Source organism: Ottowia beijingensis (assembly GCF_013423955.1).
Classification (GTDB): Bacteria; Pseudomonadota; Gammaproteobacteria; order Burkholderiales; family Burkholderiaceae_C; genus Ottowia; species Ottowia beijingensis.
Genome location: NZ_JACCKX010000001.1, coordinates 2892554 through 3007896 on the forward strand (window position 1 = coordinate 2892554; position 115343 = coordinate 3007896).

Annotated in this window: 69 protein-coding genes, 4 tRNA genes and 27 pseudogenes (2 of these 100 running past the window's edge); 52 read left to right on the plus strand and 48 right to left on the minus strand. The window is 67.4% G+C overall.

Annotated features, from left to right (window positions below; genetic code table 11):
* From folP to H0I39_RS23430, 13 genes and pseudogenes are all read left to right on the plus strand, one after another.
* Positions 1–451, plus strand: a pseudogene (folP, locus tag H0I39_RS14475) (dihydropteroate synthase); it begins 433 nt to the left of the window's first position.
* A 149-nt stretch (positions 452–600) separates the two neighbouring features.
* The gene (locus H0I39_RS14480) at positions 601–3306 is read left to right on the plus strand and encodes a molybdopterin-dependent oxidoreductase (protein WP_257645804.1); all 2706 of its coding nucleotides are present in this window, start codon (positions 601–603) and stop codon (positions 3304–3306) included.
* Positions 3307–3448: 142 nt separating this feature from the next.
* A pseudogene (gene glmM / locus H0I39_RS14485) lies at positions 3449–4806 on the plus strand (phosphoglucosamine mutase).
* A gap of 264 nt (positions 4807–5070) precedes the next feature.
* Positions 5071–5826 carry a class I SAM-dependent methyltransferase gene (locus tag H0I39_RS14490; protein WP_180550974.1) on the plus strand — a complete coding sequence of 252 codons (756 nt, stop codon included), beginning with the start codon at positions 5071–5073 and terminating at the stop codon, positions 5824–5826.
* On the plus strand, positions 5823–7619 hold the full coding sequence (locus tag H0I39_RS14495) for a GspE/PulE family protein (protein WP_180550975.1): 1797 nt from the start codon (positions 5823–5825) through the stop codon (positions 7617–7619). Before H0I39_RS14490 ends, H0I39_RS14495 begins: the two co-directional genes overlap by 4 nt.
* 246 nt (positions 7620–7865) lie before the next feature.
* Positions 7866–8353 (plus strand): annotated as a pseudogene (locus H0I39_RS14500) (tripartite tricarboxylate transporter TctB family protein).
* Between the two features lie 16 nt (positions 8354–8369).
* Entirely contained in the window at positions 8370–9881 is a 1512-nt protein-coding gene (locus H0I39_RS14505; protein ID WP_180550976.1) for a tripartite tricarboxylate transporter permease, read from the plus strand.
* A gap of 125 nt (positions 9882–10006) precedes the next feature.
* A complete protein-coding gene (locus H0I39_RS14510) occupies positions 10007–11320 on the plus strand; it encodes a DUF3422 family protein (RefSeq protein ID WP_180550977.1) in 1314 nt (437 codons plus the stop codon).
* 330 nt (positions 11321–11650) lie between these two features.
* Positions 11651–13263: pseudogene (locus tag H0I39_RS14515) on the plus strand (gamma-glutamyltransferase family protein).
* A gap of 263 nt (positions 13264–13526) precedes the next feature.
* Entirely contained in the window at positions 13527–14411 is an 885-nt protein-coding gene (locus H0I39_RS14520) for a DMT family transporter (protein WP_180550978.1), read from the plus strand.
* A 368-nt stretch (positions 14412–14779) separates the two neighbouring features.
* Positions 14780–15568 (plus strand): annotated as a pseudogene (locus H0I39_RS14525) (SDR family oxidoreductase).
* A 391-nt stretch (positions 15569–15959) separates the two neighbouring features.
* Positions 15960–16553, plus strand: coding sequence for a MaoC/PaaZ C-terminal domain-containing protein (locus H0I39_RS23425; RefSeq protein WP_307776822.1), 594 nt, complete (start codon positions 15960–15962; stop codon positions 16551–16553).
* Complete coding sequence (locus H0I39_RS23430) at positions 16502–17347, plus strand: bifunctional enoyl-CoA hydratase/phosphate acetyltransferase (RefSeq protein WP_308645861.1); 846 nt, start codon at positions 16502–16504, stop codon at positions 17345–17347. The genes H0I39_RS23425 and H0I39_RS23430 overlap by 52 nt, the downstream gene beginning before the upstream one ends.
* 289 nt (positions 17348–17636) lie before the next feature.
* On the opposite strand, the gene H0I39_RS14535 is transcribed toward H0I39_RS23430, so the two are convergent.
* The 3 genes from H0I39_RS14535 to H0I39_RS14545 form a co-directional block, all read right to left on the minus strand.
* On the minus strand, positions 17637–18155 hold the full coding sequence (locus H0I39_RS14535; RefSeq protein ID WP_180550979.1) for a hypothetical protein: 519 nt from the start codon (positions 18153–18155) through the stop codon (positions 17637–17639).
* Between the two features lie 82 nt (positions 18156–18237).
* Complete coding sequence (locus tag H0I39_RS14540; RefSeq protein ID WP_180550980.1) at positions 18238–19995, minus strand: SulP family inorganic anion transporter; 1758 nt, start codon at positions 19993–19995, stop codon at positions 18238–18240.
* A gap of 4 nt (positions 19996–19999) precedes the next feature.
* Positions 20000–20899, minus strand: a complete 900-nt coding sequence (locus H0I39_RS14545; RefSeq protein WP_180550981.1) for a DMT family transporter — start codon at positions 20897–20899, stop codon at positions 20000–20002.
* A gap of 196 nt (positions 20900–21095) precedes the next feature.
* On the opposite strand from H0I39_RS14545, the pseudogene H0I39_RS14550 reads away from it, so the two are divergent.
* A pseudogene (locus H0I39_RS14550) lies at positions 21096–22075 on the plus strand (quinone oxidoreductase family protein).
* A 23-nt stretch (positions 22076–22098) separates the two neighbouring features.
* Here the strand turns inward: H0I39_RS14550 and H0I39_RS14555 are convergent.
* The 3 genes from H0I39_RS14555 to H0I39_RS14565 all read right to left on the minus strand — a co-directional run bounded on the left by H0I39_RS14555 (position 22099) and on the right by H0I39_RS14565 (position 23944).
* Entirely contained in the window at positions 22099–22494 is a 396-nt protein-coding gene (locus H0I39_RS14555; protein ID WP_257645805.1) for a type II toxin-antitoxin system VapC family toxin, read from the minus strand.
* Entirely contained in the window at positions 22494–22730 is a 237-nt protein-coding gene (locus tag H0I39_RS14560) for an AbrB/MazE/SpoVT family DNA-binding domain-containing protein (protein ID WP_180550982.1), read from the minus strand. The genes H0I39_RS14555 and H0I39_RS14560 overlap by 1 nt, the downstream gene beginning before the upstream one ends.
* 203 nt (positions 22731–22933) lie before the next feature.
* Complete coding sequence (locus H0I39_RS14565) at positions 22934–23944, minus strand: IS5 family transposase (protein WP_180550983.1); 1011 nt, start codon at positions 23942–23944, stop codon at positions 22934–22936.
* 212 nt (positions 23945–24156) lie between these two features.
* Here H0I39_RS14565 and H0I39_RS14570 point away from each other — a divergent pair, with 212 nt between their 5' ends.
* Both H0I39_RS14570 and H0I39_RS14575 read left to right on the plus strand, forming a co-directional pair.
* Positions 24157–24471, plus strand: coding sequence for a hypothetical protein (locus H0I39_RS14570; RefSeq protein ID WP_180550984.1), 315 nt, complete (start codon positions 24157–24159; stop codon positions 24469–24471).
* A gap of 6 nt (positions 24472–24477) precedes the next feature.
* Positions 24478–24786: a CcdB family protein gene (locus H0I39_RS14575; RefSeq protein ID WP_180550985.1), complete on the plus strand. Its 309-nt coding sequence runs from the start codon at positions 24478–24480 to the stop codon at positions 24784–24786.
* Between the two features lie 3 nt (positions 24787–24789).
* Here H0I39_RS14575 and lspA read toward each other — a convergent pair whose 3' ends face one another.
* From lspA to H0I39_RS14590, 3 genes and pseudogenes are all read right to left on the minus strand, one after another.
* Positions 24790–25305, minus strand: coding sequence for a signal peptidase II (gene lspA / locus H0I39_RS14580; protein ID WP_180550986.1), 516 nt, complete (start codon positions 25303–25305; stop codon positions 24790–24792).
* A gap of 161 nt (positions 25306–25466) precedes the next feature.
* Positions 25467–28315: pseudogene (gene ileS / locus H0I39_RS14585) on the minus strand (isoleucine--tRNA ligase).
* A gap of 130 nt (positions 28316–28445) precedes the next feature.
* Positions 28446–29466: pseudogene (locus H0I39_RS14590) on the minus strand (bifunctional riboflavin kinase/FAD synthetase).
* A 179-nt stretch (positions 29467–29645) separates the two neighbouring features.
* Between H0I39_RS14590 and H0I39_RS14595 the strand changes: the two are divergent.
* Together H0I39_RS14595 and H0I39_RS14600 are read left to right on the plus strand one after the other, a co-directional pair.
* Positions 29646–30203, plus strand: a complete 558-nt coding sequence (locus H0I39_RS14595) for an HNH endonuclease (protein ID WP_180550987.1) — start codon at positions 29646–29648, stop codon at positions 30201–30203.
* A gap of 31 nt (positions 30204–30234) precedes the next feature.
* Entirely contained in the window at positions 30235–30837 is a 603-nt protein-coding gene (locus H0I39_RS14600) for a P-loop nucleotide/nucleoside kinase family protein (protein WP_180550988.1), read from the plus strand.
* 243 nt (positions 30838–31080) lie between these two features.
* Here the strand turns inward: H0I39_RS14600 and mdtD are convergent, their stop codons facing one another.
* The 4 genes from mdtD to H0I39_RS14615 all read right to left on the minus strand — a co-directional run bounded on the left by mdtD (position 31081) and on the right by H0I39_RS14615 (position 35755).
* Complete coding sequence (gene mdtD / locus H0I39_RS14605) at positions 31081–32508, minus strand: multidrug transporter subunit MdtD (RefSeq protein ID WP_308645862.1); 1428 nt, start codon at positions 32506–32508, stop codon at positions 31081–31083.
* Between the two features lie 77 nt (positions 32509–32585).
* Positions 32586–33701, minus strand: a complete 1116-nt coding sequence (locus H0I39_RS22395; protein ID WP_257645807.1) for an acyl-CoA dehydrogenase family protein — start codon at positions 33699–33701, stop codon at positions 32586–32588.
* 138 nt (positions 33702–33839) lie between these two features.
* Positions 33840–35048, minus strand: coding sequence for an acyl-CoA dehydrogenase family protein (locus tag H0I39_RS14610; protein WP_180550989.1), 1209 nt, complete (start codon positions 35046–35048; stop codon positions 33840–33842).
* Entirely contained in the window at positions 35048–35755 is a 708-nt protein-coding gene (locus H0I39_RS14615; protein ID WP_257646176.1) for a YceH family protein, read from the minus strand. The genes H0I39_RS14610 and H0I39_RS14615 overlap by 1 nt, the downstream gene beginning before the upstream one ends.
* Positions 35756–35796: 41 nt before the next feature.
* Between H0I39_RS14615 and purN the strand changes: the two genes are divergently transcribed.
* The 5 genes from purN to H0I39_RS14640 all read left to right on the plus strand — a co-directional run bounded on the left by purN (position 35797) and on the right by H0I39_RS14640 (position 41821).
* Complete coding sequence (gene purN / locus H0I39_RS14620) at positions 35797–36378, plus strand: phosphoribosylglycinamide formyltransferase (protein ID WP_180550990.1); 582 nt, start codon at positions 35797–35799, stop codon at positions 36376–36378.
* Positions 36379–36454: 76 nt separating this feature from the next.
* Entirely contained in the window at positions 36455–37732 is a 1278-nt protein-coding gene (locus tag H0I39_RS14625) for an RsmB/NOP family class I SAM-dependent RNA methyltransferase (protein WP_180550991.1), read from the plus strand.
* Between the two features lie 205 nt (positions 37733–37937).
* On the plus strand, positions 37938–39143 hold the full coding sequence (locus H0I39_RS14630; RefSeq protein WP_180550992.1) for a DesA family fatty acid desaturase: 1206 nt from the start codon (positions 37938–37940) through the stop codon (positions 39141–39143).
* Between the two features lie 235 nt (positions 39144–39378).
* Positions 39379–40509 (plus strand): NAD(P)/FAD-dependent oxidoreductase, encoded by a 1131-nt coding sequence (locus tag H0I39_RS14635; protein ID WP_180550993.1) that lies wholly within the window; start codon positions 39379–39381, stop codon positions 40507–40509.
* A 13-nt stretch (positions 40510–40522) separates the two neighbouring features.
* Positions 40523–41821 carry an aspartate aminotransferase family protein gene (locus H0I39_RS14640; protein WP_180550994.1) on the plus strand — a complete coding sequence of 433 codons (1299 nt, stop codon included), beginning with the start codon at positions 40523–40525 and terminating at the stop codon, positions 41819–41821.
* Positions 41822–41981: 160 nt separating this feature from the next.
* Here the strand turns inward: H0I39_RS14640 and H0I39_RS14645 are convergent, their stop codons facing one another.
* From H0I39_RS14645 to earP, 5 genes and pseudogenes are all read right to left on the minus strand, one after another.
* Entirely contained in the window at positions 41982–42611 is a 630-nt protein-coding gene (locus H0I39_RS14645; RefSeq protein WP_180550995.1) for a Crp/Fnr family transcriptional regulator, read from the minus strand.
* Positions 42612–42707: 96 nt separating this feature from the next.
* A pseudogene (locus H0I39_RS14650) lies at positions 42708–44022 on the minus strand (glycerate kinase type-2 family protein).
* A 23-nt stretch (positions 44023–44045) separates the two neighbouring features.
* Positions 44046–44918 carry an LOG family protein gene (locus H0I39_RS14655; protein ID WP_180550996.1) on the minus strand — a complete coding sequence of 291 codons (873 nt, stop codon included), beginning with the start codon at positions 44916–44918 and terminating at the stop codon, positions 44046–44048.
* A gap of 105 nt (positions 44919–45023) precedes the next feature.
* Positions 45024–45578: an elongation factor P gene (gene efp / locus H0I39_RS14660; RefSeq protein ID WP_180550997.1), complete on the minus strand. Its 555-nt coding sequence runs from the start codon at positions 45576–45578 to the stop codon at positions 45024–45026.
* A gap of 156 nt (positions 45579–45734) precedes the next feature.
* The gene (earP, locus tag H0I39_RS14665; protein ID WP_308645863.1) at positions 45735–46865 is read right to left on the minus strand and encodes an elongation factor P maturation arginine rhamnosyltransferase EarP; all 1131 of its coding nucleotides are present in this window, start codon (positions 46863–46865) and stop codon (positions 45735–45737) included.
* A gap of 65 nt (positions 46866–46930) precedes the next feature.
* Between earP and uvrC the strand changes: the two are divergent.
* Positions 46931–48918: pseudogene (gene uvrC, locus H0I39_RS14670) on the plus strand (excinuclease ABC subunit UvrC).
* A 92-nt stretch (positions 48919–49010) separates the two neighbouring features.
* Here the strand turns inward: uvrC and H0I39_RS14675 are convergent.
* Genes H0I39_RS14675 through H0I39_RS14685 form a run of 3 tightly spaced genes read right to left on the minus strand, consistent with a single transcriptional unit; the run spans position 49011 to position 53956 of the window.
* Entirely contained in the window at positions 49011–51959 is a 2949-nt protein-coding gene (locus H0I39_RS14675; protein ID WP_180550999.1) for a restriction endonuclease, read from the minus strand.
* Positions 51960–51977: 18 nt separating this feature from the next.
* The gene (locus H0I39_RS14680; RefSeq protein ID WP_308645928.1) at positions 51978–52877 is read right to left on the minus strand and encodes a DNA methyltransferase; all 900 of its coding nucleotides are present in this window, start codon (positions 52875–52877) and stop codon (positions 51978–51980) included.
* Entirely contained in the window at positions 52874–53956 is a 1083-nt protein-coding gene (locus H0I39_RS14685) for a site-specific DNA-methyltransferase (protein ID WP_180551001.1), read from the minus strand. Before H0I39_RS14685 ends, H0I39_RS14680 begins: the two co-directional genes overlap by 4 nt.
* 458 nt (positions 53957–54414) lie before the next feature.
* On the opposite strand from H0I39_RS14685, the gene pgsA reads away from it, so the two are divergent.
* From pgsA to H0I39_RS14715, 6 genes and pseudogenes are all read left to right on the plus strand, one after another.
* A complete protein-coding gene (gene pgsA, locus H0I39_RS14690; protein ID WP_180551002.1) occupies positions 54415–54981 on the plus strand; it encodes a CDP-diacylglycerol--glycerol-3-phosphate 3-phosphatidyltransferase in 567 nt (188 codons plus the stop codon).
* Positions 54982–55158: 177 nt separating this feature from the next.
* Complete coding sequence (locus tag H0I39_RS14695) at positions 55159–56073, plus strand: DMT family transporter (protein ID WP_180551003.1); 915 nt, start codon at positions 55159–55161, stop codon at positions 56071–56073.
* Positions 56074–56368: 295 nt separating this feature from the next.
* A pseudogene (locus tag H0I39_RS14700) lies at positions 56369–56577 on the plus strand (HU family DNA-binding protein); the annotation flags it as partial.
* Positions 56578–56662: 85 nt separating this feature from the next.
* Positions 56663–56738: transfer RNA gene (locus H0I39_RS14705), tRNA-Val, on the plus strand.
* Positions 56739–56817: 79 nt separating this feature from the next.
* A pseudogene (locus tag H0I39_RS14710) lies at positions 56818–58724 on the plus strand (SurA N-terminal domain-containing protein); the annotation flags it as partial.
* A 281-nt stretch (positions 58725–59005) separates the two neighbouring features.
* Positions 59006–60914: pseudogene (locus H0I39_RS14715) on the plus strand (FAD-dependent monooxygenase).
* Between the two features lie 131 nt (positions 60915–61045).
* Here the strand turns inward: H0I39_RS14715 and H0I39_RS14720 are convergent.
* Together H0I39_RS14720 and H0I39_RS14725 are read right to left on the minus strand one after the other, a co-directional pair.
* A tRNA-His gene (locus H0I39_RS14720) sits at positions 61046–61121 on the minus strand.
* Positions 61122–61269: 148 nt separating this feature from the next.
* Positions 61270–61959, minus strand: a complete 690-nt coding sequence (locus tag H0I39_RS14725; protein ID WP_180551004.1) for a Bax inhibitor-1/YccA family protein — start codon at positions 61957–61959, stop codon at positions 61270–61272.
* A gap of 239 nt (positions 61960–62198) precedes the next feature.
* Between H0I39_RS14725 and H0I39_RS14730 the strand changes: the two genes are divergently transcribed.
* Entirely contained in the window at positions 62199–62615 is a 417-nt protein-coding gene (locus tag H0I39_RS14730) for a GlcG/HbpS family heme-binding protein (RefSeq protein ID WP_180551005.1), read from the plus strand.
* Between the two features lie 273 nt (positions 62616–62888).
* Here the strand turns inward: H0I39_RS14730 and ppsR are convergent, their stop codons facing one another.
* Positions 62889–63710, minus strand: a complete 822-nt coding sequence (gene ppsR, locus H0I39_RS14735) for a posphoenolpyruvate synthetase regulatory kinase/phosphorylase PpsR (protein ID WP_180551006.1) — start codon at positions 63708–63710, stop codon at positions 62889–62891.
* Between the two features lie 125 nt (positions 63711–63835).
* On the opposite strand from ppsR, the gene ppsA reads away from it, so the two are divergent.
* Genes ppsA through H0I39_RS14750 form a run of 3 tightly spaced genes read left to right on the plus strand, consistent with a single transcriptional unit; the run spans position 63836 to position 68601 of the window.
* On the plus strand, positions 63836–66226 hold the full coding sequence (gene ppsA / locus H0I39_RS14740) for a phosphoenolpyruvate synthase (protein WP_180551007.1): 2391 nt from the start codon (positions 63836–63838) through the stop codon (positions 66224–66226).
* A gap of 16 nt (positions 66227–66242) precedes the next feature.
* Complete coding sequence (locus H0I39_RS14745; RefSeq protein ID WP_180551008.1) at positions 66243–66509, plus strand: DUF4212 domain-containing protein; 267 nt, start codon at positions 66243–66245, stop codon at positions 66507–66509.
* A gap of 1 nt (position 66510) precedes the next feature.
* Entirely contained in the window at positions 66511–68601 is a 2091-nt protein-coding gene (locus tag H0I39_RS14750) for a VC_2705 family sodium/solute symporter (RefSeq protein WP_257645809.1), read from the plus strand.
* A 1143-nt stretch (positions 68602–69744) separates the two neighbouring features.
* Here H0I39_RS14750 and H0I39_RS14755 read toward each other — a convergent pair.
* The 5 genes and pseudogenes from H0I39_RS14755 to H0I39_RS14770 form a co-directional block, all read right to left on the minus strand.
* Positions 69745–71594: pseudogene (locus H0I39_RS14755) on the minus strand (ABC transporter ATP-binding protein).
* A gap of 63 nt (positions 71595–71657) precedes the next feature.
* The gene (locus H0I39_RS14760) at positions 71658–71939 is read right to left on the minus strand and encodes a hypothetical protein (protein ID WP_257645810.1); all 282 of its coding nucleotides are present in this window, start codon (positions 71937–71939) and stop codon (positions 71658–71660) included.
* 227 nt (positions 71940–72166) lie between these two features.
* On the minus strand, positions 72167–73888 hold the full coding sequence (locus tag H0I39_RS23435) for a DNA methyltransferase (protein WP_307776823.1): 1722 nt from the start codon (positions 73886–73888) through the stop codon (positions 72167–72169).
* 70 nt (positions 73889–73958) lie between these two features.
* Positions 73959–75305: pseudogene (locus tag H0I39_RS14765) on the minus strand (DNA methyltransferase); the annotation flags it as partial.
* 43 nt (positions 75306–75348) lie between these two features.
* Complete coding sequence (locus tag H0I39_RS14770) at positions 75349–75870, minus strand: DNA-3-methyladenine glycosylase (RefSeq protein ID WP_373368307.1); 522 nt, start codon at positions 75868–75870, stop codon at positions 75349–75351.
* 125 nt (positions 75871–75995) lie between these two features.
* Here H0I39_RS14770 and acuI point away from each other — a divergent pair, with 125 nt between their 5' ends.
* From acuI to H0I39_RS14785, 3 genes and pseudogenes are all read left to right on the plus strand, one after another.
* Positions 75996–76982 carry an acrylyl-CoA reductase (NADPH) gene (acuI, locus tag H0I39_RS14775; protein ID WP_180551010.1) on the plus strand — a complete coding sequence of 329 codons (987 nt, stop codon included), beginning with the start codon at positions 75996–75998 and terminating at the stop codon, positions 76980–76982.
* Between the two features lie 748 nt (positions 76983–77730).
* Positions 77731–77928, plus strand: a complete 198-nt coding sequence (locus tag H0I39_RS14780) for a hypothetical protein (RefSeq protein WP_180551011.1) — start codon at positions 77731–77733, stop codon at positions 77926–77928.
* 24 nt (positions 77929–77952) lie between these two features.
* Positions 77953–78141: pseudogene (locus tag H0I39_RS14785) on the plus strand (conjugal transfer protein TraG N-terminal domain-containing protein); the annotation flags it as partial.
* Positions 78142–78157: 16 nt separating this feature from the next.
* Here H0I39_RS14785 and H0I39_RS14790 read toward each other — a convergent pair.
* Positions 78158–78499: a DUF3742 family protein gene (locus tag H0I39_RS14790; RefSeq protein ID WP_444547280.1), complete on the minus strand. Its 342-nt coding sequence runs from the start codon at positions 78497–78499 to the stop codon at positions 78158–78160.
* Between the two features lie 253 nt (positions 78500–78752).
* On the opposite strand from H0I39_RS14790, the pseudogene H0I39_RS14795 reads away from it, so the two are divergent.
* The 3 pseudogenes from H0I39_RS14795 to mobH all read left to right on the plus strand — a co-directional run.
* A pseudogene (locus tag H0I39_RS14795) lies at positions 78753–79510 on the plus strand (type IV toxin-antitoxin system AbiEi family antitoxin domain-containing protein).
* Positions 79503–80421, plus strand: a pseudogene (locus H0I39_RS14800) (nucleotidyl transferase AbiEii/AbiGii toxin family protein). The pseudogenes H0I39_RS14795 and H0I39_RS14800 overlap by 8 nt, the downstream one beginning before the upstream one ends.
* A 203-nt stretch (positions 80422–80624) precedes the next feature.
* A pseudogene (gene mobH / locus H0I39_RS14805) lies at positions 80625–82346 on the plus strand (MobH family relaxase); the annotation flags it as partial.
* Positions 82347–82527: 181 nt separating this feature from the next.
* Here mobH and H0I39_RS14810 read toward each other — a convergent pair.
* The 11 genes and pseudogenes from H0I39_RS14810 to H0I39_RS14860 form a co-directional block, all read right to left on the minus strand.
* Positions 82528–83112 carry a hypothetical protein gene (locus H0I39_RS14810; RefSeq protein ID WP_308645864.1) on the minus strand — a complete coding sequence of 195 codons (585 nt, stop codon included), beginning with the start codon at positions 83110–83112 and terminating at the stop codon, positions 82528–82530.
* Positions 83113–83143: 31 nt separating this feature from the next.
* Positions 83144–83386: a DUF805 domain-containing protein gene (locus H0I39_RS14815; protein WP_257645811.1), complete on the minus strand. Its 243-nt coding sequence runs from the start codon at positions 83384–83386 to the stop codon at positions 83144–83146.
* Between the two features lie 53 nt (positions 83387–83439).
* Positions 83440–85514, minus strand: a pseudogene (locus H0I39_RS14820) (copper-transporting P-type ATPase).
* Positions 85515–85730: 216 nt separating this feature from the next.
* Positions 85731–86093, minus strand: a complete 363-nt coding sequence (locus H0I39_RS14825; protein WP_308645865.1) for a c-type cytochrome — start codon at positions 86091–86093, stop codon at positions 85731–85733.
* Positions 86094–86282: 189 nt separating this feature from the next.
* Positions 86283–86930 (minus strand): methyltransferase family protein, encoded by a 648-nt coding sequence (locus tag H0I39_RS14830; RefSeq protein ID WP_180551013.1) that lies wholly within the window; start codon positions 86928–86930, stop codon positions 86283–86285.
* A gap of 4 nt (positions 86931–86934) precedes the next feature.
* A complete protein-coding gene (locus H0I39_RS14835; protein WP_180551014.1) occupies positions 86935–87210 on the minus strand; it encodes a DUF2933 domain-containing protein in 276 nt (91 codons plus the stop codon).
* 10 nt (positions 87211–87220) lie between these two features.
* Positions 87221–87709 (minus strand): hypothetical protein, encoded by a 489-nt coding sequence (locus tag H0I39_RS14840; RefSeq protein WP_180551015.1) that lies wholly within the window; start codon positions 87707–87709, stop codon positions 87221–87223.
* Positions 87710–87779: 70 nt separating this feature from the next.
* Positions 87780–88121: a copper-binding protein gene (locus tag H0I39_RS14845; RefSeq protein ID WP_180551016.1), complete on the minus strand. Its 342-nt coding sequence runs from the start codon at positions 88119–88121 to the stop codon at positions 87780–87782.
* Positions 88122–88184: 63 nt separating this feature from the next.
* Positions 88185–88673: a cupredoxin domain-containing protein gene (locus H0I39_RS14850; protein ID WP_180551017.1), complete on the minus strand. Its 489-nt coding sequence runs from the start codon at positions 88671–88673 to the stop codon at positions 88185–88187.
* A 33-nt stretch (positions 88674–88706) separates the two neighbouring features.
* Positions 88707–90119 (minus strand): multicopper oxidase family protein, encoded by a 1413-nt coding sequence (locus tag H0I39_RS14855; protein WP_180551018.1) that lies wholly within the window; start codon positions 90117–90119, stop codon positions 88707–88709.
* 16 nt (positions 90120–90135) lie between these two features.
* Complete coding sequence (locus H0I39_RS14860; RefSeq protein WP_180551019.1) at positions 90136–91566, minus strand: TolC family protein; 1431 nt, start codon at positions 91564–91566, stop codon at positions 90136–90138.
* A gap of 485 nt (positions 91567–92051) precedes the next feature.
* Between H0I39_RS14860 and H0I39_RS14865 the strand changes: the two are divergent.
* From H0I39_RS14865 to H0I39_RS14875, 4 genes and pseudogenes are all read left to right on the plus strand, one after another.
* Positions 92052–92734, plus strand: a pseudogene (locus H0I39_RS14865) (heavy metal response regulator transcription factor).
* 81 nt (positions 92735–92815) lie between these two features.
* Positions 92816–92983: pseudogene (locus H0I39_RS24210) on the plus strand (heavy metal sensor histidine kinase); the annotation flags it as partial.
* Positions 92984–93051: 68 nt separating this feature from the next.
* Positions 93052–94134 carry a heavy metal sensor histidine kinase gene (locus tag H0I39_RS14870; protein ID WP_257645812.1) on the plus strand — a complete coding sequence of 361 codons (1083 nt, stop codon included), beginning with the start codon at positions 93052–93054 and terminating at the stop codon, positions 94132–94134.
* A 147-nt stretch (positions 94135–94281) separates the two neighbouring features.
* Positions 94282–94629 (plus strand): DUF4148 domain-containing protein, encoded by a 348-nt coding sequence (locus H0I39_RS14875; RefSeq protein ID WP_180551020.1) that lies wholly within the window; start codon positions 94282–94284, stop codon positions 94627–94629.
* Positions 94630–94697: 68 nt separating this feature from the next.
* On the opposite strand, the gene H0I39_RS22400 is transcribed toward H0I39_RS14875, so the two are convergent.
* The 7 genes and pseudogenes from H0I39_RS22400 to hpnC all read right to left on the minus strand — a co-directional run bounded on the left by H0I39_RS22400 (position 94698) and on the right by hpnC (position 102911).
* On the minus strand, positions 94698–96683 hold the full coding sequence (locus H0I39_RS22400) for a DUF3363 domain-containing protein (RefSeq protein WP_257645813.1): 1986 nt from the start codon (positions 96681–96683) through the stop codon (positions 94698–94700).
* 521 nt (positions 96684–97204) lie between these two features.
* Positions 97205–99129, minus strand: a pseudogene (locus H0I39_RS14890) (tyrosine-type recombinase/integrase).
* 239 nt (positions 99130–99368) lie between these two features.
* Positions 99369–99442, minus strand: a tRNA-Gly gene (locus tag H0I39_RS14895).
* Positions 99443–99462: 20 nt separating this feature from the next.
* On the minus strand, positions 99463–99660 hold the full coding sequence (locus H0I39_RS24215; RefSeq protein WP_180551021.1) for an FAD-dependent oxidoreductase: 198 nt from the start codon (positions 99658–99660) through the stop codon (positions 99463–99465).
* On the minus strand, positions 99657–100802 hold the full coding sequence (locus tag H0I39_RS14905; RefSeq protein WP_180551022.1) for a hydroxysqualene dehydroxylase: 1146 nt from the start codon (positions 100800–100802) through the stop codon (positions 99657–99659). The genes H0I39_RS24215 and H0I39_RS14905 overlap by 4 nt, the downstream gene beginning before the upstream one ends.
* A gap of 289 nt (positions 100803–101091) precedes the next feature.
* Positions 101092–101945: pseudogene (hpnD, locus tag H0I39_RS14910) on the minus strand (presqualene diphosphate synthase HpnD).
* A gap of 37 nt (positions 101946–101982) precedes the next feature.
* Positions 101983–102911, minus strand: a pseudogene (gene hpnC / locus H0I39_RS14915) (squalene synthase HpnC).
* Between hpnC and H0I39_RS14920 the strand changes: the two are divergent.
* From H0I39_RS14920 to lon, 8 genes and pseudogenes are all read left to right on the plus strand, one after another.
* Positions 102865–103917, plus strand: a complete 1053-nt coding sequence (locus tag H0I39_RS14920) for an NADPH:quinone oxidoreductase family protein (RefSeq protein ID WP_257646180.1) — start codon at positions 102865–102867, stop codon at positions 103915–103917. The pseudogene hpnC and the gene H0I39_RS14920 sit on opposite strands and share 47 nt — an antisense overlap.
* Positions 103918–104379: 462 nt before the next feature.
* A complete protein-coding gene (locus H0I39_RS14925; protein ID WP_180551024.1) occupies positions 104380–105549 on the plus strand; it encodes an efflux RND transporter periplasmic adaptor subunit in 1170 nt (389 codons plus the stop codon).
* Between the two features lie 8 nt (positions 105550–105557).
* Positions 105558–108766 (plus strand): annotated as a pseudogene (locus tag H0I39_RS14930) (efflux RND transporter permease subunit); the annotation flags it as partial.
* A 181-nt stretch (positions 108767–108947) separates the two neighbouring features.
* Positions 108948–109032: transfer RNA gene (locus H0I39_RS14935), tRNA-Leu, on the plus strand.
* 26 nt (positions 109033–109058) lie between these two features.
* Positions 109059–110366, plus strand: a complete 1308-nt coding sequence (gene tig / locus H0I39_RS14940) for a trigger factor (RefSeq protein WP_180551025.1) — start codon at positions 109059–109061, stop codon at positions 110364–110366.
* Positions 110367–110689: 323 nt separating this feature from the next.
* Complete coding sequence (gene clpP / locus H0I39_RS14945; protein ID WP_180551026.1) at positions 110690–111301, plus strand: ATP-dependent Clp endopeptidase proteolytic subunit ClpP; 612 nt, start codon at positions 110690–110692, stop codon at positions 111299–111301.
* A 217-nt stretch (positions 111302–111518) separates the two neighbouring features.
* Positions 111519–112787 (plus strand): ATP-dependent Clp protease ATP-binding subunit ClpX, encoded by a 1269-nt coding sequence (gene clpX / locus H0I39_RS14950; RefSeq protein ID WP_180551027.1) that lies wholly within the window; start codon positions 111519–111521, stop codon positions 112785–112787.
* A 178-nt stretch (positions 112788–112965) separates the two neighbouring features.
* A pseudogene (lon, locus tag H0I39_RS14955) lies at positions 112966–115343 on the plus strand (endopeptidase La); it runs 66 nt beyond the window's last position.

Sequence of the window (115343 nt, forward strand, 5' to 3'; positions counted from 1 at the left end):
TGATGCACATGCACCGCGATCCGCAGACCATGCAGGTGGCCCCTATGGATGGCGATGTGGTGCCGCAGGTGCTTCATTTTCTGGAGCAGGCCGGTCAAACCCTGCAAGCGCAGGGGTACAAAAGAATCGCATCGTGCTGGACCCCGGCGTCGGCTTCGGCAAGACCGTGGCGCAGAACTTCGCGCTGCTGGCGCGCCAGGCCGAGCTGCTGCAGGCCGGCTATCCGCTGCTGCTGGGCTGGTCGCGCAAGTCCTCCATCGGTGCGGCGCTGCAGGGCGATGCGGCGGAGCCACCGCCACCCGCTGCCCGCGTGACCGGCAGCGTCGCCGCCGCGCTGATGGCGGTGGAGCGCGGCGCCGCCATCGTGCGCGTGCACGATGTCCGCGAGACGGTGCAGGCGCTGCAGGTGCTGGCCGCCGTGCGCGCCGCCGGCGAGCGCCCCGGCGCCTGACGCGGCCTTCGCGCCGCCGCCGCCCGCGCCCGGCGGCGGCTGGCGCACCACCGTCGGCAGAATCCGACGCCCGGCACGGTTTTGATGAATATCAACCTCGGACGCATTTGATGGTCGCAAAATTCAACCATCAACACGAGGAAGAGACCATGAAATTCACCCGACGTCAATGGATGGGCGCCAGTGCCGCAGGCACGATGGGCGCAGTGGTGGCCGGTGCCGAGCTGTCGCCTCTGGCCAAGGTTTTCGCGGCCGAGCCGGATGCCGCAGCGCAGTTGGCCGCGCTGAAGAGCTTCAGCGGCAAGGTACCCCATGCCACGCACTACGGACCGATGATCGCCACGGTGCAGAAGGGCAGGATCGTCAAGGTCGAGCCGCACGCCACCGACAGGATGCCCACGCCCATCCTCACCGAGGGCGTGCTGGACCGCACCTACGACAAGACCCGCGTGGCCGGCCCCATGGTGCGCAAGGGCTACCTGGACTGGGTGCAGAACGGTTACCAGGGCAGCAGCAAGCCCGAACTGCGCGGCAAGGACGAATGGGTCCAGGTGAGCTGGGACACCGCCCTCGGCCTGACCGCCAAGGCCATCCTCGACACCATCGAGAAGCATGGCAACGAAGGCTGCTTCAGTTCCAGCTACGGTGGCTGGTCGCACGCCGGCATCTTCCGCCCCAATGTGCTGCAAGGCCGCTTCTTCAACCTGCTGGGCGGCTCGTCGATTACCACTGGGGACTACTCGGCCGGCGCCGGCCAGGTGGTGCTGCCAATGGTGATTGGTGACATGGAGGTCTATTCGGCCCAGAGCGCCTGGGAAACCCTGCGCGACAACACCGAACTGGTGGTGTTCGTGGGCTGCGACCCGGACAAGAACAACCGCGTCGAATACACCGTGTGCGACCACGAGATGTACAGCGGCTGGGACGCCATCAAGAAGGCGGGCGTCAAGTTCATCTCCATCAACCCGCAGGTCACCACCACCGACGAGAAGATGGGTTCGGAGTGGGTGAAGATCATCCCCAACACCGACACCGCCCTGTTCCTGGCCATGAGTTACCACCTCATCAGCCAGAAAAAGCACAACCAGGCCTTCATCGACAAGTACACCGTCGGCTTCGACAAGTTCCGCGCCTACCTGGAAGGCAAGGACAAGGACGGCACGCCCGCCAAGACGCCCGAGTGGGCGGCCAGGATCACCGGCATCCCGGCCGCGAAGATCCGCGAGCTGGCCGAGCTGATGGCCTCCAAGCGCACGCAACTGGCGGCTTCGTGGGCCATCCAGCGCGCGCACCATGGCGAGATGCCCTACTGGGCCATCGTCAACTTCTGCTGCGTGCTGGGCAACATCGGTCTGCCGGGGCAGGGCGTCGGCTTCTCGTGGCACTACGGCGGTGGCGGCACCGCGCAGTCGGGCGGCACGGCGCCCACCGGCCTGTCACAGGGCCGCAACCCGGTCAAGAAAATCTGCCCCGCCTCGCGCATCAGCGAGATGCTGCTGAACCCCGGCAAGGAGTTCACCTACAACGGCAGCAAATACACCTACCCCAAGGTCAAGCTGATCTACAACGCCGGCAACAACGCGTTCTCGCACCAGCAGGATCTGAACGAACTGGCGCGCGCCATCCAGGATGTCGACACCATCATCTGCCACGAACCCTGGTGGAACGGCTCGGCCCGCTGGGCCGACATCGTGCTGGCCGCCACCACCACGGTGGAGCGCAACGACATCTCCTCGGCCGGCACCTACAGCATCGACAAGGTGTACGCCATGAAGCAGATCGTGGCGCCCCAGGGCGATGCGCTGGACGACTACGAAATCTTCCGCCGCCTGTCGGCGCTGCTGGGCATCGAATACGCCTTCACCGAAGGCCTGACGCCCATGGACTACGTCAAGGCCGCCTACAACGCCAGCAGCGCGGCCAAGGACACGCCGTTCGAGAAGTTCTGGAAAGAGGGCATGGCCCGCATCCCCGTGCCGCCCGAGGCGCGCAAGTGGGTGCGCCATGGCGACTTCCGCGCCGACCCGGCGCAGAACCCGCTGCACACCACCAGCGGCAAGATCGAGATGTACTCGTCGACCATCGACAAGATGAACATCCCCGACATGCCGCCCATGCCCAAGTGGCTGGAGCCGGGCGAGTGGCTGGGCAACGCGCGCAAGGGCCAGGTGCACGTGGTCAGCCCGCACCCCTACTGGCGCCTGCATTCGCAGATGAACAACTCGGCACGCCTGCGCAAGCGCTACACGGTGCAGACGCGCGAGCCCCTGGTGCTGAGCGAAGAAGACGCCAAGGCCAACGGCATCCAGGATGGCGACCTGGTGGAGCTGTACAACGACCGCGGCGCGGTGGTGGTGGGTGCCCGCGTGTCCAAGCACATCATGCCCGGCGTGGTGAGCCTGCAGGAGGGCGCCTGGCCGCAACTCGACAGCAAGGGGCGCTGCAACAACGGCCTGATCAACTTCCTGACCAGCAGCCGGCGCTCCAGCGGGTTGACGCAGGCGACGACAGCCAACACCTGCATCGCCTCGATCCGCAAGTGCACCGACGCCGATCCGGGTGGCACCAAGGCCTTCGATCCGCCGAAGATCGTCAAGAGCGACGTCAAGTTCGACGAGAAGTTCTACGGCTTCGACCGCGGCGCCGCGCTGCGCGAGAAATCGATGGCCTCGCTCTCGCCGGCCGAGAAGATCTACTACCAGCGCTGCACCGTGTGCCACGGCCCGCGCGATCCGGGCCAGTTCACCGAGAAGCAGTGGCTCGGCATCACGCCCAGCATGTTCCAGCGTGCCGGCCTGGACGATGCGCAGCAGAAGACGGTGCTGGATTTCCTGCTGGCCAACGCCAAGAAGTGAGCGACCACGCGGCGCCTGTGGGGCGCCGCGGCGCTTGCTCTGCCCTGTGGCCCCGCGCACCCGCGCGGGGTTTTTTCATTCGCGCCGATAATCCGGCCTGAACTACCAAAACCATAGCTTCCAGCGCAGGGAGGGCAGGCCCATGAGTCGAAAACTGTTTGGCACCGACGGCATCCGCGGCACCGTGGGGCAGCACCCCATCACGCCCGACCTGGTGCTGCGCCTGGGCCATGCCGTGGGCCGCGTGCTCAAGCGGCACGAGCCGAACCCGCTGGTGCTGATCGGCAAGGACACCCGCATCTCGGGCTACATGCTGGAGAGCGCGCTGGAGTCGGGCCTGAACTCCGCCGGCGCCAGCGTGGTGCTGCTGGGCCCGGTGCCAACCCCGCCGTCGCCTACCTCACGCGGGCGCAGCGCGCCAGCCTGGGCGCGGTCATCAGCGCCAGCCACAACGCCTATCCCGACAACGGCATCAAGTTCTTCAGCGCCCAGGGCACCAAGCTGCCGGACGAATGGGAGCAGCAGGTGGAGGCCGCGCTGGCCGAGCCGCCGCAATGGGCCGACTCGGCCCACCTGGGCCGCGCGCGCCGGCTCGATGACGCGGCCGGCCGCTACATCGAGTTCTGCAAGGGCACCTTCAGCAGCCACCTGCGCCTGCGCGGCATGAAGATCGTGGTGGACGCCGCCCACGGCGCTGCCTACCAGATCGCGCCGCAGGTGTTCCACGAGCTGGGCGCCGAGGTGGTGGCCATCGGTTGCGCGCCCGACGGCCTGAACATCAACGACGGCGTGGGCGCCACCCACCCCGAGGCGCTGGTGCGCGAGGTCATCGCGCGGGGCGCCGACTATGGCATCGCGCTCGATGGAGACGCCGACCGCCTGCAGATGGTGGATGCCAGCGGCCGCCTGTTCAACGGCGACGAACTGCTGTACGTGCTGGCCGCCGACCGGCTGGCGCACCGCCAGGCCAAGGGCAAGCCGCGCGGCACCGAGCTGGGCGGCGTGGTCGGCACGCTGATGACCAACCTGGCGGTGGAACTGGGCATTCAGCGCCTGGGCTACGAGTTCGTGCGCGCCAAGGTGGGCGACCGCTACGTGCTGGAAGAGCTGCACCGGCGCGGCTGGATCCTGGGCGGCGAGGGCTCGGGCCACCTGCTGATGCTGGACCGCCACAGCACGGGCGACGGCCTGGTGTCGGCGCTGCAGGTGCTGCGCGCCTGCGCCGCCAGCGGGCGCACCGTGGCCGAGCAGTTGGCCGGCGTGCAGCTGTTCCCGCAGACGCTCATCAACGTGCGCCTGCAGCCCGGGCAGGACTGGCAGCAGAACGCGCGGCTGCAGGACGAAACCCGCGCCGTCGAGGCTGAACTGGCCGGCACCGGCCGCGTGCTGATCCGCGCCAGCGGCACCGAGCCGCTGGTGCGCGTGATGGTCGAGGCGCAGGACGCCGCCCAGGCGCAGGCGTGCGCCGAGCGGCTGGCGGCGACGATTCTGGAGGGTTGATGGCGACGGCTGCCGGCATGCGCTGGCGTTGGGGGCGCCAAAAACAAGCGATAGCCATTTGGCACCATTTTGAATCTTCAAAATGAGAGCTGCTGGCGCCCGTCATTCGGGCGGTAGACCCGGTTTTCATGGTCAGAAAAATTTGCAAGGTCCCCCCATTTTTCTGCTGTCCGGGCTGGCGCTCGATGGCCGGCGCTGACGCCGCGGCCATCGAGCGCGGCCAAGTCATCAGGGCGCGGACGCACTGGCGATAATCCCCGCACTGTGAAACGCGATTCGCTGGCCTCGTCCGAGGTCAATCTTTCCGAAGCCGACGGCATCCGCTACCTGCACCTGGGCACCGAATGGGTGCAGGGCAGCATGCGCATCAATGCGCCGTTCGACATCGACCTGGAATACGTGCAGCGCATGATGGCCTGGCTGCTGTTCGTGCCGCCTGAAAACGTGGCCGGCCGCCACGCCATGCAGTTGGGCCTGGGCGCGGCGGCGCTCACCAAGTTCTGCTACAAGAAACTGCGCATGACCTGCACCGCGGTCGAGATCAACCCGCGCGTGGCCGACGTGTGCCGCGCCTGGATGCGCCTGCCGCCCGAGGACGAGCGCCTGCGCGTGGTCATTGCCGACGCTGCGCGCGAAATCCGCCAGGCCGAATGGCTGGGCACGGTGGACGCGCTGCAGGTCGACCTGTACGACGCGCAGGCCGCCGCGCCGGTGCTCGACAGCCCCGACTTCTACGCCGACTGCCGCCACCTGCTGACCGACGAGGGCTGCATGACGGTGAACCTGTTCGGCCGCACCGCCAGCTTCGAGCGCAGCCTGGAAAGCATTGCCAGCGCCTTCGGCCCCCGCGCCGTGTGGCAGTTCAAGCCCACGCGCGAGGGCAACACCGTGGTGCTGGCGCAGCGCACGCCCAGCCGCCCCAAGCGCGACGTGCTGCAGCTGCGCGCCGAAGCCATCGAGGCGCGCTGGGATCTGCCGGCCACCAAGTGGCTCAAGGTTTTCAAGGCACTCGAAAAATGAAGCGCTCCACCCGCCCCGCGCCGCTCGCCACGGTCGTTCCCTACGTCGGCCCCGTGCACTGGCGGCACCTGGTCGAATGGCTGCGTGACGATGGCGTGATCACCCCCGCCGAGGCCGAGCGCACCATCGCCCGCTGCTCGCAGGCCGAAAGCGCGCAGCCCGCGCTGGTGCGCCTGGCCGCCGTGGGCGTGGCGCGCGCCAGCGACGGCGCGCCGATGGACGTGGAAGAGCTGACGCAGCACCTGGCGCGCCGCGCCGGGCTGGAGTACCTGCGCATCGACCCGCTGAAGGTGGATGCCGGCAAGGTCTCCGACACCATGAGCGCCAGCTATGCCGAGCGCCACAAGGTGCTGCCGGTGCAGGTCACCGCGGCCGAGGTGGTGGTCGCCACCAGCGAGCCCTTCATCGACGACTGGGTGGCCGAGGTGGAGCGCCAGTCGCGCCGCACGGTGCGCCGCGTGGTGGCCAACCCGGCCGAGATCAAGCGCTACACGGGCGAGTTCTTCGCCCTCGCCAGGTCGGTGCGCGCGGCCATCAAGAGCGGCAGCGGCGCCGGCACCACCAGCTTCGAGCAGCTGGTGGAACTGGGCAAGAGCGGCAAGCAGCTCGACGCCAACGACCAGGGCGTGATCCAGGTGGTCGACTGGCTGTGGCAGTACGCCTTCGACCAGCGCGCCAGCGACATCCACCTGGAGCCGCGGCGCGACCAGGGCGTGATCCGCTTTCGCATCGACGGCGTGCTGCACCCGGTGTACCAGGTGCCGCCGGGCGTGATGAACGCCATCACCGCGCGCGTCAAGCTGCTGGGCCGCATGGACGTGGTGGAAAAACGCCGCCCGCAGGACGGCCGCATCAAGACGCGCAACCCCGGCGGCGACGAGATCGAGATGCGCCTCTCGACGCTGCCCACGGCCTTCGGCGAGAAGCTGGTGATGCGCATCTTCGACCCCGACACGGCGGTGAAGGACCTGGCGGCGCTGGGCTTCTCGCCTCACGACGCGGCGCGCTGGGAGCAGCTGGTGCAGCGCCCGCACGGCATCATCCTGGTCACCGGGCCCACGGGCTCGGGCAAGACGACGACGCTGTATTCCACCCTGCGCCGTGTGGCCACGGAAGAGGTCAACGTCAGCACCATCGAGGACCCGATCGAGCGCATCGACCCGGCGCTGAACCAGACGCAGGTGCAGCCGCAGCTCGAATTCAGCTTTGCCGAGGGCGTGCGCGCGCTGATGCGGCAAGACCCGGACATCATCATGATCGGCGAGATCCGCGACCTGGAAACCGCCGAGATGGCGGTGCAGGCCGCGCTGACCGGTCACCTCGTCTTCAGCACCCTGCACACCAACGACGCGCCCAGCGCGCTGACGCGCCTGATGGAACTGGGCGTGCCGGCCTACCTGCTCAATGCCACCATCCTGGGCGTGCTGGCGCAGCGCCTGGTGCGCACGCTGTGCCCGGCCTGCAAGCAGCCCGACGAGCGCGGCACCACCGAGCTGCTGGCCGAGGCCATCAAGCCCTGGAAGATCAACAGTGGCAACTACCGCCCCTACAAGCCGGTGGGCTGCGTGGATTGCCGCATGACCGGCTTTCGCGGCCGCATGGGCATCTACGAGCTGCTCACGGTGTCGGAGGCGTTCAAGGGCGTCATCCAGCACGACGTGGGGCCGTCGCCGCTGCGCAAGCAGGCCATTGCCGACGGCATGCGGCCGCTGCGCCTGGCCGGCGCCATGCGCGCGGCCGATGGGCTGACCACGCTGGAAGAGGTCATCGCCGCCACGCCGCCGCTGGAATAGCGCGCTGCGATTTCAGGCCGAAGGGCCCGTTGGCGCCGTGGACAGGGCGCCAGCAGCTACTGAAAGCGTAGCTTATCAAGGCCGCTGAGCGCGTGCCGCTAGCCGAAAACCAGGCGCCGCACTGTGCCCGAGGCGACAGCTTTTTCCCGCGGGTAATCCCTGTGCAAAGTAGGTGTAATCCACATGATTCGACCCGTGTCCGGTGGTGACAATGCGCGCTGATTCATCGAACTGAGGAGATGACGCGTGCGCATCAAGAGTCAGAAGGACTTCTTCGCCGGGTTGCTGTACATGGTGATCGGCATCGCATTCGCCTGGGGGCGACGACATACAACATCGGTGACGGCGCCCGCATGGGCCCCGGCTACTTCCCGCTGCTGCTGGGTGTCATCCTGGCCATCATCGGCGGCATCGTGATGGCCCGCGCGCTGGTGGTGGAGACACCCGACGGCGACCCGATCGGCCGCTGGGCCTGGAAGCCGCTGGCCTTCATCATCGCGGCCAACTTCCTGTTCGGCATCCTGCTGGGCGGCTGGCCGCTGCTGGGCATCCCGGCCATGGGGCTGATCATCGCCATCGTCGTGCTGACCTTCGTGGCCGCGCTGGCCGGCGACGAGTTCAAGTTCATCGAGGTGCTGATCCTGGCCATCCTGCTGGCCGTCGGCAGCTGGGCCGCTTTCGTCTGGGGTCTGAACCTGCAATTCCAGGTCTGGCCCAGCTTCATTTCTGGTTGAGTGGGAGACGCACACCATGGAACTGATTGAACATCTCTCACTGGGGTTCGGCGTCGCCTTCACGATGCAGAACCTGATCTACGCCTTCATCGGCTGCCTGCTGGGCACGCTGATCGGCGTGCTGCCCGGCGTGGGCCCGGTGGCCACCATCGCCATGCTGCTGCCGGCCACCTACGCGCTGCCGCCGGTGGCCGCGCTCATCATGCTGGCCGGCATCTACTACGGCGCGCAGTACGGCGGCTCCACCACCGCCATCCTGGTCAACCTGCCGGGTGAATCGTCGTCGGTGGTGACGGTGATCGACGGCTACCAGATGGCGCGCAAGGGCCGCGCCGGCCCGGCGCTGGCATCGGCGGGCATCGGCTCGTTCATCGCCGGCTGCTTCGGCACGCTGGTGCTGGCCGGCTTTGCCGTGCCGCTGACCGAGGTGGCCTTCAAGTTCGGCCCGGCCGAATACTTCTCGCTCATGGTGCTGGGCCTGATCGGCGCCGTGGTGCTGGCCTCGGGCTCGCTGGTCAAGGCCATCGGCATGATCGTGCTCGGCCTGCTGCTGGGCATGGTGGGCACCGACGTCAACTCCGGCGTGGCGCGCTACAGCTTCGACATTCCCGAGCTGACCGACGGCATCGGCTTCATCGTCATCGCCATGGGCGTGTTCGGCTACGGCGAGATCATCGCCAACCTGTCGCACCCGTCCGAAAAGCGCGAAGTCTTCACCGGCAAGGTCGAGCACATCTACCCCAGCAAGGAAGACTGGAAGCTGATGACGCCCGCCATCCTGCGCGGCACCCTGATCGGCTCGGCCCTGGGCATCCTGCCCGGCGGTGGCGCCATGTTGTCGGCCTTCGCCTCGTACACCATCGAGAAGAAGACCAAGCTCAAGCCCGGCGAAGTGCCGTTCGGCAAGGGCAACATCCGCGGCGTGGCGGCGCCCGAATCGGCCAACAACGCCGGCTCGCAGACCTCGTTCATCCCGCTGCTCACGCTGGGCATTCCGCCCAACGCCGTGATGGCGCTGATGGTGGGCGCCATGACCATCCACAACATCCAGCCCGGCCCGCAGGTGATGACCAGCAACCCCGAGCTGTTCTGGGGCCTGATCGCCTCGATGTGGATCGGCAACCTGATGCTGATCATCCTGAACCTGCCGCTGATCGGCCTGTGGATCAAGCTGCTGACGGTGCCCTACCGCTGGCTGTTCCCGGCCATCGTGCTGTTCTGCGCCATCGGGGTGTACTCGACCAACAACAACACCTGGGACGTGTGGATGGTGGGCTGGTTCGGCATCATCGGCTACGTCTTCATCAAGCTGGGCATGGAGCCGGCGCCTCTGCTGCTGGGTTTCATCCTGGGCCCAATGATGGAGGAGAACCTGCGCCGCGCGCTGCTGCTGTCGCGCGGCGACTGGAGCGTGCTGGTCACGCGCCCGCTGTCGGCCACGCTGCTGGCCATGGCGGCGGCGCTGCTGATCATCGTGCTGATGCCGGCGGTCAAGAAGAGCCGCGAAGAGGCCTTCGTCGAGGACTGACGGCCAACGCCGGCCTTTTTCGAGCAAAACGGCGCCTGCGGGCGCCGTTTTGCTGGGCCCGGCGCCAGGGGCGTGGGCCACAATAAGGCGCTTCGCGCGTCCTTTGCAGTTCCTTCTTCCCCAACATGACCGATTCCCACCCCTTGCGCGCTGCCCTGCACGGCGAAGTGCACGCCCGCCCGCCCGAGGCCCTGCACGCGCCGCTGGCCATCGCCCACCACGTGATGTGGGCCGACGCCGCCGCGCGCGCCGCCAGCCGCGCCCACCTGCGCGATCTGCTGGCCGGCGCCGGCGTCGAGGGGCCGCCCGAAGGCGCCAACTACTTCCGCGCCCACCTGCCGGGGTTCGACCTGCGCTGGGAGCTGCACACCGAATTCGTCTCCTGGACCTTCCTGCGCGAGATGCCCGCCGACGAGGTGCTGGCGCTGGGCCAGGGCGAGCCGCAGGCCGCCGACGTGGCCGCGCCACCCGCGTGGCGCCGCGCGCTGCCGGGCCAGTGCCTGACGCAGCTGCAGCTGTGGGCCGTGCCGCGCGATGCCGTCGATGGTGCGGCCACCGTGCGCCGCCTGTTCGATGCCGGCAGCGTGACCGGCTCCACCGTCATCAGCGGCAGCTCCGACCTGCACACCGACATGCAGTTGCAGGCCGACGGCAGCATCCGCATGCTGGTGCTGGTGGGCGACACGGCGCCCGGCCAGGTCTCGCCGCGCCGCCTGGGGCGGCTGGTGCAGCGCCTGCTCGACATCGAGACCTACCGCATGGCCGCCCTGATGGGCCTGCCGGCGGCGCGCGAGACCGGCGCCTGGCTGGCCGATGGTGAGGCCGAACTGGCCGCCCTGGCCGAGCAGGTGCAGGGCGCCGCCAAGGCCGACGAAGCCGCCCTGCTGGACCGCCTGACGCGCCTGGCCGCCGCGCTGGAAAGCCGCTACGCCGCCACGCACACGCGCTTTTCGGCCAGCGCGGCGTACTTCAGCCTGGTCGAACAGCGCCTGGCCGACATTGCCGAGACGCGCATCGAAGGCATGCAGTCGCTGCACGACTTCATGCAGCGCCGCCTGCTGCCGGCCATGCACACCTGCCGCTCGGCCGACCGGCGCCAGGCCGCGCTGTCGCAGCGCATCGAACGCACCAGCAGCCTGCTGCGCACGCGTGTCGAGGTCGAGCAGCAGCAAAGCAACCGCGAACTGCTGGCCGGCATGAACCGGCGGCAGGAGCTGCAGCTCAAGCTGCAATCCACTGTGGAGGGGCTGTCGGTGGCGGCCATCTCGTACTACGTGCTGGGGCTGCTGGGCTACCTGTTCAAGGGCGCGCAGTCGCTGGGCTGGCCTTTCAGCGCCGAGGCCAGCATCGCCGTGGCCGTGCCGCTGGTGGTGGCGCTGGTGTGGTGGTCGCTGCGCCAGCTGCACCACCGCGTGATGGGGCGCGGGCCCGATGCCTGATACCGTTTCGCGTTCCAGACGGCGGCTGTTGATGGACGACGCCATGACTTCGCCGCTGCGCGGCGTGATGACGAAATGACGAAATGACATCAGTGATGCGCGCAGTGCCTCGCCCTTGGCTGGCGTCATGGCGGCGCAGCCGCCGTCATCGAAGCGCAGCGAGGTCATTTCGTCATCGCATCGGGAAAGTATGAATTTGATAGTGCCTTGCGCCCACCCAGCAAGGATTTCAAGAAAAACGTCTTGAAATACAGGTAAATCAAGCGCAGTCAGCTATGTTTTTGTAGAACCCTGGTCCATGCCGCGGTGCGGCCCCAGACGATATTCGCCATGACCTTCAGCTACGACAACCCCTACGCCACCACCCGCCACCCCGTGTTCGCGCGCAACATGGTCGCCACCTCGCACCCGCTGGCGGCGCAGGCGGGGCTGCGCATGCTGCAGCAGGGTGGCAACGCGGTCGATGCCGCCGTGGCCAGCGCCGCCGCCATGACCATCTGCGAGCCCGTCAGCAACGGCCTGGGCAGCGACGCCTTCTGCATCCTGTGGGACGGCCAGCAGCTGCACGGCCTGAACGCCGCCGGCCGCGCGCCCGCCAAGTGGAGCGTGGACTACTTCCGCCGCAAATACGGCGACGATGCCAGCGCGCCGCCCAAGCGCGGCATCGACAGCGTCACCGTGCCCGGCGCCGTGGCGGCCTGGGTGCAGCTCAACAAACGCTTCGGCCGCCTGCCGCTGGCCGACGTGCTGGCGCCGGCCATCGAGATCGCCGAGCGCGGCTACCTGGTGCCCCTGTGGTGTGCCAGAAGTGGGCCGCCGCCGTGCCCGAGTTGCAGTCGCAGCCCGGCTTTGCCGACGCCTTCATGCCCTGGGGCCGCGCGCCGCAGGTGGGCGAGCTGTTCCGCTTTCCGGCGGCGGCGCAGGCGCTGCGGCGCATCGCGGCCTCGCGCGGCGTGGCCTTCTACGGCGGCGAGATCGCGCACGCCATCCAGCGCTTTGCCGCCGCGCAGGGCGGCGTCATCGAGGCCAGCGACTTCGAGCGCTACCAGCCCGAATGGGTCGAGCCGCTCAGCGTCGGCTACCGCGGCTACACCCTGCACGAGATCGGCCCCAGCGGCCAGGGCATTGCCGCGCTGATGGCGCTGGGCATCCTGGGCCACTTCGACCTCGGCGCGCTGGGCGCGCACAGCGTCAGCGCCAAGCACGTGCAGATCGAGGCCATGAAGCTGGCCTTTGCCGACGTGTACCGCCACGTGGCCGAGCCCTCGTGGATGGCGGTGACCCCCGCGCAAATGCTCGACGAGTCGTACCTCAAAAGCCGTGCCAGACTCATCCGCATCAACAAGGCACAGGACTTCGGCCCCGGCCTGCCGCGCCAGGGCGGCACCATCTACCTCACCGCGGCCGACGAGAGCGGCATGATGGTCAGCTTCATCCAGAGCAACTATCTCGGCTTCGGCTCGGGCTGTGTCGAGCCCGGGTTCGGCATCAGCCTGCAGAACCGCGGCCACGGCTTCAGCCTGCAGGGCGACAGCCCCAACGTCGTGGCGCCGGGCAAGCGGCCCTTCCACACCATCATTCCGGCCTTCCTCAGCCAGGATGGCCAGCCGGTGATGAGCTTCGGCGTGATGGGCGCGCACATGCAGCCGCAGGGCCACGTGCAGACGCTGGTGCGCATGCTCGACCACGGCCAGAACCCGCAGGCCGCGTGCGACGCCCCGCGCTGGCGCGCCAACCCGGATGGCACCCTCAACGTCGAGGCCAGCGCCGACCCTGCCGTCGTGCAGGGCCTGAAAGACCGCGGCCACCGCATCGAAGCCCTGGCCGACAGCTACCAGGACTTCGGCGCCGGCCAGTTCATCTGGCGCCTGGGCGATCCGAAGACCGAGGGCTACATCGGCGCCAGCGACAGCCGGCGCGACGGCCTGGTGGCGGGGTTTTGAGGCGTGCACGCATCGTGTGCGGCATGGGTTTCAGGCACGCAGCGCTTGATGGGCCACGCGTTTCAGGCAGCGGCCCACGCGTGCCGTCTTCCCCACACTGTGGGAGCGGGCTTGCCCGCGATGAACGTGATGCCCACCACTGCCGCTGCCATCGCGGGCCAGCCCGCTTCCACAACTTGTGACCTCGGCCACCTCAGCAACCCCGCATCTTGAATTCCAAGCCAAATCAGCCCTCAGCGCCCGCGGACCAAGCGCAAACAGCTATGAATAGCAGAGCGACCGGCCTCCTGTTCGCCGCCCTGGGCGCCATCGCCTTCAGCGGCAAGGCCATCATCGTCAAGTTGGCCTACCGCTACGGCGTGGATGCGGTCACGCTCATCATGTACCGCATGCTGTTCGCGCTGCCGTTCTTCGTCGTCATGGCGTGGCGGGCCGGGCGCGGCAAGCCGCCGCTCGCGCGGCGCGACTGGGCCGGCGTGCTGGGCCTGGGCTTCATCGGCTACTACCTGTCCAGCATGCTCGACTTCGCGGGCCTGCAATACATCACCGCGAGTCTTGAGCGGCTCATCCTGTACCTCGGCCCCACGCTGGTGCTGCTGCTCGGCTGGGCGCTGCGCGGGCGGCGCATCACGCGCGGGCACCTGCTGGCCACGGCTGTCAGCTATGCGGGCGCGCTGCTTGTCTTCGGGCTGGAACTGCGCGTGGCCCCCACCGGCGCCACCGCCTGGGGCGCGCTGCTGGTGTTCATCTCCACCTTCACCTACGCGCTGTACCTGTTCTACAGCGGCGAATTCGTGCAACGCCTCGGCTCGCTGCGTCTGGTGGGCCTGGCCACGGCCTTTGCCTGCGTGTGCTGCATCGCGCAGTTCGTGCTGGTCAAGCCGCTGGCGGCCGCCCAGGTGGCGCCGCAGGTCATCTGGCTGTCCATCCTCAACGCCACGCTGTGCACCGCCGTGCCGGTGCTGCTGGTGATGATGGCCGTGGAGCGCATCGGCCCCACGCTGGCCGCGCAGGTCGGCATGATCGGCCCGCTCTCCACCATCGCCATGGGCATCGTGCTGCTGGGCGAGCCCTTCACCCCCTGGCTGGCCGCCGGCACCGCGCTGGTGGTGGCGGGCATCTTCCTGTTCGGCCGGGCAGGGCGGTGATAAGGGGTTCTGATGAAGTTTGTAACTCACCTGGACTTTGAGTGGCTCTTTTGGGGGTGCTTGCCTGGTGGGGATATATGTTCTACCGGTATTTCAAACACACCGATACGACTCAGCCCGCTGGCAAAAGAATGCGATCACTGATTCGTGGGCGCAGGTACGACTTTGGTAACCCCGACAGTCCTGACTACGACCCAGATTTTTCGGGCGTGCGCTGTTGATCGTGATGCTTGGTTTGGTCGCCATTGGCCTGGCACTGTTACTGAGTTTCTGGCTGGTCTGACTCGGCAGATCAACGGTGCGACCACCAGCGCAGCGCTCTGTGCGGCTCGGATAAATTCAAGGTTTTCAAGCAAGGAGCAAATCTGATGGACTTGGGTATCGCAGGCAAATGGGCGCTGGTCGGCGGCGCCAGCAAGGGCTGGGCCTGGGCTGCGCGCAGGCGCTGGCGCGCGAGGGCGTGAACGTGGTGATGGTGGCGCGTGGCCAGGAGGCGCTGGATGCCGCTGCCGCCGCGCTGCGGGCCGAATTGAATGGCAAGGCCGAGGTGATCCCGGTCGCCGTGGACATCACCACGCCCGAGGGGCGCGCGGCGGTGTTCGCGCAGCGCGCGGATTTCGAAATCGTGGTGACCAACGCGGGCGGCCCGCCGCCGGGCGCGTTCCGCGACTGGGACCGCGACGCGTGGATCAAGGCCATCGACGCCAACATGCTCACCCCCATTGAGCTGATCAAGGCCACCATCGACGGCATGCTGGCGCGCGGCTTCGGGCGCATCGTCAACATCACGTCGAGCGCGGTGAAGGCGCCGATCGACATCCTGGGGCTGTCGAACGGGGCGCGCTCGGGGCTGACGGGCTTCGTGGCCGGGCTGGCGCGCAACCCCGAGATCGCGGCCAAGGGCGTGACGATCAACAACCTGCTGCCGGGCAAGTTCGACACCGACCGGCTGAAGGGCACGATGGCCGGCGCGGCGCAGAAGACGGGCAAGTCGATCGACGACATCCGCGCGGCGCAGCAGGCGCAGATTCCGGCCGGGCGCTTCGGCACGCCGGATGAGTTCGGCGCCATCTGCGCGTTTCTGTGCAGCCAGCAGGCGGGCTACCTGACGGGGCAGAACATCCTGCCGGATGGGGGCGTATCCGGGGACGTATTGAGGGGGAGCCGGTGCCCGCGGCTGGTTGCCGTTGAGGGCATGGGCTTCCTCCCCGCTGGGGAGGACTGGGGTTGGGGCCGGCCGTTCCACCCGCCCGCGCCGCGGCCCTCACCCCAGCCCTCTCCCCAGAGGGGCGAGGGAGTTTTCGCTGGCCGGCCGGCCACGGTCGGGGCATGGGCTCCCTCTCCCGCTCGCGGGAGAGGGCGGGGTGAGGGCCGGCCCCACCAAATCCCCCACATCGGCCCTTTCGCACGCATCGGCGCCCGGCGCGGCAAGGCGTTTCATCACCCTGCCACACGCCTTGGGCATGATAGGGTTATCCATAGGTTTTTCCGACCCCCGGCCGTGCTGCTGATGTCTTCTTCCCCACCGATACCCTGAACGAACCCGACATGATCGAGAACGTCACCCTCGACGAGCTGCAGATCGGCCAGACGGCGCGCCTGGTGCGCACGCTGAGCCAGGACGACATCCGCGCCTTTGCCGCCGTCTCGGGCGACACCAACCCGGCGCACCTGGACCAGGCCTATGCCGACGCCAGCATGTTCCACGGCGTCATTGCCCACGGCATGTGGGGCGGGGCGCTGATCTCGGCCGTGCTGGGCACCACGCTGCCGGGGCCGGGCACCATCTACATGGAGCAGTCGCTGCGCTTTTCGCGCCCGGTGCGGATTGGCGACACGCTCACCGTCACCGTGACCGTGCTGACCAAGGAGCCCGAGAAGAAGCGCGTGGAGCTGGACTGCGTGGTGACCAACCAGCACGGCGACAAGGTGCTGTCGGGCGTGGCCAAGGTGCTGGCGCCCACCGAGAAGGTGCGCCAGCCGCGCATTCATGCGCCGCACATCCAGCTGTTCGACCCCGAGGCGCGCCTGAAGGCGCTGCTGGCGCAGGGCCAGGGTCTGAGCGCGGTGCGCTGCGGCGTGGTGCACCCGTGCCACGCGGGCGCGCTGGAAGGGCGCTGCGCGCCGCGCGCGAGGGCCTGATCGAGCCGGTGCTGATCGGCCCGCCCGAGCGCATCCGCGAAACCGCCGAGCTGGCCGGGCTGGACCTGCAGGGCATCGAGCTGATTGCCGCGCCGCACAGCGCCGCCGCCGCGGCCACGGCCGCCGTGCTGGCGGCCGAGGGCAAGGTGGAGGCGCTGATGGCCGGCAGCCTGCGCAAGGACGAACTGCTGGCCGCCGTGCAGGCCGTGCCCGCGCTGCACACGCGTCGCCGCCTGTCGCACGTGTTCCGCTTCGACGTGCCCACCTACGCCAAGCCGCTGCTGCTGACCGACGCCGTGCTGCACGCCGCGCCCACGTTGGCCGAGAAGGCCGACATCGCGCGCAACGCGATGGATCTGGCGCGCATCATGGGCGTGGAGACGCCGCGCGTGGCCGTGCTGTCGGCGGCCGAGGAGATCGACGCCAGCGTGCCCTCGTCCATCGACGCCGCTTCGCTGTGCAAGATGGCCGAGCGCGGGCAGATTGCCGGCGGGCTGATCGACGGGCCGCTGGCCTTCGACAGCGCCGTGTCGGCGCAGTCGGCGCACGACAAGCACCCGCAGTCGCCCGTGGCCGGCCAGGCCGACGTGCTGCTGGCGCCGGACATGGAAACCGCCTCGATGCTGGGGCGCCAGTTGCAGTACCTGGCGGGCGCCACGGCCTCGGGCCTGATCATGGGCGCGCGCGTGCCGATCACGCTGGTCACGCACCGGCAGGACACGGCCAACGCCTACCTGGCCTCGGCCGTGCTGGCCAAGCGGGTGGCGCACCACTATCGGCTGGTGAAGCCCTGACATGACGCGCCTGGCGGCGCATGACCTTGCTTCGCCTGGATGACGAGATGAGGGCGCCGCCGGTAACCCGCGGGCCGGCGTTGGGTGGCGCGAAATCCGACCGGCCGCGCTGCCGATGCACGGGCGTGGTGGTACGCACGGCATTCGCCCCAACCCATGACCACAAGTTTTCAGGGGAGTATGCTGCTTTCGCGCCCGACTGACGGGCGCTAGCGGCCTGTTATAGGGGAGTATATGAACGCCTGGCGCCGGCGTTCGACCTTGTGCCAGGCAGGCGGCCACGCCCGCGTCAGGCGCGCAGCGCGGTCTTGATCTGCTCGATCAGCGCCTTCTCCGGGTCGCTCAGGCGCGTGCCGCCAAAGCCCAGGAAGCCGCCCTCGGTCGAGGCCATGGCCACCTTCTCGGCCACGCTCAGCGCCCATTCGCGGTATTGAGCGGCCTGCGTGGCGTCGACCTTGCTGTCGAGCAGCTGCGCCGCCTCGCGCGCGTCTTCCAGTGTCTGCGCGGTCAGCTTCTCGGCCGAGGTGATGCCCTTGGCCTTCATGCGGGCCATGGCCCAGTCGCGCGTCTTGCGGGCCTGCTCCAGCTCGGCGCTCTTGTCGGCGGCCTTGGGGTCGGGCACGATGGCCTGGATCAGCTCGTTGCCGGGGTAGTCCTTCACGCCGGCCATCAGCGCCTGGCCGCTGGCGAACATCTCCTTGCCGGTGCCGAACAGGCCGCTGCGCCCGGCAAAGGCCACGGCCGAGCCGATGGATTGCGGCAGCGCGGCCAGCAGTTGCAATTCTTCTTCGCTCAGGTTCACGGGCATGGGGGCTCCTCGAAGGATGGTTGGAGAAAGTGCCAGTGTAGGCCCGTGGTGCGGGGGCGGGCTGTAGGCGCTGGCCGTGAAGTCAGCGCTCGTCCCAGTCCTTCCAGTCCACGGGGTGGCGCCCGCGGTAGACGTTGACGGCGTTGCCCACCGTGGGGTGGAAGTGGTCGGCGTCGAAGCGCGGGCTGAGGCCGTAGCGCATGATCAAATCGCGCACGTGGCCGGGCAGGCCGGCGAACTGCAGCTCGATGCCGCGCGCCTCCAGCTCGTGGTCCAGCTCGGCCAGCATGTCGGCGGCGGTGACGTCGATGTCGTTCACCGGCTCGGCGGCCACGATGACGTGGCGCGTGGGCGTGGGGGCCTGCTCGACGGCGTGCAGCAGCGCCTCGCGAAACAGCTCGGCATTGGCGAAGAACAACTGCTGGTCCCAGCGGAACAGCACCAGGCCGGGCACGAAGCGGCCTTCGGGGTGGCGCGAGAAGTCGTGGTAGCCCTTGCGCCCGGCCACCCGCACCAGCACCGTGTGGTAGGGGTGCCAGGCGTTCCACACCATCACCAGCAGCGACAGGGCGATGGCGCCGGCGATGCCCTGGATGACGCCGAAGAACACCACGCCGAGAAAGCTGCTCACCGCCAGCATGAACTCCACCCGCCGCTGCCGCAGCAGGGCCATCATGCCGGGCCAGTCGGTGAACGAGATGCAGGCGGTGATGACCACCGCGCCCAGCGCGGCCTGCGGCATGTCCTTGAGCAGGCCCGGCGCCAGCACCAGCAGCAGCGCGATCACGCCGGCGCCCACCAGGTTGGCCAGTTGCGTCTGCGCGCCGGCGCTGGCGGCCACCGGCGTGCGCGAGTTGCTGCTGCTGATGGGAAAGCCCTGCATCAGCCCCGCCGCCAGGTTGGCGCTGCCCAGCGCCAGCAGTTCCTGGTCGGGCTGCACGCGGGTGCCGGCGCGCTTGGCCAGCAGGCGCGACAGCACGCTGGAATCGGCAAACACCAGCAGCGCGATGATGGCCGCGCCCGGTGCCAGCACGCGCAGGTCGGACAGCGTGACCAGCGTGAGCGGCCAGGTGGGCACCGGCAGGCCGTGCGGCACCGGGCCGATCACGTCCAGCCCGGCCGTGGCCGACAGATCGAGCAGCGCCGAGAGACCGGTGGCCACCACCACCGCGATCAGCACCGCCGGCCATTGCGGGCGCGCCTGGCGGATGCCCAGAATCAGCCCCAGCGTGCCCATGCCGATGGCCATGGCCACCGGGTTGCCGCGCCCGTCCAGAAAACCCTGCACCATGGCCACCAGCCGCTCCAGCGAGCCGCCCACCGAGGCCGAAAAGCCCATCAGCTTGGGCAACTGGCTGATGATGACCGTGAGCGCGATGGCGTTGAAGAAGCCCAGGCGGATCGGTTTGGAGAACAGATCGGCCATCACCCCCAGCCGCGCGAAGCCGATCAGCAGCAGGAAGGCGCCGGTCATCAGCGCCAGCACACCGGCCAGGGCGATGGCGCGCTCCACGCTGCCGCCGGCCAGCGGCAGGATCAGGCTGGCGATGACGGCGGCCAGGGTCGAATCCGGCCCCAGCACCATGATGCGGCTGGGCCCCAGCAGCGCATACACCAGCAGCGGGATGATGGTGGCGTACAGCCCGTGGATGGCGGGCACGCCCGCCGCCTCGGCATAGCCCATGCCCACCGGCACCAGGATGGCCGACAGCACCAGCCCGGCCACGATGTCGCTGGCCAGCCAGTCGCGCTGGTAGTTGAACAGCACGTGCACGCCCGGCGCCCAGCGCCACCAGCCGGTGGGCGGGGGCAGGGGCCAGGGCGGTGGTGGCGTCTTCATGCCGCTACCGCCTGGCCGACACCACGATGCCCGCCACGATCAGCGCGAACGCCGCCGCGTGGTACAGGCGCGGCGCCTCGCCCAGGAACAGCGCCGACATCACGGCGGCGAACAGCGGCGTGAGGTTGCCGAAGAAGCCCGCCACCGTGGGCCCCGCGCTCTGCACGCCCAGACCCCAGCAGCGGTAGGCCAGCACCGCCGGGCCCACGGCCACGAACAGCAGCGCCGCCGCCAGCGGCCAGCCCCACTGGATGCGCGCGTCGGTCAGCGCCCACTCGCCCGCCGTCATCAGGCCCGACCAGCCGAGGCCGAACACGATCTGTGCCAGAAGGAAAGCCGCCCAGTCGGCGCGGATGGCATCGGGCTCGGCCCGGCGCGCCAGCAGCCACGAATACCAGGCCCAGGCGATGGTGGCCGCCAGCATGTACAGATCGCCCGGCACCAGCTGCAATTGGGCGAGCTGCGCCAGATTGCCGCGCGCCAGCACCACCGCCACGCCCGCCATCGACAGCAGCGCGCCCAGCAGCTGCGGCCGCGTGATGCGCGCATCGAAGAACAGCCGCCCCAGCGCCATCATCCACAGCGGCATGCTGGAGGCGACCAGCGTCACGTTCAGCGCCGTCGAGGTGTGCAGCGCCAGGTACTGCAGCGCGTTGTACAGCCCCACGCCCAGCAGCCCCAGCAGCGCAAAGCGCCGCCAGTGCGCCCACAGCCCGCTGCCCGGGCGCAGCACCCAGGCGGCCAGCGGCAGCAGAATGGCGAAGGCCAGCACCCAGCGCAGAAAGTTCAGCGTGATCGGCGGCACCAGATCGGTCACCAGCCGCCCGACCACGGCGTTGCCGGCCCACAGCAGGGGCGGCAACGTCAGCAGGGCGGCGGTGCGGGGCGTGAGGCGCGCGGACATGAAGGGCGGACTGTAGCGGATCGGCGGCTGGCGCCGCGGGCTGGTTTATAAGCCAAATCGACCTTCAGCGCACGCCCATACTGCGCAAGCAGCTATTGAATACATAGTAACCGATTCCGCTGCGGTCCGGCTTGCGCGGGGCAGTGGCCTTCGTGGCACCATCGTGCCCTGCAACGATTCACCCGAGGAACCCGCCATGCCCCTGACCGTCCAGATTGCCCGCCACGGCGGCGCAGAAGAAATGCAGCTTGTCGACCTGCCCGTAGGCGAACCCGGGCCGGGCCAGATCCGCATCCGCCACCACGCCATCGGCCTGAACTTCATCGACGTCTACCAGCGCAGCGGCCTGTACCAGCTGCCGATGCCGCTGAACCTGGGCATGGAGGGCGCCGGCATCGTCGAGGCGGTGGGCGAGGGCGTGACGCACCTGAAAGCCGGCGACCGCGCCGCCTACGCCAGCAACCCGCCCGGCAGCTACAGCGAGGCGCGCGTGATGCCCGCACTGGCCGTGTGCAAGCTGCCCGACGACATCCCTTTCGAGACCGGCGCCGCCATGATGCTGAAGGGCCTGACGGCGCAATACCTGCTGCGCAAGACGCTGCCGGCGGAAGGCCTGCAGGCGGGCGACCACATCCTGTGGCACGCGGCGGCCGGTGGTGTGGGCCTGATCGCCTGCCAATGGGCCAGGGCCCTGGGCTACCAACTGATCGCCACCGCGGGTTCGGATGAAAAATGCCAGTTGGCGCTCGCCAATGAGCGGCGCACGCTATCAATTACAGAGTGGAAGACTTTGCCGCGCGGGTGAAGGAAATCACTGGCGGCCAGGGCGTCAAGGTGGTCTACGACTCGGTCGGCAAGGACACCTGGGAAAAATCGCTGGAGTGCCTGCGCCCCTTCGGCCTGATGGCCAGCTTCGGCAACGCCAGCGGCCCCGTGCCTCCGTTCGCGCCCGCCGTGCTGGCACCCAAGTGCCTGTACGTCACGCGCGCCACGCTGTTCGTGCACATCGCCACGCGCGAGCGCTGCCAGGCGATGGCCGACGAGTTGTTCGACGTGGTGCGCAGTGGCAAGGTGAAGATCCACATCGACCAGCGCTTCCCTCTGGCGGAGGTGCAGGCGGCGCACCGGGCGCTGGAGGCAAGGCAGACCACGGGCAGCACGATCCTCACGCTCTGATCTCGGCGCGGCCCATGGCAGCGTCAGGGCATGACCAGGTTCACCGTGGGGAAGTAGCTTTGGTATCGGCTGCCGTCGCGCGTCAGGATCGGCCAGCCGGCGACAGCGGCATGAGCACCGATGAAAAAGTCGGCCAGCACATTGCCCTTGGTGCCACCACGGCGCCGGTATTGGGCGAATGCCTTGCCCGCCAGGAACAGCGCGGGACGAGGCATCTCGACCACGGGCAATTGCATCCCAGCCAGCACCTCGTCCAGCGCCTCGACGGTGGAGAAGGTGAGCGACAACTCGGCATAGATCACCGGGTTGATGACCAGCCGGTGCACGCGCGACTGCGTGCGCAACTGCCCGATTGACCAGTCCGCCCACTCCGGATCGTCCTCCAGCACATCGACCAGGACGTTGGTGTCGACCAGCATCAGTCAGCGCGCAGCAGCTTCATCAGGTCCTGCGTGCGCCACTTCACGTCGGCCTTGCCGCGGGCCGCTTCAAAGCGGTCCGTGGGCTTGCCGCGCTGGCGCTGGGCGGCGCGCAGTACCACGTCGCCTTCGTCGTTGAGCGCAAAACCGACCTGCGTGCCCGGCACCAGACCGAGCGCGTCACGGATGTGCTTGGGCACCGTGACCTGGCCCTTGACGGTGATGGTGGTGGTCATTGGCGTTCCTGGGTATTACGTTGAAATTCATGGTAATACTTCGGTCCGCCCTTGGCAAGCCGCTGCGCCCGCGATTTAAGACCATTGCATAACCGCTCGGATTGAGGCGTGATGCTGGTCTACGGCGCCATCTTGGATGTTTTCGAGCGTTTGTTGCCCCGGATTTCTGTGCTTGGGGGCGTTTCAGCGCCCCGTTTCGCCTTTCAGGGCGCACCTGCCCCAGCAAGCTCCATCGCTTTGAGCTTGCGATGGGCCTTCAGCAGATTCATCCCCAATGCCGCCCAGCACATCTGCGCCTGTACCTTCGCTGTGCCGAAGTAGCGCGCCCTGCCCAAGTGGAACCTGCGCTTCATCGTGCCGAAGGCCTGCTCCACCTTGAAGCGGATGGAGCCGATCTGCTTGTTGAATTGCTTGAGTAGCGCATGCACCGGCTTGCCCGCGCTGCCCTTGTGCTGGATCAGATCACCGATGCCACGCTCGGCGAGCCACTGCCGGTTGGCCTTGCTCGCATAACCCTTGTCGGCCAGCACGGCCTCTATCCCAGGCGAGAGTGCCTCGACGATCTCAGGCAACTTGTTGATCTCGGCTTCGTTGGCTGGGTGCACCTGCACATGCCGGGCGTAGCCGTCTTCGCTGTCGACTGCCGTGTGGCCCCGGTAGCCGAAGAAGGCGTGTTTGCCTTTCTTGACCCAGCGCGCTTCACTGTCGGCGCTGTCAACGAGTCTGGCTTGCTCGCCTTCACCTTCGACGTGCTGCCTCGGGCGTGCAGCGCTGGGGATGATGCTGGCATCAATGATGGCCCCGCGCGCGCCTTGCACCTTCAGGCCTCGTTGCTCCAACTGGCTGTTGATGAGCGCCAGCAGCCTCGTGTCGAGTTCGGCCTTGACCAGGCGGTTGCGGAAGCGGCAAATGGTGCTGGCATCGGGCAACTCACCGGCCGAGGGTTCGAAACCAGTGAAGACCATGAAGTCCAGGCGCACGCGCAGGGCCTGCTCCAGTTGGGTATCGGACAGACCGTGCCACTGACCCAGCAGCATGAGCTTGAACATGCCCAGCGGCGAATAGGGCTGGGGACCACCGGCGCCGCTGATCTCGCGCTGGTACAGGCCCGTCAACTGCCCAGCAATGGCGCTCCAGTCAAGCAACTCGTGCAGCTTCATGCTCGGGCTGAACTCGACCAGCGGGCGCGCGCCCATCAGAAAGAAGCTGTCCATCGGTCATCACCTCCTGGGGCGATTGGAGCGCATCGGCCAAGGACGCGCATCAGGAGTGCTACCAGTTATGCAGCGGTCTTGATTTGGACAGAAATAGGGCGCTGCACCCTTTGTCAAGGCAGCTTGGCTGCACTTGGTCGCGCAGGCGGCATGCCTTGACCCGCCCCAGAATCATGCCGCATGATTGCATGGTCAGCATTCTGAGGTGCATCATGTTGAAAGAAGTCGGCGCCAGCGGCCAGATATCGCTGGGCAAGCGCTTTGCCGGTCAGTTGTTCGAGATGGTGGTGCATGCCGACCAACGGGTGGAACTGATTCCCATGAGCGTCGTGGCCGGCAAGCGCGCGTCAGCGCCCGCGCGCTCAAGCGCGGATTGGCGACCACCGGGTGGCTACCTGCAGGCCAACGACTGGGCGCTGGCGAACCGGGAGGCGCTGGAGGCGTATGCCGCCGAGGTGGATGGGCACGGAACTGCCGCCGAGCAGTTACAGCAATACCTGGACGCAGCGGCGCGCGCCGTCGGCTGAGCCGCCATGCCCCGCTTCGACCTCTATCGCAACCCCAACCCGCGCGCCAGTCATGCCCTGTTTCTGGACGTGCAGAGCGATCTGGTCACGACGGCCACGCGCTGGTGCGTTCCGCTGCGGCTTGCCGTGCCCGGCCAGCCAGTGATGCAGCGCGCGCAAAGCAGCGTGACGGTGGGCGGCGACCTCTATGTGCTGGACACTCCGAACGTGTTGGCCGTGCCCACGCGCCTGCTGCGTGCGCCGATACGCCGCTTGAGCGACGGCGAGCAGGCCGTGGCGGAGGCCTGCATCGAGTTCATGTTGCGCGGGTACTGAGCTTTACCGCCCGCGCCGCACCCGCAGGATTTCGTCCAGGATCAGGCCGATGGCTCCGGCCGTGATGGCCGCGTCGGCGATGTTGAAGGCCGGGAAGTGCCCCCGGTAGAACATCGGGCTCAAGAACGACCAGTGGAAGTCGAGGAAATCCACCACGTAGCCGTGCAGCAGCCGGTCGATGACGTTGCCGACGGCGCCGCCGAGGATCATGCTCAAGCTGAAAGCGAACAGCTTCTGCCCCGGGTGCGAACGCAGCAGCCAGACGATGAACAGCGAGGCCGCCACGGCCAGCGCGACGAAGAACCAGCGCTGCCAACCGCCCGCGCCGGCCAGGAACGAGAACGCGGCGCCGGTGTTGTGGGCGCGCACGATGTTGAAGAAGCTCGTCACATACGTGCTGTCCCCGAGCTGGTAATTGCCCAGGATCAGTTGCTTGGTGAACTGATCGAGCACCACCACCAGCGCGGCCAGCGCCAGCCAGAGTGCCAGACCGGGCGCACCGGATTTTCTGCGTGACATGGGGTTTGATCCGTTTCCTTGTTTTCCGTAGGGTGCTCAAGTCACCGTCGTTCCGGCGCAAACCGCAATCCAGTGCTCCTTCAAGCGCGGCGGTTCGTGGACAAGCTGGTGGATTCCGGCTTGCGCCGGAATGACGATGGACTATAAGCGCGAAGCGGCGATCAGGCCGCCGTGCGGGTTTCGCCCGCGCCGTGCAGGTTGCTCACGCAGCGGCCGCAGATCGTCGGGTGCGCGGCGTCGGCGCCCACGTCGTCGCGGTAGTGCCAGCAGCGTTCGCATTTCACGGCTTTCGAGGCCGTAACCGCCGTGGACAGGGCGCTGCCAGCTTTCAGTTCGATAGCAGAGGTGATGAAGACGAACTTCAGGTCATCGCCCAGGCTGGCCAGCAGCGCATGGTCTTCCGGCGGCGCCGTGAGCGTGACATTGGCCTGCAGCGACGAGCCGACTTCGCCCTTCTCGCGCAGCGCCTCGATGTCCTTGTTGACCACCTCGCGGATGTCGCGGATGCGCGCCCACTTGGCCAGCAGCGCGGCGTCGGTTTCGGCGAACTGCGCATACTCCTCCAGGAAGATCGATTCGGAATCACCGAACACCTTCCACGCCTCCTCGGCGGTGAAGCTGAGGAAAGGCGCCATCCAGCGCAGCATGGCGTGCGTCAGCTGCCACAGCGCGGTCTGGGCGCTGCGGCGTGCCAGCGACTTCGGTGCCGTGGTGTACAGGCGGTCCTTCAGTACGTCGAGGTAGAAGCCGCCCAGGTCTTCGGAGCAGAACAGCTGCAGCTTGGCGACCACGGGGTGGAACTCGTACACCTCGTAGTGGGCGATCACGTCCTTCTGGAACTCGGCGGCGCGCGCGAGCATCCAGCGGTCGATCTCCAGCATCTGCTCGGGCGCCACGGCGTCCTTGGCGGGGTCGAAGTCGCTCACGTTGGCCAGCAGAAAGCGCAGCGTGTTGCGGATGCGGCGGTAGCTGTCGACCACGCGGGCCAGGATCTTGTCGTCGATGCTCGGGTCGCCCGAGTAGTCGGTCGAGGCCACCCACAGGCGGATGATCTCGGCGCCCAGCTTGCTGCTGACTTCCTGCGGCACCACGATGTTGCCCAGGCTCTTGCTCATCTTGCGGCCCTGGCCGTCGACCACGAAGCCGTGCGTGAGCAGGCTGCGGTAGGGCGCGCGGCCACGGATGGCGCTGGCCAGCAGCAGCGACGAATGGAACCAGCCGCGGTGCTGGTCGTGGCCTTCGAGGTACATGTCGGCCTCGGGGCCGCTGGCGTGGTGCTCGTCGGGTGCGTGCCGCACAGCACGTGCCAGAAGGTGGAGCCGGAGTCGAACCACACCTCCAGGATGTCGTTGCTCTTGTTGTAGTGCGGCGCGTCGTCGGGGCCGAGGATTTCCTCGGTGGTCACGCGGCTCCAGGCTTCGATGCCACCCTTTTCAACGATGTCGGCGGCCTGGTCGATGATCTCCATGGTCCGCGGGTGCAGCTGGTCCGTCTCCTTGTGCAGGAAGAACGGGATTGGTACGCCCCAGGCGCGCTGGCGGCTGATGACCCAGTCGGGGCGGTTGGCGATCATGTCGCGCAGACGCGCCTTGCCGGCGGGCGGGTAGAAGGCGGTCTGCTCGATGGCGCGCAGGGCGGTGGTGCGCAGCGTCTCGGTGGCCTTGTCCTTGGTGAACACGCCTTCGCCTTCGTCCATGCGCACGAACCATTGCGAGGCGGCGCGGTAGATCACCGGCGACTTGTGGCGCCAGCAGTGCGGGTAGCTGTGGTCCAGCGGGGCGGTGGCCAGCAGGCGGCCGGCGTCGGCCAGCGTCTGGGTGACGACCGGCGCGGCTTTCCAGATGTCCATGCCGCCGAACAGCGGGAAGTCGGCCGCGTAGCTGCCGCCGCCCTGCACGGGGTTGAGGATCTCACTGTGCTTCATCCCGTGCGCGACGCAGGAGTTGAAGTCGTCCACACCGTAGGCAGGCGACGAGTGCACGATACCCGTGCCGTCGCTGTCGGTGGCGTAGTCGGCGAGGTACACCGGCGAGAGGCGGCGGTAGCCGTAGCTGCCGTCGGGGCTGGCCACGTCGTACAGCGGGTGCTTGAAGTTCAGGCCGCCCAGTTGGTCGCCCATCGCGGTGGCGATGACGGTGCCTTCCAGCCCGTAGCGCTTGAGCGCATCCTCCACGCGCGACTTGGCCAGCAGCAGCACGCCGCGCGAAGTGTCGACCAGCGCGTATTCGATGTGCGGGCCCAGGTTGAGCGCCTGGTTGGCCGGAATCGTCCAGGCGGTGGTGGTCCAGATGACGACGAATGCGGGCTTGTCGAAGGCCGGCACGCCGAAGGCGGCGGCCAGCTTCTCGGGCTCGGCGGATTCGAAGGCCACATCCAGCGTGTGGCTGCGCTTGTCCTGGTATTCGATCTCGGCCTCGGCCAGCGCCGAGCCGCAGTCGAAGCACCAGTACACGGGCTTGAGGCCGCGGTAGACGAAGCCCTTTTCGATCAGCCGCTTGAACAGGCGCAGCTCGCCCGCCTCGTTCGGCTTGTTCATGGTCTTGTAGGGGTTGTCCCATTCGCCCAGCACGCCCAGGCGCTTGAAGTCCTTCATCTGCAGGCCGATCTGCTCGGTGGCGAAGGCGCGGCTCTTGGCCTGCATTTCATCGCGGCTCAGGTTGCGGCCGTACAGCTTCTCGATCTGGTTCTCGATCGGCAGGCCGTGGCAGTCCCAGCCGGGCACGTAGCGCGCGTCCAGGCCCTTCAACTGGCGCGCCTTGACGATCATGTCCTTCAGCACCTTGTTGATCGCGTGGCCGATGTGGATCTGGCCGTTGGCGTAGGGCGGGCCGTCGTGCAGGATGAATTTCTCGCGCCCGGCGCGGGCGGCGCGCAGGCGCTTGTACAGGCCGCCCTCGTCCCACTGCTGCACCCAGCCCGGCTCGCGCTGGGGCAGGTTGCCGCGCATGGGGAAGGGCGTGTCGGGCAGGTTGAGCGTCTTGCTGTAGTCGGTCTTGTTCTCGGTGCTCATGGTGTGAAACCGTGCGAAAAATATGAATCAAATCGGCCGTTTGCGCAGGCGTAGCAAGCGCAAGAAGCTATGAAAACAGGAGTGGGGCGCTGGTGCGGACGGGTGAGGGCGAGGGGCGTCCGCCGCCCCTTCAAATTCGCGCCGGGCGGCCGGCCAGCCAGGCACGGGCATCGGCGCAGTCGCGCGCGATGCCTTCGGTCAGCGCCGCCAGGCTGTGATAGCGCAACTCGTCGTGCAGTTTGTGCAGCAGGTCCACGCGGATGATTTTACCGTAGGCCCCTCGGGGCCGAGGTGCGGCGGCCAGTCGAGCACATGCGTTTCCAGCAGCACGCGGCCGCCGTTCACGTCGTTGGGGTCCAGCGATGGGCGCACGCCCAGGTTGGCCACGCCGGCCAGGGGCGCATCACCCAGGCCGTGCACCTCGACCACGAAGATGCCGCTGGCAGCCGGCTTCCAGGCATGGGCGCGGCGCGAAAGCGCAGGTTGAGGGTGCGAAAGCCGTCCGCCTTGCCCGGCGCCGTTTCAGCCAGCGCGCGGCCCAGCTTGCGGCCGTGCACCACGTGGCCGCTGATCGAATACGGCCGGCCCAGCAGCCGTGCCGCGTCTTGCATGCGCCCTTCGTCCAGCGCCGCGCGCACCTCGGTGGACGACACGCGCAGCCCGTGCACCTCGTACGACTGCATGCGCGCCACCTCGAAGCCCTGGGCGATGCCGGCCGCGTCCAGCATGGCGTAGTCGCCCGCGCGCCTGGCGCCAAAGCGGAAGTCGTCGCCCACCAGCACGTAGCGCACGCCCAGGCCCTGCACCAGCACCTCGTCGATGAAGGCCTGCGGCGGCTGGCTGGCCAGGGCGGCGTTGAAGGGCAGCACGATGCACTGGTCGACCCCGCAGGCGGCCAGCTCGCACAGCTTGTCGCGGAAGGTGGAGACGCGCGCCGGCGCCAGGTCGGGCTTGCCGGTGACGGCGGCAAAGTAGTCGCGCGGGTGCGGCTCGAAGGTCATCACGCAGCTGGGCACGCCGCGGTGCGCGGCCTCGTTGTTCAGCAGCGCCAGCATGGCCTGGTGGCCGCGGTGTACGCCGTCGAAATTGCCGATCGTCAACGCGCAGCCGGGCGCGATGCCGGGGTGGCGCAGGCCGCGGAAGATCTTCATGGTCGGGGTGGTATTTTTTGATAGCGTGTTGCGCTTGCCAGTCAAGCGCCCGGACGCAAAAACGTCATGAAAACGGAGTATATTGTCTGGCTGACATGGGCCTGCCCATGCCTAGGGGTGGCCAGCACTGGCGCCGCCGGCCACAGACGATGGTTTCTTCCAGCAAGAGGAGTCGTTTTGTGAAGGTGCTCAAGCTGTCGGCACAAGGGTTGCCGCAATCCTGGATATCGCTGCAGCAGGCGGTGATCCACTACGCCGCCGAGGAGGTGCGCTGGGAGGTGGGCCAGCGCGTGGCCACGTTCCGCGGCGGGCACAACGCCGTGACGGGCGAGCAGTCCATCATCACCGTCAACAGCATCATTGGCACCAAGGGCGTGCCGGGCATCAACCCGTTCGACCTGCGCCCGGGCCTGACCAACGACAAGCTGTTCGCGCGCGACCGCAATGTGTGCGCCTACTGCGGCGGCCACTTTCACGAAACCGAGCTGACGCGCGAGCACATCATTCCCCTGGCGCAGAGGGGCCGCAACGGCTGGATGAACGTGGTCACCGCCTGCCGCGGCTGCAACCACCGCAAGCGCGACCGCACGCCCGAGCAGGCGCGCATGCCGCTGCTGTACGCGCCCTATGTGCCCAGCCTGTGGGAAGACTTCATCCTGCGCAACCGCCGCATCCTGGCGGACCAGATGGAGTTCCTGATGGCGCACCTGCCCAAGAGTTCGCGGCTGCACGGCTGAGCACCGCCGCCAGCGCGGGTATGCTGCGGCCATGCCCCGACTGATCTTCTTCTGCGGCCACGCCGGCACCGGCAAGACCACGCTGGCGCGCCGCACCATCGCCGCGCTGATGGCCGAGGCGCACGTGCAGTGCACCGGCGAATCGTTCTGCCTGCTCGACAAGGACACGCTGTACGGCGACTACAGCTCGGCCGTGATGGGCGTGCTGACGGGCGACCCGAACGACCGCGACAGCCCGCCCTACCTGCAGCACCTGCGCAACCCCGAGTACCACGGCCTGATGAAGACCGCGCGCGAGAACCTGGGCCTGGGCGTCAGCACCATCGTGGTCGGGCCGCTGTCGCGCGAGGTCAAGGCCCACCAGCTGGCCGACCGCGCATGGCTGGGCGTGGCCGACGACGTGCAGGTGCGCATCGTCTGGGTGACGCTGCAGGAGGCCGAGGCGCGCCGCCGCATCGCCGCGCGCGGCAACGCCAACGATGCGTGGAAGCTGGCGCACTGGGACGACTACCGCACGCGCCTGTTCACGCTGGATCCGGCCGAGTACCCTGAACTGCTGATGTTCGACAACACGGCCGCCGGCGCGCCCGAGTTCGATGCGCTGATGCAGGCGCTGGCCAAGGGTTCGGAATGAAATGAGCCGGCGCCCCATGGGGGCGCGAGCAGCTGTGTCTTTGTAGGAGCGGCCGTGGCCGCGATAGGCGCCTCTGCCATCGACGCGCCGCCATCGCGGCCAAGGCCGCTCCCACATCGGAATGGGCTGCATACTCCCCTGCATGCTGGACGCTAGCGCCCGACCTGTAAGCGCTGGAGGTGGATACTCCCTTTATTTTTGCGAGGTGGCTGAGGGCGCTCGCCCGCCGCCCACCGCATGCGCTCAAGCCGGATCCGGCGATTCCGGCGGCACCGGCCGCCTGGGCAGCCCGCGGTCCAGCTGCCAGAAGATGGCGGCCGACAGCATCGTCATCAGCCCGATCACCACGAAGGCGGCGCGGAACGCCGGCAGCGCGCTGAGGCCCGCGCCGGTGTCCAGCCAGTCGGCAAAGGCGTGCAGCAGCGCGGCGGCACAGGTCACGCCCAGGCTCATGCCCAGCATCTGCACCATCGAGAACAGGCTGTTGCCGCTGGCCGCTCGCGCCGGCTCCAGGTCTTTCAGCGTCACCGCGTTCATCGCGGTGAACTGCATCGAGTTGACGCCGCCGAACACCGCCATCTGCAGCACGCGCAGCCACAGCGGCTGCTCGGGCGTCATCAGCGCAAAGGCGGCGATCAGCGCGCCCAGCAGCAGCGTGTTGCCCACCAGCACCGGCCGATAGCCCCAGCGGGTGATGATGCGGGTGACCAGGCGCTTGGTGGCCATGGCGGCCAGCGCCACCGGCAGCATCAGCATGCCGGCCTGCGCCGGCGAGAAGCCCATGGCCAGCTGCATCAGCAGCGGAATCAGGTAGGGCATGGCACCCGAGCCGATGCGCGCGAAAAGGTTGCCCAGCACGCCCACGCGGTAGCTGTGCACACCGAACAGCGCCGGTGTGAACAGCGGCGCCGGGCTGCGCATGGCGTGCAGCCAGTAGGCGGCCAGCGCCGCCAGCCCCGCCACCAGCAGCAGCACCACCAGCGTGCGCGCCCAGCCCAGCCCGCTCATGCCATCCAGCGCCAGCGAGATGGCCACCATGGCCAGCACCAGCAGCGCGTAGCCGCCCAGGTCGAACCGGCCGGGGTCGGCATGGCGCAGGTTGGGCATGAAGCGCAGCGTGGCCAGCGCGCCGACGATGCCGACGGGGATATTGATGAGGAAGATCCAGTGCCACGAGGCCGCCTCCACCAGCCAGCCGCCGAGGGTGGGGCCGATCAGCGGGCCCATCAGGCCGGGGATGGCGACGAAGCTCATGGCAGCGACGAACTGGTCCTTCGGAAACTGCCGCAGCACGGTGAGCCGCCCCACCGGCAGCAACATGGCGCCGCCCACGCCCTGCAGCACGCGCGCCGCCACCAGCGCGTTATAGCTGGGCGCCGCCGCGCAGGCCGCCGAACCGGCGGTGAACAGCACGATGGCCAGCAGGAAGATGTGCCGCGTGCCGAAGCGGTCCGCCAGCCAGCCGGTGGCCGGGATGATGACCGCCATCGTCAGCGCATAGGCCACCACCACGGCCTGCATGCGCAGCGGCGATTCGCCCAGGCTGCGCGCCATGGCGGGCAATGCGGTGTTGACGATGGTCGAATCCAGCGTCTGCATGAAGAAGCCGATGGCCACCAGCCACAGCAGGATGCGTGGGTTGGCGGTGGGCGTGGGGGCGGCGGCGGGCACGGCGCGGGGCAGAAAAAGCGTGGCGCCTTGCGGGGCACCACGCTCGGGATGATAGGCGGCGCCGGTGCGCCGCGCTGTCAGGCAAAGACGCCAGCGGTCTCCGTCATGCGCTCGCTCACCTCGCCCAGGTGGTGCAGCGTGTCGCCGTAGGTCATCTCCATCTGCGTCAGCTTCTTGAAGTAGTGGCTGCCGGCGTACTCGTCCGTCACGCCGATGCCGCCGTGCAGCTGCACCGACTGCTGGCCGACGAAGCGCATCGACTGGCCCAGCTGCACCTTGGCGCGCGACAGCGCCTGGCGGCGCTCGGCCTCGGGCGCGTTCAGCTTCAGCGTGCCGTAGTAGCTCATGCTGCGCGCCAGCTCCAGCTGCATCTTCATGTCGGCCACGCGGTGGCGCAGCGCCTGGAAGGTGGAGATGGTGACGCCGAACTGCTTGCGCTGGTTCATGTATTCGGTTGTCAGCTTCAGCGTCTGCTCCATCGCGCCCACGCCTTCGGCGCACAGGCAGGCGATGCCGATGTCGACCGCGTGCGTCAGCGCCGTCAGGCCGTCGGTGGTGATCAGTGTGGCGGGGGCGTTGTCGAGCTTGACGTCGGCGGCGCGCGCCTCGTCCTGCGTCAGGTAGCCGCGCGTGCTTACGCCGCTGGCCGAGCGTGCGACCAGGAACAGGGACAGCTTGCCGCCCAGCTGCGCGGGCACCACGAAGGCGTCGGCCTGGTCGCCCGCGGGCACGATGTTCTTCAGGCCGGTGACGGTGTAGCCATCGCCGCTCTTGGCTGCAGTGGCCTCGCACACGTCGAGCTTGTAGCGCGCCTTGCGCTCCTGATGCGCCAGCACCACCAGCGCCTCGCCGCTGGCGATCTTGGGCAGCCAGGCGGATTTCACGTCATCACCGCCGTAGGCATGGATCACCGCGCTGGTGATGAAGGCCTGCGTCAGCGGCTCGGTGACGATGCCGCGGCCCAATTCTTCCATCACCACCATGGCCTCCACGGGCCCCATGCCCATGCCGCCGTGGTCTTCGTCCACGTAGATGCCGGTCAGGCCGAGCTCGGCCAGTTCGTTGTAGATGCCGCGGTCGAAGCCGCCGGCCTTGACGGTGGCTTGACGACGCTCGAAGTCGTAGCTTTTCTCGACCCATTTGGCGACGGCGTCGCGCAGGGCCTGCTGGTCGTCTGAGAAATCGAAGTCCATGTTTGTCTTCCTTTGTCTGTCCTGGCTCCCTCGCCCACTTGTGGGAGAGGGCAGGGGCGAGGGTGCGGCGTGTCCTGTCGATGCGCGATCCGCCCTCACCCCAACCCTCTCCCCGAGGGGAGAGGGAGAAATGCATGCTCAGCCGAGAACGGTTTGCGCGACGATGTTGCGCTGCACTTCGTTCGAGCCGCCGTAGATGGTGGTCTTGCGGTAGTTGAAGTAGCTCGGCGCCAGCGTGGCGTTGGCCACGTCGCCGCCCGGAAAGCCCTGCAGCCCGGCAGCCGCGGCTTGGTCGCCCTGCCAGCCGGCTTCCATGGCCTCGAAGATGTAGGGCATGGCGTAGGGGCCGGCGGCCAGCATCATCAGCTCGGTGTAGCGCTGCTGGATCTCGCTGCCCTTGATCTTCAGCAGGCCCGCGATGTCGAGCGCGTTGCGGCCGGACTTCTCGGCAGACAGCACGCGCAGCACCAGCATCTCGAGTGCCACGATGTCGACTTCGAGCAGCGCGATCTGGTCGCGGAAGCGCAGGTCGTCGTACACGCCTTCGGCCTTGGCGATGCGCTTCAAGCGCTCCAGCTCGCGCTTGGCACGGTTCACGTCGGCGATGTTGGTCCGCTCGTGGCTCAGCAGGTGCTTGGCGTAGGTCCAGCCCTTGTTTTCCTCGCCGATCAGGTTCTCGGCCGGCACCTCGACGTTGTCGAAGAACACGTCGTTGACCTCGCACTCGCCGTCCAGCAGCTTGATCGGCCGCACGCTCACGCCGGGCGACTTCATGTCGATCAGCAGGAAGGAGATGCCGGTCTGCGGCTTGCCCTCGTTGCTGGTGCGCACCAGGTTGAACATCCACTCGCCGTGCTGGCCCAGCGTGGTCCAGGTCTTCTGGCCGTTGACGATGTACTTGTCGCCCTGACGCTCGGCCTTGGTGCGCACCGAGGCCAGGTCGGACCCCGAGCCCGGCTCGCTGTAGCCCTGGCTCCACCACACGTCGCCGCTGGCGATGCCGGGCAAGAAGCGCTCCTGCTGCTCCTTGTTGCCGTAGGCCATGATCACCGGCGCCACCATGACGGGGCCGAAGGGCACGATGCGCGGCGCGCCGGCCATGGCCAGTTCTTCCTCGAACAGGTGCTTCTGCACCGCCGTCCAGCCCGGGCCGCCGAACTGCTGGGGCCAGCCGTAGCCGTGCCAGCCTTTCTTGCCCAGGATGCGCGCCCAGCGCTGCATGTCGTCGCGGCTCAGGCGTTGTGCCTTGTGCACTTTCTCCGAGATTTCCTTGGGCAGGGCGCCCTTGACCCACTCGCGGATCTCGTCGCGGAATTTCAGTTCTTCGGGGGTGAATGCCAGATCCATCAGATCGTCTCCTTGTCAGCTGGCTGATTTTTATCACGCTCGTCGCCGTTGTCGCGTCCGCCCGGCGACACGATGCCCAGCTCGGCGCACAGGCGTTGCACCGTGGCGCGCAGCGCGGCCACTTCGGCTTCCAGCGCGGATATGCGGTCATTTTGGCCTGCAGCGCCCGTTGGTAGGGCGCGAGCAGCTATCGAATCGGAAGTGGCTGCGATCTCGACCGGCCCGCACAGCAGCTGCGCCCATCGCGCCTCGCGTTCGCCTGGCGCACGCGGCAGGTGCACCACCAGCGGGCCGCCCTTGTCGTCGGGGCGCTCGGCCAGCTCGTGCAGAAAGCCTTCCACCGACGAGATGTCGGCAAAGCGGTGCCAGCGCTCGGCGTTGATGCGGAGCTCGCCCGCCGTCTGCGGGCCGCGCAGCATCAGCAGGCCCAGCAGTGCGGCGGACTGGTCGGGCACGCCATAGACGCGCTGGAAGTTGTGCTCGTACTTCGCCACCCGGCTGCCGTGCGATTCGACCACCAGGCTGAGCGCCTTCAAATCATCCAGCGCCTCCTGCGCCTGCGCGTCGGTCACGGTCATCACCGGCTCGCGGCTGGTCTTCTGGTTGCAGCCGGTGACGACGAGGTTGAGCGACAGCGGATAGGTGTCGGGCACCGTGCGCGCTTTTTCCATCAGCGTGGCCAGCACGCGGGCTTCTAGCGGGGTCAGGGGCGGATCGGGTTCAAGCGGGCAAGGATAATCCGCGCGCCATGAAGCACATCGTCATCCTCATCTCCGGCACCGGTTCCAACATGGCCGCCATCGTGCGCGCGGCGGAGCGCGAGCGCTGGGGCGTGCGCCTGGGGGCGCGCGTGGCGGCAGTCATCAGCAACCGTCCGGGCGCCAAGGGGCTCGACTTTGCGCGCGAGCAGGGCATTGCCACCGGCGTGGTGGATCACAAGGCTTTCGACAGCCGTGAAACCTTCGACGCCGCGCTGCAGGCCGAGATCGACCGCCACCAGCCCGCGCTGGTGGTGCTGGCGGGCTTCATGCGCATCCTCACGCCGGGGTTCGTGGCCCATTACGCGGGGCGGCTGGTCAACATCCACCCCAGCCTGCTGCCAGCCTTTCCGGGCCTGCACACGCACCAGCGCGCCATCGACGAAGGCTGCAAGCTGGCGGGGGCCACGGTGCACCAGGTGACGGCCGAGCTGGACCATGGCCACATCCTGGCGCAGGCGGCGGTGCCGGTGCTGCCGGGCGACACGGCCGATGCGCTGGCCGCGCGGGTGCTGACGCAGGAGCACATCATCTACCCGCGTGCCGTGGCTGGTTTGCTTCAAACAATGTAGCTGCTGGCGCTTGCTGCACAAGCGCTGAAGCCAGTTTTCATTCGAAACGCACCGCCCAAGGTGCGACAATGCCGCCATGCACCCCAAAGCCCTGCTCGACGCCGCCACCGAACTGGTGCGGCGTGTTCTGTTGCTGGACCACCCGGCCGATACCGTGGTGTCGCGTTTCTTCCGCGAACACCGCGCGCTGGGCCCGCGCGAGCGCGCCACGCTGGCCGAGACGGCCTACGCCGTGCTGCGCCGCAAGCCGCTGTACGAGCACCTGGCGCGCGCAGGCTCGGGGTCGCGCGAGCGGCGGCTGGCCATCCTGGGCTTTCATGCGCCGCGCGACTTTCTCAAGCAGGCGCTGAGCGAGCCCGAGAAAGCCTGGCTCGACGCCTGCGATGCCGTGCCGCCGGCCGAGCTGGCGCCCGAGTACCGCCACAACCTGCCAAGCTGGCTGGTGGCGCCGCTGCGCGCGCAGGTGGGCGACGAGTTCGACACCCTGGCTGCGGCGCTGCTGGAGCCCGCGCCGCTCGACCTGCGTGTCAATACCTTGAAGGAAAAACGTGCCGCAGCGCAGGCAGAGCTTGCGCAGGCAGCTATCAAAGCCATAGAGACGCCGTATTCGCCCTGGGGCCTGCGCATCGACGGCAAGCCGGCGCTGCAGAAGCTCGACGCCTTCACGCGCGGCGCCGTCGAGGTGCAGGACGAAGGCTCGCAACTGCTGGCGCTGCTGCTGGATGCGCGGCGCGGCGAGATGGTGGCCGACTTCTGCGCTGGCGCCGGCGGCAAGACGCTGGCCATTGGCGCCACCATGCGCAACACCGGCCGGCTTTATGCGTTCGACGTGTCGGCGCACCGGCTGGATGCGCTGAAACCCCGGCTGGCGCGCAGCGGGCTGAGCAACGTGCACCCCGTCGCCATCGCGCACGAGCGCGACGAGCGCGTGAAGCGCCTGAAGGGCAAGATGGACCGCGTGCTGGTCGATGCGCCGTGCTCGGGCCTGGGCACGCTGCGCCGCAACCCCGACCTGAAGTGGCGCCAACAGCCGAAGGACGTGGCCGAGTTGCAGGCCAGGCAGCTCGCCATCCTGACCAGTGCGGCGCGCCTGGTGAAGCCCGGTGGCCGGCTGGTGTACGCCACCTGCAGCGTGCTGCCCGACGAGAACGAGGCCATCGCCGCCGCCTTCGGCGCCGAGCACGCGGACTTCGAGCCGCTGAACGTGGCCGAACTGCTGCAGGCGCTGAAGCTGCCCGACGCCGCGGCGCTGTGCACCACCGATGCGGCGCAGCCCGGCCAGTACCTGCGCCTGTGGCCGCACCGGCACGGCACCGACGGCTTCTTTGCCGCCGCGTGGCAGCGCAAGGGCTGAACGCGATCCGGGCAAACCGCACGAAAGCCGGGGTCGATCCCCTTGATCGGGGGCGCAGCGCCCCTTTGCGCGGGGCCATCCCTAGAATCGGATGAGGGTGCCAGGGTTGCGGTGCCCCGGTCGGCGTTATGGGCGCCGCAACCGTTGTATTCCTTGAGCCGCCGGCCTTTGCCGCGCGCTCCATCCGCGAAAGACTCCCCGCTTCATGACGCTGCTTTTCGATTCCCCGGCCCTGAGCGCAGCCGCCGGCTGGCTGGCCCATGGCCTGCTGGGCCTGGCCTGGTGGCAGGTGGTGCTGATCGGCCTGGTACTGACGCACATCACCATCGTCAGCGTCACCCTGTACCTGCACCGCCATTCGGCGCACCGCGCGCTCGATCTGCACCCGGCCGTGCAGCACTTCTTCCGCTTCTGGCTGTGGATGACCACGGGCATGACGACCAAGCAGTGGACTGCCATCCACCGCAAGCACCACGCCAAGTGCGAGCAGGCCGAAGACCCGCACAGCCCGCAGGTGTACGGCCTGCGCAAGGTGCTGTGGCAGGGCGCCGAGCTGTACCGCGCCGAAGCCGCGAACGAGGAAACCCTGCGCCGCTACGGCCACGGCACGCCCGACGACTGGATCGAGCGCAAGCTGTACAGCCGCTGGTCCATGCTCGGCATCAGCCTGATGCTGGTGATCGACCTGCTGCTGTTCGGCGCCCTGGGCGCGGCGCTGTGGGCCCTGCAGATGGCGTGGATTCCGTTCTGGGCCGCGGGCGTGGTCAACGGCGTGGGCCACTTCTGGGGCTACCGCAACTTCGAGGCCCACGACGCCAGCACCAACCTGATCCCCTGGGGCATCGTGATCGGCGGTGAGGAGCTGCACAACAACCACCACACCTATCCCACGTCGGCCAAGTTCTCGGTCAAGCCGTACGAGTTCGACATCGGCTGGGTCTACATCAGCATTCTTGCCAAACTGGGACTGGCCAGCCCCAAGAAGACCCCGCCGCGCCTGGCCTATGGCGCCGTGCGCCCGGTGGCCGACGACCAGACACTGGAGGCGCTGATCGCCCACCGCTACGAGGTCATGGCCAGCTACGCGCGCCAGATGCGTGCCGTGTTCCGCCAGCAGACCGCCAGCGCCGGCCAGCCCACGGGCGCGCTGCGTTCGGCCCGCCGCTGGCTGCACCGCGATGCCGAGAAAGTGCCCGCCGCCGCCGTGCCGCAACTGGCCGAGGCGCGCGCCGCCTACCCGGTGCTCGACCAGATGGTGACCATGCGCGAAGAGCTGCGCCAGCTGTGGCTGAACACCGGCCGCACGCGCGAGCAGCTGGTGGCCGACCTGCAGGCCTGGTGCAGGCGTGCCGAAGACAGCGGCATCGCGGCGCTGCGCGACTTTTCGCTGAAGCTGCGCGCGGCACGGTAACCTCCCTGAGGCGCTGGCGCGCCTTCGCCCCTGAGGGGGACGACGCTGGTGGCCGGGGGACACCGGCCACGGCGTCCGCGCGTGGCCTGCTCCGCGGCCTTTGCGGGCTTGCTGCGCAGCCTGCTGGCGCTTTCTCCCTCTCCCTGCAGGGAGAGGGTTGGGGTGAGGGCGGCGTGCCTTGAATGGCGGGTTCCCCGAGTGTGAGCGGCGTGTCTCCGCGTGAAAGAATGCCCCCATGCAGACCTGTGACGTGCTCATCATCGGCGCCGGCATCGCCGGCGCTTCGCTGGCCTGGCGGCTGTCGCGCGCGGGCCGTTCGGTGCTGCTGCTGGAGCGCGAGGCGCAGCCCGGCACGCACAGCACCGGCCGTTCGGCGGCGATGTTCATGGAGAGCTACGGCCCGCCCGGCGTGCGCGCGCTCACCCGGGCCAGCCGCGCCTTCTACCTGAACCCGCCCGCCGGCTTTGCCGAGCAGCCGCTGCTGCACCCGCGCCACGCGCTGTTCGTGGCCACGCCCGCGCAGCGCAGCGCACTGGCCGCGCTGCGCGACGAGCTGGCCGCCACCGGCACCGCGCTGAAGCTATTGAATGCAGAGCAGCTGGCGCAGGCGGCACCTGCGCTGAAGCCCGATTTGTTTGAACAAGCTATGCTCGACGTGGATGGCTACGACATCGAGGTCGACGCGCTGCTGCAGGGCTTTCTGCGCGGCGCACGGCAGGCCGGCACGCGCGTGCTGACGAGCGCTGTGCCCACGCAGGCCGGGCGCATGGGCGATGCCTGGCGCGTGGCGTTGTCGAGCGGCGAGACGGTGCAGGCGCGCACCGTGGTCAACGCCGCCGGCGCCTGGGCCGACGAGGTGGCGGCGCTGTTCGGCGCCGCGCCGCTGGGCATCGAGCCGCGCCGCCGCAGCGCCTTCACCTTCCGCCCGCCCGAAGGCGTGGACGTGTCCAACTGGCCGATGGTGGCCGATGTCGACGAGACCTGGTACTTCAAGCCCGACGCCGGCCAGCTGCTCGGCTCGCCCGCCAACGCCGACCCGGTGGCGCCGCACGACGTGCAGCCGGAAGAGTTCGACATCGCGCTGGGCATCCACCAGATCCAGGAAGCCACCACGCTGGAAATCCGCCGCCCCACCGCCACCTGGGCCGGCCTGCGCAGCTTCGTGCGCGACGGCGAAATCGTCATCGGCTTCGACGGCGCACTGCCCGGCTTCTTCTGGCTGTGCGCACAGGGCGGCTATGGCATCCAGAGCGCCGCCGGCGCCAGCCTGCTGGCGGCCAGCCTGATCGCCGGCGATGCGCTGCCCGATGAACTCACGCGACATGGCGTCAACCCCGCTGTGGTGTCGCCATCCCGCCTGCGTTGACAGCCATCAAATCATGAGCAATCTCGACCAAGCCCTGGGCCAGGCCATCGACCGCTACCGCCACGCTCGCCCGGCCAGCGAGCGCATCTTCAACGACGCCACGCTGGTGCTGCCCGGCGGCAACACGCGCAGCGTGCTGTTCTTCGCGCCGTTTCCGCCCGCCATGGTGCGCGGCGAAGGCTGCTGGCTGTGGGACGCCGACGGCCACCGCTACCTCGACGCGCTGGGCGAGTTCACCGCGGGGCTGTACGGCCATTCCGAGCCCGCCATCCGCGCCGCCATCGCCGAGGCGCTGGAAGACGGCCTCAGCCTGTCGTCGCACACCGCGCGCGAAGGTGCGCTGGCGCGCGAGGTGCAGCGGCGCTTTCCGGCCATGGAGCTGCTGCGCTTCACCAACTCGGGCACCGAGGCCAACCTGATGGCGCTGGCCTCGGCCTGCGCACACACCGGGCGGCGCAAGGTGCTGGTGTTCAAGGGCGGCTACCACGGCGGCGTGCTGGCCTTTGCCGGCGGCGGCTCGCCGGTCAACGTGCCACACGAGTGGATCGTGGCGCGCTACAACGACCTGGCCGACGTGCTCCAGCGCGTGGCGCCGCACCGGGGCGAGCTGGCCGCCATCCTGGTCGAGCCCATGCTGGGCTCGGGCGGCTGCATCCCCGGCGAAGTCGATTTTCTGCACGGCCTGCGCATGCTGGCCGACGAGTGCGGCGCGCTGCTGGTCTTCGACGAGGTGATGACCTCGCGACTGTCCTTCGGCGGCCGCCAGGCGCTGCTCGGCATCCGGCCCGACATGACCACGCTGGGCAAGTACTTCGGCGGCGGCCTGTCCTTCGGCGCCTTCGGCGGGGGCGCCGACGTGATGCAGCGCTACGACCCGCGCCACAGCGGCGCGCTGCAGCACGCCGGCACCTTCAACAACAACGTGCTCACCATGGCCGCCGGCCTGGCCGGGCTGACGCAGGTGCTGACGGCCGAGGCGCTGGATGCGCTGAACGCCCGCGGCGAGGCGCTGCGCGCGCGGCTCAACGCGCTGCTGGCCGAACGCGGCGTGGCCATGCAGTTCACCGGCCTGGGGTCGCTGATGCAGATGCAGTCGCTGGCCGGCCCGCTGCGCAGCGCCGACGACCTGGCCGCGGGCGACGACCGCGCGCGGGCGCTGGTGTTCTTCGAGCTGCTGGCGCGCGGCGTGTTCATGGCGCGGCGCGGCTTCATGGCGCTGTCGCTGCCGTTCGACGAGGCGGCATGCGACCGCTTTGCGCAGGCGCTGGAGGAAGTCGTCAGCGCGCAGCAGGCGGTGCTGCCAAGGCGGTGAACGATGCGCCGCTGCCGGCTTGATGGTTCATCAATGGTCTAAAAAGGGGGAGTATGTGTCTCCAGCGCCCGTCTGCCGGGCGCTGGCGGCCTGTATGGTGGGGAGTATATGCTGGTGATGCGCGGCATCACCGGTTCGCGCGGCAGCGCGCCGGACCAGCTCAGGCGCCGGCCAGCGCCCGCAGCCCGTTCAGATCCAGCAGGTTCAGCACGCGGCCCGAGCCGCTGATCAGGCTGCGTTCGCGCAGGTGGCGCAGCACGCGCGACAGGGTTTCGGGCGCGATGCCCAGTTGCGCGGCGATCATGCGCTTGCGCTGGCGCAGCATCACGGCCAGCGTGCCCGGCGCGTCCTGAGCCGGCTCGGCGTGGCGCAGCAGCCATTCGGCGCAGCGCGCCTCGGCGTCCTTGGCCAGGCGGCTGACGGCCAGCTCGGTCTGCTGGCGGTGCGCGCGGGCCACGTCGCGCAGCACGCTGCGGGCGGCCTCGGGCAGGGCGCGCACACCGGCTTCGAAGTCGGCCAGCGGCATGCGGCGCAGCTTCACCTCGGAATCGGCGATGGCGTCGACCAGCGGCGCCAGACCCAGCACGGCGCAGGTGGCGTCGAGCCAGCAGGGGCCTTCGATCATGCCCAGCTGGTGCGTCAGCGCGCCGTTCTCGGCAATCCCCAGGGCCACGCGGCCGCGCTCGATGTGGATCACGTGCGCGGCAGGCTCAGCGCGGCGCATCAGCGCGGTGCCGGGCTGCAGGATGCACGGCTCACCCGGCCAGTCGATGGAGGTGGGAGTCAGCATGCGGCCACTTTGCCCGGCGGCCGTGCCCCGGGCATTGACCCATGTCAACCGGCGGGCAATCGGCCCGGCGCGGCTGGTTGGGGCACGTTTCCAGGGTTACAGCACCAGCAGGGCGCGAAAGTCGTTGACGTTGGTGTGCGTCGGCCCGGTGACGACCAGGTCGCCCAGCGCCTGGAAGAAGCCGTAGGCGTCGTGCCGGGCGATGTGTTCGGGCAGGCTGATGCCGGCGGCCTGCGCGCGCGCCAGCGTGTCGGGCGCCACCAGCGCGCCGGCGTTGTCTTCCACGCCGTCGATGCCGTCGGTGTCGGCGGCCAGGCCCCACACGCGCGGCTGCGCCTGCAGCGCGGCGGCCAGGCCCAGGCAGAACTCGCCCGCGCGCCCGCCGCGGCCGGGGCGGCGCCTTCGGGCCGGGGCCCCAGCGTGACGGTGGTTTCGCCGCCGCTCAGGATCACGCAGGGCGGGCTGAAGGCGCCATGCCCCTGCGCCACGGCGCGGGCCAGCGCGCCGTGCATGCCGCCGATGTCGCGCGATTCGCCTTCGATCTCGTCGCTGAGGATGTGCGCCGCCAGACCCATGGCACGCGCTGCTTCGGCTGCCGCCGCCAGCGATTGCCGCGGCGTGGCGATGAGCCGGGTTTCGTGGCGGGCGAACACCGGATCGCCGGGCTTGGGTGTTTCCAGCGCGCCGCGCTCCAGCGCCTGCAGCACGGCGGGCGGCAGGGCGATGCGGTGGCGCCGCGCCACGGCCAGCGCATCGGCGCAGGTGCTCTCGTCGGGCAACGTGGGGCCGCTGGCGATGACGGACAAGTCGTCGCCGGGCACGTCGCTGATGGCCAGCGTGAGCACGCGCGCCGGCCCGCAGGCCGCTGCCAGCCGCCCGCCCTTGATGCGCGACAGGTGCTTGCGCAGCACGTTCATGTCGTGGATGCCGGCGCCGCTGGCCAGCAGTTCGCGGTTGATGCGCTGCTTGTCGGCCAGCGTCAGCCCCTCGGCCGGCAGTGTCAGCAGGGCCGAGCCGCCGCCGGAGATCAGGCACAGCACCAGGTCGTCGGCGGTCAGGCCCTCGGCGAGCGCCAGCAGGCGCGCGGCGGCTTGCGTGCCGGCGGCGTCGGGCACCGGGTGCGCGGCCTCGGCGATCTCGACGCGCTGCGGCACCCCGCCGGGCGCGGCGGCACGTGGCCGTAGCGCGTGATGACCAGTCCGCCCAGCGGCGCATCGGCCGGCCAGGCGGCCTCCAGTGCGTGGGCCATGGCGCCGGCCGCCTTGCCGGCGCCCAGCACCACGGTGCGGCCGCGTGGCGGGGGCGGCAGAAAGCCGGCCAGCACCTGCGCCGGCTGTGCGCGCGCCACGGCGGCCTGGAACAGGTGCAGCAGGAAGTCGCGCGGTTGCGTGGCCGGGTCGGGGGCGAGCATGGGCGGTGCGGATCGGGTGGCGCCTACAGTTTGTAGAACGCGCGGATAACTTCCCAGGCCTCCTCGGGCGTGTCCACCACCTCGTACAGCGCCAGGTCTTCCGGCGCGATGGCGCCTTCTTCCACCAGCATGTCCAGGTTCAGCAGGCGGCTCCAGTAGTCGCGGCCGAACAGCACGATGGGCACGGGGCGCGCCTTGCGCGTCTGCACCAGGGTCAGCACCTCGAACAGCTCGTCCAGCGTGCCGAAGCCGCCGGGGAAGGCCACCAGCGCCCGCGCGCGCATCAGGAAGTGCATCTTGCGCAGCGCGAAGTAGTGGAACTTGAAGGTCAGCTCGGGCGTGACGTAGGGGTTGGCCGACTGCTCGTGCGGCAGGGCGATGTTCAGGCCCACCGAGGGCACGTCGACGTCGGCTGCGCCGCGGTTGGCCGCCTCCATCACGCCGGGGCCGCCGCCGGTGCAGATGAACAGCTTTTCCTCCTGCGGCTGGCGCAGGCTGTAGGTGGCCACGATGCGGGCGAAGTCGCGCGAGGCCTGGTAGTAGCGCGACGTGCGCACGGCGCGCTCGGCCAGCGCCAGGGCCTGGGTGTCGCCGCTGGCCTGGGCGGCGGCCAGTTGCTCCTGCGCGATCTCGGGCGCGACGAAGCGGGCGCCGCCGTACACCACCACGGTGCTGTGCACGCCGGCGGCCGTCAGCGCCAGTTCGGGCTTGAGCAGTTCGAGCTGGAAGCGGATGCCGCGCGTTTCGGGGCGCAGCAGGAACTCGGGGTCGGCAAAGGCCAGGCGGTACGAATCGGGTTGCAGCGGCTCGCCGCGGTCGGCATGCGCCTGCAGTTCGGCCCAGGCATCGGCCAGGGGCGAGCGGGTGGAATCCTTGATGTCTTGGGTGCTGTCCATCATTTGCTATTGTTATTGAAGCTGCTGGCGCAATATACACGCCCGCCCATATGAAAAAGCCCCGAAACGGGGCTTGGGCGTGCGTTGGCGGATGGGCCGCGCGCGTCAGACGCGCTTGCGGTATTCGCCGGTGCGGGTGTCGATCTCGATCTTGTCGCCCTGGCTGACGAACAGCGGCACGGCCACTTCGAAGCCGGTGGCTATTTTTGCCGGCTTCAGCACCTTGCCCGAGGTGTCGCCCTTGACGGCTGGCTCGGTCCAGGTGATCTCGCGCTCGACGGCGGTGGGCAGCTCGACCGAGATGGCCTTGCCGTCGTAGAACACCACCTCCACGGCCATGCCGTCTTCCAGGTAGTTCAGGGCGTCGCCCATGTTCTCGGCCTCGACCTCGTACTGGTTGTACTCGGTGTCCATGAACACGTACATCGGGTCGGCGAAGTAGGAGTAGGTGCACTCCTTGTGGTCCAGGATGACCTGGTCCATCTTGTCGTCGGCCTTGAACACGACCTCGGTGCCCATGTTGCTGAGCAGGGCCTTGAGCTTCATGCGCACGGTGGCGGCGCCGCGGCCGCCGCGGGCGTATTCGGTCTTCAGGACGATCATCGGGTCCTTGCCGTGCATGATGACGTTGCCGGCGCGGATTTCCTGGGCGATTTTCATGGTGGTTCCAGTGTGAGAGGTGAGCGGGTGCCGCTCGTGCACCGGACTGAAGCCGCCGTGTGCGCTGCGGCGTGAGAGCGAAGGTGTCGGCGCGTGTGGCGGGGCTTGCGTGCCCGCTTTTCGCCCGCGCCGGGCGTGTTTCGCGAAGCCTTGATTCTAACCCTTCCGGGCGACGAAGCGGAGCAGTTGGGTGGCCAGGTCGTCCTGTGCCTGCGGCCGCTCGCGCGCGGCCTGCACGCAGGCGCGCCAGGCGGACAGGTCAGGCAAGGGCAGGGCGCCGGGGGTGACGCCGTTCCACACGTGGTGAAACCGGCGCAGCGACGCGGGCGCCTGCAGCCAGTCGAGGAAGGCGTCGAGCTTGGCGTGGTGCGCGTTGTCCTCGGGCTGCGGGTAGATGTGCCAGACAAAGGGCGCGCCGGCCCACAGGGCCCGCACCAGCGAATCCTCGCCGCGTACGAAGTTCACATCGCTCGCCCACAGCAGCTCGTCGTAGGCCGTTTGCGGCAAGTGCGGAAGGTATGAAATTGATAGCTGCTTGCGCTCGTCAATCCAGCGCTGCAGGCCATTTTCATGCTGAATCACCTGCTGCACTGCATCGGTGGCACGGCCTGCGGCGACCAGCAGGCGGGTGGGCTCGTCGCCCTCCGCCCAGGCACGCAGCAACTGGCCCAGCGCGGGCGGTTCGTAGCAGAACAGCGAGACCAGACGCTCGCCGCGCCAGTCGACGCCGTGGGTGCGCAGCCAGTCGGCACGGTTGAATGCGGCCTGCCGCGCGGGCAGATTGGCTTCGCGCAACAGGCCGCCGGTGGCGGGCGTGAAGCCTGGGTAGAAGAACCATTTGGTCCAGCCCGCCGCCGGCCCGTGCAGCACGGGCGAGGGCAGGGTGTGCATGCGCTCCACATAGGATTCGGCGCTCAGGTATTCGAGGTTGATCCACACCGGCGGTTTCCAGCCATTTTGGCCTTCAGCGCCTGTCTGGACTGCGCCGGCAGCTACGAATTCAGGAGGAATCTCGCAACCAAAGGCTTCGACCCACACGTCGGCGCGCGGCAGGTTCAACAGGCCGGGGGCGATGGGCTGCGTCCACGGCAGCACGCGCACGCTGGGCACGGCGCCTTCTGTGGCACCGGGTGCCATCCAGGCCAGGGCGCGGGCGTCGTCCACCCACAGCCGCACCTGTTGCCCGCGCGTCGCCAGCTCGCGCGACAGGCGCCAGCACACGCCGAGGTCACCGTGGTTGTCCACGACCTGGCAGAAGATGTCCCACAGGGGCGGCGAAGCAGGCACGCGGCGATTGTGCCTTTGCATAGGCGAGCCAAGGGCGTGCGGCGCCCCTCCGTACACTCGCACGCATGAGCGAACCCGCACCGCCCACCGGCGATCTGCCTGCCGCCAACACGCCCCCGCGCCACAGCCCCGAGCTGCTGGCGCAGGTGGCCGCGCTGCCTGGCCTGCCGGGCGTGTACCGCTATTACGACGCGGGCGGCAACGTGTTGTACGTGGGCAAGGCGCGGCACCTGAAGAAGCGCGTGTCGAGCTACTTCGCGCGCGACCACGGCGGCACGCGCATCGGCCACATGGTGAGCAAGATCGCGCGGCTGGACACCACGGTGGTGCGCTCCGAGGCCGAGGCGCTGATACTTGAAAACAACCTCATCAAGCAGCTCGGGCCCAAGTACAACATCCTGTTCAGGGACGACAAGAGCTACCCCTACTTGAAGATCACGGGCACCGGCCACGCCCACGATTCGGCCGACGGCGCGCCGCGCCCCGAGGCCTATGCCCGCATGGCCTATTACCGCGGCGCCACCGACAAGCGCCACCGCTACTTCGGCCCCTACCCCGGCGCCTGGGCGGTGAAGGAAACCATCCAGCTGATGCAGAAGGTGTTCCGCCTGCGCACGTGCGAGGACACGGTGTTCGCCAACCGCACGCGGCCCTGCCTGCTGTACCAGATCAAGCGCTGCACGGCACCATGCGTGCGCTACATCAGCCAGGAGGACTACGCTGCCGACGTGGCGCATGCCGAGCAGTTTCTGCGCGGCGAAACACAGGACCTGCTGCACCGGCTGGAGCAGCGCATGATGGCGCACGCTTCAGACTTGGAGTTCGAGCAGGCGGCCGACATCCGCAACCAGATCGCGGCGCTGTCGCGCGTGCTGCACCAGCAGGCGGTGGAGGTGGGGGCGATGCCGATGTCGACATCCTGGCCGTCAAGGTGCAGGGCGGGCGCGCCTGCGTCAACCTGGCCATGGTGCGTGGCGGGCGGCACCTGGGCGATCGGGCCTACTTCCCGTCGCACGTCGAGGACGCGCATGCCATTGCCACCGAGCGCGACGACGACGAACTGCCCACGGTGGAGGCGCAGGTGCTCGACGCCTTCATCGCCCAGCACTACCTGGGCGTACCAGCGCCGGCGCAGCTGATCACCAGCGAGCCGGTGTCGAAGTCGCTGCTGCAGGCGCTGTGCGACAAGGAAGAGTTGAAGATCACCGCCACCCACGCGCCGCGCGGCCAGCGCCGCGTGTGGCTGGAGATGGCGCAGCAGAACGCCGCGCTGCAACTGGCGCGTCTGCTGGCCGAGGAGGGCTCGCAGCAAGCCCGCACCCGCGCGCTGGCCGAGGCACTGGATCTGCCGGTGGAGAACCTCGACGACCTGCGCATCGAATGCTTCGACATCAGCCACACGGCGGGCGAGGCCACGCAGGCCAGCTGCGTCGTCTTTCAGGGCCACCGCATGGTGAGCGGCGAATACCGCCGGTACAAGATCGAGGGCATCACCGGCGGCGACGACTACGCCGCCATGCGCCAGGTGCTGGAGCGCCGCTACGGCAAGATCGCCGAGGCATTGCACGAGCAGGGCGACGCCGAGGCGCTGACGCGCGCCGCGCGCATGCCCGACTTGGTGCTGGTCGACGGCGGCAAGGGCCAGGTGGCGATGGCGCGCGAGGTGTTCGAAAAGCTGGGATTGAACCTGTCGCTGATCGTCGGCGTCGAGAAGGGCGAGGGCCGCAAGGTGGGGCTGGAAGAGCTGGTGTTCGCCGACGGGCGCGAGAAGGTGTACCTGGGCCACGATTCGGCGGCGCTGATGCTGGTGGCGCAGATCCGCGACGAGGCGCACCGCTTTGCCATCACCGGCATGCGCGCGCAGCGCGCCAAGGTGCGCGTGGGCGGCAGCCGCATCGAGGAGATTCCAGGCGTCGGGCCGAAGAAGCGCGCGCGCCTGCTGCAGCGCTTCGGCGGCGTGCGCGGGGTGGAGGCGGCCAGCGTGGACGACCTGATGACGGTGGACGGCATCTCGCGCGCCCTGGCGGAAGAGATTTACCGGGCGCTGCATTGACGCGGTAGCGCCGCTGCCACGGCACACCGGCGCACCGGCGCGCGCGTCAAGCCGTCATGCGCTCTTGTCCGTCATATCCGCCAGCAGCGCGCTCATGGATTCGGCGTTGATCTTGGTCTTGAACGCCACCGGCACGCCCTGCGCCTGTAGCGCGCTGAAAAATGTCGTGCGCTGGCAATCTTCCACTGCTCGCGCTGCGGAATCTCGCCGCGTTGCGCGTAGCCCTTGGTCTCCACCACCAGATACAGCGCCTGCGCCTTGCCGCCCCGATGCAGCACGTAGCCGAAGTCGGGGTTGTATGCGCCCAGCGGGGTTGGAATGTCGATGCGCGGCAGCTTGGCGAACACGGTCACCGCCGGCTGCGCCGATTCGTCCACTGTGTCGCGCTCGATCTGGCTGTCCACCGGCATCAGCGACTCGGCGTAAAGCGAGCGCTCATGCACCGCCGGATTGGCGATGGCGTGCGTCTCCGCCCCGCACAGTGCCAGTGGAATCGTCTTCAGCAGATGACCGCTGTTGTCGGTCAGCGCGGTTTTCACCCGCACCTCGCGCAACTCGTAGCTGATCTTGTTGATCACCAGCTCATGAATGCAGCGCGTGAACAGCTCGCGCAGCGTCACCAGCGCGCGGTTCTCGTTCAGGCGAATCTGCGCGAACTTGTCCGCTGGCATGCGCGCCAGGATCGTGCTCACCGTCTGCACCGACAGTCGCGTGCTGTTGGCCAGCTCGCGGACAAAACCCGCCAGCGTCATGACCGAGTGCGTCAGCACCTGGTAGTCGGCCACTTCGCTGCGCACGCCGTCCAGCCGCTGCACGCCCGCCGTGCGTGTGGTCGAAACGGCCAGCGGCTTTACCTCGAAATGCGCAGCGATGGCGGCCAGCGCGTGCTCGATCAGCTCTGGCGTGTCCACCTCGTAGCGCAGCACCGCATCGCGGTTCAGGCTCTCCCACAGCGCCTTGAAATGCGCGTACTGGTCGGCGCGCGGCGTCAACACGGCCGGCGTGCGGTCTTGCTTGTGCCTCACCTGGCCGCTGCCTTCGTAATACAAGTCCAGGTAGCGCAGCATGGCCTGCGCGCTCTCGGGCGGCAGGTTCGGCACCGTGGCCAGCGCCGCCACGATGCGCTCGCGCTGCGCCTGGTACTGCGCGCGCGGCCACAGCAGCGTGGCCTGGCCGCTGTCGTCGTCCAGCTCGATCAGCCCGATGGCGGCCAGCGCGTCCAGCACTTTGTTGGCCTGGCGCGTGCTGGTGGCCACGCCGTATTCGGCCAGCACCGCGTCGTCGAACACCGCCGACACCCGCCGCACGCTGGCCGCGCTGATCTCGCCCTGGATCGCGCGCACGAAATCGCCTTCGCTGGCCGGCACCACCACCGCCAGGTCGTTGATGGTGTCGAACTGCGGGTCGTCCGCCGGCAGGCGCTGCAACCGCTGGTCCACCGCCAGCCGCAGCCCGCGCCCAATCTGTTGCAGCCGTGTGATGCGCGAATGGCCCGGCGCCAGCTTGCACAGCGTGAACACGTTCGGGTTGTCCCAGCCCTCTTGCAGCGCCCACATGCTGAAGATGAAGCGCAGGTCGGTATCGAACGACAGCAGCCGCTCCTTGTCCTGCAAGATGAGCTTGATCGCCTCCTCCTCGCCCTTTTCGCTGTGCGACCGGGCAAAGTAGCCCCGGTGCACGCGCGCCACATCATGCGCGCTGCGCGCCAGATAGGCGCGGTAGTCGGGCGTCAGATCCTCGCGCGCCAGCATGGCGGCCAGTTGCGCGCTGTAGTGCCGCTCGAACAGCTCGCGCAACACCGGCGCGCGCTGGCCGTCGGGCAGGTACTTGCCCACCGAATCAATGAAGAACAGGCTGATCGCCTTGATGCCGCGTGCGAACAGCATCGCCTCGCGCTCGAAATGGTTGGCAATGGCGCGCGCGATCAACTGTGACTGCACCTCGTCGGCCAGCATGCCGTAACCCACCGGCACCTCCAGCGGCAGCGCCAGCCCATTGGTGAACAGCAGCTCGCCCTTGGTGATCTTCTCCACCACGTGCCCGTCCAGATACGGCAGCCCCGTGCGCTCGCCCAGGTTGTCGCGCGCCTGCAAGGTCACCGTGGCGTTCTGCCCGCCCGCCCGCTGGTAGCGCACCTGCGCCGCGCGCTCCTTGGCCGTGCCGCTCACCTGCGTCAGCGTCAGCGCCTCGGCCATGTCGGCGCCCGTGCCCACCGTGTCCACCGTGATGCCTTTCACCAGCCGCTGGCGAAACGCCTCCAGGCTGTCCAGCGTGTAGATCAGGTTGATGAACTCGTCGCGGCGAAACGTGGCGCCAAAGCGCAGCGTCAGCAGCGGGCGAAAGCGCGTCAGATACTCCTGCGTCTGCTTGCCCTCGAAGCGGTGCGGCTCGTCGATGATCAGCACCGGGCGCATCGCCGCCAGCGCCTCCATGTAGCTCTTGGCATGGCCGAACAGATTGGCCTCCACCCCGCGCCGGTTGATCAGCTTGCTATCGCCTGCGAACGACTGGTAGGTGGCCACCAGCACCGAAATGCCCCGGTTCGGCGCGTGAATGAAACCCGCCACCGCCTTGTCCGAATAATTGGTCACGCGAATGTGCTGATTGCCGTATTCACGCGCGAAAAACGCCGCCGTCGTTTGCAGGCTGCGCAGCGTGCCCTGGCGAATGGCGTTGCTGGGCACCAGCACGATGAACTTGGCCAGACCGTGTTTCTGGTACAGCCGGTGCATCGTCTCGATGAAAGTAAACGTCTTGCCCGTGCCGGTTTCCATCAGCACGTCCAGTTGCAACGCGGGCGTGGGCAGCGCGGGCGTGGCCGTGCTGGCCACCTGCACCGTGCCCGCGTCAATCTGGTTGTCGGCGCGAATGCGCTCGATATTGGCGCGCAGCGTGGCCGCTGCCTCGTGCGGCGCAAACGTGGGGTTGGCGTGTACATCGGCCGGCGCGATAAAGCGCACGTCGGCAAACACCTGCTCCACGCTGTCCACCGCGCGCGCCTGGTAAGCCAGGCGGGTGTATTGAAATTGGGGCTGAATCATCGTGCGCTCCGGTCTGCCTCAGCCGCGCAGGCGCAGCTTGTCCTCGGACAGGTGCAGCACCTCCAGCAGCGTTTTCAGCCCCAGCAGGAAGTTGTCGTCATGCACCCAGGGCGCGTACACGCTCAGCGCGCGAATGGGCGCGCCCGCCGCCTGCGCGTCCTCCACCAGGGCGCGCAGCGCCTCGGTGTCCACCGCCCGCAGAATGAACAGCACGTCGTCCGCGCGCCACGCCGCGCCGTCCAGCAGCGGCGCCAGCCGTGCCGTCAGCGGCAGCCCTTCGGCCAACAGCAGGTTGTAAAGAACTTTGGCCTCCAGCCCTTGTGTGGCGGGCGCAAGCAGCTCCTGAAAGCGCAGCAAATCGGCCTGCGCCGCATCTGCCAGCGGCTGGTGCAGCACCAGCGCGTCGGGGTCATCCACCAGCTCGAACACGCGAAAACCCGTGTCCACGGCGGTCGCGTGGGCGTTGGTGGTATCGGCCTTGATCTTCGCGCCCGCGCGGCGCAGCCGCTCGGCGGTGATCTCGAAAATCGTCGCCTCGGGCTTGCCCAGCGTCTGGGTCACGAAGTGGTGTGCGTCTTTCTGCTTCTTGGCTTCGATGGGCTGCGGAATCTGCACCAGGATGAAGCGGCGCTGGCCGCCGTCCTCGGCATTCAGCCGCATCACCGCCTCGCCGGTGGTGCCGGAGCCGGCGAAGAAGTCGAGGATGAGGTCGTCGTCGCCCGTGCTCGTTTGCGCAAGTGTCTTGATCAGGAAGGGTGACTTCGGGGAGGGGAAGATTTTCGATTTCGTGCCGAATAGCTGGTTCAATTCCCTCTGTCCCTTTTCCGTATAGAACAGCTTGTCTTGCAGAATCGTTTTCAGCATCTTGCTGGAGCCGCTCGCATAACTCTTTCGGAAAATCTTCCAACGACCTTTCACTTCCTTGCCGAGCAACAGGTCGATTTCCTTGGCTGCTTTCGTTCGATCCCAAGTCCAGCACCCTCGAATCCGTCATCCCAGTCAGGGACAACTTCCACATCGCCATTCGTGCGATACAGCGAGACATCACCATCCGGGTTGACGAAAAGCGGGTAGTGCAAATTCCTGCGGTTGTGCTTGCCGAACTCTCGGTGCGTGTTCCGGAGCTCGAGCAACCGGTAGCGTTCGCCTTCGTCATCCACCAAGTCGTAGTCGGCCTCGATTTCTTCCGCGTCCTTCTCGATGGCAAGGGCACCCTTTTCGAGTGTCGTCCGACTGTAGGCAAGAATGAAATCGTGGTTTGAGGCGAAGAACTTGTCCTGTGAGCGCCCTTTTGGATTGGAGAGCAGGGTCAACTGCCCGACAAAATTCTCCTGGCCGAACACCTCATCGCACAGCAGCTTCAACTGCGCCTGCTCGTGGTCGTCGATGCTGATGAAGATGACACCATCCTCGCGCAGCAGATCCTTCGCCAGCAGCAGCCGCGGGTACATGAAACTGAGCCAGCCGCTATGGGTGCGCGCACCGTAGATGTTCTGGATGTATTCGAGCGCATCGGCCTTGTAGCCAAGCGTCTTGAGGATTTCCGTCTGGCGCGCGCTGAAGTCGTCGCGGTAGATGAAGGCGTCGCTCTGCGTGTTGTAGGGCGGGTCGATGTAGATGAGCTTGACGGCGCCAAAGTAGCTTTGCCGCAGCAGGCGCAGCGCGTCGAGGTTGTCGCCCTTGATGAGCAGGTTGCCGGTGTCGTCCCATCTCTCGCTGTCTTCAGGCCGGGGCTGCACGATTTTGGACGTGGGCACGAAGGCGCTGTGGTAGGCCTCGCGCTTGCCGGCCCAGCGCAGTTCGTAGCCGTCTTCTTCCACACGCACGCCGGCGGGGTTGGCCGGGTCCAGCGCCTGCTGGATGGCGGCCGCGCTGACGCTGACGTGGCCGTGCTCGTCGGTCTGCACGGCGGCGGGAAACAGCTCGCGCAGCAGCTCCAGTTTTTGCGCGGCGGGGCTGGGGGCGGTGAAGAAGGGGCGGGGTTGGGGCTGGGTCATGGCGCGCGAGGGGAGTGGGGCCGGGCAGGGCGGGCAATGTTAGCCCGGCTGGCCCAGCGCCCTCACCGATGGCAACGAGGGGCGTGCTGCGCGACGAGGCGGCTTTGGCCTTGTCGTGGCGCATGTGCTTCTGCGCCAGGCGCCGCCTGGTGCGGCGCGCTGTTATCGGCTTGCAAAGAGTTTGCCGCGTGCGGCATCGATCACGCGCGCTGCCTGCGATAAGGTGTTCGGGTTGGTATATGGGGGTATATGTATGAAATCATTTATTGATAGGCGCTAAAAGACATATAGTTAGGGAGTATATGGTTTGCTAGCAGGCTATTACCAAGGTCCGCGGTCATGGGCGGGTGCGGGCGTTCGGGCGCGAGGCGCCGCGCTTGCACAGGGCCGCGCAGCAGGCGGGCGGGGCGGCAGGCACTGGGGTGGGCGCGGCGTTGGGGCGTGACACAATCGCCGCCATGTTCTTCACCGTGCCCACGCTGCTGACCTGGACGCGCATCGTCGCCATCCCGCTCATCGTCGGCGTGTTCTACCTGCAGTGGCAGCCGGCCACGGCCAACCTGGTGGCCACGGTGATGTTCATCGTCTTCGCCTGGACCGACTGGCTCGACGGCTACCTGGCACGAAAGCTCAACCAGACCTCGTCGTTCGGCGCCTTCCTCGATCCGGTGGCCGATAAGTTCCTCGTCTGTGCCAGCCTGCTGGTGCTGGTGCACCTGCAGCGCACCGACGTGTTCGTGGCGCTCATCATCATCGGGCGCGAGATCGCCATCTCGGCCCTGCGCGAGTGGATGGCCAAGATCGGCGCCAGCAAGAGCGTGGCCGTGCACATGCTGGGCAAGCTCAAGACCACGGTGCAGATGGTGGCCATCCCGTTCCTGCTGTACGACGGCACGGTGCTGGGTAGCATCGACACGCGCTGGTGGGGCAATGTGCTGATCTGGGTGGCGGCGGTGCTGACGGTGTGGTCGATGGTGTACTACCTGCAGAAAGCCCTGCCCGAGATCCGTGCGCGGGTGAAATGAGTTCCCCCTGAGTCGCCTTCGGCGCCATCCCCCGGAGGGGGACAACGCCAGCGGCCGGGCCAAGCCCACTCCGCGGCGTTCGCTGGCCTGGCTTGCTCCGCGGCCTTTGACGTGGTCTGCTGCGCGGCCACTGGTGGGGCGCCCGATGGGCGCACGGCTTCCGGGCGCTGCCTCGTGATGACGGATCGGGACACGTCCGCGCTGATCCGCTGGATGCCGGCGGTGTTCGTGCTGATCTGGGCCACCGGCTTCATCGTGGCGCGCTACGGCATGCCGCATGCGCCGCCGTTCACCTTTCTGCTGATCCGCTACCTGCTGTCGATCGTCTGCTTCGGCGTCTGGATCGCCATCGCCCGCGTGCGCTGGCCGCAGACCGGCATGGAATGGATTCACCTGGGCGTGACCGGCGCGCTGATGCACGGCGGCTACCTGGGCGGCGTGTGGGCGGCGGTGAAGGGCGGCATGGGCTCGGGCCTGTCGGCGCTCATCGTCGGCATCCAGCCCGTGTTGACGGCCATCTGGCTGTCGGCCACCGGCACGGCGATGAGCCGCGTCAGCGCGCGCCAGTGGCTGGGCCTGCTGCTGGGCTTTGCCGGCCTGGTGCTGGTGGTGTGGCGCAAGCTCACGCAGGGGCAGGCGGGCGACCATGTGACGCTGGTCAACTTCTCGTGGGCGGTGTTCGCGCTGCTGTGCATCACCGCCGGCACGCTGTACCAGAAGCGCTTCGTCAAGCCTTGCGACGTGCGCACCGCCAACACCGTGCAGCTGCTGGCGGCGGCGCTGGTCACCGCGCCGCTGGCGCTGCTGGAACCGGAGGCCTTCCGCTGGAACGCGCAGTCGGCCGGCGCCATGGCCTGGTCGGTGCTGGGGCTCACGCTGGGCGGCAGCTCGCTGCTGTATTTGCTGATCCAGCGCGGCGCGGCAGCGTCGGTCACCAGCCTGATGTACCTGGTGCCACCCACCACGGCGGTGATGGCCTGGCTGCTGTTCGGCGAGCCGATCACGCTGACCACCGTCATCGGCATCGCCGTCACCGCCTTCGGCGTCGCTTTGGTGGTGCGACCGGCGGCCGTGTCAAGCCTCGGCAGGTGAACAAGCGCTTTTGCAGGCCGCCGGAATTAATGTGTCACAAGTTGGCGCGGCAAAACGCGGGCGGTTGTTGCGCTGGCGCACATGCAGGGTAGATACCGCCTTGGCAGTAGACAACTACGTCTAGAATGCATCGCTCGCTGACCGGGGTTATCGAGGGTGGCCGGGCGTTCAAAGCGCCGATCCATTCACCATCCGCCCTGTCGCGGGTATGCTGGCAAGGCAGGTTGGTTACACCGCCAACCCCGACTGAAGTCACAATCCGAATTCTTGAATCTTCTTGAGAGAGGGCACTTACGTGAACAAGACCGAGCTGATCGAGCACATCGCCAAGAACGCTGATATTTCCAAGGCTGCGGCCACCCGTGCCCTCGAGGCCACCATCGGCGCCGTGAAGACCACGCTGCGCAAGGGCGGCACCGTGTCGCTGGTGGGTTTCGGCACCTTCGCCGTCGGCAAGCGTGCCGCTCGCTCGGGCCGCAACCCCGCACCGGCGCAACGATTAAAATCAAGGCCGCCAAGGTGCCCAAGTTCCGTCCCGGCAAGGCGCTGAAGGACGCGTTGAACTGATCTGCTCAGGCCAGTTCAGGTGGGGTGCTTAGCTCAGTTGGTAGAGCGGCGCCCTTACAAGGCGTAGGTCGGCGGTTCGACCCCGTCAGCACCCACCAGATCTCTACCGATCACGGCAAAGGCGAACCCCGGTTCGCCTTTTTCATTTCTCGACCGACTACACGAAGAGTCTCGCGCATGTTCGAATTCATCCGCCGGCACACCAAGCTCATCATGGGGGTGTTGTTCCTTCTGATCATCCCGTCCTTCGTGCTGTTCGGTGTGGGTGATTACACGCGCTTCAACGAAGGCGCGAGCAAGGTCGCCACGGTGGACGGCCACGCCATCACGCAGATGGAGTGGGACAACGCGCACCGCATGGAAACCGATCGCCTGCGCGCCAGCAACCCGTCGCTGGACGGCAGCCTGCTGGATTCGCCGGCGCTCAAGTACGCCACGCTGGAGCGTCTGGTGCGCGATCGCGTGCTGATCGCCGCGGCCAACCACGGCCACCTGATCGCCACCGACGCGCGCCTGGCCGCCGAATTGCAGCAGGACCCGACCATCAGCGCCCTGCGCCGCGCCGACGGCACGCTGGACATGGACCGCTACCGCCAGCTGCTGGCCCAGCAGGGCTCACGCCCGAGGGCTTCGAGGCCAACGTGCGGCACGACCTGTCTTCGCGGCAGGTGCTGGGCGGCGTGGTGGAAACCGGCTTTGCCAGCCAGGCGCAGGCGGATGTGGCCATGAACGCCTTCCTTGAGCGGCGCGAAGCCCGCGTGGTGCGCTTCGCCCCGGCCGAATTCGCCGCCAAGCTGAACCCGACGGACGCCGAGCTGGAGGCCTTCTACAAGACCCATGCGGCGCGTTACCAGGCGCCGGAATCGGCCAGGATCGAATACGTGGTGCTCGATCTCGACGGCGTCAAGAAAGCCGTCAACGTGAGCGAGCAGGACCTGCGCACCTACTACGAACAGAACGCCGCCACCTTCGGCACGCCCGAAGAGCGCCGCGCCAGCCACATCCTGATCGTGGCACCCAAGGACGCACCAGCCGCCGAGCGCGAAAAGGCCAGGGCGACGGCCACCGAACTGCTGGCCCAGCTGCGGCAGGCGCCCGGCAGCTTCGCCGACGTGGCGCGCAAGTCCTCGCAGGACGACACCAGCGCCGCCAGCGGCGGCGATCTGGGCAGCTTCCAGCGCGACAAGGGCATCGACCCCGTGATCTCGCAGGCCACCTACGCGTTGGGCCAAGCAGGGCGACATCAGCGATGTGGTCGAAAGCGACTTCGGCTACCACATCGTCCAGCTGACCGGCGTCAAGGCCGCCGCCGTGCCGCCGTTCGAGACCATGCGCGCGCAACTCGAGGAGCAACTGCGCACGCAGGAGGCGCAGAAGCACTTCAGCGAACTGGCCGAAGAATTCCGCAACGCCGTCTACGAACAGTCCGACAGCCTGCAGCCCGTGGCCGACAAGCTGAAGCTGCAGATCCACACGGCCGACAACGTCACCCGCACACCGCCGCGGGCGCGACGGGTGTGCTGGCCAACCAGCGCTTCCTGGACGCGCTGTTCAGCGCCGACGCGCTCGACAAGAAACGCAACACCGAGGCGCTGGACGCCGGCGGCAACCAGCTCGTGTCCGGCCGCATCGTGTCGCACAGCGCAGCGCACGCCCGTCCGTTCACCGAGGTGCGCGACGAAGTGCGTGCGGCCTTCCTCTCCCAGCGCGGCGCCGAGCAGGCCCGCCAGGAGGGCCAGGCCCGCCTGAAGGCGTGGACGGAGCAGCCGGCGACGGCCACCTCGCTGCCCGCGCCGGTGGCGCTGTCGCGCGACGAGGCCCAGGGCCAGCCGGCTGCGCTCGTCGAGGCCGTGTTGCGCGCCGACCCCGCCAAGCTGCCCACCTTTGTCGGCGTCGATCTGGGGGCCGATGGCTATGCCGTGGCGCGTGTCGACAAGGTGCTGCCGCACGCCGAGCAGACCGCGGAGCTCGCATCGCAGAGCCGCCTGCGCTACGAGCAGCTGTGGGGCATGGCCGAGGCGCTCAGCTACTACGAATCGCTCAAGGCACGCTACAAGGCGCAAATCCTGGTGCCCAGGCCCGAAGCGCCGTCGGCCCTGACGATGGGGCTGCGCCGGCTTCCCGTTGAGCGGTGCGATCCAGCAACAAAGGCGCCTTGGGCGCCTTTGTCATGGATGGTGGGGCGCTGTGGCAGCGGACAGCCCGCCGGGCACACCACGCGGGCGGCCAGCGTGGTGCAGACGTTGTGGCGCGCCAGTTAATAAGCATACATATCGTATTGACAATCGATAGTAAGCGTAGATAGCATTCGCCGGCGCGCCGGCAGGGTGCCTGCGGCGCTTTTCAATCCGAGGAGACGACAGGAATGCAGTTCTACAAAGATGGCTTCCGGGGTGGCAATCCCGACATCAAGCAGGCCGCGCCCAACCGCCGCAACCGGGGTACCAACGAGCCGCTGCCGGAGAAGGTGGACGTGCTGATCGCCGGCACCGGCCCGGCCGGCCTGTGCCTGGCGGCGCAGCTGGCACGCTTCCCGAGATCGACACCATGATCGTCGAGCGCATGCCCAGCAACATCATCAAGGGCAAGGCCGACGGCATCAACACGCGCACCATGGAGATGTTCCAGGCCTTCGGCTTCGCCGACAAGGTCAAGCGCGAGACCTACTGGGTCAACCAGACCGCGTTCTGGATGCCCGACCCGGCCAACCCCGCGCACATCAAGCGCGTCGGCCGCGTGCAGGACGTGGCCGACGACAGCTCGGAGATGCCGCACATCCTCATCAACCAGGCGCGGCTGCACGAGCTGTTCCTGGAGGTGATGCAGAACTCGCCCTCGCGCCTGGCGCCCGACTACGGCTGGGAACTGGTCAGCGTGGCCGTGGACGAAACCACCGACGACCACCCCGTGACGGTGACGCTGAAGGACGCCAGTGGCATCAACTGGTGGGCCACCCGCACCGTGCGCGCCAACTACGTGGTGGGCTGCGACGGCGCGCACTCGGCGGTGCGCAAGTCCATCGGCGGCGTGCTGCACGGCGACGCCGCCAACCAGGCCTGGGGCGTGATGGACATCCTGGCCAACACCGACTTCCCCGACGTGCGGCAAAAGTGCCTGATCTCCTCGGCCAACGAGGGCAACGTGCTGATCCTGCCGCGCGAGGGCGGCTACGTGTTCCGCATGTATGTCGAGCTGGACAAGCTGAAAGACGGCGAGAAGGCTGCCAGCCGCAAGTTCACGCAGGACGACATGATCGCGGCGGCCAACCGCATCATCGCGCCCTATTCGCTGGACGTGAAGGAGGTGGTGTGGTGGTCCATCTACGACATCGGCCACAGCATCACCGACAAGTTCGACGACGTGGCCGAGGGCTCCAGCCGCAACCCGCGCGTGTTCACCGCCGGCGACGCCTGCCACACCCATTCGCCCAAGGCCGGGCAGGGCATGAATGTGTCGATGCAGGACACCTTCAACCTGGGCTGGAAGCTGGTGCACGTGCTGCAGGGCCGCGCCGACGCCAGCCTGCTGCGCAGTTACTCGAAGGAGCGTCTGACCGAGGCCAAGCGCCTGGTCGAGACCGACCACGAGTGGGCGCGCATCATGTCGGCCCCCACCACTCAGGCCGAGCGCGACGGCAGCGAGGAGCCGCGCATCATCCGCCAGTTCAAGGCCAACCTGGAATTCACCGGCGGCACCGCGGTGAAGTACGACCCTCCACGCTGTTCGCCACCGGCACGCACCAGGCGCTGGCCAAGGGGCTGGAGATCGGGCGGCGCTTCCATTCGGCGCCGGTGGTGCGCCTGTCCGACGCCAAGCAGATGCAGCTGGGCCACGTGGCCGAGGCCGATGCGCGCTGGCGCCTCTACGCCTTTGCGGGCAAGGCCGACAGCTCCAAGCCGGGCTCGGCCATCCACAAGCTGGCCGACTGGCTGCAGAACGACCCGAAATCGCCTGTAGTCAAGCACACCCGCCCCGGCGAGGACGTGGACGCGGTGATCGACTTCCGCGCCGTGTTCCAGCAGACCTTCGACCAGCTCGCCTACGAGGACATGCCGTCGCTGCTCAAGCCCAGAACGGGCAAGCTGGGCCTGCAGGACCACGAGAAAGTCTTCTGCGTCGACCACAAGGGTCTGGGCGACATCTTCGACATGCGCGGCATCGACCGCGAGCGCGGCTGCATGGTGGTGGTGCGCCCCGACCAGTACACGGCCCATGTGCTGCCGCTGGACGCGTTCGACGAGCTGTCGGCGTTCTTTGCCGGCATCCTGCGCTGAGCCGAGGAGGCTGGTAGCGCGGGTGGGCAGGCCACAGGCCCGGCCATGGCGCGAAAGGCTTTCGCGCCGTCGTCGGGGATTGATCAACAAAAAGCCTGCTGCCGTGGTCGGCAGCAGGCTTTGCGCAATTTTGGGGTGGCTGATGGGACTCGAACCCACGACGACCAGAATCACAATCTGGGACTCTACCAACTGAGCTACAGCCACCGTCGGAAACCGCAGATTATAGCGCGCATCCGTGCGTTGATGCCGGGCACGCCGACGGCGGCGTTGCGGGCAGAAAAACAAGGGGCCTTGTTCAGGCCCCTTGTGCTTGGGTTTCACGGGGCGGGCTGCGCCGCCGTGAGGTGGCGCGTCAGTCGCTGCTGCCGCCCAGGCCCAGCAGGGCGAGCAGGCCCTGGAACACGTTGAAGATGTCCAGGTACAGGGCCAGCGTGGCGCTGATGTAGTTGGTTTCGCCGCCGTCGATGATGCGCTTCAGGTCGTACAGCATGTACAGGCTGAACACGCCGATGACCAGGGTGCTGATGACCAGCATGCCGACGGTGGAGCCGACGAACACGTTGACGATGGCGCCCACGAACACCACCATGGCGCCGACGAACAGCCATTTGCCCATGCCCGAGATGTCGCGCTTGATGACGCTGGCCAGGCTGGCCATGACGAAGAACACGCCGGCGGTGCCGCCCATGGCGGTCATGACCAGTTCCGAGCCGTTCTTGAAGCCCAGCACCATGCCGATGATGCGCGACAGCATCAGGCCCATGAAGAAGGTGAAGGCCAGCAGCACGGGCACGCCGGCGGCGGAGTTCTTGGTCTTCTCGATGGCGTACATGAAGCCGAACGCGCCGCCCAGGAACACGATCAGGCCCAGGCCGCCGCTCAGGCCGCGGGTGATGCCGGTGGACACGCCCAACCAGGCGCCGGCCACGGTGGGCAGCAGGCTCAGGGCCAGCAGCCAGTAGGTGTTGCGCAATACCTTGTTGCGCTGCTCCTGGGAGACGATGGCGCCGGCGTCGGCGTAGTTCAGTGTGCGGTCATTCATGCGAGAGGATCTCCTTGTGAATCAATGGTTGGGCGACCTTGCGGCCGCCACCACGGCGACCATGCGGAACATTTTACGTAGAGTGTGTGACGCGGCGAAAAATTCCCTTCAAAATCAAATGGATGCGCGATGGGCGCACAGTGCGACTGGCGCAGCCGGATGGGATGGCCGCCACGGCCGGTGCCGGCGCCGTTCAGGCCGCCCTGTTTTCTTCAGCATGTTCAGTTGAGGACCCGCACATGAAAACCAAGTCCTTTCTTGAAGCCGCCGACGCCCGCGCCATCGTGGCCGCCGCCGAAGCCGCGGCGCTGAAGCAGCACTGGGCGGTGACGATCGCGGTGACGGACGACGGCGGCCACCTGCTGCACCTGCACCGCATGGACGGGGCGCCGCCGGTCAGCGCCCACATCGCGCCGGGCAAGGCGCGCACGGCGGCGCTGGGGCGGCGCGAGAGCAAGGTGTACGAGGACATGGTCAACGGCGGGCGCACGGCGTTCCTGTCGGCGCCGGGGCTCGACGGCCTGCTGGAGGGCGGCGTGCCGATCATGAAGGACGGCCAGTGCATCGGCGCCGTGGGGGTGAGCGGCGTGAAGTCGGCCGAGGATTCGCAGGTGGCGCGCGCCGGCATCGCGGCGCTGGGCGACGGGTTCTATTGAGAATTCCGTAATACATGACACGCTGCCGGCCCTCACCCCAGCCCTCTCCCAGAGGGAGAGGGAGCTTTCTTTGGCGCGGCACGCGCTGTCATGCTTTTAGAAAACGTCAATAAGTTGGCCGCTGCGCGGTCGCTATCAATAATCATAGCTGCTTGCGCTGGATACAAAAGGATTTCAGGTATAAAAGTATCTGAAATCCTTGTATATTAAGCGCAAGAAGCTATGAAAATGATGTAGTCGTGGCGCTGTGGCGCGTTTGAGCCCCTCGGTAGTTCAGTAACTCAACCGCTCCGGCCGCACTTCCTGCAGGATGGTGGTGGCGATTTCCTCAATGCTCTTGGTGGTCGTCGACAGCCAGCGGATGCCCGAGCGGCGCATCATGGCCTCGGCCTCGCTGATCTCCATGCGGCAGTTCTCGATGCTGGCGTAGCGCGAGCCGGGCCGCCGCTCGGAGCGGATCTCCGACAGCCGCTCGGGCGCGATGGTCAGGCCGAAGATCTTCTTCTTGTGCGGTACCAGCGCGGGCGGCAGCTGCCGGCGCTCGAAATCCTCGGGGATCAGCGGGTAGTTGGCCGCCTTCAGGCCGTGCTGCATGGCCAGGTACAGGCTGGTGGGCGTCTTGCCGCTGCGGCTGACGCCGATCAGGATCACGTCCGCCCCTTCCAGGTCGCGGTTGCTTTGCCCGTCGTCGTGCGCCAGGCTGAAGTTGATGGCCTCGATGCGGTCGTGGTAGGCCTGGCTCTTGCTCACGTCCGAAAAGCGCCCCACGCGGTGGTGGCTGGTGATGCCGACCTCCTGCTCGATCGGCGCCACGAAGGTGCCGAACATGTCCAGCATCATGGCCTTGCAGCCACCCTGGATGATGCCCAGCACCTCGCGGTCGACCAGCGTGGTGAAGACGATGGGGCGCTTGCCCTCCAGCTCGCCCGTGTGGTTGACCTGGCGCACCGCCTGGTGCGCCTTGTCGGGCGTGTCGACGAAGGGCAGGCGCACGCGGCGCGGGGCAAAGTCGAACTGCGCCAGGATGGCGTTGCCAAAGGTCTCGGCGGTGATGCCGGTGCCGTCGGAGATGAAGAACACGGTGCGGTCGGGCATGGCGGGGCTCGCTCCTTACAATCGGTGCCCATTATGCGAACGTGCTTCGCGCCGGCCACGAACAAGCACCACAAAGGCCCGTTCGACCCGCGTTCGCCCCGGTTTTCAAACTTAGGAGCTTTCCCATGTCTGCACTGTTCGAGCCGACCGCCCTGGTCGTGCCTTTCGAGAAACTGAGGATGACCGACGTCGAGGCCGTTGGCGGCAAGAACGCCAGCCTCGGCGAGATGATCAGCCAGCTGCCGCAGGGCGTGCGCGTGCCCACCGGCTTCGCCACCACGGCGCATGCGTTCCGCCAGTTCCTGGCGCACGACGGCCTGGCCGAGCGCATCAGCCAGCGCCTGGCCACGCTCGACATCGACGACGTGCGCGCCCTGGCCGAAGCCGGCGCCGAAATCCGCGGCTGGATGGAGGCGCAGCCCTTCCCGGCCGATCTGGAGCAGGCCATCCGCGATGCCTTCGCCACGCTGCAGGGCGGCAACGCCGAGGCCAGCTTCGCCGTACGCTCGTCCGCCACGGCCGAGGACCTGCCCGACGCCTCCTTCGCCGGCCAGCAGGAGACCTTTCTCAACGTCGTCGGCATCGAGCAGGTGCTGCACAAGATGAAAGAGGTGTTCGCCAGCCTGTACAACGACCGCGCCATCAGCTACCGCGTGCACAAGGGCTTCGCGCACGACGTGGTGGCCCTGTCGGCGGGCGTGCAGCGCATGGTGCGCTCCGACCTGGGCGCGGCCGGCGTCATGTTCACCATCGACACCGAGAGCGGGTTCGACCAGGTGGTCTTCATCACCAGCAGCTACGGCCTGGGCGAGACGGTGGTGCAGGGCGCCGTGAACCCCGACGAGTTCTACGTGCACAAGCCCATGCTGCAGGCCGGCAAGAAGGCGCTGATCCGCCGCAACCTCGGCAGCAAGCTGATTCAGATGGTGTTCGCTACGCCCGAGGAGAAAGCCGCCGATGGCAAGCTGGTCAAGACCATCGACGTGCCCACCGAGCAGCGCAACCGCTATTCGCTGACCGACGACGACGTGCTGGAGCTGGCGCGCTACGCCCTGGTGATCGAGCAGCACTACGGCCGCCCCATGGACATCGAATGGGGCAAGGACGGCGGCGACGGCCAGCTCTACATCCTGCAGGCGCGCCCCGAGACGGTGAAGAGCCAGCAGCAGGGCAAGACCGAGCACCGCTACAAGCTCAAGAGCAGCGGTGCCGTGCTGGCCGAGGGTCGGGCCATCGGCCAGAAGATCGGCACCGGCCCGGTGCGGCTGGTCAACGACATCAGCCAGATGGACAGCGTGCAGCCCGGCGACGTGCTGGTCACCGACATGACCGACCCCAACTGGGAGCCGGTGATGAAGCGCGCCAGCGCCATCGTCACCAACCGCGGCGGGCGCACCTGCCACGCCGCCATCATCGCGCGCGAGCTGGGTATCCCCGCCGTGGTGGGCTGCGGCGATGCCACCCACAAGCTGAAGGACGGCACCCTGGTCACCGTCAGCTGCGCCGAGGGCGACACCGGCCACATCTACGACGGCCTGCTGGAAACCGAAGTCACCGAGGTGCAGCGCGGCGCCATGCCGCCCATCGGCGTGAAGATCATGATGAACGTGGGCAACCCGCAACTGGCCTTCGACTTCGCCCAGCTGCCCAACGAGGGCGTGGGCCTGGCGCGGCTGGAGTTCATCATCAACAACAACATCGGCGTGCACCCCAAGGCCATCCTCGACTACCCGAATGTGGATGCCGACCTGAAGAAAGCGGTGGAGAGCGTGGCCCGTGGCCACGCCAGTCCCCGCGCCTTCTATGTCGACAAGGTGGCCGAGGGCGTGGCCACCATTGCCGCCGCCTTCTGGCCCAAGCCGGTCATCGTGCGCCTGTCCGACTTCAAGAGCAACGAATACCGCAAGCTGATCGGTGGCAGCCGCTACGAGCCGGAAGAAGAAAACCCCATGCTGGGCTTTCGCGGTGCCGCGCGCTACATCAGCGACGACTTCCGCGAAGCCTTCGCCATGGAATGCGAGGCCCTCAAGCGCGTGCGCGACGAGATGGGCCTGACCAATGTGCAGGTCATGGTGCCCTTCGTGCGCACCCTGGGCCAGGCCGAGCGCGTCACGCAGCTGCTGGCCGACCAGGGCCTGGCGCGCGGCCAGAACGACCTCAAGGTGGTGATGATGTGCGAGGTGCCCAGCAACGCCATCCTGGCCGACGAGTTCCTGCAGTTCTTCGACGGCTTCTCCATCGGCTCCAACGACCTGACCCAGCTCACCCTGGGCCTCGACCGCGACAGCGGCATGGAGCTGCTGGCCGCCGACTTCGACGAGCGCGACCCCGCCGTCAAGGCCATGCTGAAGCGCGCCATCTCGGCCTGCAAGGCGCAGGGCAAGTACGTCGGCATCTGCGGCCAGGGCCCCAGCGACCACCCCGACTTCGCGCGCTGGCTGGCCGACGAGGGCATCGCCTCGATCTCGCTCAACCCCGACAGCGTGATCGAGACCTGGACCCTGCTCGCGCAGTGAACGCCCGCCGCTGACCATGCCCGAGCCGCCGGTTGCCATCGAGAAGGAAGCCGGCGGCGCGTGGCGCATGCGTGCCGCGCTGCTGGTGGTGTGGGCGCTGGCGTCGTTCGGCGTGGCGTTCTTCGCCCGCGACCTGGACCAGGTGCTGGCCGGCTGGCCGCTCAACTACTGGCTGGCGGCGCAGGGCGCGGTGCTGGTGTTCATGGGCATCGTGGTGCTCTACGCCTGGTGGATGAACCGCGTCGAGGCCCGGCAAGCCGCGGCCGAGCGAAAGGACGGCTGAATTGGCCGACCCGACGCGCGCCTACGAGTGGCGGCTGCACCGCCACCTGGGGCTGTTCGTGGTCGGCTTCGTCGCCTTCCTGCTGCTGATGGCCTGGGCCGAGCGTGCCGGCCTGTCGCGCGGCTGGATCGGGCCGATCTTCCTATTCCTGTCGGTCATGGTGTATGCCGTCATCGGCATCTACGCGCGCACCACCGACCCGGAGGACTTCTACGTCGCCGGCCGCCGCGTGCCCGCCATGTACAACGGCATGGCCACCGCGGCCGACTGGATGAGCGCCGCCTCCTTCATCAGCCTGGCCGGCGCGCTGTACCTGCAGGGCTTCGGCGGCACCGCGGCGCAGCCGGGCGGGCTGGCCTACGTGCTGGGGTGGACGGGCGGCTTCTGCCTCGTCGGCCTGCTGATCGCGCCGCGCCTGCGCGCCATGCAGCTCTACACCGTGCCCGATTTCTTCGCCGTGCGCTTCGGCGGCCGCTGGCCGCGCCTGCTGGCGGCGCTGGGCGCCGTGGCGTGCTCGTTCATGTACGTGGTGGCGCAGATCTACGGCGTCGGCCTCATCGCCTCGCGCCTGACCGGCGTGCAGTTCGAGATCGGCATCCTGCTCGGCCTGGGCGGCATTCTGCTGTGCAGCTTTCTGGGCGGCATGCGCGCCATCACCTGGACGCAGGTGGTGCAGTACATCGTGCTGCTGCTGGCCTTCCTGATCCCGGTGTCGTGGCTGGCCTACAAGCAGCTCGGCACGCCGATGGCGCCGCTGGCCTTCGGCGAGCAGCTGCTCAAGATCGAGCGGCTGGAGACCCAGCTCATCGCCTCGCCGGCCGAGCAGCAGGTGCGCGCCATCCACCTGCAGCGCGCCAGCGAGTTCGCCGCGCGCCTGCAGAACCCCGCCGAATCGCTGGCGCGCGAGCGCGACCTGCTGGAAGAACGCATCCGCCTGCTGCGCGCGCAGGGGGCCGACTTCACCCTGGTGATGCAGGCGCGGCGCGAACTGGCGCACCTGCCGCGCGACGAAGCCAGCGCGCGCGAGCAGTGGACCCGAGCCATGCACGAGTCGCTGGAGCGCACCGAGCCGCTGGGCGGCCTGCCACGGCACACCCAGGCCTTCGCGGGAGACCCGCGCGGCACGTCGGAAGAGCGGGCCGAGTTCCAGCAGTCGCGGCTCAACTTCCTGGCGCTGATGTTCTGCCTGATGGTCGGCACCGCCAGCCTGCCGCACCTGCTCACGCGCTTCTACACCACGCCCAGCGTGGCCGACACGCGGCGCTCGGTGGCGTGGTCGCTGGGCTTCATCTCGCTGCTGTACCTCACCACGCCGGCGCTGGCCGCGCTGGTGAAGTACGAGGTCATGCAAGGCCTGGTCGGCAGCAGCTTCGACCAGCTGCCGCACTGGATCGCGCAGTGGGCGCGCGTCGACCCCGGCCTGATCTCGGTGCAGGACATCAATGGCGACGGCGTGCTGCAGTTCGGCGAAATCCGCCTGGCCGCCGACATGATCATGCTGGCCACGCCCGAACTGGGCGGGTTGCCCTACGTGGTGTCGGGCCTGGTGGCGGCCGGCGGGCTGGCGGCGGCGCTGTCCACCGCCGATGGCCTGCTGCTCACCATCAGCAACGCGCTGGTGCACGACACGGCGCCCATCCGCAACGGCGTGGTGCGCGTGTCCGACAACCGCGTCATCCTGACCAAGTTCGCCCTGCTGGCCGTGGCCATGCTGGCGGCGGCGGTGGCGGCGCTCAAGCCGGCCGAGATCATCTGGCTGGTCACCGCCTCGTTCTCGCTGGCCGCGGCCACCTTCTTCCCGGCGCTGGTCATGGGCCTGTTCTGGTGCGGCACCACGCGGCGCGGCGTGGTGGCCGGCATGCTGGCGGGCGCCGGGCTCACCCTGGGCTACATGCTGCTGGCCAGCCCCGCCTGGCGCGCCTGGTGGGGCCTGCCACCGGGCGGGCTGTGGTGGGGCATCCACCCGGTGTCGGCCGGCTTCTTCGGCGTGCCGGCGGGCTTCGCGGCGATTGCGCTGGTGTCGTGGTTCGACCGTGGGGCGCGGGTAAGGGGCGAGCGGGGCGATGCCGGCGTGGCGGGTGGCTCGCTTTAACTGGGAGTATCGGTTGTTAGCGCTTGTTTGACGGGCGCTAGCGGGTATCTATAAGGGAGTATATGGCGGCGCCGTGGCTGCCGGGGCGCCGCGCTGCTCCATCCCTGTGGGAGCGGGCTTGCCCGCGATGGCGGCGTTCCTGCTTCCGGCCAGCGCGCTATCGCGGGCAAGCCCGCTCCCACAAAGAGAGGGGAGCCGGGTCGGGCAATGACCGATGCGGCCGAGGTGTCTGCCGCGCGTGCATCCGTCGCTTGGTCTTGACTCCCTCCCCGCTGGGGGAGGGCTGGGGTGGGGGCGCGGCGGTGGTTTGCAGGCTGCGGTGCGCTGGCCCCCATCCCAACCTTCCCCCAGCGGGGAAGGGGCTTTCACGCGCCATCTGTCAGATCGTTCTCTCCATGCGGGCTTTTGTGGGAGCGGGCTTGCCCGCGATGGCGGCGTTCCTGCCCCCAGCCATCGCCCTATCGCGGGCAAGCCCGCTACTACAAAGAGAGGGAGCCGGGCCGCGGGATGGCCGATGCGGCCGAGGTGGCGTCCGCGCCAGCATCCGTCGCAGGGTTTGACTCCCTCCCCGCTGGGGGAGGGCAGGGGTGGGGGCGCGGCGGTGGTTTGCAGGCTGCGGTGCGCTGGCCCCCATCCCAACCTTCCCCCAGCGGGGAAGGGGCTTTCACGCGCCATCTGTCAGATCGTTCTCTCCATGCGGGCTTGTGTGGGAGCGGGCTTGCCCGCGATGACGGCGTTCCTGCCCCCAGCCATCGCCCTATCGCGGGCAAGCCCGCTACTACAAAGAGAGGGGAGCCGGGCCGCGGGATGGCCGATGCGGCCGAGGTGGCGTCCGCGCCAGCATCCGTCGCAGGGTTTGACTCCCTCCCCGCTGGGGAGGGCAGGGGTGGGGGCGCGGCGGTGGTTTGCAGGCTGCGGTGCGCTGGCCCCCATCCCAACCTTCCCCCAGCGGGGAAGGGGCTTTCACGCGCCATCTGTCAGATCGTTCTCTCCATGCGGGCTTGTGTGGGAGCGGGCTTGCCCGCGATGACGGCGTTCCTGCCCCCAGCCATCGCCCTATCGCGGGCAAGCCCGCTCCTACAAAGAGAGGGAACAGCGCCGCGCAATGACCGATGCGGCCAAGGTGCCGCCCGCGCCCAGCGCTCACCCCGGCACCGCGTCGTCCACCTGTTCGCCCAGAAAGCCGCCGCTTTGCCGCGCCCACAGCCCGGCGTACAGGCCGCCGCGCGCCAGCAGTTCGGCGTGCGTGCCCTGCTCCACGATGCGGCCGCGGTCCAGCACGATCAGCCGGTCGAGCGCGGCGATGGTCGACAGCCGGTGCGCGATGGCGATCACCGTCTTGCCCTTCATCAGCTCGTACAGGCTGGCCTGGATGGCCGCCTCCACCTCGCTGTCGAGCGCGCTGGTGGCCTCGTCCAGCAGCAGGATGGGCGCGTCCTTCAGCATCACGCGGGCAATCGCCACGCGCTGGCGCTGGCCGCCGCTCAGCTTCACGCCGCGCTCACCCACATGGGCGTCGTAGCCGGTGCGGCCCTGCAGGTCGGTCAGGTGCTGGATGAAATCGTGCGCCTCGGCGCGCGTGGCGGCGGCCACCAGTTCGGCCTCGCTCGCATCGGGGCGGCCGTACAGGATGTTGTCGCGCATCGCCCGGTGCAGCAGTGAGGTGTCCTGCGTCACCATGCCGATGTGCTGGCGCAGGCTGTCCTGCGTGACCCGCGCGATGTCCTGCCCGTCGATCAAGATGCGCCCGCCCTGCACGTCGTGAAAGCGCAGCAGCAGGTTCACCAGCGTGGATTTGCCCGCGCCGCTGCGGCCAATCAGGCCGATCTTCTCGCCAGGGCGAATCGTCAGGTTCAGCTTGTCGATCACCGCCTGGCTGCCGTCGCGGTACAGAAAGGTCACGTCCTCGAACCGCACCTCGCCGCGCGTCACCACCAGCGGCTTCGCATCGGGCGCGTCCACCACCGCGCGCGGGCGCGCCAGCGTGTTGATGCCGTCCTGGATGGTGCCCACGCTCTCGAACAGGCTGGTCATCTCCCACATCACCCAGTGGCTCATGCCCGACAGGCGCAGCGCCATCGCCGTCACCGCCGCCACCGCGCCCGTGCCCACCTGGCCGATGGACCACAGCCACAGCGCCGTGCCGCAGGCGCCCATGATCAGCGCCACGATCAGCGCGTGGTTCAGCGTCTCGAACAGGCTCACCAGCCGCATCTGCGCGTAGCCCGTGGCGCGAAAGTCCTCCATCGCCGCGCGGGCAAAGTGCGCCTCGCGCCGCGTGTGCGAGAACAGCTTCACGGTGGCGATGTTGGTGTAGGCGTCGGTGATGCGCCCCGTCATCACGCTGCGCGCATCGGCCTGCGCGCGGCTCACCGCGCCCAGGCGCGGCACGAACCACCAGCACGCCAGCCCGTAGGCAATGGCCCACAGCCCGAACGGCAGCATCAGCCAGCCGTCGAAACCCGCCGCCAGCACCAGGATGGTGAGCATGTACACGCCCATGCCGATCACCACGTCGGTGGTGGTGAAGATCATGTCGCGCACCGCCAGCGCCGTCTGCATGATCTTGGTGGTGATGCGGCCGGCAAACTCGTCGGCGTAGAAGGCCATGCTCTGGCCCAGCATCAGGCGGTGAAAGTTCCAGCGCAGCCGCAGCGGAAAGTTGATCGCCAGCACCTGGTGCTTGACGATGGTTTGCAGCGCCACCAGCCCGATCGACGCCACCAGCACCCCCGCCAGCAGCCACAGCGTGCCGCCGCGCGCCGCCCACAGCTGGCCCGGCGCCACGCTGCCCAGCCAGTCCACCACGTGGCCCAGCAGGGCGAACAGCAGCGCGTCGTAAACCGACGTGCCCGCCGACAGCAGCGCCATCAGCGCCACATGGCCGCGCAGGCCCGTGGTAGCGCTCCACACGAAAGCCAGGAAGCCCTTGGGGGCAGTCCTGGCTCCGGGTCGGGGTAGGGCGGAAGAAGTTTTTCGAAATAGCCGAGCAAGGCCGCTGCGCGCAATCAAAGGACGCCGGCGCGCGCGCCGTGCGGGCTGCGCGCGTGGGTTCCTTATTTCTGGATGACGATCTTGCCCGTCTTCAGGTACTCGTCGAACTCCACCACCGGAATGGCGGCGTTCATTGGCTGGCCGTCCTCCTGCCAGCTCATCACCAGGCTTTGCGGCGCGCGCTCCAGCGTCAGCTGGTAATCGGGCTCGATGGTGATCAGCGGGCCGTCGCCGGCGCGAAACTCCAGCCGCCCCGGCGCCTTGGCGCGCGCCGTCTGGCCCGGCTGCAGGCCGTCCTGGCCGGGCACGTAGTCCAGCTTGTCGGGGTTGGTCACTGTGGTCATGCGTGTGCTCCAGAGGTTGCGGCCCCGCAAAGGGCGATCCCGCCCATTGTGCCTGCGCGCGTGGCGCCGCCGTGTAGGACGGTGCTGCGGCCGCCCGCGGGCGCTGCCCAGTCACGTCAAGCGCAGGGCATCGGGCGCAGATGATGGTGGAGTATGCATGCTCAGCGCCCGACGGACGGGCGCTAGCGGCCAGGTAGTTGGGGAGTATATGGTCTTGCCAACCCCGCTCAAGCCCCGCTGCCAGCCCGCGCCAGGTTCAGCGCCAGCAGGCGGCGCAGGATTTCGTCGTCGGGCATCTGCGGCGTGTAGTCGGCCCAGCCGTAGGCGGCGGCCACGGCGGCGTCGAGCTGCTCGTGCGCCTGCGCCAGCCAGGCGGGGCGCTGGTTGTAGAGGTTGGTCAGGGTGCGTTTTGCAGCGCCTTGGCGTCGGCCTCGGGCAGGCCGGGGCGCGGCTCGATGCGGTCGGGGTAGGGCGAAGCGGCCAGGCCCAGCGGCACCACCTCGGGCACCTTCACCGTCCACTCGGGCGGGTTCAGCCAGTTCTGGCGCAGCGCATCCAGCCGGTGCGCGGCCTCGGCAATGGCGCTGGCGTGGGCCTTGCTTGCTTTGGTTTCGATAGCCGCCGGCGCTTGCCCTGCCGGGGCTGGCGCCGTTTTTGGCTTGAATCCGCAGCCGCCGCCGGCGCCCCAGCCCGGCCGGAATGCGGGCGCCGCTGGGCAGCGCCTCGGTCTGCTGGTGCGCCGTGTCGGCGGGCGTCAGGCCGGCGGGGAAGGGGAAGGTTTCGAAGCAGGTGGTGGGGGTGTAGCGCGGGTCGTTGCCCACGCCCAGCCAGGTGCACATGCGCAGCGACCAGAGTTCGTGGAAGCGGCTGTGCAGGATGCCGAAGGTGGTGTCGTCGGCGCGGGCGACTATGCACGTCGCATGACTCGGCAGAACATTGCAACTGAACCATACCCACACGCGATGCTTTGCGACGATCGATGTTGCGAAGAAGCGCGAGACAGATGTCAGGGCCGTACGCATATCTGGCGCTGCGCGCGCGTGAAGCCACCAGCGCCGACGTTCGGCCTCATTGCGTACTGCCGCCTTTTCAGGCTTAACTATCCGCAAGATGTGTTCGTAAGGCAGTTCAAACAGTGCAGCGTCACTCTCTTTCGTGTCGACACCAAAATCAACGATCCAAGTATCTGACGGCCGTCGCACGATGTCGGCGCCGTTGATCCATTGTTTGACGACTTCAGCGTTGCTTCGGCCGTTTGGATTGGGTTTCCCGAGCCACGATCTCGCAAGTTCACCCGGAACGTCGAACGAAGCTTTCTTGGACGTGCCGACGAAGCAGGCGTTCAAGTTGGGCAGTAGCGTCTTTGCAGATGTCAAATCCACTGCGGATTTGGCCGACTGATAACCAGTCAAGTCCGAGTGAATGGCTTCAGATGGTTGGCCGTTCAGTTGGACCGGTTGCCCAGCCTCCCCAAACGCCACCAACGACACCCGCACCGCCGCGCCGTCGTTCACCCACGGCTCGTCGCTCCACGCATCGAAGATGCGGCTGCTCTTGACGATGGCGTCGAGCACGGCGCGGTTCTTGCCGCCTCGGATGGAGTTGGTTGCTACAAATCCCGCAGCAGTCAGCGCTTGACTGACAAGCGCTGCACGCGCTTTTTCGAACCAGTAGCAGACGAAGTCGGCGCCGCCGGGCACGCGGCCGGCGTAGGTCTTGCGCAGCGTTTCGGTATAGGCATCGCCCAGCTCGCCGCGCATCTTCTTGTCGCCAATGAAGGGCGGGTTGCCGATGACGACGCTGGCGGCGGGCCAGGGGCTTCGGTGGCGGGCTGGCTCCCTCGCCCCTCTGGGGAGAGGGTGGGGGTGAGGGGCGGGGCGGTGGCTGGCTGGGCGGGCGTGCCCCACCCGGCCCTCCCCAGCGGGGAGGGAGGAATTGCAGCAGCGCATCGCGGCATTCGATCTGCTCCAGCGGCTCGAGCACGGGGTTGGTCTTGGGCGGGTAGCCGTGGGCGATGCGCCATTGAATCTCGCCGATCCAGATGCTGACGCGGGCCAGTTCGGCGGCGTATTCGTTCAGCTCGATGCCGAGCACGTTGTGCGGGCCGGTGACCAGATCCTGCTCGCGGTCGAGGCCCAGGTCGGCGGCCTGGGTGATGGTGAGCAGTTCGACGTCTTTCAGCGCCTTCAGGCCCAGGAACAGGAAGTTGCCGCTGCCGCAGGCGGGGTCGAGGATGCGGAAGGCGCGCAGTTCTTCGAGCCACAGCACGAAGCGGGCGTGGGCCTTGCGGTGGGCGGCGTCGCCGTGTTTCTTGATTTTGGCCGTTTGCGCCCGCAGCTCCTGCGCGGTCAGCTCCCATTTTTGCAGCAAGGGGCGGGTGACGACGGGCTCGACGATGCGGGCGATGGTGGCCGGGTCGGTGTAGTGGGCGCCCAGCTGGCTGCGCTTGGCGGGGTCGAGCCCGCGCTCGAACAGGGTGCCGAAGATGGAGACGTCGATGGCGGACCAGTTGAGGGCGGCGGCGTTGCGCAGCTCGGTGATGTCGACGATTTCGAGCCGGGGCACGTCGATGCGCTGGAACAGGCCGCCGTTGAACCAGGGGATGTCGTCCGGCCCGTACAGGCCGCCGCCCTGCATGGTGGCGAACAGGCTTTGCAGGCCGGTGGTGAGGCGGCCTGAGGTGAGCTGGCGGTTGCCGACGAGGCGCTCGAACATGCGGCCGGGCAGCAGGCCCACGTCTTCGGCGAAGAAGCAGAACAGGCACTGGGTGAGGAAGTGGGCCACGGTTTCGGCATCGTTGCCGCGGCTGCGCAGTTGCTCGGCCAGGGTGGCAAAGCTGCGGGCGGCGGCTTCGGTGATGTCGCGCGTGGTTTTCTGCGGGCGAAAGCTTTCGGGGTCGAGCCAGACGCGGCGCAGCAGGCTTTGGGTGGCGGGCTGGTCGAGCTGGTCGATGCGGACGGTGTGCTGCTCGCTGGGGTGGCCGTTGAACTGGGTGTGGATGCGGATGACGAGGCGGTCGCACACCACCAGCAGGGGCGGGTTGCTGAGGGCCAGGCTGTATTGCTGCAGCTGGCGCAGGGCGGCGTCGAGGTTCTTGGCCGGCGCCTTGTTCTCCCACGCGAAGCGGTTGCGCCAGTACACGTCGGCGTAGCCGCGCGCTTCGCCCAGCAGCAGGGTGTGCTGTTCGAACACGTAGTCTTCGCCGGGCACGGCGCCGGGCTCGGGCACGCCGAGCAGGCGACACAGGTCGATGAAGTGGGGCTGGGCGCCGGCGCGTTCGCTTAAGGAGTGGGCGGGGCCGCCGGGGCCCCATTTGGCGATGAAGTCGGCGGGGGTCATGCGGGGCCTTGCTGCATGGCGGGGCATGGTAGCAAAGGGGCGGCGCGGGGCGCTCGCCGTGCAACAGGCCTCAGAACCGGCGGCTGAGGTAGCGCGAACCGGCCAGGCCGAAGCGCCAGGGCGTGTCGACGGCCTTGCTGATGCCGATGCGCGGGCCGGTGAGCACGTCGACCGGGGTGCCGGGCGGGGCGCCGAGCACGCTGAAGGGCGGCGCATCGAGCGGCAGGCCGTAGTGCGCCAGCGTGATGCCCAGCGCCTGGCCCACGCGGCCGGGGCCGGCGCACAGCAGGCGCTCGTCGTGCAGCCCGCGGCGCGCGCGCATGGCGGGCAGTCCGTGGGTGGGCTGCAGGGCGCGGATCAGCACGCCGGCGCCGTGGCCGGCCTCGCGGCAGACGAAGTTGAGGCACCAGTGGATGCCATAGCTGCGGTACACGTAGGCGTGGCCGGGCGGGCCGAACATGGCGCGGTTGCGCGCGGTGGGGCCGCCGAAGGTGTGCGAGGCGGCGTCGGCCATGTCGTAGGCCTCGGTCTCGACGATGGTGCCGCCCACGCCGTCGACCAGCAGCGTGGCGCCGATGAGCGCGTGCGCCACGGCGGGGGCGTCGGCGGCGAAATCGGCAGGGCGCAGGGGCGGGGCATGACGCCTTGGAGTCTAGGCCCGTCGGGTGCGCGGCTTATAGTCGTTCGCAATTCACCGCACTGACGAGGAGACCACTGATGTTCAAAGCCCTGCTGCTGACCAAGACCGAACCCGGCGCGCCGCACTGCGCCGTGACCGAGCTGGACGACGCCCAACTGCCCGCCGGCGAGGTGCTGGTGCAGGTGAGCCATTCCACCCTGAACTACAAGGACGGCCTGGCCATTACCGGCAAGGCGCCGGTGGTGCGCACCTGGCCCATGGTGCCGGGCATCGACTTTGCGGGTACGGTGCTGGAATCGAGCGACGCGCGCTACCGCGTGGGCGACGGCGTGGTGCTGAACGGCTGGGGCGTGGGCGAGGCGCACTGGGGCGGGCTGGCGCAGAAGGCGCGCGTGAAGGCCGACTGGCTGGTGCCGCTGCCGGCGGGCATGGCGCCCAGCCAGGCCATGGCCATCGGCACCGCCGGCTACACCGCCATGCTGTGCGTGATGGCGCTGCAGCAACACGGCGTGACGCCCGAGCAAGGCCCGGTGCTGGTGACGGGCGGCAACGGCGGCGTGGGCAGCATCGCCATTGCGCTGCTGTCGCGCCTGGGCTTCACGGTGCATGCATCGACGGGGCGGCTGCACGAGGCCGAGCATTTGAAGGCGCTGGGCGCCACTGAGCTGGTGGACCGCGCCACGCTGAACGCGCCCGGCAAGCCGCTGCAGAAGGAGCGCTGGGCCGCCGCCGTGGACAGCGTGGGCAGCCACACGCTTGCCAACGTGTGCGCCAGCATCCAGTACGGCGGCGTGGTGGCGGCCTGCGGGCTGGCGCAGGGCATGGATTTTCCGGCCACGGTGGCGCCGTTCATCCTGCGCGGGGTGACGCTGGCGGGCGTGGACAGCGTGATGGCGCCCTACGTGCGCCGCGCCAAGGCGTGGGAGCGCCTGGCGCGCGAACTGCCGGCCGAGGCGCTGGCCGCCAACACCGAAACCATCGCCCTGGCCGACGCGCCCGCCGTGGCCGCCCGCCTGCTGGCCGGGCAGGTGCGCGGGCGGGTGGTGGTGGATGTGAACGCCTGATGCTGCTGCGCGTGCAAAAGAGGGCTTGATCCTCGAGCCGTCCCGGATGCCGCGCGGACCGCATCCGCGGTGTGGGAGCGGGCTTGCCCGCGATGGCGGCGTCCGCGCTCCCGGTCATCGCCCTATCGCGGGCAAGCCCGCTCCCACAACGCTGGCTGAGAGGGGCGGCCAGTCACGAAAGACAGCAGCTTGCGCGATGCGATGACGAAACGACCTCGCTGCGCTTTGATGACGGGGCTGCGCCGCCATGACGCCAGTCGCGTGCGAGGCATTCCGCCATTACTGCTGTCGTTTGGTCGTTTCGTCATTTATCGACGTTTTCTAAAAGCATGACAGCGCGTGCCGCGCCAAAGAAAGCTCCCTCTCCCTCTGGGAGAGGGCTGGGGTGAGGGCCGGCAGCGTGTCATGTATTACGGAATTTTCGATAGTCATTTCGTCATCACCCGCGCAGCGGCAAAGTCATGGCGTCATCCGTCTAAAGCCAACGTTTGGACCGCGAAACGGCATGAGTGCGGCGCACGACTCGCCGTGTGGGCGCGCATGATCGGCGCTCGATTCGCTATCGTATAAATAGCTATTGGCGCTTGGCTGGCAAGCGCTGGGGGCTGATTTGGCCTGAAAATCTCTCAGGCGGGGTACCGTGCGGCTCGGTATTGAAGTCGCGCGTTGCGTGACGGAATGCGCGCGCCGCACTGGCTGCCGGGCGCCTGACACGCGCCCGTCACGGCCGGCTTCTAGAAACCGGGCCATGCCCACCATTCGACTCATCGCCGTCCTCAACCACCTTGGCCCGCAGGCCCGCTTCGCGCTAGCCGAGGCGCTGGACCAGGTGGCGCCCGGCCACGACATCGACAGCGAGGCGCTGTTCGAGCAGTTCGTGCGCGAACTGGACAACATCTCGCCGCTCTGGCAGCGCGTGCCGGAGAACATGGTGATGCCGGATTGACGGGGGAGGGAATGGACCACAGCAGACATGCTCCTTAACTTCGTCATGGCGATGATGTTCATCGTGCTACCGGGTTTCTGGGTAGCTGCGCTCGCGTGGGTTGGTGTCCGCGTAGGCAACATTTCGCAGATGCTCTCAGCAGCCACCGATGGCGCCAAATCTGCGGGAGGCAAAGGCGCTGACCTTGCAATCAAAGCAGCGAAGGCGAAGTAGCGCCGAGAGTGGCGAGCTACTCGTCGTCCGCGCTGCCGCCGTCGATGCGTACCTCGCCCCGGTAGAGACCGTATCCGTCCAGGCCGTTTCGCCATTGAGGCTCGTCATCATCACTGCTTTCGTCGGCATCAGCGTTGCGTACCATCCAGGCAGCGATCGCTGCAAAGGCCAGCAGCAGCGCCAGCCAGAACGCGGAGTAGAGCAGCGCACCGAGCACGGCCAGCTTGACGACCCAGAGCACCGCCGTCGCCGCGCCCGCTGGCACCCCGCGCGTCACCAGCCGGCCGGCGACACGCTGCTCGCGGCGCTGGTATCCACGCCAGGCACGGCCAGCCCCCGGCCCAGCCGGTGGCTCCAGCTCCCGTTGTGCGTGTTGGTGGTCATGCTCATGTGCCTCGGCTTCAGTGGTACCTCACCTCATGGAGCGGCCGGTCGGGGCCTGCCCTCCAGCATAGACCGCGATCAGGAGGGCGGGTTGCGGCTGGCAGAGCCGGTCGGCCTGGGTCGCAGGTCGATTAGATTCTGCGATGGAAATCAAACCTTATGCTACTTTCCCTGCGCGTTCCTGCAATGGCTCTAGGGTCGATTGGATTCTGTGTTATTTTTATAACATGGATGGAAATTCTAGGCACCAGGTAATCAAGCGGCTGCAGGCGGGACTTCCCCGCGGGGCGCCGTTCGACCTTGCCACCCTGAGCCAGTTCGGGGTGTCGCCCCAGCTCGCCGCCCACTATGCCGACGGCGGGTGGCTCGTGCGCCTGGCCCATGGCGTCTATGCCTTCCCGAACGATGAATTCGGGGTCTACGGTGCGCTGAAGTTCCTGCAACAGCGCGTGCCCGGCCTGCACGTCGGCGGCAAGAGCGCCCTGGCCCTGCAGGGTGTGCGGCACAACCTGGGCAGCCGGGAGGCGCTGGTGCTGTGGGGCGACGGTCGTTTCGTGTTGCCAGCCTGGTTCACCTCGCGCTTTCCGGCCCGCTACGTCCACGCCCGCCTGTTCGACTGGCCGGACACGGCGCTGGCCGGCAAGACCCTGACCACGCCGCCTGGCCTGCCCGAGGATCTGCGGGTGGCTGCCTCCGAGCGTGCCGTTCTGGAGCTGCTGTACGAAGCCGGCGTCAAGCAGAGCCTCGAAGAGGCCCGCAACATCTTCGATGGACTGCGTTCCCCCGCAAGGACTTGCTCGGACAACTGCTGTCCTGCTGCGCCAGCGTGAAGGCCGTGCGCCTGTTCCTCACCTGGGCACGCGAGACCAGCCTCGTGGATGTGGATGCCCTGCTGGAGCAGTACCCGGTTCGCACCGGCAGCAACACGCGCTGGATGAGCCGGCTCGATGACGGCACCTTGCTGAGCCTGAGACCTCATGGATAAGACCTACGCGGACACCGTTCGCCTGCTGCTGGCCGTCGCGCCCGACGTGTTCGCCAACGACATCTTCGCCATGAAGGGCGGCACGGCCATCAACCTCTTCGTGCGGGACATGCCGCGCCTGTCGGTGGACATCGACGTGGTATACCTCCCGTGGCAGACGCCGCGCGACGAAGCGCTGCAAGCCATCAACCAGGAGCTGGCCGCCATCGCCGCGCGCCTTGCACCGCTGGGCGTGCAGACACGCCTGGTTCGCGCCAAGGACCTGGGGACACCAAGCTGATCGTCGAGAACGATGCCAGCCAGGTGAAGATCGAGGTCAACGTCGTGTTCCGAGGCAGCGTGCTGCCCGTCGAGCGGCGGCCGCTGAGTGCCAAGACCAGCGATTTGTTCGGCGTCGAGTTCGAGCTGCCGGTTCTGGCACCGGACGAGCTGTACGCCAGCAAGCTGGTGGCCGCGCTGGATCGGCAGCACCCCGCGACCTGTTCGACGTGTGGCAGCTCTACGAATCGGGCGACATCAGCGACGGCATGGTCGAGTGCTTCGTGATCTATCTGGCGGGCCACAACCGGCCGCCCCACGAAGTGCTGTTCGGCAACGACAAGGACATCGCCGGCGAGTACGAGCGGGCCTTTGTCGGCATGACCGAAGTGGACTGCTCCCTGGAGACACTGCTCGATGCTCGCGCCAGGATGCGGCGCGAGCTGCCACAGCGACTGAGCACCGCGCACAAGCAGTTTCTGAGCGGGCTGGCGCGCGCAGAACCGGACTGGTCGCTGGTGCAGTGCCAGCACGCCGCGCAACTGCCGGCACTGCGCTGGAAGCTCGCCAATCTGGAGACCTTCCGCAAGCGCCGTCCCGACGACTTCGCAGCGCAATCCGCCGCCCTCGACACCGGCTTGGGCCAGAGCTGACGAGCGTCCCGCAGCGCCCCACTTGCCGGGATTGCCCCATGCCGCATTCATCGTGGCGCCCCGCGCAGCAGCGGCCCTATACCCAAAGGCTTCCGATAAAGGCCAAAGGGCTGGGAAGGGGCAAAGGAAGGGCGCCAAGGGGAAAGGCCCTATCCTGAAAAGGCCAAAAGGCGCCCCGAGCAGCCCGTCATCCGGGGTTCGCCATGCTCTCGCTGTTCCAGCGCAAAAGGGTGCCACCCACCGCCGGCACGCCGCCCACCTCCGCCATCGAAACTCCGAAAGGGTCGATGCGGCCGGAGTCGGCCGCATCGCTGCTGGCCACGCCGCGCCGGCAGAAACTGCTGGAACACATCTGGCAGCGCACATCGCTCTCGCGCCGGCAGTTCGCCACGCTCTACCTCGCCCCACTGGAGCGCTACGCCGAGTTGGTCCAGCAGTTCCCGGCCTCCGAGAACCACCACCACGCCTATCCGGGCGGCATGCTGGACCACGGCCTGGAGATCGTCGCCTATGCGCTGAAGCTGCGGCAGTCATACCTGCTGCCTGCGGGCGTCACGCCGGAAGCACAGGCGGCCCAGGCCGAAGCCTGGACCGCAGGCACGGCCTACGCGGCCCTGCTGCACGACATCGGCAAGATTGCCGTCGATCTGCACGTCGAACATGCCGACGGCAGCGTCTGGCATCCCTGGCACGGCCCGCTGCGAAAGCCCTACCGCTTCCGTTACCGAAAGGAGCGTGAGTACCGCCTGCACAGCGCCGCCACCGGGCTGCTCTACGCGCGCCTTCTCGATCGGGACATCTTCGACTGGCTCTGCGGCTATCCCGACCTCTGGGCAGCGCTGCTGTACGTGTTGGCCGGCCAGTACGAGCACGCCGGCACGCTCGGCGAGTTGGTCGTGCAGGCCGACCAGGCATCGGTCGCCCAGGAACTCGGCGGCGATCCCAGCAAGGCGCTGGCGGCGCCCAAGCATGCGCTGCAACGCAAATTGCTCGACGGCTTGCGCTACCTGCTCAAGGAAGAATTCAAATTGAACCAGGCCGGTCCGGCGGACGGTTGGCTGACCCAGGACGCCTTGTGGCTGGTGAGCAAGACCGTCTCCGACAAGCTGCGCGCACATCTGCTATCGCAAGGCATCGACGGCATTCCGGCGAGCAATACGGCGGTGTTCAACGTACTGCAGGATCACGGCATCGTGCAACCGACGCCGGATGGCAAGGCGATCTGGAAGGCTTCTGTCACCAGCGACGCCGGCTGGTCGCACGCCTTCACCTTCCTGAAACTCTCGCCGGCGATGATCTGGGATGCCGCCGACCGGCCGGCGCCGTTCGCAGGCCGTGTGCAGGTCGAAGAGGAACAGGCGGAGCCGACGCCGCAGGCGACAACGGTGGCCGATGGGCCGCGCGCCGAAGGCATCGAAGCTGCATCCGCGAGCACGGCGCCGATCGCATCCGCAGCCATGGACACCGGCGTGGCCGCGCTGCTCGACCTGCTGGGCGACGCCGCTCCACCCACGGCACCGGAGATCCCGAGTTCCCCTGTTGCCGAGCCCGAGCCGGCCCCTTCGACCGTGCCCCCGCCGCAGATGAGCCTCGCGCCTTCCCAGGATCGCGCGGAGCCCTCCGGGGCGCACTTCATGGCCTGGCTGCGTCAGAGCATCCAGACGCGCAAGCTCATCATCAACGACGCCAAGGCCCTGGTGCATACCGTCGCCGGTACGAGCTACCTCGTCAGCCCCGGTGTGTTCCAGCGCTACGCGCAGGAGTACCTTCAAGTCGCCGCGCTGGCCAAGCAGGAGAAGCTGGAGGGGTGGCAGTGGGTACAGAAACGCTTCGAGAAGCTGGGACAGCACCGCAAGCAGCCGAGCGGGCTGAACATCTGGACCTGCGAAGTCACGGGGCCGCGCAAGTCGCGCCGGCTGCACGGCTAGGCCTGGCTTGATGCAAACACGCCGCCCATGAGAGCAATGGTCAAAATGCTCAGGCGATGTACCCGGGGGCCGCACGAGATCGCACGCATTGCGCCATGACTAGGCGCGGGGCGGCGCTCGCCGGGAGCACCGGAGGAAGAGATAAGCATGATGGTCCTCGAAATTGATATCCACGAAGTCACGTGTTCTGCCGCGTCAATACACGGCGGGCGCGACTTGGTGTTTCAATTCCGCAGAACCTGGAGCGCGAGATAGATCGGAGGAAACCCGCTCGAGGGTCGGGCTGAACGTAGCCAGCCATAGGGCCGGCCGTTGGCTGCGTTTCGAATATTTCCGGAAGCAGATAAGTGATGCAGACCGCATGGGCTGCAATGGATTGGGTATCCAGTCCCTGCAGCGAAGACACGAGTTGCCCGTCGCTGTCGCAATGGGCACGGCACAACTGTGGCGCCTCATCATCCATCGTACCTGACATGGCATGGCAGTCGGGCAGGGATGGCATGTCTACCGGATCCTCCATAGCCATGCCTGCAGCCTGCATGGAGGCGATATGTCCCGCAGAGTCCGGTTTGGGGCAGGCATACATCGCCAGCGCCATCTGCGAGAACAGCAAGGCCAAGATGAGGCCGCCGGCAATCCGGCGGCCCCATTGCGTGACGATGCGTCGGATGGAAGCCATGGTGGGATGTTCTTTGCGCTGGATGTGTGACGAATTGACGTGGATCAAAATCCAGTCACGGGGTGGAAGCGTCAAAGGATCCACCCGTGACTACCTGATCGCTGTGCATGAAAGATCACCGAGGGCTCAGCTTCGTTTCTCCAGGATCCAGCTTGTCGGCGCGCCTCGAACTCGGCCAGTCTGAAAACGCGAGCACATACAGCACGATCAGGTTAATCATGGGGATGATCATCAATAGACCGAGCCAGCCCGAAAAGCCCGCCTTGACAAAGATCTTCCAGAATGGAAACACGATTACCACCGCACCCAGCAGCATCGTCAGCCAGTGGGCGCCAAACCACCAGGCCATGTCGTTCATATACATTCCGTTCATCATGATCGATATCCTTTCTTTGATTGTCTCGATGCGGGTTAGCCTCGTGCGCGCCGCAGCCGCAGCGCGTTGAAGATGACAGAGGCCGAGCTCAGGCTCATGGCCAGCGCTGCAATCAATGGAGACAGCAACCAGCCCGTGATGGGATAAAGCACGCCGGCGGCGATGGGCACGCCGATACCGTTGTAGATGAAGGCGAACAACAGGTTCTGGCGCATGTTGCGCACGGTGTCGATGGAGATGTCGCGCGCGGCGGCGATGCCGCGCAGATCGCCCTTGACCAGGGTGATCTGTCCGCTGTTCATCGCCACGTCGGTGCCGGTGCCCATGGCAATGCCCACGTCGGCCTTGGCCAGTGCCGGCGCATCATTGATGCCGTCGCCGGCCATGGCGACGACGTGCCCCTCCTTCTGCAGCCGCTCCACCAAGGCCAGTTTGTCGGCCGGCTTGACTTCGCCATGCACTTCGTCGATGCGGAGCTTGGCGCCCACCGCCCGGGCCGTGGTCAGGCCGTCGCCCGTCGCCATGACGATGCGCAGGCCACTGTCGTGCAGCGTCTTGATGGCGTCGGCCGTGGTTGCCTTGATCGGGTCGGTGACGGCCAGGATGCCGGCCAACCGGCCATCCACGGCCAGGTGCATCACACTACCGCCCTCGCCGCGCAAGCGCTCGGCGTCCGTCTTGAGCGCATCGGTCGCGACGTTCTCCTGCTGCATCAAGGCGGTGTTGCCCAGCACCAGATGCTTGCCTTCGACCGTGCCGCGCACGCCGATGCCGCTGCCCGATTCGAAGTCGTCGGCCTTGGTCAGGCTCAGCCCTTTGTCCCGCGCGGCGCGGACGATGGCATCCGCCAGCGGGTGCTCGCTGCCCTGATCCAGACTGGCCGCCAGGCGCAGCACCTCATCCGGCGTGTAGCCCGAGTCGGCGACGGCGGTGTCGAAGGCCGGCTTGCCTTCGGTCAGGGTGCCGGTCTTGTCCACGATCAGCGTATCCACTTCGCGCATTTTTCGATGGCGCCGGCATCGCGGAATAGAATCCCCTGCGTGGCCGCGCGGCCGGTGGCGACCATCACGGACATCGGGGTCGCCAGGCCCAGCGCACACGGGCACGCAATGATCAGCACCGCCACGGCGTTGATCAGGCCGAACACCCAGCTCGGCTCGGGGCCGAAGAATCCCCAGACGAAGAAAGTCGCGATTGCGATCAACACCACCACGACCACGAACTTGCCGGCCACCACGTCGGCCATGCGCTGCATCGGCGCCTTGGAGCGCTGGGCATTGGCCACCATCTGCACGATCTGCGACAGCATGGTGGCGGCGCCGACCTTCTCCGAGCGCATCACCAGTGCGCCGCTGGTGTTCATCGTGGCGCCGATCAGGCCATCGCCGGCGCGCTTGGTCACCGGCACGGGCTCGCCGGTGAGCATGGATTCATCGACGGCACTGCTGCCCTCGGTCACCACGCCATCGACGGGCACTTTCTCGCCGGGCCGCACGCGCAGCAGGTCGCCGACGTGAACATGGTTCAAAGGCACGTCCTCCTCGCTGCCGTCGGTATTGATGCGGCGCGCCGTCTTGGGGGCCAGGCCGAGCAGAGCCTTGATGGCCGCCGAAGTCTGCGAGCGCGCCTTCAATTCGATGATCTGACCCAGCATGGTCAGCGAGATGATGACGACCGCCGCCTCGAAATAGACGGCGACGCGGCCGTGGGCGATGAACGAGTCGGGAAACACGCCGGGCGCGAGGGTGGCGACCACGCTGTAAACAAAGGCGGCGCCGGTGCCTAGGCCGATCAGCGTCCACATATTGGGGCTGCGGTTGACGATGGACTGCCAGCAGCGGACAAAGAATGGCCATCCCGTCCACAACACTACCGGCAGCGACAGCACCAGCTCGACCCAGGTCTGGGTCTTCATGTCGAACCAGCCGAGGCGGTGGCCGAACATGGCCAGGATGGTGACCACCACGGTCAGCGGCAGCGTCCACCAGAAGCGGTGCTGGAAATCGATTAGTTCGCTGTTGTCCTCCTCATCCAGCGGAATCACCGCTTCGAGCGACATGCCGCATTTCGGGCAATTGCCGGGATGATCCTGCTGCACTTCCGGGTGCATGGGGCAGGTGTAGATGGTGCCCGCCGGGGCCTCCATGGGCACCGCGGCAGAAGTTGCCGGGGTCTGTTCGTCTGCGGTATGGCCGTGGTGATGCAGGTGTTGGTTCATGCCCATGCCTTTGTTGAGTTATCTCGATTCTTGACCTTGCCATCGCGGCAAGGTCAAGTCCCTTTCCTTGTGGACGCATTCGGTCCGCATTGGCCCATGCCCCGATGGCTATCGGGACAAAGACTGGCGGTACTGGACATTGATTTCGTCGTGGCGGCGCCGTATCTCTGGCGGCCATTGCGCCTTGATCCATGACAGCACGGCCACGATCTCGTCGTCGCTCAATACTCCACCATAGATGGGCATCGCCGTACGGTAGTCGGGCTGATTGATCAATTGGGCCAGTCCCTGCTTAGTGATGGCGAACAGTTGCTCGTCGGGATGGTGCCAAGTGTGGCCGCTGGGATCGTGCGGCGGCGCAGGAAGCAAGTCATCCGATCCACGATCACGCCAGTTGGGCTGGCCCTCGCCCTTGGCCCCATGGCAAGCCGCACACTGCTGCGCGTAGATGCGGGCGCCGACGCGCAGCACCTGGGGATCATCGGGACGCAGGCTGTGCGGCGTCGCCTGCCGCTCACCGGCGCGCAGGGAAAGTAACCCGCCCCTGCCACCAGCAGCAGGGCCAGCAGTCCTGCGGCCCACAAGGCCGGCGGTTTCAACGTCATTGCAACTTCCTTGATTTCATGCCCATGGCCACATTCTGGTCAGCGGATGCGTCGCTCAAGACCGCGTCCTTGCGCCCCTGCGCGGAATGAAGCGTGGCACGCGCTGCGCATACTCCTGCCAGGCCTGTCCAAAACGGCGTGCACTTTCCTGTTCCTCGTTGTGCGCCAGCCGGGCGTACATCGCCACGAGGATCGGGAACATCAGCAGCGTCAGCAGGGTCGGCCATTGCAGGAGAAAGCCGAACATGATCAGGACGAAGGCGATGTACTGCGGATGCCGCACCCGCGCATAAACGCCGGTTTCAGCCAGCCGCCCCTGCCGCTGGGCCTGGTAGAGCACGGGCCAGGCCGTGGCCAGCAGCCAGAAGCCGCCGCCAATGAACAGGTAGCTGAGAATGTGGAACGGCCCAAGGTGCGGGTCGCCGCCCCAGCCGAACAACAGTTCCAGCAGGTGGCCGGCGTTGTGGTTCAGCAGATCCACGCCCGGAAACTTCTGGCCCAGCCAGCCCGACAGGAAGTAGATGGTCAGCGGGAAGCCATACATCTCCACGAACAGCGCCACGATGAACGCTGTGAACGCCCCGAAACTGCGCCAGTCGCGCGCGCTGGCCGGCTTGAAGAAGCTGAAGGCGAACATGACGAAGATCGCCACGTTGAGCACCACCAGAGTCCACAGGCCATACGACGATCCCGTGTGCTCCATGGCGTCAGCCCCTGTCGGAGTTTTGTCCAGTGCCCTGGCCAGTGGCTGAGCCACCACCGTGGCCGCCATGACCACCATGGCCTTTGTGCATGAAGACATGCATCAGCGGGCAGGCCAGCAGGAAGGCATAGGGCCACCATTGCGCCAGGTGGGCACGGTGTTCGGTCCATAGGAAGTACCCGGCGACGGCGCCGAACACGAGCAGGCCGATGGCATAGCGCGAGCGCCAGAACCCGCCGGTCTGCACACTCTGCGGATGGGATGCATGGTCATGGGTCATGACGGCCTCCTCACTTTGTGCCGGGAGTGGGGGTTTGCGGCATGGACATTCGATCCATCATCATCTGCATCATCGACTCCATCATGGCCATGCGCTTTTCCATCATCTGCGGGTCGTGCTGCATGCCAGCCATACCGGCGGGTGGGTTGCCCGATGCCATCTGGCCGTGCATCGACTTCATCATGCGCATGCCGTCCTGCATGGTCTTCATGTGTTCGGCCATCAACGCCTGGCGCTCCTGGGGCGTCTTGGCGGCTGCCATCTTCTCGTGCATGGCCTGCATGGCCCGCATGTGCCGATCCATGGCGGCCATGTCGCCCGAGCCCATGGCCTGGCCGGGCGATGGCAATGCCGCCGAAGGAGCCGGTGCCGCGGTAGCTGCTGGGGCGGCAGCGTCCGCCGGGTGGTGGTCCTTGTGCTCGTCGGAGCCTTGTGCCAGCACACCCATGGAGGCGGCGGCGACACAGAAACCGATCAGGGAATGGCGAATGTGAATCATGATGCTTCCTTCTGGCCGTGGATGGACTCGGGCAGCCGCGTCCGGCGGCATGGTGCGGTTGTGACCTTGCTCAGCGCACGGGCTGGATGTCGGTGACGATCATCTTCCCGCCTTCCTGGATGACCATGAATTTGACCTTGTCGCCGGGCTTAAGGTTGGTGAGCTGGCCCTTGTCACGAACGGTAAAGACCATGGTCATTCCGGGCATGTCCAGATTCTTGATGTCCCCATGCTTGAGGGTGATCTTGCTGTTGTCCAGATCGACCTTCTTGACCTCGCCATCGGTCATGGAGTCCGATGCAGGCGCCGCGACCTGACCTGTACTGGGACTGACCTGGGCATGGCCCGCCATCGGCAGGGCAACGCCCATAGCCAGGGCGGAGATGGTGAGCAGACGTTGGATGGTTTTCATGGTGACCTCTGGGTAAATGGATGGATCTATGGCTGGGCCGGCTGTAGTCGGCGTTTCAGGCCATCACTTGCGGCCCACCTTGATGGCGCCCTTCATACCGGCCTCATAGTGGCCAGGCATCAGGCAGGCGAAGTTCACGGCTCCCGCCTTGGTGAACTGCCAGACGATTTCACCCTGCTTTCCCGGTGCGAGCGTGACCTTGCCGGGTTCGTCGTGCTCCATGTCCGGGAACTTCTTCATCTGTTCCAGGTGCTCCAGCAGTTCCTTCTCAGTGCCCAGGCTGAGTTCGTGCTTGACCTGGCCGACATTCTTGACAACGAAGCGTACGGTTTCGCCCTGTTTGACCTGAATGTTTGAGGGCGTGTAACGCATGTTGTCGCTCATTTCGATGGTGATGCTGCGACTGGCCTTGGTGGCGACGCCGGGTTTGCCAATGGCTGTCTCCCCGTCACCGTGGCCACCTGCATGGGTGCCGCTAGCGAAGGCTGCCCCCGATGTGGCCAGTGCAGCCATGGCGAAGAATTGCGAGATGGTGGTTCGTGTGAATTTCATGGGTGGTCTCTCGTTGAAAATGGAAGGGGAAACTCAATGCTCGCCATGCGAAGTGGGCTTGCGTACCTTGACTTCGGTCGGCGTTGCCGGCTTGCGTGCGCGCGGCATGGATTGGCCGCCCTCGGCGCTGAAGCGCGCCGGCTCGGCCATGAGGCCGGTGTACTCATGCGCCACCGTGCCTGCCGGATGCTTGTACCAGCCCGGATCCTTGTAGTCGCCCGGCTTCTGGTCACGGCGTACCTTGAGCACGCTGAACATGCCGCCCATCTCCACCGAGCCGAACGGCCCCTGGCCGGTCATCATCGGGATGGTGTTGTCGGGAATCGGCATTTCCATCTCCGTCATGTCGGCCATGCCGCGCTCGCCCATGACCATGTAGTCCGGAATCAGCTTGTTGACTTTCTTGGCAAGGCCGCTGTGATCCACGCCGATCATGGTTGGCACGTCGTGGCCCATGGCGTTCATGGTGTGGTGGCTCTTGTGGCAGTGGAAGGCCCAATCGCCTTCCTCGTCGGCGACGAACTCGATCTGGCGCATCTGCCCCACTGCCACGTCGGTGGTCACCTCGGGCCAGCGTGCGCTTTTGGGCGTCGGGCCGCCATCGGTACCCGTGACCACAAACTCGTGGCCATGCACGTGCATCGGGTGATTGGTCATAGTGAGATTGCCCATGCGAATGCGCACCTTGTCGTTGAGGCGCACGTTCAGAGAGTCAATGCCGGGAAAGACACGGCTGTTCCATGTCCACAGGTTGAAGTCCGTCATTTCCGCGACCTTGGGCGTCGCGGCCCCGGGCTCGATGTCATACGCACTGAGCAGGAAGCAGAAGTCCCGTTGCACCTCGTCGATCATCGGGTGCCTGGCTTTCGGGTGCGTGACCCAGAAGCCCATCATCCCCATGGCCATTTGCACCATTTCGTCGCCGTGCGGGTGGTACATGAACGTGCCGGGGCGGCGCGCCACGAACTCGTAGACAAAGGTCTTGCCGGCCGGAATGGCCGGCTGCGTCAGACCGGTTACGCCATCCATGCCGTTGGGCAGGCGCTGGCCGTGCCAGTGAACACTGGTGTGCTCGGGCAGCCTATTGGTCACGAAGATGCGCACACGGTCGCCTTCGACGACCTCGATGGTCGGGCCGGGACTCTGCCCGTTGTAGCCCCACAGGTGAGCCTTCATCCCTGGGGCCACTTCGCGCACCACCGGTTCGGCCACCAGGTGGAACTCCTTGACGCCCTGGTTCATACGCCACGGCAGCGTCCAGCCGTTGAGCGTCACCACTGGGTTGTACGGCCGTCCAGAATTGGGCATCAGCGGGGCCATGGTGTTTGGGCTAGTCTGAATCACCGGCTCGGGCAATGCCGCCATGGCGACACGGCTGACCGCGCCGGCCGCAACGGCGCCGCCAGCAATACCGGCAAATTTGAAAAAATCTCTTCTGGATGTCATGGCAATCGTCTCTGCATCAGTGTCCGGCACCCGCGTCGCTGGGGGCGCTGGTGGTGACCGACAAGGTGGTGTTGGTGGGGCGTCCGATCACGGATGCCTGCAATGCGGCATCGGCCAGCCAGAATTGCTGCTGCGCGTCCAGGGCCGCCGTGACGGCACCGACCTGGTCGCGCGCATCGGCCAGCAGTTCGAAGGCGCTGATCAGCATGCCGTTGTAGCGAAGCTGGTTCTCCTCCGCGATCACCTTGCGCACCGGAACCACTTCGTCCCTGTAGTGCCGCGCCACGTCGTAGGCCGTCCGATAGGCCGAATAGCTTTCCCGCAGGCTGGAGCCAGCGGCGCGGGCCGCGGCTTCGAGCTGGTTGGCGGCCGCCAGCGTTCGAGCGTTCATCGCATCACGCTGCATTCCACCCCAGTCAAAGATGGGCAGGCGCACATCGATTTCCCAGCCGCGTGCGTTGGAGCGGGTGCCCTCGGCATTGTCGAAGGTGGTATTGCGACGCCCGGTGAGCTCGATATCAGTGAAGCTGGTCACCATATTCAGCCCTTGGGCCTTGGCGGCACCATCCAACGCGGTTTGCGCCAGACGGATGTCCAGGCGTGCCTTGGTCGCCAGCGAGCCAACCGCCTGCGGATCTAGTGCTTGCTTGGGGAGATCGGGCAGACGTTCTGGAAGCTTCAGCGCTTGCGCTTGGCTCTCATCCAGTCCCAACAAACGCACCAGCTCTTCCCGGCTGGCCGTGACCTGGTGTTGGGCCGTGCTCAGTCGAGTGGCGGCATCTGCATAAAAAGCCTGCTCGCGCGCACGGGTGATACGGTTGAAGTTGCCCACGCCCTGCATGCGCCGGGCCAATTCGGCGCCCGCTTCGGCGCTGTCATAGACCTGCTTGGCATACTGGAGCGTCTGCTGTGCGGCCACGGCCCGCACCCAGGCCTGGCGCACGCGCGTGACCTGATCCAGCACGTTGCCTGTCAGGCGCAACTGGGACAGTTCGATCTGCCGGGTGGCGACACCGTACCGGGTCGGCAGGGTCAGCAGATCCAACAGGCCAAAGGAAAGCGCACGCCCCAAGTCCAGCTCAGTTCCGGCCCTCATGCGCTCAAAACTGAAGATGGGGTTGGCAATCCGCCCCACCTGCGCGGCATCGGCCGACTCTGCCCAGCCTTGCGCCAGCAGGGCCTGCAAAGACGGACTGTTCACCAAGGCCAACTGGACAGCATCTTTTTGACCCAGAGGCTGCGCCAGCAAGCTTTGAGCTGCCTGTGCTTGCTGGTCGCGCTCCTCCTGGGTACGCGCCAGGGCGAGCTTGCCTTCGGTGAAACCGCCCGCTTCGACGTTGACACGATTGATGTTCTGATCCAGGCTGACGCTGGCACATCCGGTCAGCACCGCCAGTCCAAGGGCGGACAGGGTCAGCTTGGCATGCGTGGCACGCAAACGCATCATGGCTTGCCTCCCCATGATGGCCAGAATGCGGATCGCTGGCGGGGGCAGTGTCCTTGGCGGACGCGGGCTGGCCCGTCTTGATTTCCTTGGCATAGGCGCGCCAACCGCCGATTTGGCCCACGCGATCATTGGCCTCTCGCCAGGATTGCACCTGTTGATCCGCATAGGCCTGGTATGCATCGATGGCGGACGAATACTGCAGCCTCGTCGGCAGCGGAGGCTGGGGAGCTTCGGGATCTGCTGGGGCTTGTGCAAAAGCCGCCCCTGCGAACAACGCCAGTGCCAAAGGCAACAAGACCCTGAAGGATGGCAGGTGATGGGAATGGGCCATGGTCTCCTCTGAAAGCATCTCTGATCTCACGTCGAAGATTCTGGAGAGCCCGCCCTTTCAGCAAGATGTTTGGAACATTACATTCTTGTTAGCTTCGTGTCGGCAGCCATCCAACGCGGCACACTTGCGTGGGGACCTTTAACGGAGCATGCGGGTGAAGATACTGATCGTCGAAGACGAGCCCAAGACTGGTGAATATTTGCGCCAGGGCTTGAGCGAGGCCGGGTATGTCGCGGACCTGGTGCCCCATGGCACCGATGGGCTGCATATGGCCTTGCACGGTGCCTACGACCTCGTGATCCTGGATGTCATGCTGCCCGGGCTGAACGGCTGGCAGGTGCTGCAATCGTTGCGCGAGCGCGGCCTGCAGATGCCAGTGCTGTTCCTGACCGCACGCGACCAGGTGGAGGATCGCGTCAAGGGGCTGGAGCTTGGTGCCGACGATTATCTGGTCAAGCCGTTCTCGTTCGCGGAGCTGTTGGCCCGCGTGCGCATCATCTTGCGCCGCAGCCCGGCGGGCAACGAAAGCACCATGTTGCGGGTTGCCGATCTGGAGCTGGATCTGCGGCGCCGCCGGGTCTCGCGCAACGGCAAGCGCGTGGACCTGACGGCCAAGGAGTTCGGTCTGCTGGAACTCTTGATGCGGCGCCACGGTGAGGTGTTGCCACGCTCCTGATCGCATCGCAGGTGTGGGATATGAACTTCGACAGCGACACCAACGTGATCGAAGTGGCGATGCGCCGATTGCGCGTGAAGATCGACGAGGGCCACCCGGTCAAGCTGATCCAGACCGTGCGCGGCATGGGTTATGTGCTCGACGTACCGCAGGAGGAATAGGTGTTGATTCGCGCTCGTTGGGGTCGGTTGCCGCTGACGCAGCGCCTGACCCTGCTCTTCACTGCGGTAGCGGCTTCGGTGGTGCTGGGTCTTGGCGCCTTGTTCCTGGTGGAGACCGAGCGGCACTTCGTGGAGCTGGATCAGATAACACTGGAAGACAAGCGGCATCTGATCGAGGAAATACTGCGCAATGCAAGCTCGGCAGACGACACGCGCTGGCGCCTGGGTGAGGCGCTGAGCTATCACCATGACCTTTTCGCCCTGGTGCAAGATGGGCGGGGTGCGGTGATCTTTCAGTCCCCGGGGTTCATTTCCCCATGCGCGGCGACAAGCCCCTGCGCGTCGGTGAAAACAAGGTGTTCGGGGTGTGGCGGCACGGCGATGCCAGGTTTCATACACTGGCCTTTCAGGCAGCTACTGCCTACTCCAGCCCCCTGACGGTCTGGATCGCTGCGGATACGGATCACCACACGCAGTTTCTCGACCGCCTGCGGCGCAGCTTGACCCTGTATGTGCTCGCCGCCATCACCCTCTGCGGCTTGCTCTCATGGTTCGCCGCGCGCCAGGGGCTGGCGCCCTTGCGCGACATGAAGTCACGGGCCGCCAGGGTGACGGGCCAGAAGCTCGGCGAGCGCATGCCCGTGCAGGCCGTGCCGGTAGAAATGGCCGACCTGGCGCAAGAGCTGAACCGCATGCTGGATCGGCTGCAGGAGGACTTCCAGCGCCTGACCGATTTCGCGTCAGACCTCGCGCACGAGCTGCGCACCCCCATCAGCAATCTGTTGACGCAAACCCAGGTGGCGCTGGCGACCAAGCGCGATGCTGCAACCTACCGCGACATCCTGGCCTCGAACGCCGAGGAATTTCAGCGTTTGGCGCGCATGGTGTCCGACATGCTGCTGCTGGCCAAGACCGCGCGTGGCGTAGACCTGCCGCACAAGGAGCGGTTCTCCGCCCGCCTGGACGGGCTGGCGCTACTCGACTTCTACGAGGCCGTGGCCGAGGAAAAGCACATCCGGCTGCGGCTGGAAGGCGATGGCGAGATCGAAGGTGACCGCCTGATGTTCCGCCGCGCGGTCAGCAACCTGCTGTCCAACGCCCTGCGCCACGCGCCCGAAGCCGGCGACGTCACCATCCGCATCGCTGCCACAGCACAGGCCACGACGGTGGCCGTGGAAAACACCGGCGCCGACATCGATGCCAAGATCCTGCCCCGGCTATTTGACCGTTTCTACCGCGCCGATGCGTCCAGGACCCATCTGGACACTGACGGATCGGGCTTGGGTTTGGCCATCACGCGCGCCATCGCCGAGGCCCACGGCGGCCGCGTCACCGTCACATCATCCAATGGACGTACATGCTTTGCCCTGGTGTTTCCGCATCGTGCGATCCAAGCATGACGCTGACCACGAGGAAAGCTGTCGGAAATGTCATTCGGCTGTCTAGGTTTTGTTGGGTAGGGGTTTCTACCATGAACACATCTCCTCAGCGCCTAACCAAGGCATGAGAGATGCAAGTTTCATCCACCTTCGTCAGGAGCTTCAATCATGACCCAACAACGCCTCTCCCTTTCTTCCATGATCGCCGCCGCGGCCGCAGTGGCTGCCCTGGGCCTTCCAGGGATGGCTTCGGCAGCGTACGAGCATCCCGCCAACAACGAAAAGGGCGTCATCGTTCATCCAGAACACTTCAAGAGCGAGAAAACCCGCGCCCAAGTCAAGGCGGAGGCCGAAGCTCCGATGCGGGAAGGCCGCCTTTCTTATGGTGAGAGCAACTACCCGATCCGCACGCCCGATGCAGGTCCTGGCAAGACGCGTGAGCAAGTGATCAACGAACTGCGCAGCGAGTCGCCTGTCGAACGCGACGCGCGTCTGCGCCTCTACTACCGGGGTTGATGGCCCCCAGTTGGGGTGGCAGCGGATTACGTTGAATCCATTCTGTGGGATCGTTGACATCAGCCTGACTAACTTGGGGACAGCCCAGGCCGGCGTCCAACTTCCCAAGACACCCCACCGCCGCGTCCCGTCGCGGCGAGCTGCTGCCCCAGCCGGTGCTCGATCACCGGCTTCCAAGGCACCAGGCTGAACCCCATGCCATCATCGAGCATCGCGTAGCGCCCGCTGGCGAGCATGACGCTGCGCCTGTAGATGCCGGACACGCGCTGCCCGTCTGCCGTTGGGCGATGCTCCAGGCCGGTGTCGGCGGCAATGTCCTTGGCAGCCTGCGCCACCTCACGGTTGCGCAGTGTGCCCGGCAGGTTGCGCGCCAGGATCACCTGCTGCCCGCGCCGCTCAGCCAATCCCAGTTCGGCCAGGAAGTCGGCGCGCTGCTGCAACGCCTGCTTGACCTCACTGCCAAAGCCCAGGTCGCCCAACCCCTTGCCTCCGCCGATCAATTGCTGATCCAGCCAGGTGGCGCCGATGATGCGCGCTTGTCGCTCGATGGGCAGGTGCGATTTCAACTCCACGGCCACGCCGCCCAGGCGCTGGGCGTCGTACTGGCGACCACGTTCGGCCAAGTCGTCCGGCACCTTCCACAGCCCTTCGGCCACGCGCTCCACGATGCCCGCCCGACGCAGGGCTTTGAGCCGCCGAATATGGGCCGCCACGACTTCCTGCGGATCGCGGCCGGGCACGGCCTGGCCCTGCGCGATGGCAAGGTGATGGTCGGTGCGGTACAGGCCACCGCTCGCCAGCGCGGTGATGTTCTTGTCGGCCGCGCGCACGTCGGCCGAACCCTTCACCTCCACCACGGCTCCGGCCGGGTAGTTCGCCAGCTCGTCACGGGCATTGAGCGCGACGTAGTGGGCCTTGCCGTCCACGCCGTCGATGACCAGATAGCCCCGGTCGTGCAGTTCGTCGGCCAGCCCTTTCGCGGCGACACGCCCGATGATCGTGCGGCCATCGTCGCCCGGCTCGAACACCGCCAGCTCGCGCGGCTGGCCGCTCATGGCACGCTGCATGGTGCGGATGATGTCGCCGCGCTCGCCCAGGGCGCGCAAGGTCTTCTCGGCATCGGCATGAATGGCCCAGGTGCCGGGCTGCACTTCATCGGCCAGGCCCAGGCGCTGCAAGCGCTGCAGGCGGCCGATCAGCAGCAGGCGCTGGCGGTGCAGTCGTGGCTCGTTGAAGCGTTCAATCTGCACTTGCGCTCTCCGAGAGCTGCGGCGTGTCCGGTCGTGCGAAGCACGCGGACATGCCTGCATTGGCGCGGGGCTCGCGCCCCACGCGGCACGGCGGCGAAGCCGCTCCGTGCCGCGCCACTCCCACGTGCAGACTGGCTTTGCGGGCCGACAGGTGCCGCACCCTTTGTCTTGCCTTCCGCATTTGCCTCCCGCATCCGCTCCCGGCAATTGCGGCCCGGTGGCGCGGCTGTACCGACAGCCAGCGCCCCGGCGAACGCAGCGATGGCCGAAGGCCAGCCGCGTTCGAGGCAAGACGCCTGCACGTTGGACGGCTGCGCCGGAGGCAGCGCGAAGTGCGGTGTCCAATGCGAAGTATTGGCACCGGCACTGCACGCGCGACGACACGGCGACGGCCAGCCGCTCGATCAGGATCGCCTGTCCAGTTTCCATGGTGATGAAAGGATGCGCCATGCGTTCGCCACGGCTGAACAGGAATCCTGGCCGGTGCTCGGGATAGTGGGTGCGCATCCAGCGCTTCAGATCGACATGGCGAACGGTCAAGTCTGGCGACTGCAGCAGCTTCGGGTCATTGAGCGTGATCCCGTTGTGGCCGTAGGGCAGCTCCCCGTTGAGGATGCCGTCATAGATGCGCTCCGAGTACAGCCGGCACTCATTCCATCGCGGGCAATTCAACGATGGAGGCAGGAAGCGCGGTGATGCGATCGCGGCCAGGATCATCGGCAGGTACCGCAGCAACCCGGCCCACCGTATGGCGGCTTCGATGGGACGATAGAACACCTTCGATGTTGGAATGTCCTTGTGCATGTCTTCGTCTCCTTTCGGAAGCGCTACATCACCGGCTCCTTTCTTGCCCTGCCAAGGGCTGTTGTGTCGTTATGACCTGCGGCGGTTGCCTGGAACGATGCCCTGATAGTAGGCGGGCGAGATGATTGGCATCCGCCGCAGGTGGCCTCGTCTTGCTCGATGTGCAAGAATCGATCGGGTGCCGGCCCATCGAGCGATGAGGACGCAGGCTCGATATTGGCGCTCACGGTACCAGCGTCATGGGTGGCGCAAAGCCCATCAAGACCGATTCGATATGGCTTGATATTCGCACGGTTTCACGAAGAACGCGGATAGGAATTTGATGCCTAATGTCCACGATTGGCTGGGTGAATCCGGGGCGCTCATGCCTACTCGGAATGCTGATATAGCCATATAGCATCACGTGACATCGAGCTGTGCTGGTCAACGGCCTGACATTGGATAGCCCCAGCGCCTACTGGCTGCGTTGATCGACATTGCCGCTTAGCCGGCAGGACGACGGGGCCGCCCAGCCTACTCACTTAGGGCGCGGCCAAGTCTTCGGGCGCATCGACCATCATGGCCTTTTGCACCAACTGCTGCACGGTCTGCCTGGCGTGCATCGGCAAGTCCGCATGCGCGGCAAGCTCATCGGCCTCAATGCTCTGCGCGGCTACCAGGCGAGCTGCAAGGTGTAGGTTTGTCGGGCCGACCGCCTCGATGGCAGGGAGTTTGCCCAAGGCGTCGTATGGCCGCAGAAGCGCGTGGTAAATGTGCCAGGTATCGATGCTTCTCGGCACCTGCTTCAAGATGGCCTGAATCAGCTTGCGTTTGAGGGGTCGAGCTGCCAGTCCGGAACACGCTGCCCGCGGTTTCCCATCTGAATCGACAGCAAATTGCCTGCCTGAATTTCGTAGGAGATCCAGCGGCGCGACTTGCCCACCAGCTTGGCGTACTCGGGCACCGGCAGATTGTGCGGCGCCTCGAACGTTTCCAGCAACTGCAACCGCTCGCGCTGTACTTCCGAGAGCCTGGGCCGCGCGTATTCGGGCAGATGCACGGCAGACAGCCGGTGCACGGAAGCCGGAACCGCTGGCGCATCGGGTATCGGAGCAACGATCAACTGGGGAGCGTTGGGGTTCAGGACAGGCGGATGCGCGGCCGCATGCCCGGCAATAGTGGGCAGGCCCTGCAGCGTGATGGTCAGGTGCGTGCTGGCAACTTCGACCTGATTTTGCTCGAACAAATCCAGACGGTCCGCCCAGTCCTGCATCATGACGCGACGCTGCTCCACGTACTCGGCGTGGTTGTAGGTCGCGCTGGTCTTGTCCGGGTCAGCATGTGAGAGTTGTGCATCCACCCACTTTGGCGGATATCCCAATTCATTGAGCGCGGTCGAGATGGTGGCACGGATGCCATGCCCGGTGAGTTGGTCTTCGTATCCCATGCGTTTGAGCCCGCCGTTGAACGTGTTCTCGCTGATGCGGCTCTTGAGGTCCCAGTCGCCGGGAATGAGGTAAACCTGCGCTGGCTTGAATTTCTCCAGCAGATGCCGAACGATTTCCTGCGCCTGCAACGACAACGGCACGATGTACGGCGGAATGTCAGTGAAGCGCTGGCGCTTCTTCTTGGTGAGCTGCTTGCGTTGCTTGAGCCTGACGACGGGGATGATCCACAGGCCCCGATCCAGATCGAACTGGTCTGGCGTGGCGTAGCGCAGCTCGCCGGTGCGCACGCCCGTGAGCAGCAGCAACCGCAGACCCAGTTGCGTGTTGAGGCGGCCACGGTACTTGCGCAGCGTCTGCAGCATCGCCGGCAGTTCGGGCATGCGCAGGAAGGGATTGTTTTCGACCGGCGGCAGCGGCATCGCCACCACATCCAGATCCTTGGACGGGTTGTCGCCCATGTTGGGCACCATCACCGAGGCGTAGGTGAATAGCTGGGTGAACCAAGTGCGCAGCTTCTCGGCCACCGAAAAAGACCCACGCTTTTCCACTCTGCCGATGATGTCCAGCAGATGCGCACGGGTGACGTCGTAGATGGTCAGGTGCCGGAGAACCGGAAATACGTCCTTCTTGAAAACGCGCTCGATCTGCTTCGGTGTGCTTTGCCGTCCTTCATCTTCCAGAGACAGGCTACGGTGGGCCAGCCATTTGTCATAGATGGCCTTGAAGGTGTGCTCGCCCGCCAGAACGATGGCGTGGCGCTTGCGCTTGCGGTCGGAGTGCGGGTTGACACCCTTGGCCAGAAGTGCCCGGGCCTCGTCGCGCAGATCACGGGCGTCTTTCAGGGAAAGGGCGGGATAGCCGCCGAAGGACATGCGCTCGCGCTTGCCGCCCCAGGTGAAGCGGAAGTGCCACGCCTTGAAGCCGTTGGCTGAAATGTGGAGGTAAAGGCCATCGAAATCGGCAAGCGCATACGCCTTGCCGCTCGTCTTGGCCTGTCGTACCTGGAGGTCTGAAAGCATGAACCAACTCCTGCGAAGCGAGTTGGATGCCATGTTCCCGAGCGGACCCCGGCTCCTCCAGAAACAATGCGGAACTGAGAACCTCCGCATTGCCGATGTACCACTCAATGTACCGTTTCGATGCGGCTGGGAGTGGATTTCGCTGGAAGTCAGCAGATCGAGATCAGCTAAAAATCTCAATCCTGACAAGCACTTACGATGTTCCTTGGCGTTCGGCGGAAGGCCCTGGAAAGTCGAAGTGGAGCGGGCGATGGGAATCGAACCCACGTCTTGAGCTTGGGAAGCTCAGGTCCTGCCATTGAACGACGCCCGCGCGATGGCTGAGCGGCGATTCTAGCGGAGCGCCTCGGCCGCCTGCAGGCCGCTGCGCACGGCGCCTTCCAGCGTGGCGGGGTAGGGGCCGGCGATGTAGTCGCCGGAGGCCAGCAGGCCCGGCGCGATGGCGCTGGCGGGGCGCTGCAGGCCGGGCGTGCAGGCGAAGGTGGCGCGCTTTTCGGTGATGGTGAGCAGCGGCGTGACCTGCACCTTCAAGTGCCGCGCGGCCTGCGCGGTGATGGCGGCCTGCAGCGTGGCGCGCTCGCCCTGGCTGTCGCTGACGACGAAGGCGAGCAGGCGCGTGGGCTGCGCGGCAGGCGTGATGGCGTCGCGGTCGAACACGAACTGGGCCGGCGCATCCACACCGGGGCGCAGCGCCAGCATGGGCGCGCGCAGGCGCGGGCGGGCGCGGCGGCCTGGGCGTACACGGTGGTGATGGCCTGGTGCCGCAATTGGGCGGCGCCATGGGCCCAGGCGTGGAGCTGGTTTGCTATCGAAGGCGCAGCTGCCTGCGCAGACTGGACGGCGATTTGCACCGCATTCGATGCGGAAGTAGCGACGAGCACGCGGTCGAACGGCTGGCCGTCGATGTGCCAGTGCGGGGCCTCCCAGTGCAGCGCGTCGACGCGCTGGCCGGCGACGACGCGGGCGCCGCGTGCGCTGATCCAGCGCGCCGCGGACTGCGGAAACAGCGCGCTCAGGTCCACGCGCGGCAGCAGCAGGTTGGACCCGCCGCGCTGGCTGAACAGTGCGTCGTGCAGCACGCGCAGGAATACCTGCGCGCTGGATTGGGCGATGGGCGTGTTGAGCGCGGACACGCACAGCGGCTCGATGAATTCATCGCGCAGGCGCTGCGGCAAGGCGGCGCACAGGTCGGCCACGCTGAGCTGCTCGTCGCACTGAAAGCCCGCACGCTGCCAGCCCAGCGCCGCGCGCAGCAGCGCCAGCCGCTCGCGCCAGGCCCAGCCGCGCGCGGCCAGGATGCCGGCGGCGGCGTCCAGCGGGGCGGGCCAGTCGGGCAGGGCGAGGCCGCTGCCGTCGGGGTATTGCAGCGCCAGCGGGCGGCGCAGCAGGGCGGTGTCGGGGTCGACGCCGACGGTGCGCATGAGGCGCAGGCTGTCGCTGTAGGCGCCGATCAGGATGTGCTGGCCGTTGTCGACCATGACTTCGCGTCCGTCGGGCAGCGCCAGCGCCACGCCGCGCGCGCGGCCGCCCAGGGTGCGGGCGGCCTCGAACACCGTGACGTGGTGCCCCAGTTCCACCGCGCGCACGGCCGCGGCCATGCCGGCCCAACCGGCGCCGAGGATGGCAAGGCGCAAGGGCGCGGTGGACGGTGCGGGTGGGGAAGGCTTCATCATCCAGAACGCTGGGTCAGCAACAAGTCTTGGAAAGCGCTGTGGGAGCGGGTTTGCCCGCGATTAAGCGCTGGTTGCCACGAGTCGCTTGATCGCGGGCAAGCCCGCTCCCACACAGCGGATACGGGCGGCGCGTCATCCAGAGCATCTTGATGAGCTATGAAAAACGATAGCTGGTCGCGCCCGCCAGCAAACAGTTTCAGAACATTTTCGCTTCAAATCATTGCTGTACGGGCGCAAGACACTATCAATTCATGAGTCGCCGCAGAGCGGACTGAGCGCCTGGCCCGGTTCAGAAGCGCCCTAAAGCCTGCATCTTCCACGCCAGCCACAGCTTGCGCAGCGGTGTCAGGGCGATGCGCTGGTGCAGTACCTGGAAGTCGCTGGCCTCGACTTCGCGCAGCAGCGTGCGGTAGATGCTGGCCATCATCAGGCCGGGCTTCTGGCTGCGGCGGTCGGCGGCGGGCAGCAGGGCCAGGGCCTCGTCGTACAGGGCGTGCGCGCGCTCGGCCTGGAACTTCATCAGCGCCGTGAAGCGCTCGGAATACACGCCTTTCAGGATCTCGTGCGCCTTCACGTCGAATTGCTGCAGCTCGTTCACCGGCAGGTAGATGCGGTCGCGCCGCGCGTCTTCGCCGACGTCGCGGATGATGTTGGTGAGCTGGAAGGCCAGGCCCAGTTTGTGCGCATATTCGGTGGTTTTGGCGTCGACTTGGCCGAAGATGCGTGCAGATACCTCCCCACGATGCCGGCGACGAGGTGGCAATACTTTTCAAGCGCGGCAAAGTCGAGGTAGCGCGTCTGCGTCAGGTCCATTTGGCAGCCTTCGATGATGGCCAGCAGATGCCGCGCCTCGATGCCGAATTCGGCCGCGTGCGGCATCAGCGCCTGCATCACCGGGTGCGAGGGCTGGCCGGCGTAGGCGCGGCCCACCTCGGACTGCCACCACGCCAATTTTGTGGCGGCCACGCCGGGGTCGCTGACTTCGTCCACCACGTCATCGACCTCGCGGCAGAAGGCGTAGAACGCCGTGATGGCGGCGCGGCGCGGCGGCGGCAGAAACAGAAAGGCGTAATAGAAGCTGCTGCCCGAGGCGGCGGCTTTCTGCTGGACGTAGTCCTGCGGGGATTGGACGGCGGAAGTCACGCGGGGGATTGTCCCATCGGCTTGCGGGGCGGCGGCCTCACATCCACAACATGCGCCACAGGATGACGGGCGCATCGGCCGTGCCGACGGTGGGGCGGTGCTCGAGCGTGCGGTGGTTGAGTGCGGCGATCTTGTCGAGGATGCGCAGGCCGCCTTGCACCACGGCGCGCAGCTCCCACCCGGCGCGGCCGGGGATGCGGTGCACGAGTTTCAAGCCTTTTTGCATGCTGGCCCTTGCGTGGCGGGCGCAGGCAGCTATCAATTGCGTAGTATTCTCGTCAGAGCGCAGGGCGGCGAACTGCGTGGCGGGGTGGGTGATGGCGATGCCGTGGGCCGCGCAGTCGGCGAGCGGCAGGTAGTAGCGGCCGCGCGGGATGTCGACGCTGAGGTCCTGCCAGAAATTGATGAGCTGCAGCGCGGTGCAGATGGCGTCGCTTTCGGCCAGCGCTTCGTCGCCCGTCACGCCGTACAGGTGCAGCAGCAGGCGGCCCACGGGGTTGGCGCTGCGGCGGCAGTAGTCGAGCAGCTCGGCCATGTCGGCGTAGGCGGCGCCGTCGCGGGTCTTGGCCACGTCCTGCGCGAAGGCGCTGAGCAGGTCGTCCAGCGGCTGCAGGGGCAGGGCGAAGGCCCGCATCTGCGCCGCCAGCGGCGTGAACACGGCGGGCCAGCGCGGCGAGGGTGCGCGCCGCGGGCGATGGCGTGCAGATCGGCACGGTAGGCGGCCAGGTCGGCCAGGCGCTGGGCGGGCGCGGCGTCGCCCTCGTCGGCGATATCGTCGGCCGTGCGCGCGAAGTGGTAGATGGCCGCGATGGGCGGGCGCAGCCGCGGCGGGCACAGCCAGCTGGCGACGGGGAAGTTCTCGTAATGGTCGATGGCGGCGGGGGTTGTCACGCGGCGATTGTCGCTGGCGGCCGTGACGATGCCGCTGCTAAGCTGGCGCGGCCACTTCGTCAGGACACACGCCATGCAGGCCTTTGCCGGAACCTCGTTCGATTCGCTGGACAGCTACGCGCTGACCGAGTTGCCCGTGCCCGAACCGGGGCCGGGCCAGGTGCGCCTGCGCGTGGCCGCCACGGCGCTGGGCTACGTGGATGGCCTGATGGCGCAGGGGCGCTACCAGATCAAACCCCCGCTGCCCTACGTGCCGGGCGGCGAGATCGCGGGTGTGTTGGAGGCGGTGGGCGCGGGCGTCAGCACGCTGGCGGTGGGCGACCGGGTGGTGACCTGGCAGCTGGGCGGCGGCATGGCGGACTGCGTGGTGGTGGATGCGGCCGACGTGGACGGGGTGCCCGGCGATCTGCCCCTGCCGGTGGCGGCGGCGATGCTGGTGGATTACCAGACCGCCCATTTCACGCTGTTCGAGCGCGGGCGCCTGACCGCCACCGACCGTGTGCTGGTGCTGGGCGCCGCCGGTGGCGTGGGCGCGGCGGCGGTGGCGCTGGCGGCGCGCGCGGGGGCGTTCGTGATCGCCGCCGCCGGGGCCGACGACAAGCGCCAGGCCGCGCGGGCGCTGGGCGCGCAGGCCACGGTGGATTACCGCCAGCCCGACTGGCGCGAGGCGCTGAAGGCCTGTGCGCCGGGCGGCGCGGTGGACGTGGTGGTCGATCCGGTGGGCGGCGACGCGTTCGAGCCGGCCTTCCGCTCGCTGGCCAAGGACGGGCGCCACCTGGTGCTGGGCTTTGCCGGCGGCGCCATCGGGCGGCTGCCGGCCAACCTGGCGCTGCTGAAGAACGCCGATCTGCTGGGCGTGGACGTGCGGCACTTTCTGGCCACGCAGCCCGAGCGGGCGCGGCAGGTGCGCGGCTCGCTGTTCCGGCGCGTGCGCGACGGCGTGCTGCCGCCGCCCGGGATGACCCGCTTCACGCTGGCGCAGGCCGCCGATGCGCTGCGCGCCACGCTGTCGCGCGAGCGGCGCGGCAAGGTGGTGGTGGTGCCGCAGGGCGGGGTGGCGGATACAGGCCGGCTGGCCTGAACTTGGTCGGCGGGGCGGCTGAGATCGTTTGGCGCTCCAACGATGACCCATGACCGCGGCTGCCGCCGCATGACCCCTGACGAATGGCGTCTTGGTCACGGAAGCGCAGCGAAGTCAGTTGTCTTTCTTGCTGGATGACTCAACAGTCTCAGACAGCGTTGTGGGAGCGGGCTTGCCCGCGATCAAGCGGCGGTTGCGACGAGATGCCGCATCGCGGGCAAGCCCGCTCCCACACAGCGGATGCGGTCCGCGCGGCATCCGAGACTGCTGGATGGCCAAGCACAAGCATTTTGAAAGCCCATTCGCACGAAGCGGCGGCCAGGGCGCGCTGCAGGGCCGGCCCACGCGCGGCGCGGCCCTGTTCGGCGGCCGGTTTCTTGACAGCCCCAAGCGGCTCCAGTAGATTACTAACCAGTCAGTCATTAATTCTTCACACGGCCCGACCGGGCCATCAAGGACCTTATGCCGCTCGTTTCTCCGCCCTGGCGCGCCCTGGGTGGCGCCTTGCTGGTCGCGTTGCTGGCCGCCTGCGGCAAGGCGCCGCCGCCCGAGGAGCCGGTGCGCGCCGTCAAGCTGGTGACGGTGGGCGAAACGGCCTACGAAGCCGGCCACGAATACGCCGCCGAGGTGCGGGCGCGGGTGGAGTCGCGCCTGGGCTTTCGCGTGGCGGGCAAGATCGTGCGCCGCGCGGTGGAGCCGGGCCAGCGCGTGCAGGCCGGGCAGTTGCTGGCGCAGCTGGATGCACGCGACTACCAGCTGGCCGCCGACGCGGCACGCGCACAGGTGGCGTCGGCCACCACGCAGCGCGACCTGGCGGCGGCGGATTTGAAGCGCTTTCAGTCCCTGCGCGACCAGGGTTTCATCAGCGGCGCCGAGATGGAGCGCCGCAGCGCCCAGCTGAAGGCCGCGCAGGCCACGCTGGACCAGGCGCGGGCGCAGCAGTCGTCGCAGGGCAACCAGGCGGCCTACACGCAGCTGTTGGCCGATGCCGGCGGCGTGGTGACGGGCGTGGACGCCGAGGTCGGCCAGGTGGTGGCCGCCGGCACGCCGGTGGTGCGGCTGGCGCAGGACGGCCCGCGCGACGTGGTGTTTGCCGTGCCCGAAGACCGCGTGGCCGCCGTGCGCGTGGGCCAGCCGGTGACGGTGCGGGCCTGGGCCAGCGATGGCCAATGGCACGGCAGCGTGCGCGAGGTGGCCGCCGCCGCCGACCCGGTGACGCGCACCTACGCCGTGAAGGTGGCGCTGGCGGGCGAGGCGCCGCCACTGGGCGCCACCGTGACGGTGGTGCCGCAGCAAAGCGGCGCGCAGGGCGCGGCGGTGATCAAGCTGCCGACCTCGGCGCTGCGCCGCGAAGGGGCGGGCACGGCGGTGTGGGTGTTCGATGAGGCCAGCAGCAGCGTGCGCTCGCAGCCGGTGCAGGTGGCCGGCGCCGACGGCAACGAGGCTGTGATAGCGGACGGCCTGACGCCGGGCATGCGCGTGGTGGCCAGCGGCGTGCACGTGCTGGCACCGGGGCAGAAGGTCTCGGTTTATCAGTCAAAAACGGCTACAGCACCCGCCAAGACTGCGCAGGCAGCTACCAATAATGTAGCTAACGAGCCCGCGCCGCCGGCCGTTGCCGCGTCGCGCTGAGGGCCCGCATGAGCGAACAAGCCTCGCCCATCGACGGCGCTGCCGCGCCGGAGCAGCCCAAGCCGGGCTTCAACCTGTCGCGCTGGGCGCTGCAGCACCAGGCGCTGGTGCGCTACCTGATGGTGGTGCTGATGCTGCTGGGCGTGGCGGCCTACTTCCAGCTCGGGCAGGACGAGGACCCGCCCTTCACCTTCCGCGTGATGGTGGTGCGCAGCTTCTGGCCCGGCGCCACGGCGGCGCAGGTGGCCGAGCAGGTGACCGACAAGATCGAGCGCACGCTGCAGGAGGTGCCGTATGCCGACAGGATCCGCAGCTACAGCAAGCCGGGCGAGTCGCTGATCATCTTCCAGCTCAAGGACAACTCGCCCCCGCGCGAGGTGCCGCAGGTCTGGTACACGGTGCGCAAGAAGGTGGGCGACATGCGCTTCACCCTGCCGCAGGGCGTGCAGGGGCCGTTCTTCAACGACGACTTCGGCGACGTGTACGGCGTGATCTACGCGCTGTCGGGCGAGGGCTTCAGCTACGCCGAGATCAAGACCTTCGCCGACGACGTGCGCCAGCGCCTGCTGCGCGTGAAGGACGTGGCCAAGGTCGAGCTGTTCGGCGTGCAGGACGAGAAGCTCTACATCGAGATCTCGCAGCGGCGCCTGGCCCAGCTGGGGCTGGACATGAACCAGGTGATCGGCCAGCTGGGCGCGCAGAACGCGGTGGAATCGGCCGGCGCGGTGCAGACGCCGCTGGACGTGATCCAGGTGCGCGTGGGCGGGCAGTTCAACGACGTCGAGCAACTGCGCGCCATGCCGATACGGGGCGCCACGGGCACGCAGCTGCGGCTGGGCGACATGGCCGAGATCACGCGCGGCTACGTCGATCCGCCGCAGGTGAAGGTGCGCCACAACGGGCGCGAGGTGGTGGCGCTGGGCGTGTCGATGGCCAAGGGCGGCGACGTGATCGCGCTGGGCAAGGCGCTGAAGGAAGCCAGCGCGCGCATCGAGCAGTCGCTGCCGCTGGGCGTGGAGCTGGCGCAGATCCAGGACCAGCCGCGCGCGGTGGCCAGCTCGGTGAACGAGTTCGTCAAGGTGCTGATCGAGGCGGTGGTGATCGTGCTGGCGGTGAGCTTTCTCAGCCTGGGGCTGCACAGGCGCGCGGGCCGGCAGCCGCTGTGGCGCCGCTGGACGCTGGACATGCGCCCCGGCCTGGTGGTGGGCATCACCATTCCGCTGGTGCTGGCGGTGACATTCCTGTTCATGCAGTACTGGGGCATCGGGCTGCACAAGATCTCGCTCGGCTCGCTCATCATCGCCCTGGGCCTGCTGGTGGACGACGCCATCATCGCCATCGAGATGATGGTGCGCAAGATGGAGGAGGGCTACGACAAGTTCCGCGCCGCCACCTTCGCCTACGAGATCACCGCCATCCCCATGCTGACGGGCACGCTGATCACGGCGGTGGGCTTTCTGCCCATCGGGCTGGCCAAGTCGATGACGGGCGAATACACCTTCGCCATCTTCGCCGTCACGGTGATCGCGCTGCTGGTGAGCTGGGTGGCATCGGTGGTGTTCGTGCCGCTCTTGGGCGCCTGGCTGTTGCGCGTGCCGCCGCACGTGGCCGCGGCGCGCGCGCAGGCGCTGAACAGCGGCGAGCCGGCGGTCCATCAGCCGCACGAGGTGTTCGACACGCCGTTCTACAACAGCTTCCGGCGCCTGGTGCGCTGGTGCGTGGTGCACCGCTGGCTCACCATCGGCGCCACGGCGGCGCTGTTCGGCCTGGGCGTGTTCGGCATGACCAAGGTGCAGCAGCAGTTCTTCCCGGATTCGGTGCGGCCGGAAATCCTGGTCGACCTGTGGTCGCCCGAGGGCACCTCGTTCGCCGCCACCGAGGATGTCGCCAGGCGCGCGGAGGCCCGGTTGCTGGCCGAGCCCGGCGTGACCGGCGTGACGCAGTGGATCGGCGCCGGCGTGCCGCGCTTCTACCTGCCGCTGGACCAGATCTTTCCGCAGACCAACGTGTCGCAGTTGATCGTGATGCCGCATGACCTGGCCACGCGAGCGCAACTGCTCAAGCAGATTCCGGCGGTGCTGGCACAGGAATTTCCCGAGGTGCGCGGCCGCGTCAAGCTGCTGCCCAACGGGCCGCCGGTGGCCTACCCGGTGCAGTTCCGCGTGATCGGCCCCGACCCGGCGCGCCTGCGCGCGCACGCCGACGAGGTGGTGGCCGCGCTGCGCGAAAGCCCCAACACGCGCGGCGTGAACGACAACTGGAACGAGTCGGTCAAGACCATGCGGCTGGAGGTGGACCAGGACAAGGCGCGCGCCCTGGGCGTGACCAGCCAGTCCATCGCCCAGGCCGGCCGCGTGATGCTGAGCGGCAGCACCGTGGGCCAGTACCGCGAGGGGACAAGCTGATCGACATCGTGCTGCGCCAGCCGCTCGCCGAGCGCGACGCCATCACCGACATCGCCAACGCCTACCTGCCCACGGCCAGCGGCAAATCGATCCCACTGACGCAGATCGCCAAACCCATGTTCGCCTGGGAGCCCGGCGTGCTGTGGCGCGAGAACCGCGACTACGCCATCACCGTGAACGCCGACGTGGTGGAGGGCCTGCAGGGCGCCACGGTGACCAACCAGCTGCTGCCCGGCCTGCGCGCGCTGGAGGCCGGGTGGGCGCGCGCGGGCGACACGGGCTACCGCATCGAGGTGGCCGGCGCGGTGGAGGAAACCAGCAAGGGCTCGGCCTCGATCGCCGCCGGCGTGCCCGTTATGCTGTTCATCACCTTCACGCTGTTGATGCTGCAGTTGCACAGCTTCAGCCGCGCCATGCTGGTGTTCCTGACCGGGCCGCTGGGGCTGGCCGGCGTGGCGGCGGCGCTGCTGGTGCTGAACCGGCCGTTCGGCTTCGTGGCGCTGCTGGGCGTGATCGCGCTGATGGGCATGATCCAGCGCAACTCGGTGATCCTGATCGACCAGATCGAGCTGGACCGTGCACGCGGCGTGCCCACGTGGGACGCCATCGTCGAAGCCGCCGTGCGGCGCCTGCGCCCCATCGTGCTGACGGCTGCCGCGGCGGTGCTGGCCATGATCCCGCTGTCGCGCAGCGTGTTCTGGGGGCCGATGGCAGTGGCCATCATGGGCGGGCTGATCGTGGCCACGGCGCTGACGCTGCTGGCGTTGCCGGCGATGTACGCCGCATGGTTCCGGGTGAAACCCGGAACACCGGCGTTCCATGAATCCGCCCCGGCGGGGCCGCGCGCAGCGCGTGACCCGCATGGTTCCGGGTCAGGCCCCCGCAGCCCACGCTGGCCTGAGCGGGCGGCCCGTGTCCGGGTAAAATGCTCGGTTCGCCAGATTCCGTCGGGCGGTTGCAGCCCTGCGACCGCCTGCCTTGTTTCAGCTCGTCGCGCGGGTGGCGAAATTGGTAGACGCACCAGGTTTAGGTCCTGACGCCCGCAAGGGTGTGGGGGTTCGAGTCCCCCCGCGCACCACGATATCAACCTTGAGAGAGAACACCATGGCCGTGAATGTCGAAACCCTTGAAAAGCTCGAGCGCAAGATGACGCTGACGCTGCCCGTCGAATCCATCCAGAGCGAGGTCGACGCGCGCCTGCGCAAGCTGGCCCGCACCGTGAAGATGGACGGCTTCCGCCCCGGCAAGGTGCCGATGAGCGTGGTGGCGCGCCAGTACGGCTACTCGGTGCAGTACGAGGTGATGAACGACAAGGTGGGCGAGGCTTTCTTCAACGCCGCCAACGAAGCGAACCTGCGCGTGGCCGGCCAGCCCACCATCACCGAGAAGGAAGGCGCGCCCGAGGGCCAGATGGCGTTCGACGCGGTGTTCGAGGTGTTCCCCGAGGTGAAGATCGCTGACCTGGCGACGGCCGAGATCGAGAAGGTGGCCGCCGACGTGAGCGACGAGGCCATCGAGCGCACCATCGACATCCTGCGCAAGCAGCGCCGCAGCTTTGCCCAGCGCGCCAAGGACGCCGCCGCCGAGGACGGCGACCGCGTGACCATCGACTTCGCCGGCAAGATCGACGGCGAGCCGTTCGAGGGCGGCAAGGCCGAGGACTTCCAGTTCGTGGTCGGCGAGGGCCAGATGCTGAAGGAGTTCGAGGACGCTGTGCGCGGCATGAAGGTGGGCGAAAGCAAGACCTTCCCGCTGGCCTTCCCCGAGGACTACCACGGCAAGGACGTGGCCGGCAAGACCGCCGACTTCATGGTCACCGTGAGCAAGATCGAGGCATCGCACCTGCCCGAGGTGAACGAGCAGCTGGCCAAGTCGCTGGGCGTGGCCGACGGCACCGTCGAGGGCCTGCGCAGCGACATCCGCAAGAACCTGGAGCGCGAGGTCAAGTTCCGCCTGAACCAGCGCAACAAGCAGGCCGTGATGGATGCGCTGGTGGCCAAGGCCGAGCTGGACATCCCCAAGTCCAGCGTGCAGGCCGAGATCGACCGCATGACGCAGGCCACCCGCGCCGACCTGAAGGCGCGCGGCATCAAGGATGTCGAGAAGCTGCCGATCCCCGAGGACACCTTCCGCCCGCAGGCCGAGCAGCGCGTGCGTCTGGGCCTGGTGGTGGCCGAACTGGTGAAGACGCAGAACCTGCAGGCCACGCCCGAGCAGCTGAAGGCCCAGGTCGAGGAGCTGGCCGCCAGCTACGAGAAGCCCGACGAGGTGGTGCGCTACTACTACGCCGACAACCGCCGCCTGGCCGACGTCGAGGCCATGGTGATCGAGAACAATGTGACCGACTACGTGCTGAAGCAGGCCAAGGTGACCGACAAGGCGCTGGGCTTTGACGAGCTGATGGGGCAATAACTGACGTACCCCTGAGAGGCGCTGACGCGCCTTCCCCAAGGTGGACAACGCTGGTGGCAGGGGAAACCCCGGCCACGGCGTTTCTGCATGGCCTGCTCCGCGGCCACCTGGTGCGGGCTTGCTGCGCAGCCCGCCGAGTGAGGCGATCCCTGAAATGGGAGATTGCTACGTATAAGATAGCTGTTGGCGCTGAATTGGCGGGCGCTCAAGGCCAATTTGGCATTGAACCTGCAGGCCACGGCGGAGCGGCGACAATGGGGCTTGGAATCGGCCGGTTCCGGCCCCATTTGCCTTTCCAGACACCCTTCCCGGAGCTTTCTTTCATGAGCGAATACGAAACGCAGAAAAACCTCGGCCTCATCCCCATGGTCATCGAGCAGTCCGGCCGCGGCGAGCGCTCGTACGACATCTACTCGCGCCTGCTGAAAGAGCGCGTGATCTTCCTGGTGGGCGAGGTGAACGACCAGACCGCCAACCTGGTGGTGGCGCAGTTGCTGTTCCTGGAAAGCGAAAACCCCGACAAGGACATCTCGCTCTACATCAACAGCCCCGGCGGCAGTGTGACGGCCGGCATGTCGATCTACGACACCATGCAGTTCATCAAGCCCGACGTGTCGACCATGTGCCTGGGCTTCGCGGCCAGCATGGGCGCCTTCCTGCTGGCGGCCGGTGCCAAGGGCAAGCGCTACAGCCTGCCCAACAGCAAGGTCATGATCCACCAGGTGCTGGGCGGCGCGCGCGGCCAGGCGACCGACATCGAGATCCAGGCGCGCGACATCCTGCGCACCAAGGCGCAGATGAACCGCATCCTGGCCGAGCGCACCGGCCAGACGCTGGAGAAGATCCAGCAGGACACCGAGCGCGACTACTACATGACCGCCGACGAGGCCAAGGACTACGGCCTGGTCGACCAGGTCATCGCCAACCGGCCATGACCGGGAGGGGCTTGCCCCTCTTGAATTCATAGCTGCTTGCGCTTGTCAGCAGGCGATTTCAGGCCGATTTTCATCTGAAATCAAGGCACATCAAGCGCCAGCAGCTATTGTTTTACAATCCAGCACCGCTGGCCCGTTGCGGATGACCCACGCCGCGCCCCGTGGCGCGCTGTCAATTTGGTTATCATGCCCCGATCCATCATGAAACTGACACGCAATGGCCGATAAGAAGGGCGCATCCTCCAGCGAAAAGACGCTTTACTGCTCGTTCTGCGGCAAGAGCCAGCACGAGGTGAAGAAGCTGATCGCCGGCCCGTCGGTGTTCATCTGCGACGAGTGCATCGACCTGTGCAACGACATCATCCGCGAGGAAGTGCCCGCCGATGATGCCGCGGGCGAGGCCCGGGGCGACCTGCCCACGCCCGCCGACATCAAGGCCAACCTCGACAACTACGTGATCGGCCAGGAAAAGGCCAAGCGCACCCTGTCGGTGGCCGTCTACAACCACTACAAGCGCCTGAAGCACAAGGAAGAGGCCAAGGGCGGCGATGTGGAACTGGCCAAGAGCAACATCCTGCTGATCGGCCCCACCGGCAGCGGCAAGACGCTGCTGGCGCAGACGCTGGCGCGCCAGCTTGACGTGCCCTTCGTCATGGCCGACGCCACCACGCTGACCGAAGCCGGCTACGTGGGCGAGGACGTCGAGAACATCATCAGCAAGCTGCTGCAGAGCTGCAACTACGACGTCGAGCGCGCCCAGCGCGGCATCATTTACATTGACGAGATCGACAAGATCAGCCGCAAGGCCGACAACCCCAGCATCACGCGCGACGTGTCGGGCGAGGGCGTGCAGCAGGCCCTGCTCAAGATGATCGAGGGCACCATGGCCAGCATCCCGCCGCAGGGCGGGCGCAAGCACCCGAACCAGGACTTCCTGCAGATCGACACCACCAACATCCTGTTCATCTGCGGCGGCGCCTTCGCGGGGCTGGAGAAGGTGATCGAGGCGCGCACCGAGGCCAGCGGCATCGGCTTTGGCGCCACCGTGCGCAGCAAGCAGCAGCGCTCGATCAGCGAATCGTTCCAGGACGTCGAGCCCGAGGATCTGATCAAGTTCGGCATCATCCCCGAACTGGTCGGCCGCATGCCGGTGGTGGCCACGCTGGCCGAGCTGACGGAGGACGCGCTGGTGCAGATCCTCACCGAGCCGAAGAACGCGCTGGTCAAGCAGTTCAGCCGCCTGCTGCAGATGGAAGGCGTCGAGCTGGAAATCCGCCCCAGCGCGCTCAAGGCCATCGCCCGCAAGGCGCTGGCGCGCAAGACCGGCGCGCGCGGCCTGCGCTCCATTCTGGAAGGGGCGCTGATCGACACCATGTTCGAGCTGCCGCACACGGCGAACGTCGACAAGGTGGTCGTCGACGAGAACACCATCGAAGAAAACCAGCCGCCGCTGCTGGTTTATCGTGAAGCGGCGAAGAAAGCCTGATTTCAAGGCTTTTCGGGCTTCAGGCCAGGCGGAGCAAGCGCGAGCAGCTATTCAATGAATAGCGAATCTCGCTGGCGCCCGCGCTGGCCCTGACGATTTACCCCTGCTTTGCACGCCCAGCCCGCTGCTGGGTTGAAAATGACACCTGAGCAGCCATTTGCAGGCTGATCACCTGAGGATTCTTCATGTCCGGAACCACCCCCTGCCACCCACCCCGATCGACCTGCCGCTGCTGCCGCTGCGCGACGTGGTGGTGTTTCCCACATGGTCATCCCGCTGTTCGTGGGGCGGCCCAAGAGCATCAAGGCGCTCGAGACCGCCATGGCCGCCGACCGCCGCATCATGCTGGTGGCACAGAAGACCGCCGCCAAGGACGAACCGCTGGTGGGCGACATGTTCGAGGTTGGTTGCGTCTCCACCATCCTTCAGATGCTGAAGCTGCCCGACGGCACCGTGAAGGTGCTGGTCGAGGGCCAGCAGCGCGCCACCGTGACCCACATCGAGGATGGCGACGAAACGCATTTCGTCGCTACCGTCACGCCGCTGGAGGTGTCGGACGCCGACAAGGACAACGCCGAGGTCGAGGCGCTGCGCCGCGCCGTGATGCAGCAGTTCGACCAGTACGTCAAGCTGAACAAGAAGATTCCGCCCGAGATCCTGACCTCGATCGCCAGCATCGACGAGCCGGGCCGCCTGGCCGACACCATCGCCGCGCACCTGCCGCTCAAGCTGGAGAACAAGCAACTCGTGCTGGATCTGGCCAGCGTGAAGGAGCGGCTGGAAAACCTGTTCGAGCAACTCGAGCGCGAGGTCGACATCCTCAACGTCGACAAGAAAATCCGTGGCCGCGTCAAGCGCCAGATGGAGAAGAACCAACGCGACTTCTACCTTAACGAGCAGGTCAAGGCGATCCAGAAGGAGCTGGGCGAAGGCGAGGAAGGCGCCGACATCGAGGAGATCGAGCGCAAGATCAAGGCCGCGCGCATGCCCAAGGAGGCGCGCAAGAAGGCCGACGGCGAGCTGAAGAAACTGAAGCTGATGTCGCCCATGTCGGCCGAGGCCACCGTGGTGCGCAACTACATCGACGTGCTGGTCGGCCTGCCCTGGGCCAAGAAGACCAAGATCAAGCACGACCTGGCCTATGCCGAAGAGGTGCTGAACGAGGACCACTATGGCCTGGAGAAGGTCAAGGACCGCATCCTCGAATACCTGGCGGTGCAGCAGCGCGTGGACAAGGTCAAGGCGCCGATCCTTTGCCTGGTCGGGCCGCCCGGCGTGGGCAAGACCTCGCTCGGCCAGTCGGTCGCCAAGGCCACCGGCCGCAAGTACGTTCGCATGGCGCTGGGCGGCATGCGCGACGAGGCCGAGATCCGCGGCCACCGCCGCACCTACATCGGCGCCATGCCGGGCAAGGTGCTGCAGAGCCTGAACAAGGTCGGCACGCGCAATCCGCTGTTCCTGCTGGACGAGATCGACAAGCTGGGCATGGACTTCCGCGGCGATCCGTCGAGCGCGCTGCTGGAAGTGCTCGACCCTGAGCAGAACCACACCTTCTCTGACCACTATGTCGAGGTCGACTTCGACCTGTCGGACGTGATGTTCGTGGCCACCAGCAACTCGATGAACATCCCGCCGGCGCTGCTGGACCGGATGGAGGTGATCCGCCTTTCGGGCTACACCGAGGACGAGAAGACCAACATCGCCATCAAGTACCTGCTGCCCAAGCAGATGAAGAACAACGGCGTGAAGGATGAGGAGCTGTCGATCTCCGAAGACGCCGTGCGCGACATCGTGCGCTACTACACGCGCGAGGCCGGCGTGCGCTCGCTGGAGCGCGAGCTGTCCAAGATCTGCCGCAAGGTGGTGAAGGCACTGCAGCTCAAGCAGATGGAACCGCAGGTCAAGGTCACATCCGAGAACCTCAACGAATTCCTGGGTGTGCGCAAGTTCAACTACGGCCGCGCCGAACAGCAGAACCAGGTCGGCCAGGTGGTCGGCCTGGCGTGGACGGAAGTCGGCGGTGACCTGCTCACCATCGAAGCCGCCACCATGCCGGGCAAGGGCGTTATCCAGCGCACCGGCCAGCTGGGCGAGGTGATGAAGGAGTCGGTCGAGGCCGCGCGCACCGTCGTGCGCTCGCGCGCCCGCGGGCTCGGCATCAAGGAGGAGGCGTTCGAGAAGCGCGACATCCACATCCACGTGCCCGACGGCGCCACGCCCAAGGACGGCCCCAGTGCCGGCATCGCCATGACCACCGCCATCGTCTCGGCCCTCACCGGTATTCCGGTGCGCGGCGAAGTGGCGATGACGGGCGAGATCACGCTGCGCGGCGAGGTCACCGCCATCGGTGGCCTGAAGGAGAAGCTGCTGGCCGCGCTGCGCGGTGGCATCAAGACGGTGATCATTCCGGAAGAGAACGTGAAGGACTTGCAGGAGATTCCGGCCAACGTGAAAGAGGGTCTGAAGATCGTGCCGGTCAAGTGGATCGACAAGGTGCTGGAAGTGGCGCTGGAGCGCCTGCCCGTGCCGCTGACCGATGACGACGCCGTGGCGCCG

Coding starts and splice junctions, on each gene's coding strand:
- H0I39_RS22400 (WP_257645813.1), bottom strand. CDS start 96,683: ATGCACAAGGACATTCCAACATCGAAGGTGTTCTATCGTCCCATCGAA.
- H0I39_RS14610 (WP_180550989.1), bottom strand. CDS start 35,048: ATGGATCTGGCATTCACCCCCGAAGAACTGAAATTCCGCGACGAGATC.
- tig (WP_180551025.1), top strand. CDS start 109,059: ATGGCCGTGAATGTCGAAACCCTTGAAAAGCTCGAGCGCAAGATGACG.
- clpP (WP_180551026.1), top strand. CDS start 110,690: ATGAGCGAATACGAAACGCAGAAAAACCTCGGCCTCATCCCCATGGTC.
- H0I39_RS14655 (WP_180550996.1), bottom strand. CDS start 44,918: ATGGACAGCACCCAAGACATCAAGGATTCCACCCGCTCGCCCCTGGCC.
- H0I39_RS14520 (WP_180550978.1), top strand. CDS start 13,527: ATGAATAGCAGAGCGACCGGCCTCCTGTTCGCCGCCCTGGGCGCCATC.
- clpX (WP_180551027.1), top strand. CDS start 111,519: ATGGCCGATAAGAAGGGCGCATCCTCCAGCGAAAAGACGCTTTACTGC.
- H0I39_RS14645 (WP_180550995.1), bottom strand. CDS start 42,611: ATGCTGACTCCCACCTCCATCGACTGGCCGGGTGAGCCGTGCATCCTG.
- H0I39_RS14780 (WP_180551011.1), top strand. CDS start 77,731: ATGCCCACCATTCGACTCATCGCCGTCCTCAACCACCTTGGCCCGCAG.
- H0I39_RS23435 (WP_307776823.1), bottom strand. CDS start 73,888: ATGCGCTGCTGCAATTCCTCCCTCCCCGCTGGGGAGGGCCGGGTGGGG.
- H0I39_RS14815 (WP_257645811.1), bottom strand. CDS start 83,386: ATGAACGACATGGCCTGGTGGTTTGGCGCCCACTGGCTGACGATGCTG.
- H0I39_RS14745 (WP_180551008.1), top strand. CDS start 66,243: ATGCCCGAGCCGCCGGTTGCCATCGAGAAGGAAGCCGGCGGCGCGTGG.
- H0I39_RS14760 (WP_257645810.1), bottom strand. CDS start 71,939: ATGACCACAGTGACCAACCCCGACAAGCTGGACTACGTGCCCGGCCAG.
- H0I39_RS14560 (WP_180550982.1), bottom strand. CDS start 22,730: ATGACCACCACCATCACCGTCAAGGGCCAGGTCACGGTGCCCAAGCAC.
- H0I39_RS14575 (WP_180550985.1), top strand. CDS start 24,478: ATGCCCCGCTTCGACCTCTATCGCAACCCCAACCCGCGCGCCAGTCAT.
- lspA (WP_180550986.1), bottom strand. CDS start 25,305: ATGTCACGCAGAAAATCCGGTGCGCCCGGTCTGGCACTCTGGCTGGCG.
- H0I39_RS14510 (WP_180550977.1), top strand. CDS start 10,007: ATGACCGATTCCCACCCCTTGCGCGCTGCCCTGCACGGCGAAGTGCAC.
- purN (WP_180550990.1), top strand. CDS start 35,797: ATGAAGCACATCGTCATCCTCATCTCCGGCACCGGTTCCAACATGGCC.
- H0I39_RS14875 (WP_180551020.1), top strand. CDS start 94,282: ATGACCCAACAACGCCTCTCCCTTTCTTCCATGATCGCCGCCGCGGCC.
- H0I39_RS14635 (WP_180550993.1), top strand. CDS start 39,379: ATGCAGACCTGTGACGTGCTCATCATCGGCGCCGGCATCGCCGGCGCT.
- H0I39_RS14905 (WP_180551022.1), bottom strand. CDS start 100,802: ATGATGAAGCCTTCCCCACCCGCACCGTCCACCGCGCCCTTGCGCCTT.
- H0I39_RS23425 (WP_307776822.1), top strand. CDS start 15,960: ATGATCGAGAACGTCACCCTCGACGAGCTGCAGATCGGCCAGACGGCG.
- H0I39_RS14675 (WP_180550999.1), bottom strand. CDS start 51,959: ATGATTCAGCCCCAATTTCAATACACCCGCCTGGCTTACCAGGCGCGC.
- H0I39_RS14925 (WP_180551024.1), top strand. CDS start 104,380: ATGCCGCTCGTTTCTCCGCCCTGGCGCGCCCTGGGTGGCGCCTTGCTG.
- H0I39_RS14480 (WP_257645804.1), top strand. CDS start 601: ATGAAATTCACCCGACGTCAATGGATGGGCGCCAGTGCCGCAGGCACG.
- H0I39_RS14565 (WP_180550983.1), bottom strand. CDS start 23,944: ATGGACAGCTTCTTTCTGATGGGCGCGCGCCCGCTGGTCGAGTTCAGC.
- ppsR (WP_180551006.1), bottom strand. CDS start 63,710: ATGCCCGACCGCACCGTGTTCTTCATCTCCGACGGCACCGGCATCACC.
- H0I39_RS22395 (WP_257645807.1), bottom strand. CDS start 33,701: ATGGACTTCGATTTCTCAGACGACCAGCAGGCCCTGCGCGACGCCGTC.
- H0I39_RS14555 (WP_257645805.1), bottom strand. CDS start 22,494: ATGCTGGTCGACACCAACGTCCTGGTCGATGTGCTGGAGGACGATCCG.
- H0I39_RS14830 (WP_180551013.1), bottom strand. CDS start 86,930: ATGGAGCACACGGGATCGTCGTATGGCCTGTGGACTCTGGTGGTGCTC.
- pgsA (WP_180551002.1), top strand. CDS start 54,415: ATGTTCTTCACCGTGCCCACGCTGCTGACCTGGACGCGCATCGTCGCC.
- H0I39_RS14840 (WP_180551015.1), bottom strand. CDS start 87,709: ATGATTCACATTCGCCATTCCCTGATCGGTTTCTGTGTCGCCGCCGCC.
- H0I39_RS14540 (WP_180550980.1), bottom strand. CDS start 19,995: ATGAAGACGCCACCACCGCCCTGGCCCCTGCCCCCGCCCACCGGCTGG.
- ppsA (WP_180551007.1), top strand. CDS start 63,836: ATGTCTGCACTGTTCGAGCCGACCGCCCTGGTCGTGCCTTTCGAGAAA.
- H0I39_RS14630 (WP_180550992.1), top strand. CDS start 37,938: ATGACGCTGCTTTTCGATTCCCCGGCCCTGAGCGCAGCCGCCGGCTGG.
- H0I39_RS14845 (WP_180551016.1), bottom strand. CDS start 88,121: ATGAAAACCATCCAACGTCTGCTCACCATCTCCGCCCTGGCTATGGGC.
- H0I39_RS14860 (WP_180551019.1), bottom strand. CDS start 91,566: ATGATGCGTTTGCGTGCCACGCATGCCAAGCTGACCCTGTCCGCCCTT.
- H0I39_RS14685 (WP_180551001.1), bottom strand. CDS start 53,956: ATGACCCAGCCCCAACCCCGCCCCTTCTTCACCGCCCCCAGCCCCGCC.
- H0I39_RS14625 (WP_180550991.1), top strand. CDS start 36,455: ATGCACCCCAAAGCCCTGCTCGACGCCGCCACCGAACTGGTGCGGCGT.
- H0I39_RS14505 (WP_180550976.1), top strand. CDS start 8,370: ATGGAACTGATTGAACATCTCTCACTGGGGTTCGGCGTCGCCTTCACG.
- acuI (WP_180551010.1), top strand. CDS start 75,996: ATGTTCAAAGCCCTGCTGCTGACCAAGACCGAACCCGGCGCGCCGCAC.
- H0I39_RS14850 (WP_180551017.1), bottom strand. CDS start 88,673: ATGAAATTCACACGAACCACCATCTCGCAATTCTTCGCCATGGCTGCA.
- H0I39_RS14695 (WP_180551003.1), top strand. CDS start 55,159: ATGACGGATCGGGACACGTCCGCGCTGATCCGCTGGATGCCGGCGGTG.
- H0I39_RS14545 (WP_180550981.1), bottom strand. CDS start 20,899: ATGTCCGCGCGCCTCACGCCCCGCACCGCCGCCCTGCTGACGTTGCCG.
- efp (WP_180550997.1), bottom strand. CDS start 45,578: ATGAAAATCGCCCAGGAAATCCGCGCCGGCAACGTCATCATGCACGGC.
- H0I39_RS14870 (WP_257645812.1), top strand. CDS start 93,052: ATGCGCGGCGACAAGCCCCTGCGCGTCGGTGAAAACAAGGTGTTCGGG.
- H0I39_RS14495 (WP_180550975.1), top strand. CDS start 5,823: ATGAAGCGCTCCACCCGCCCCGCGCCGCTCGCCACGGTCGTTCCCTAC.
- H0I39_RS14835 (WP_180551014.1), bottom strand. CDS start 87,210: ATGACCCATGACCATGCATCCCATCCGCAGAGTGTGCAGACCGGCGGG.
- H0I39_RS14920 (WP_257646180.1), top strand. CDS start 102,865: ATGCCGCTGCTAAGCTGGCGCGGCCACTTCGTCAGGACACACGCCATG.
- H0I39_RS14725 (WP_180551004.1), bottom strand. CDS start 61,959: ATGAATGACCGCACACTGAACTACGCCGACGCCGGCGCCATCGTCTCC.
- H0I39_RS14535 (WP_180550979.1), bottom strand. CDS start 18,155: ATGCCCGTGAACCTGAGCGAAGAAGAATTGCAACTGCTGGCCGCGCTG.
- H0I39_RS14570 (WP_180550984.1), top strand. CDS start 24,157: ATGTTGAAAGAAGTCGGCGCCAGCGGCCAGATATCGCTGGGCAAGCGC.
- H0I39_RS14855 (WP_180551018.1), bottom strand. CDS start 90,119: ATGACATCCAGAAGAGATTTTTTCAAATTTGCCGGTATTGCTGGCGGC.
- H0I39_RS14730 (WP_180551005.1), top strand. CDS start 62,199: ATGAAAACCAAGTCCTTTCTTGAAGCCGCCGACGCCCGCGCCATCGTG.
- H0I39_RS14640 (WP_180550994.1), top strand. CDS start 40,523: ATGAGCAATCTCGACCAAGCCCTGGGCCAGGCCATCGACCGCTACCGC.
- H0I39_RS14600 (WP_180550988.1), top strand. CDS start 30,235: ATGCCCCGACTGATCTTCTTCTGCGGCCACGCCGGCACCGGCAAGACC.